Source organism: Homoserinimonas sp. A520 (assembly GCF_054489245.1).
Genome location: NZ_JBTMWX010000002.1, coordinates 340,448 through 451,478, shown reverse-complemented (window position 1 = coordinate 451,478; position 111,031 = coordinate 340,448). Strand labels below are relative to the sequence as shown.

Below are 111,031 nucleotides of genomic sequence, written 5' to 3'. Positions count from 1 at the left end.
GCCATCTGCGGCATCGCCGACAACGTGGTCTACATCGTGCTTCCCCAGAGTGCGGCATCGTCGTCGGCGTTCCAGCGTGAAGCAGTTCTCCGGATCGCGCACCACACCAGGCGCCTCACCTCCAGGCCGATTGTGGCGGGCTTTGGCGATGTGGTTCCTGTCGTCTCGGCCGCGAAGTCGCGCCTCGCGTCAGAATCTGTGCTCGCGATGCTCCTGCGCGACGTCGAGGACGGACGCGTGCGCGACGATTCCGATGAGATCGTGGCAGATCGTGAGTCCCTGGGCCCCCGGCTGCAGCTCCGCCAGCTCGTTGGAGTATTAACCGAAGCCGGCCAGCTCCCCGGCGACTTCGCCACCAGGATCGCTGCACATGATTCCCGGCGTAAGACGGCGTTCGAGCTCACCGTTCGCACCTACCTCGACTGCAACTCCAATGCCATCGAAACCGCGGCACGACTGGGACTGCATGCCAACACGGTGCGGTATCGACTCTCCAGGGTCGAGCCGCTGTTCGGGGTTCGATTGGAAGACCCGGAGACCCGTCTACTGGTGTGGCTCCAGCTGTCTGCTCGTCACGTGTGATGGCAGCTGGTGGAGCCCGCCCGAACAGCAGAACGGCGTGGCTCAGGAGGTATCCATGCGCCACGCCGCCCCGATTGGTTGCTCGCTAGCCCTTCGTGGCCGCGTTGATCGTGATGGATTCCAGTCCGCCAGACTCGACGCCCCAGGCTTTCAGCAGCTCGAGATACGAGCCGTCATCGACCATCGACTGCAAGGCTGCCTGAACCGCTTCTGCCATTCCGGAGTCCTTTTGAACGGCGAAGCCGTATGGGGACACCTCGAAGGTCTCACCGGCGACCTGAAGCTTGTCCTTCAGCCGGGAGATCGCATAGAGGGTGACGGGTGAGTCGGCGCTGAACGCATCCGCCTGGCCGACGGCCACCGCGTTGGCTGCGGTGTCCTGCGTGTCATACGGCATCAGGATGATCGCCTCGTTGCCTGCCGCGACGCACGCGGCGCTCTTCGCCGGCAGCTCGACCGTGTGCTGGTACGTAGTTGCCTGCACCGCAACCTTCAGCCCGCAGGCGTTGTTCGGATCGACATCGTTGCCGAGGGCAGATGCCCATTGGATTCCCGCGGTGTAGTAGTTGACGAAGTCGACCTGCTTCTCACGCTCGGCGTTGTCAGTGAATGACGATTCGCCCAAGTCGAGCTGGCCGCCGACGATCCGGGGGATGATGTTGTCGAATTTCGCAATCGAGATCTCCGCGGTGAGGCCGAGCTTGGCTGCGATAGCATCCACCATTTCGATGCCCCAGCCGATCGGCTCCCCGGCGTCGTCCTTGTACTCGTTCGGCGCATAGTTCGGGCTGGTGCCGATGCGCAGGATGCCGGACTCCGCGACCTCGGCAGGCAACAGCGCTGCCGCAGCCTCGTCCACAGCAAGTTCGCCGGCGGTGGAGTCGTCCCTCGGCCCTGCGGCATCCGGATCCGAGTTGTCCACGCAGCCGGTCAGCATGAGGGCTGCCACGGCAACGAGTGCCGGAAGCGTATATCGAGCGCGCATTTGTCATCCTTCGTCAGTGATCGTCAGTCGGACTCCAGCCGTCGCCAGCGATCACTGGTTCGTCGTTGAAGTACGTGAATGGGTGCAGCACGCCTGAGCCTAGGTAGGCATACCCCTCGCACTCTATGGAGATCGAAACGAGCCTAGGCGAATGGCCTTGTGACCATCTACCAAGGTGACGCCCACCTGTTGGCGCTCAGCCGGAAGCGGTAAGAATGGAATCATGAGCGAACCCGTCATCGAACACGTTCCGGACATCCACCACTACGAGTTGCGGAGCGGCGGCGAACTCATCGGGCACGTCAACTACCGGGACGACGGGGATCGACGGGTCTTCCTGCACACGAAGGTCGATGAGGCCCACACCGGAGAGGGGCTCGCCACCAAGATGGTGCGATTCGCCCTCGAGGACGTTCGGGCAAGCGGCCTGCGGGCGGTCGCCCTGTGCCCGATGTTCTCCGCCTTCGTGATCAAGCACCGCGACTACGACGACATAGTCGACCCGCCGCACGTACTGGACAGCAAGGTCTAGCGGGGACCGTCAGGGGGAGGTCACCGCCGTCGCCTCGCCTCCGGTGACCCGCAGCAACTCCTCGAAGGTGGTCGGAAAGACCGTGTGGGCGTGCCCGGCGGCCGCCCAGACCACCGGATGGTCGGCGAGCGCGACATCCACCAGCGTTCTCAGCGGAGCAGGGTGGCCGACCGGCGCGACTCCCCCGATGACTTGACCGGTTGCCTCCTTCACCAGCTCCTTGGACGCCCTCCCGAGCGTTCCGCCGAGTTTCTGGCCGAGCCACTCCGTGTCCACTCGATGCGCACCCGAGGTCAGCACCAGCACGGCCTCACCATCGAGCGCGAAGATCAGCGAATTCGCGATCGCCCCGACCTCGATACCGAGTGCATCCGCCGCAGCCTGCGCGGTCGTGGCCGCATCATCGAACCAGCGGATCTGCGGCGCCAGCCCGTGATCGGCGAGCGCACCGCGCACACGGAGGACAGCAGGATGCTCTGTATTCACCATGCCCGAATCCTAGTGAACGGACGTAGCGGCTATCCGGTGAACGGCGCCCCGGGCTGCGCCGGCGGCCCCGGCTCGATCTCGGGGTCGAGCGGGTGATCGAGTTCGTCCTGCGGCATGCGGAAGATGACGATCGCCAACACAGCCAGCACGACCGGTACCAGTCCGGCCACCGCGAAGGTGATCGGAATCCCCACGCCTTCACCGACCGGCCCGGCCAGCGCCATCGAGACCGGCATCAGGGCGAGAGAGACGAAGAAGTCGAGGCTGGATACCCGGCCGAGCAACGCCGGTGGTACTCGGCGTTGCAGCAGCGTCCCCCAGATCACGCTTCCAGCCGAGAAGGTGAAACCGACGATGAACAAGGCGATCACCATTACCCAGAGCAGGGAGGTGAATCCGATGATGGCGAGCGGAATGGACCCGGCTCCCCAGGCGAGAAGCATGATCGTCAGGTAGCGACGCGGTAACGGCAGCGATGCCACCGCCATCGAGCCGACGGCCCCGCCGACACCGAATGCCGCCAGGGCGAGCGCGAACGCTCCGGCTCCTCCCCCGGTCTGGTTGGTGACCGCGAAGGGCAGCAACACCTCGATCGGCCCCATGATCACCAGGATGAGCAGGCACGCGAACAGCAGACTTCCCAGCAGCCACGGGGTTCCCACCATGTAGAGAAATCCGCCGCGGAGGTCGGTGAACAGCACCCGAAGCGGATGCTGCTTCTCGGCATCCGGCTCCCGGCGCACCGGGGTCGGTTTCATGACGGCGAGCCACACGACGGCGCAGGCGCTGGCGATGGCGACGACCACGAAAGCCAGCGCTGGAGAGTGAATGCCGATGGCCAGGCTGGCAGCGGCGGGACCCGCCGCCTGCATGACGGCCGGGAGGATCGACGGGAGCAGGGCGGAGTACGCCGGGTAGAAGAACCCGTCGACGATGCCGAGGACCAATGCGACGACGGCCAGGTGCCACACCTGCACCACGCCCAGCATGGCGAGTGTCGCCGCGGCGCCGATGCTCACCGCCTTCACCGCCTCGACGACCAGCATCACGTTGCGCTGCGGGACACGGTCGGCCACGACGCCGCCGATCAGCACGGCTCCGACCAGGCCCAGGCTGGCCGCGAGCGCGACGAAAGACAGCTCGGTCGGCCCTCCGTCGAGGCGGATCACCTGGAAGACGACGGCTACCAGCCACACTCCTCCGCCGAACAGCGAGAACGACAGGGCTCCGACCAGCAGGCGATACTGCCGCTGGAGGAACGGTCGCACCGCACGCGGTACTCTCTGGCTGCGCATGGCGGCGCTGGGTTGTTGCTGGTCCTGCACGAGTTTTCCCACTTCTTGGTGAAGCCGCTAGTGAAGCCGTCCACCGATGTGTACAGCGTCAACACGGACGGGCAATCGTAACATCAGGCGGAGGCATTAAGCATCCGCTTCGCCGCTTCTGCGACGAAGGCCCGCGTGGTGTCGCCTGCGATCAGTTCGTACTCGACATCCTCCGGAATCCACGCCAGGGCGGCGATGAGTTCCTGCGGCGTGCGGCCGCCGATCGGCCAGCGGGTGCGGTGCTCGTCGACGGGCTCGGCACCCCTCGCCCATGGGCCGAAGTAGCCGGTCATCTGCTCGATCGGCAGCCGCATGACGACATCGGCTTCCAAGGGCTGCCTGACGGATGCCACGGCGACGGCGACGAACTCCGCGGCATCCGCTGCCGGCAGCTCCCTGGGCTCGAAGCGCACGCGCGTGTTGAAGAACCGGGCCAGGCGGTCGACCCGGAACGTGCGCCAATCGTCGCGGTGGAGGTCCCAGCAGACCAGGAACCAGTACCGCTGCGAGGCGACCAGCGAATGCGGCTCAACCAGCCGGTCACTCTCCTCTCCGGAACCGGCCGTGTAGTGGAAGCGGATGCGGTCACGGTCCCGGCAGGCGAGGGCCAGCTGGCCGAGGACTTCCGGCGAGACGGCCGGCTGGTCGGGAACCATCGGCTGTACGTGGGCGGCCAGCGCGTTCACCCGCGAGCGGAGCGCGGACGGCAGCACCTGCTCCAGTTTCGCCAGCGCCGTGAGGGTCGTCAGCCGGCCATCGGTCAACCCCTGCGTCGCGGCGACGCGGAGCCCGATCGCCATTGTGACCGCCTCATCGTCGGTGAGCAACAGGGGCGGGAGCGCCGCGCCGGCTTCCAGCTGGTACCCACCACCCGACCCCGGCGCCGACCCGACTCGGTAGCCCAGTTCTCGCAGGCGATCGACATCGCGCCTCAATGTTCGGGAGGTGACGCCCAGCCTGGCGGCCAGCTCGGTTCCCGACCAGTGCCGGTGCGTCTGCAACAGGTTCAGCAACGCGAGCACCCGGGAGGTTGTGGTGGTGTCGGACATGTTGCATATTCTCCTCGCGTTGAGGACAGATGCTGTCCTCATCGCCGAATAACCTGTCGCCCATGACAAACGACAACATCATCACCGCACGCGGCCTGTCGAAGAAGTTCACCGTCAAGCGGGAACTCGTCGAAGCCGTCAGCGACCTGGACCTCGACGTGCAACGCGGCGAACTGGTGGCTTTCCTCGGACCGAACGGTGCCGGCAAGTCCACCAGCGTCCGCATGCTCACGACCCTGCTTCCACCCACCTCCGGCACCGCAACGGTCGCCGGCCACGACGTGCGCACCGCACCGGATGAGGTGCGCCGCCGCATCGGCTACATCGGCCAGGGCAACAGCGCCAGCCACTACCAGCGGGTGCGCGACGAGATGATCAGCCAGGGCGCCTTCTACGGGATGGGCCGGGCGGAGACCCGCAAGCGCACTGACGAGTTGCTCGAATCCCTCGACCTTGCCCCACTCGCCAAGAGAGGCGTGCTCAGCCTCAGCGGCGGCCAGAAACGCCGCCTCGACATTGCGCTCGGGTTGCTGCACTCCCCCGAGCTTCTCTTTCTCGACGAGCCGTCCACCGGGCTGGACCCGCAGAGCCGCGAGAACCTGTGGCAGCACATCCTCCAGTTGCGCCGCACCCACGGCACCACCATCTTCGTCACCACTCATTACCTGGATGAGGCCGACCGGTTTGCCGAGCGGGTCATGGTGATGGACCACGGCCGCGTCATCGCCGACGACACCGCGTCCGCGCTGAAGACGACGCTCGCCGGCGACGTGATCACCCTCGGCTTCGCCAGCGAAGCGGATGCTGCGGCAGCCAGCAATGTGACCAGCCGTATTGCAGGCGCATCCGTCAGCCACAGCGGCAAGAAGCTCGAGCTCACGGTGGACCACGGCGACGTACTCCTGCCCAGCCTGCTGCGGGCGCTCGACGCGGACGGCCGCGCTGCAGCGACGGCAACACTCAGGCAACCGACGCTCGACGACGTGTTCCTCGCCCTCACCGGACGCAGCCTGCGCGACGACAGCGGCCGAGATAACTCAACCCACACCCAGCCCCAGCTCACAGAAGAGGTGCCAGCATGACCACCACCACAACAACGCGACCCAGCGTCATCCGCGATTCACGCAACGTGCTCGTGCGCGAACTGCGCCCGGTCGTGCGCGACCCGTTCTCCCTGATCTTCAGCCTGCTGCAGCCGCTGGTCTTCCTCGGGCTGTTCGGGCCGTTGCTGATCGGCGGATCCGATGCGCCGGCCAGCGAAGTGCTGCAATGGTTCGTGCCAGGCATCCTGGTCATGATCGCGCTGTTCGGCACCGGCGTGACCGGGTCGAACCTGCTCATGGAGATGCAGACCGGGTCGCATGAACGCACCCTGGTGGCGCCGATCTCCCGCTCTTCCCTGCTGATCGGGCGAGCGCTCAAGGAGATGGCGCCGATCATGGTGCAGGCTGCGGTCATCGCGCTGGCGACCATCCCGTTCGGATTCTCGGTCCACCCGCTCGGAATGCTGGTCGGACTCATCCTGATCGCACTGTTCGGCATGGGCTTCGGTGCGCTCAGCTACGCGCTGGCCCTGGCCAGCCGCAACCGCGACTGGATGTTCTGGGCAGTGCAGCAGGCCACCATTTTTCCGCTGCTCATCCTCTCGGGCATGCTGCTCCCCCTTGAGGACGGACCGCAGTGGATGCAGGTTGCTGCCTCCCTCAACCCGATCACCTATGTGGTGTCCGCAGAGCGGGCGCTGTTCGCCGGCGACCTCGGGTCGATCGACGTGGTCTGGGGGTTCGTCGCCGCCATCGGGCTGGCCGCCATCGGACTGGCGGTGGGCATCCGCTCGATCAAGCGCAGCAACTAGCGCCTGGGCGCGCCTCGAAGCTGCAACCGCCACCCGTGACCCTGCCATTTCACGGGTGGCGGGAGTACCTTCGCGGCATGTCCATGAAAGAGCCCCCCAGCGAAGACGAATCCATCGAGCGGGACACCACCTACAGCCCGGCCAGCGACACCGAGACGCGGGAGCGTCAGAAGCACCCGGCCGACAGCCCGGCGACAGCCGACCCGGAGGTCGATGACGCCGAGGTGAAGGTGCTGCCGGGCACCGGCGGGCCGGATGATTCAGGCGACGTCGACGTGGACCCGGACGACATCGACTTCGACGCCATCCGCCGGGACGACACGTCGCGCTGAGCGTTCTGAGGGGCTAGGCGGGGTCCTGAGGGATCAGGATCCACAACACGATGTAGATAATCACCTGCGGGCCGGGGATCAGGATGCTGAGCACGGTCAGCAACCGCACCACCGTGACGCTCCATCCGAAACGGCGTGCCACTGCGGCGCAGACGCCCGCGATGACGCGGCCGGTCCTGGGTCGTGAAAGGTTCATGCTCCGAGCCTGCTACGGGGCATCCGTCATCGCAATCGGGGTATCCCCCGATTTCCGATTCAGGGTGCGGATGGCTCAGCTGGTCTTCATCACGGCGAGCACGTTGCCGGCCGGGTCCTTGAACCACGCGATCGCCATCGAGTTCTCCTCGTCACGCGTGATGCCCTTGTCGTCGTTCGGCATGTCGGGCACCTCATCGTCCGCGTAGATCTTGGTCGTCACACCTCGCCCGTTGAGCTCGTCGACCGCCTTGTCGATGTCGTCGACATCGAAGTTGAGCACGGTGAAACTCGCCGGTTCGTGGTTCGGTTTGGGGTAGACGAACACTCTGGCACCATTGCCGAGCGTGAGGTCGAGGGTTCCCATCTCGCTGTCGGCGACCTTCAGGCCGAGGGTCTCGCCGTAGAACTGCCTTGCCGCATCCAGGTCGTCCACCGAGAACGAGCTGAAGGCGTTTGTTGTCGTGAACACGGGTGCTTCTCTCTGTAGTGTGGCCTCCATGTGTACGCTGTCAACAATGACACGATGATTGGATGCTGTCCAGAGGGGAGTTGCCATTGTCAGGCAGTCGGGACCATTACCACCACGGAGGGCTCCGCGAGGCGCTCATCGATGCCGCGATCGAGATGGCGCGCGAGGGCGGCCCTGATGCCGTCGTGCTGCGGGAGGCCACCCGGCGAAGCTCGGTCTCGCCGAACGCGGCCTACCGGCACTTCGCCGATCGGCAGGGGCTGCTCGACGCTGTTTCCGCTGCAGCGCAGGGGATGGCGGCCGACCGCATGGAGGAGGCGATCGCATCCGCGCCCCCGACCGGCGATGATCAGGCGGATGCCCGCCGGTACCTTCGCGCGGCAGGCGCCGGCTACCTGGCGTTCGCGCGGGAGCAGCCGGGGTTGTTCCGTGCCGCGTTCACCGTTCCGCACGACTTGACCGAGGCGACGACACCGGACAAGGCCGGCAACGGCGGCCGCACGCCATTCCAGATCCTGGCCAACGCCCTCGATCGACTGGTAGAGGCGGGCGTGCTTCCGGCCGAACGCCGCGAGAACGCGGAACTGCACGCGTGGTCGTCCGTTCACGGGCTCGGCATGCTGGTCATCGACGGACCCTTGCGGGGGTTCACCGAAGCGATGGTGGCCCACGCCACCGAGCGGCTCCTGGACATGGTCGACCGCGGCCTGTAGTACCCGGGTCACCGGCCGGGACGAACCAGGCCGCTCTCGTAGGCGAGCACCACGACCTGCACCCGCGAACGAAGCCCGAGCTTGGCCAGGATGCGATTCAGGTGGGTTTTCACGGTGGCTTCCGCCACCACCAGGGCCGCAGCGATCTCCCCGTTGGAGAGCCCCTGCGCAATCAGCTCGAACACTTCGAGTTCGCGTTCGGTCAGCCCGCTCAACGTCGTCGGCACGCCGTCGACCGGCGCCGGGCGACGTACGTGCTCCTCGATCAGGCGCCTGGTCAGCGAGGGGGCGAGCAGGGATTCTCCCGCCGCCACCGTCTCGATACCGGCCACGAGCCGGTCGGGAGGCGTCGCCTTGAGCAGGAACCCGGCGGCCCCCGCCTCCAGGGCGCCGTAGACGTAGCGGTCGAGGTCATAGGTGGTGAGCACGAGCACCCGTGCGGTATCGCCACTCGCGGTCAGCTCGCGGGTCGCCGCGATGCCGTCGAGAACGGGCATCCGGATGTCCATCAGCACCACATCTGGTCGGGTGCGGCGCACCACGTCGACCGCTTCACGCCCGTCGGATGCCTGCCCGACCACCTCGCAACCGCGAGTCTGCAAGACCAGCGCGAGACCGGAACGGATAAGTTCCTGATCGTCGGCGATCACCACGCTGGTCATGTCTCCTCGCCCATCGACAGTCGGAGGGTCGCGTCGAGTTCGAACCGTCCGTCGCTTGTCACACCGTGGCTGAGTGTTCCACCGAACAGGGACACCCGCTCGGCCATGCCGACCAGGCCCAATCCGCTGCCGCCGATGGAGCCCTCGCCTCCCAGGTTCGAGGAGCGGATGCGGAGGACGGTCGGCGTGCTCGTCACCCGCAGCCGGGCCTTCTGGTCGGCCGCGTACTTCAACGCGTTGGTCAACGCCTCCTGCACGATGCGGTAGCCGGACAGGTCGACGCCGGCGGGGAGGTCGCGAATCGGGCCATCGAGCTCCCACTCGATTGCCAGCCCGTTGTCGCGGAAGCGTTCCACCAGTTCCGGGAGTCTGGACAGGCTGGGAGCCGGTTCCAGCCCGAGCTCGTCGGCTTCGTCACGGATCACGTGCAACAGCCGGCCGGTCTCCGAAAGCGCGCGTCGGCCGGTGTCCGCGACATCCTGAAGCAGGATGCCCGCCCGGTCGGGCTCACTGTGCACCAGGTCCTGGGCCGCCGCCGTCTGCACCACCATCGCGCTCACCGAATGGGCGATCACATCGTGCAACTCGCGGGCGATCCGGGCCCGTTCGGCCCGCACCGCCTCGTCACGGATCAGCTCCTGCTGGCGCTTCAGTTGCTCGGCCTGGTCCGCCAGCCTTCGCGTGAGACGACCGAGAATATAAGGCGGCAGCAGGAGTGCCGCGATGAAGATCGCATCGGACGGGCCATGCTCCCGGGAGTCGACCAGGCCGTAGTCGACCACCAGCATCAACGCCATCACGCCGATGCCGATCAGGCCGCGCAAGTCGCGCACTCTTCGGGCCAGCGAGTAGCCGACGACCGCTGCGATGATCACGGGGGTGGCCGGGTCGTTCAATTGTGGCCCGACCCAGGGCATCAGCAGCACCAGCACGGCGGCCAGAGTGCACGCGACGAGTGGGTGGCTGAGCCGCCACACCAGCAGCACGCAGGCAGCCACTTCGAGCGCAATGCCGAAGGCCCAGCCATCCGTTCTCAGGTAGGCGAGCTCGAGCGCACCGAGCACGGCTATCGCAGCCGGGAGCGCAGCGTCACGCAGCAGGCCGGCCCTCGTCATTGCTTGAGGCTACTGCCTTCGCTACGGAGGGGAGTCAACCCTGGGTTGGAGACGTGTTCGACCGTGGAGTGGACGACTCCCGGCCGCCGCTTCCCTAGCGTGAGTGGCACCGACCGTGGTGGGCGGTCCGACGAGAGGAATCAGATGTTTGCATCACGGAACGCACAGAAGGCGATCGGCCGGTCCGCCTGGATAATGGCGTGGGTCGGGCTCGTGGTCGGGCAGTTGCATTCGTTGGCCCGTCACGCCACGGCGGACGGCCAGGAAGACCTGGAGTCGCCGCTGATCAGTGCCTGGTCGGAGCCGCTGTCTTCAGCATTGGCACCGTTGCTCACCTGGGCCCCCGCCGACACGGTATACCTGACCTACGGCAAGATCTGGGTGTTCGCGTTCATCGCGTTCACGCTGTGCGCCGTCGTCGTGTACCGTCGCCGGCACCCGCGCGGCTTCGAGAAGGTCATGTGGCGGATCGTGCTCGCCGGTTACGCCGTTGGCACCGTAGCGACCTTCGGGCAATACTTCGGGCAATGGACCTCGTACAACCTGATCGGCGACGTGTCCTTCGCTTTGACGATTCCCAGCTTCCTGGTGATCCTCCTCGGCACGACGATTCTCGGGATCACCCTTCTGTTCAAGGGGTTCCACCCGCGCGCGACCGCCTGGCTGCTCGCGCTGCAGTTGCCGCTCGCGGTCGGCATCCTCCAGGTCACGTCTATGGGCAGCGCGGCCCTTCCGATCATGTTCGCTTTCGGTATCGCGGGGCTCCAGATCTCCCGTGAACAGGCTTTCTCCGAGGTCTCACCGAGCGAACCAGCAGTCTCCCATTGAGGACACATCCAGTCCGCATCGCTCCGTACCGTGAAGGTACAGAGACAAGGAGAACCATCATGGACTGGAAAATCGAATTGCTCGCAGTGCCGGTCACCGACATCGACCGGGCGAAGGACTTCTATGTCGGCAAGCTCGGCTTCAACGCAGACCACGACATAACGGTCGACGAGAACCTGCGTTTCGTGCAACTCACTCCCCCCGGTTCGGCCTGCTCGATCGTTCTCGACACCAACATGACCACCATGTCGCCCGGCACCCAGCAAGGCATCCAGGTGGTGGTTGCGAGTGCAGATTCGGCGCGCGAGCAGCTATTGTCACAGGGCGTCGCGGCGGGAGAAGTGGAAGAGTTCCCGTGGGGTCGATTCGTATTCTTCAGCGACCCGGACGGCAACGGCTGGGCGCTCCAAGAGGTACCGGCCAAATGACGAGAGGCCAGTACCGTGGTAGCCCACAACGACAAGCCCCTGCTCTATTGCCAGACGCCGGCGGAGTGGCGTGATTGGCTGGCGAACGCGGGCCAGGACTCGGTCGGCGTTCGACTGCAACTGGTCAAGAAGTCGTCTGCCCTCCCCGGGATCTCCTACGCCCAAGCCCTGGACGAAGCGCTCTGCTTCGGCTGGATCGACGGCCAGACGAGCTCACTCGATGACGACTTCTTCATCCAGTCGTTCACTCCCCGCAAGCCGCGAAGTGTCTGGTCGAAACGGAATCGCGAGTACGTGGCCCGCCTGGTTTCAGAGGGGCGGATGCAGCCTGCCGGACTCGCGCAGGTCGACGCGGCGAAGGCGGACGGCCGCTGGGACGCCGCCTACGGCCAGGGCGATGCTGTTCCGGATGACCTGCAGGCCGCCATCGATGCGAGCCCGGCCGCATCCGCCTTCTTCCTGACCCTGAACAGCCAGAACCGCTTTGCGATCATTTTCCGCACCAACAGCGTGAAACGTGCCGAGACCAGGGCGAAGAAGATCGCCGGCTTCGTCGCCATGCTGGAGCGAGGAGAGACCGTGTACCCGCCGACGCCGGCTACCGGGCGAGCTGCTCGCGAACCAGCGGAATGACCTCGCGGCCGTAGAGCTCGATGGACGACATGAGCTGCTCGTGCGGCATGGTGCCGTTGGAGTACTTCAGGTCGAAGCGGTCGAGCCCGAGCCCTTGCGCCGCGCGCACGATCTTGGCGGCGACAGTAGCGGGTGACCCGACGAAGAGGGCACCGTTGGTTGCCTCGTTCTCGTATTCCTCGCGGGACATCGGTCCCCATCCGCGCTCAGCCCCGATGCGATCGCGATTCGCCTTGAAGTGCGGCCACAACTCCTCTTTCGCCTGCTCATCCGTCGCGGCAATGTGGCCGGGCGAGTGGGCGCCGATGGGCAGCAGGTCACGCCCGAACTGGCCGAGCGCCCGCTTGTAGAGGTCGACGTACGGCGCGAATCGCAGTGGGTCGCCGCCGATGATGGCGAGCATGAGCGGGAGGCCGAAATGGGCAGCGCGCACCACCGACTCCGGGCTGCCGCCGACTCCGACCCAGGTCTTGAGGCTGCCGTTTTCGATCGGCGGATATACGGACTGGTCGGTGAGACCGGCACGCAGTTTGCCAGTCCAGGTGACCGGCTCGCCCTTCAGTAGTTCACTGAACAGCTCGATCTTCTCTTCGAACAGCTGCTGGTAGTCGCTCAGTTCGAATCCGAAGAGCGGGAAGGACTCGGTGAACGAGCCCCGACCGATGATGACCTCTGCGCGGCCGTTGGAAACGGCGTCAACCGTCGAGAACCGTTCGAACACGCGCACCGGGTCGTCAGAGCTCAGCACGGTGACGGCTGAGCCCAAGCGGATGCGCTCGGTGCGGCTGGCGATCGCGGCCAGCACGACTTCGGGAGCCGACACCGCGAAATCGTCGCGGTGATGTTCGCCGACTCCGATGAAGTCCACACCGAGCTGGTCGGCGAGAATCGCCTGGTCAACGATGTTGCGGATTGATTGCGCGTGCGAGATCTTCTTGCCCTCGGCGTCGACGGTCACGTCGCCGAAGGTGTCGAGTCCCAATTCGAGGTGAGCCATGCCCGGCCTTCCATCCATACAACTCAATGCGTTTGCATCTAGCTGTGCAACGGGTCGCACTCCCCAATTATTCCCAGACGGATTCGTCGCCCCAGGTTCGGCCGGAGCGGTGGCTGGCGGTCATCACCAGCCGGGACAGATCCACTCGGTTGAAGGTCCCGGTCTTCCTCAGCAGGTTGGACACGTGCGAGCTGACGGTCTTCTCGCTGATCACCAGCGCGCGTGCGATCTCGCCGTAGGTACGGCCGGCGACGATGTGGCCCAGGATTTCGCGTTCGCGGGTGGTCAACCCGGCGAAACCAGTTCCCAGGTCCGTTCGCAGGTTCGCGTCGACCCGATCGACGCGGATTCGTGCGCTCACGGCCAAGCCTTCCAGGGCCGCCTGGATCGGTCGAGCCTGCAGCTGCCCGGCAAGTTCAAGCCCGGTGCGGACGGCGGATGCCGCCAGCTCACGATCGTGGTGCCCACGGGTCAGCAGAGACTCGGCCGCACGCCAACACGAGTACAGCTCCTCCCACGCCAATGTTGCGGCATGGCAGGCTTCTGCCGCGCGCACCCACCCCTCACCGTTGCCTGGATCCTGGCGCGCTCGACCGGCCTCGGCAGCGTACACATCGTTCAATGCCGCGATCTGACGATCCCACAGCTCAGTTGACTCGCCGATATCCCGCATCACGGAGGGGAAGCGCTCCAGGATGTCGTCCAGTTGCGCAAGCAGGAGGGCGGGGTCGCTTCCCGCATCCCTGACGATCTGAACCTGGTCGGCGATGGCGCGCGCCGCGAGAGGCATCAGCCACTCGCACATCGTCGGCGGGACCCCCGGCGAGGTTGCCCCGGCCATCGCCGCCTCGACGGCGGCCTCCGGCTTGCCAGCGGCGAGGCACACCTCGGCGCGGCACGCGTCGAAGTCGAAGTTGAGGAACGCGGAACTCCCCGCGAAAATCTCGTCCGCCCTCGCCAGGTGGGCTTCAGCCTCTCCAAGTCGCCCTTGCCAGGCCGCCAGCCGTGCCGCAGCCAACCGGGCACTGACATCGGCGAAAGGCCCGGGATCCGAGCCGAATACGACGCGAAGACGACGCAGGCATTCCTGCCATTCGCCGACGCTGAGCCAACTGGCCGCCTCGTTCGCCGAGAGAAGCGCGACATAGGTGTGTGGCGCTCCCAGGGTCGTCAGTTCTTCACGATGCCCACGCAGCAGCTCGGCGTAGAGGTGGCTGGTCCACGTCTCCAGCCCGTTGGCTTCCCACATTACGGCGTTGCAATAGGCGAAGTAGTCACGGGCCTGCACGGCCGCGTCTCGTGCTTTGACAGCGAAAGCGCGCGCTTCCGCTCCATGCTCGCGGTGGATCGCCGCGACAGCATTGGCAGACAGCGCGTAGCTCAGTGCGCGAGGGTTTCCCGCAGTCCTGGCCAGGGCCAGAGCCTGCTCTGCGTGCGCCGCCATACCAGGGGCGCCGCTCCAGCTTTCGGCGTGGGCAAGTTCGGCCAGGGCCAGAGCGAGCTGCCAACTGCGTGGCACTGCCGACGCGAGACGCACTGCCTCACTCATTTCATCCGGGTTCATGAACGCTCTCCCAGTGACAAACCGCAGGTGCATCCGCCGCACCAGCAGTTCGGCCACAACCAGCGGATGCTTCTCCGGGCTGAGACCATCAATCAGCGACTCGATCGCCTGAAGCTCCTCTTCATGCACTCCTGCATCGGCGGCGGCCGTCCTCCACCTGAGTAACAGCTCCTGCTCGCTCGGGGTCGCCTCCGGAAGCTCCTTCCTCAAGGCAACGGCTCGTCGCAAAAGGCGCAGCATCTCGCTCACTCCGCCCACTTGCCCCACAGCCTCGGATGCCCGCAGCGTCCACCGGTAGGCCTCAGCAAGGTGCCCTGCCTGGTCGTGGTGGTCGGCGAGCGCCACCAGCAACTCGACGGTTGGTTCCGGAGCTACCGCCAGCCGCCTTTCGTAGAAGTCCGCGAAGACGGAATGGAGGCGCTGTCGTTCGTCTTCCGGAAGGCCGTGTTCGAGCACCTCGGCGCTCAGCGGGTGTCGGAACCAGTACGCTCCATCCGGACCGACATCGAGGAGGCCATTTTCCGCTCCCTCGCTGAGCATGCTCGATACGCGTCGAGTGCCTGCAGCCGAGCCAGCGACGTCGTCCATTTCGTTCGCGCGCAAGGGTCGTCCAGCAACCGCCAGAAGACGAGTAAGTTCCCTGGTTGGTGCGGACAGCCGACGCCACGACTGCAAGACCGCGGATTTCAGATCTGGCGGCAAGGGAATCGGCAGGTGGCGCGCGCCGGGCGGAAGTCCGGCCACTACCAGGCGACTGAGGTAAGGGTTGCCGCGCGTGTGCGTGAAAACTTCCTCCACCAGTGACTGATGGGGTGCCCCGAGCAGGGCGGTCAGCTGGGCATCCGTTCCGGCACGGTCGAGCGGCCCGAGCGCCAACTGCTCAATCCGAGGCAGGCGCCGGATGTCGGCCAGCCAGTGCTGCAGCGGATGGCTGTCCCCTACCTCACTACTACGGATGGTCGCGATGACCGCCAACCGGCGATCGGCGGGGCCAGCCAGCACGTACATCAGCACGTCCAGAGTGCTCTGGTCTGCCCACTGCAGGTCGTCGACGACCAATACTACGAGGCGCTCAAGGGACTGGTTGCTCAGCCAGGAATCGAAGGAATCGGGGATGTCGGATGTGGACTGTGACACCCCGAACAACGAGTTCCCCGCGCCGCCTGCGCTTCGAACGGCGGACCGAATGGCCAGGAAGGGCACAGCCATGGAGGTCATGGGCAACGCTGCGCCGAGGAGGACGAGAACGTCGGCGTCGAGGCTCGCGCACGCCTGCTGCACCAATGCGGTTTTTCCGACCCCAGGGTCACCCGAGACCAGCAGCGCGCCGGCTTCTCCCGCGATCGCACGGTCCACAAGCGCACGGACAGTGGCCAGCTCCTCGGAGCGCCCCACCAGAACAGGGCCGGTCATCACTCCGCCTCAGCGTCTCTCGTCGACCTGCTGCTGCCGATGGAGGCCAGCCGGGACAGATCCACTCGGTTGGACGCCCCGGTCTTCCTCAGGAGGTTGGACACGTGCGAGCTGACGGTCTTCTCGCTGATCACCAGCGCGCGTGCGATCTCACCGTAGGTACGGCCGGCGACGATGTAGCCCAGGATTTCGCGTTCGCGAGTGGTCAGCCCGGCAAGCTCTGTGCGCTGGTTCGGTGGCACCGGAAGCGAGGCCACACGATCGATGCGAATCCGGGCGGTACCGGCAAGGTTCTCGAGTTCGAACTGAATCGCCCGTGCTTGTAGCTTCTCGGCAAGGTCAAGTCCCCTGCGGAGAACGGATGCCGCCTGCTCCCGGCGATTTCGCCCATGGACCAGCGCGGATTCGGCCGCCCGCCAACACGAGTAAACCTCCTCCCAGGCGAGCGTCGCCACCCGGCAGGCGTCCGCAACTCGAATCCACTGGGCGCCGTTGTCAGGATCGTGACGCGCACGGCCAGCCTCGGCGTCGTACAGCTGGTTCAGCGCGTCTATGTGACGTTCCCCCAGCTCGGTGGTCCGATCGTTATCCCGGATGACCGACGGGAAACGTCGCTGCAGGTCCTCCAGCTGTGCCAGCAGCGGGGCTGGATCACGCCGATTGTCATTGGCCGTCTGCACCTGATCGGCAATGGCGCGCGCTGCGAGGGGCATCAGCCATTCGCACATGGTCGGTGCAACCCCAGGCGACGTTGCGCCGGCCATCGCGGCGTCGAAGGCTTCCGCCGACTTGCCCGCGGCCAGGCAGACCTCCGCACGGCAAGCGGCAAACTCCAGATTGACGAAGGAGGAGCTCTCGGCAAAAATCTCATCGGCGCGCGCCAAGTGGGCTTCGGCCTCGACCGTTCGTCCTTGCCATGCGGCCAGGTGCGCCGCCGCCAGCCGAGCGGCGACATCGGCAAGCGGCCCGGGATCGGAGCCAAGCACGACCCGGATTCGATGCAGACATTCACGCCATTCGCCGATGCTGAACCAGCTGCCCGCTTCCGCGGCTGAGAGAAAGGCAATGTACGTGTGTGGCGCACCCAACGCCATCAACTCTTCGCGATGCCCGCGCAACATGTTGGAGTACAGACGACTCGGCCACATCTCGGCAGCGTTGGCTTCCCAGATTGCCGCGTGGCAGTATGCCCAATATTCGCCCACCAGCAAAGCCGCATCCTGGGCCTCGATCGCGAGAGCACGTCCCTCCTGCCTTCGCCCGCGTCGTATCGCAACCACGGACTTGGTTGTCAGCGCATAGCTCAACGCGCGCGAATCGCCTGCGGCCCTGGCCAGGGCGAGCGCTTGTTCGGCGTGAGCTGTCACATCCGGGTTGTCCTCCCAGCTTTCGGCGTGCGCCAATTCGGCAAGCGCCAGCGCGTGCTGCCAGCTGAGCGGCTCCGTTGCGGCCAGCCGAACAGCTTCGCGCATCTCATCCGGTGCCAGGAAGGCGAGCCCGCTCAGAAAGCGAAGCTGCATCCGCCGGACCAACAGCTCGGCGGCCAGGAGTGGCTGTGCGTCACGGTCAAGGCCATCCAGCAATGACTCGATTGCCTTGAGTTCTTCCACATACTCACCGGTTCTTGCGGCGGCCGCGCGCAACCGGAGCAGGAGCTCCTGTCTGCTTTCTGCCGCCTCCGGCAATTGGTCCCTCAGCGCGACCGCCCGCCTCAGCAGCCGGAGCATTTCTGCAACCCCACCCGCTCGGCCTGCGGCAGCGGATGCGGCTAAGGCCCACCGATACGCTTCGGCAGGGTGCCGCGCCTGGTCGTGGTGGTCGGCGAGCGCCACCATGAGCTCAACGGTCGGTTCCGGGGCGGTCGCCAGCCGCCTCTCGGAAAACTCCGCGAATGCCGAATGCAATCGCTGGCGCTCCTCGTCCGGCAAGCCCTGTTCGAGCACTTCGGCGTTCAACGGGTGATGGAACCAGTAGGCGCCATCCGGCGCGACATCGAGAATGCCGTTCTCGGCTGCCTCGCGCAACATCCCCACAACATCCCCATGGCCCGCCGGGCCGACAACGTCGCCAAGTTCACTCGCGTGCAATGGTCGTCCGCCAACAGCCAGGACACGAGAAATTTCCCTCGACGGGGCGGACAGCCGGCGCCATGACTGCAGCATCGCCGACTTGAGGTCTGCTGGCAGGCCAGGGGGCAGGTGGCGCGCGCTCGGGGAGACACCGACAACAAGCAGGCGATTGAGGTAGGCGTTTCCGAGCGTGTGTCTGAACACCTCCTCCACCAGCGACCGGTGCGGAACGCCGAGGAGTGCAGTCAACTGGGCATCGGTCGCGACCCGATCGAGGGGTTCCAGCATCAGGTGCTGGATGCGGGGAAGGCGGTGGATGTCGGCCAGCCAACGCTGCAGCGGATGGCCGTCACCCAACATCTCGCTGCCGCGCATGGTGGTGATCACCGCCAACCGTCGATGTTCTAGTCCGGCCAGCACGTACATCAACACGTCCAGAGTGCTTTGGTCAGCCCAGTGCAGGTCATCGACAACGAGAACGACAGGGTGTTCCCGGCACCGATCCTCCAACCATTCGTCGAACAGGATCGGAACATCGACCAAGGATTGGCCCGGCTGGAAAAAGGACCAGCCATCACTTCTCGCGCGATTACGGAGCGCTGACCGCAGGGCGAGAAACGGAACCGACATGGTCGTCAACGGCAACGCTGCGCCGGAAAGCACAATCGTGTCCGGCTGCAGCTGTGCGCACGCCTGCTGAACCAAGGCGGTCTTTCCCACCCCGGGATCGCCCGAGACCAGCAGCGCGCCGGCTTCTCCTGCGGTGGCACGGTCCACAAGGGCACGGATAGTGGCCAGCTCCTCGGAGCGCCCCACCAGAAGAGGGCCGGTTGTGCCAGGACGGGCGGCCACCAATCCAGTGTTGCACCGTTCCGGGCGTATGGCGGGTCAACCTGAGGGTTCTCCCGCTGGATCTGAGGGGGAATGCCTGATGTGAACAGGTCCCGACCGGATGGAGCCTGAACTGATCAAATTTTCAATTATCGGAAGGCCACGATCATGTACCACTCGAAGCAGGGCCATTGGACAGCATCCGTTCTTTGCGCCATCCTCATCGTCGGCGGCAGCGCTGCACCCGTTGCCGCCGCTGAACACCCCGGATCACCGACTCAGTCGCAGCCGTCGCTCGGTTCCGGTAATTGCCTGCTCATGCGGGTGGGCGACCAGTACGTGCGCTGCGACAACTTCACCGGCGCGGGGGTGCGTGCCGCCAGCTGGATTCCGGAGCAGTAAGCAGTGATACCCCAAGCCCGCGCAGGCCACCTCGTTTCACTGGGCGAATCTTACTGAGTAAAACCTGTAAATCATAGACTGATCCGTCTACCCGGCCTACGGTCAGGTGCATCGGCGCAGTTGACGAAGCGCAGGGGGTGACGAGCGTGGAACCGGACCTTGGGCAGCCTGTGCTCTCCGCCTGGCGAATCCTGCTCCTCTCCGTGCTGGCCGCGTTCGTGTGGCTTGTGCTCTCCATCTTCGCCGGCAGCACCCCGGCCGCCGCGAACGACGACACGGACATGGACACGGGCTCGCTGCTCGGAACGCTCGCCGCCAGCGTCGACGAGGTGGTTCTGCCGGCCGGGCTCATCGAGCCTCTGCCGAATGCAACTGAGCATGTAGTCGAGCCAGTTGCGGCGGATGTTGCCACCCCAGTGGTGACGGATGTTGCCACCCCGGTTCTTGAGGTTCCGATCGTGGCGAAGACGACGCAGCTACTGAACGGGGTCGTGGCCGACTCGGCGGACTCACTCGGCCTCACCAGCCAGCTCAGCGAATCCATCACGATTCCCGCCGCGGCGGCGCCTTCAGCCGTCGTCGCGGACCAGCCGGAGCCAGTCGCGGTGGCATTGACGTCTGTTGCCCTCGATACCGGGGCCGCACACGTTCCCGCGGCTGGCTCCCATCACGCTCCACCCCAACCGATGGTGCCGACGCAGCCCGTGCCGGCTCCGCCGTCCACGCCGAACCAGGGCACCGGTGCACCAACCCTGGTCGCCGCGATGCCGACGGCGGTCGACTCGTTGACGCCGGCCGGCGCATCCGCTGCCTGGGAGAACTTCACCCTGCCCTCCTCCCCCACCTTCGACAGCGACACCTCCCCTGGCTGATGGGGTTCGCCCTGCCCTTCTGGCGCAGGAAACGAACCTCGCTCTCGACGGCTGCAGGCCGTGCGAGGGCATGACCACATCAGTCTCAAGGAGTGAAATCATGCATAAAGCAGTTTCTCGAGCGCTCTGGGGAGCGTTCTTCGTGGGCGGCCTGACCGTCCTCGGCGCCGGGGCAGCGAACGCTGCCGACACCTCAGGTGAGAACGGCGTCGCATCCGGAAACCAAGTCGGGATCCTCGGCGAGTTGCCGGTGACCATCGGCGGGAACGCCATCTCGATTCTCGGTGACAGCGAGAGTTCGGACACCACGATGGCGCCAAGCGGTAGCGACGCTGCCGTAACCACCAGCACGACCAGCGGTGAAGACGCCATCCTCGGTGGCAACCAGGTGATGCCGGAGGTTGTCGCGCCGATCGTCGCCAGCGGAAATGCCATCAGCGTCCTCGGCGACAGTTCCACGGACGGGACGCAGACCAGCGCCACCTCCGAAGGGGACACCGAGGGCGCCGCCGCCACCACCACGGGTGACGACGGCATTGCCAGCGGCAATCAGGTAGCACCAGACGTCGATGTGCCGATCATGGTCGGTGGCAATGACGTCGCGGTAATCCGCGATGACTCGCCTATCGATGGAGGAATCCTCAGTGGCGGCTTCCTCGATGAGGACATCCTCAATGATGGCCTGTTCGAGGATGGTCTGCTCAAAGATGGCCTGCTCAAAGATGGCCTGCTTGATGACGGCCTCGTGGAAGTCGGACTGTTCGACGGGCTGCTCGATGACGGCATGATCGGCGAACCAATCGTGCGGATGGGATTCATCAATGACGGGCTGCTGGCAACTCCCGTCGTTGACGATGGCCTGCTGAGTGAGCCGACTGTTGAAGGCCCGGTGGTCAGGGCTATCGCCCTGGACGCCTTCGCCCCGGTCGAAGTTGACTCCGCGGTCGACAACGAAGGTACGGTGACGGATGCCGGTACCGACATCGCCATGAGTGGCTTCACCCCGCTCATGGCGACGGCAGCACTGACTCCGGCGATGATGCTCGCGGCAACAGGGGTTGAGACCCTGCCGCTCATCGGGGGGATCGCGCTCATGCTGGGAACCGGTCTTGCGCTGGTTGCCGCCAAGCGCACGGGGTACGCGATCGGCTAGTTCTCCGCCGACCTGACACCGGATGCCGCTGGCCCGCTGGCGGCATCCGGTGCCGTGCGCCCGCGCGGTGTCCCTGTGCCGTGCCCCCAGCACACAACGGGCTGCCGCAATACGCTGGGGTGCATGCGTGCAACGGTGATTCATGGTGAACGGGACATCCGCCTGGAAGAAGTACCCGATCCGGAGCTGGCCACCGGCAGTGACGCGATCGTGCGGGTGGTCGCGGCCTGTGTCTGCGGTTCCGACCTGTGGCCCTATCGCGGTGTGACGCCCGTCCACGCGCCGAGGCGAATCGGTCACGAGTTCGTCGGTGTCGTCGAGCGGGTCGGTGTCGACGTCACGGCCGTGCAGGGCGGCGATTTCGTGATCGCGCCGTTCTACCACTGCGACAACACCTGCATCAATTGCCGGAACGGAGTCACCACATCATGCCTGAACGGCGGCTGGTGGGGGTCGGATGACCAGTCCGGGGCCTTCGCCGATGGCGCCCAGGGCGAGCGCATCCGCGTCCCCAACGCCAACGGCACGCTTGTCGCCACGCCGACCATGCCTGACGACGACCAGGTTCCAGGCTTGCTGGCGCTGGCGGATGTCATGGGCACCGGTCACCACGCGGCCGTCTCCGCTGGCGTCACCACCGGCAGCGCCGTCGTGGTTGTGGGTGATGGTGCGGTCGGGCTGTGCGCGGTGCTCGCCGCCAAGCGGCTCGGGGCGTCGCGCATCATCGCCATGTCACGTCACGCCGATCGCCAGGTCATCGCCCGCGAGTTCGGGGCAACCGACATCGTGGAGGAGCGCGGCGACGAGGGTGTCGAGCGGATCAACGACATGCTCGACGGTGTCGGCGCCGACTGCGTACTCGAGTGCGTCGGCACGAAAGAGTCGATGGACCAGGCCATTCGCAGCGCCCGGCCCGGCGGCATGGTCGGCTACGTCGGTGTGCCGAACGGCGGACCGGAGCTTCCCGTACGTCGACTCTTCAACAACAACGTCGGTGTGAACGGCGGCGTCGCCCCGGTGCGCGGCTACATCGAGGAGTTGCTGCCAGAGGTGCTCTCCGGGTCCATCAACCCGGGGCGCGTCTTCGACCTCGAGTTGCCACTGTCAGAGGTGGCCGAGGCGTACGCCGCCATGGATGAGCGCCGGGCCACCAAGGTGCTGCTCCGCCCGTAGCGCTACGGCAGGAGGAATCCGGCATCCGCATGGATTCGAGGACTTCTCGAGCGCTTGCCGCCGATTTCTCCTCGATTCCCGCAGTCGTAACGGCGCTAGGCCACAGGGCCCGGGCCACGGGCTCTTCCTTCACCGTCGTTCTAGCGGAAAGCAGCGTCGCTGCTGACCCCAGCCCCTGACGTAGCGCGGAGCCCCCAGCCGACACCGATCACGATGAGCAGGATGCTCGCGGCTTCGGCCAGGGTCGGAAGGCGGCTTTCGAGCAGGCAGACGAAGATCATCGCGAACACTGTCTGCGACACCACCAGCAGCCCCAGCACCGTCGTGGACAGGCCGGAGCTGGCCTTGTTCCAGAGCCAGGTTGCCACGCAGGTGGAGCCGAGTCCGAGCAATAGTCCCCAGAACAGGAGCACCGGCACATCGCCGGCGGCGACCGGTTCGACGCGACCCACCACGATCGCTGCGATGACCAGTGGAGGCACCGTGATCAGCGTGCCTATCCCGGTGAGACTGGTCCACAGGATGACGCCGGTCTCCGGGTTGTCGACCAGGTATTCGGCGTTCACGATGCCGTAGGCCAGCCAGGAGAACACGGCAACCAGCCCCAGGACGATCCCCAGCGGAACGAGCGAACCGGGCGCCCCGCCCTCGCCCTCCATCGCCGCCAGTCCGGTCAACCCGAGGCCGGCAGCCAACACGGCGATCGGTCCGGCGAGGCGGCCCCAGGAAACCGTCTTCCGGCGGATGTTGCCCGCCACGATCATGGCGATCGGCAGGGTGCCGATGATCAACGCGACCGGCGCCGAGCCGGCGAACGCGACGCCGCTCGACAGTGCCAGGTAGAAGAGGGTGTTGCCGGCGAGGCCGAGCCCGATGATGCGCCACCAGCCCCGAGCATCCAGGCGCTTGAACGGGTTGAACCGGAGCACCATCAGGGCGGCGACCGAGACGATCCCGAAGATCAGGTAGCGCACGACCGTGAGGTCGAGGGTCGTGAACGGGCCGAGGAACACCGGGGCGATGAAGGTCAGCCCCCACAGAGCGCCGGCACCGAGACCGAACATGACATGACGTGGCACAGCCTCATCATGCCCTAGCTTCGACCCCCCTACGCGCTGGCCACCCGGCGGTAGTGCTCGACAACCGGGAACGGGTCGTAGAAGTGGTGCAGCATCCGCTTCCACTCCTGGTATTCGCCCGAGCCGCGAAAGCCGACCTCGTGCGCCTCGATGCTGTCCCAGGTGACCAGCAGCAGGTAGCTGCTCGGGCTCTCAACGCCCCGCGACAGGGTCAGACCGCGGAATCCGGGCATCGAGGAGATGATGAGGCGAGCGGATGCGAACGCCTCCTCGAACTCCGTTTCGAGGCCCGGCTTGACGGGCAGTAGTGCGTGCTCGGTGATCATCCGCCCAGCTTACGCAGGCGCGAGCAGGCGCCTCAGGATGATCCGCTCCACCAGGGTCCAGGCAGTCGTCAACGCGAGGTAGAGCGTGGCGGCAAGGGGCACCACCGCCGCGAACACCACCGTGAGGAATGGCAACCAGCTGAGCGGGCCGGCGAGGTTCTGCAGGGCGGGCGGAGCGGCATCCGTCATAGTCGGTGCGTTCTTCACTGCGATGCGCCGCGACAACCAGGCGACAACAGCCAGCACCACCATGATCCCGGCGAACACTAGTGCGCCGGGCCACCCCGGCCCCGAGATGAGCGACGCACCCAGGGGAACGCCGAGCAGCCGCTCACTGAGCAGCGCGTTCGTGTGGCCATTGATGCTGCCGAGGATGAACAGGCCGTAGACCGTGGACAGCACCGGCGCCTGCAGGAGCGTCGGCAGGCATCCGGCCAGCGGCGAGGCCTTCTCGGCCGCGTACAACTCCATCGTCTTGCGCTGCAGCACCTCCGGCTTCTTCTTGTACTTGCGCTGCAACTCCTGCAGCAGGGGAGCGAGCCGCTTGCGGGTGAACTCGGCGCGCACCTGAGACACGCCGACTGGGATCAGCGCGGTGCGAACGAGGAGGGTGATGAGCACAATGGCGGCCGTCGCACTGGCGGCACCAGTGATCGGGTCCAGCAGCGCGGTGAGCGCCGTGACGGCGTTGTATGCCGTGTCGAGCACAGCAGCGATCGGGGCGAACGAATAGAAATCCACGGGAGAAGTCCCTTGCAGTCGAAGCGGATGTTGGTGGCCTGATGGCCGCGAAGCATCCGCTCCCGTCTGTGGAGACTCTCCGTCTTGTGGAGACGGGTGAGCGGTGGGTTCTACGCGACCGGAGGCGGCTGCGCGGGTGCTCGGGTGCGGGGTCGGCCCGCCGTGTTCGGGTGCCGTGGCTCTGGCATGACGCTGAGCGCCTCGCGGTGCTCCCGCGCGCGCGAACCGACGGTGAGTTCCAGGGAACGGACCGCGACGGCGGCGTGGCGAGCGCTCAATGCTGCCGCAACCAGGATGGTCGCGAGACCGGCCGCCAGCAGTCCGGAAGGTTCCGCCTGCGCGACGACGAGCGCGAGGAACGACAGCGTCATGGTCATGACGAGTCGTTGCCTGAGCCAACTCATGGGTACAGGGTAACCCGCCATTAGGTCAGAATGACCAGTTGCTGGGTCGCCCTGGTCATCGCGACATAGCGATCGACTGCCCCTTCGATGCCGTCGCCGAACGATTCCGGGTCGATCAGGATGACCAGGTCGAATTCGAGCCCCTTCGACAGCTCGGGAGTGAGCATGCGAACGCGCGATGGGAGCGTGTCGTGCAGCGGGTCGCCGGCGGCGATCACGCAGGCCACACCTTCGGCGTGCTCGGCCAGCCACGCGTCGAGGATGATACCCACCTCGGAAACCGACCCGTGCCTGACGGGAACTCCGCTGCTGCGGATGGAGGTGGGCACGTTGGCATCCGGCAGCACCGCCCGGATCACCGGCTCCGCCTCTGCCAGGACCTCCCCTGGCGTGCGGTAGTTGATGCTCAGCGAAGCCACGGTGACCTGGTCGAGCCCAATCCGCCTCAGCCGCTCCTCCCACGACTCGGTGAACCCGTGCCGTGCCTGCGCCCGGTCACCGACAATGGTGAAACTCCGTGACGGGCAGCGGATGATCAGCATCTGCCACTCCGCGTCGGTCAACTCCTGCGCCTCGTCGACGACGACGTGCGCGAATGGTCCGGCGAGCAGGTCAGGGTCGGTGGCGGGCAGCGCGGCTTCGTCGTCCAGGGTGTTGCGGAGGTCCTCACCGCGCAACATCGTCATCAAGCCTTCACCGTCGTCGTGCGCCTCCGCAGCGATCAGCTCGTCGACGACCCTGTCCATCCGTTCCCGCTCGGCCGCGACCACCGCCTCGCGTTGCCGTTTGCGACGGGAGGCGCCCGGATCGCCAATCCGTTGCCGTGCCGCATCCAGCAGCGGCAGGTCGGACACCGTCCACGCCATTCCGTCACGACGCTGCAGCTGCCCAACTTCCTCAGCGGTGAGCCACGGGGCGCAACGCCGGAGGTAGGCGGGCACCGACCAGAGGTCTGTGACCACACCGGCCGGGTCGAGCAGCGGCCACGCGCGGGTGAATGCCCGGCTCAACTCCTCGTTCTGCGCGAGGGCCCGGCGCAGCAGGTGCGGCGGTACCTCATTCTCATCGAACCGGTCGGCGGCGATGTCGATGAGCGCTTCCCAGACCTGCTCGCGCGCCTCGTTGTGCGGAGTACCGCCTTCTGGCGCGTCGAACGCCTCGGCCCACTCCTCAGTACTGAGCCAGACATCCGACCACGGCGTCTCGACAGTCATCCCCTGGGTCGGCGGCTGCTCGTAGAACCTGACGGCCGCCCCGATCGCCCCCACCATGGCCGCCGATGCTTTGAGGCGGCTCACCTCGGGGTTGGTTTCGACCGTTGCGGTGGCGCCTCCAGGCACCAGGTCTCGCAACGTGCAGGTCTCCACCCCTTCCTCGCCCAGCCCGGGCAGCACATCGGAAACATAGTCGACGTACGGCTGGTGCGGTCCGACGAAGAGAACCCCGCCCCGGCGGTGCCCGAGGCGCGGATCCGAATACAGCAGGTAGGCGGTGCGGTGCAGCGCGACCACGGTCTTTCCTGTTCCGGGGCCCCCATCGACGACGAGAGCACCGCGAGACCCGGCGCGGATGATCGCATCCTGGTCTGCCTGGATGGTGCCGAGCACATCCCGCATCCGATCCGACCGGTTGCTTCCGAGGCTCGCGATGAAGGCGGACTGGTCATCGAGCGCGGCGTTGCCGTCGAGCCCGTCCGGCGTGAACACCTCGTCCCAATAGTCGGTGATACGGTCAGCCGTCCAGCGATACCGGCGGCGGCTCGCAAGCCCCATCGGGTTGGCGTGCGTCGCCCCGAAGAACGGTTCGGCTGCTGGGGAACGCCAGTCGAGCAGCAATCGGCGGCCATCGCGGTCGGTGAGTCCGAGTCGCCCCACATACACAGGCTCGGAGCCGGCTGCATCGACGATGCGCCCGAGGCAAAGGTCCAGGCCGAAGCGGCGCAGCGCTCGGAGCCTGGCCGTCATCCGGTGGATGTCCAGGTCCCGCTCCAACGCCCCCTGACCACTGCCTCCCGGTTGCTTCCGTGCCGTGTCGAGGCGGTCGGACAGGTCGGCGATCGATTGCTCGAGGCTCGTGGCGATGGCCGCGAAGTGCTGCTCGTCGGCGGCAATTAGCTTCGGGTCATCTTTCGCTGCGAAGCGGTCCGGAAGCTCGAAGACCCTGTCGATCATGGGGTTTACACCTGCACGCATTTCACCACTCCAATTGCCCGTTTCCGGCGTCGACGGACAATTCTGCGTCACGACGGGGGTCTTGCCACAAGCCCCCGTGTCAGCTATAAATTAAGAATGGAAGGGTGTGAAAACGCCCTTCTTCTTTCGTTAAAGCGCCCTAGAGTTCCAACACCAGACGGTCTCCGATGCACCGCGAGACGCAGATCATCATGGTCTCGTTGCTGGCCCGCTCCTCGTCGCTCAGCAGGCTGTCCCGGTGGAGTGGCGTTCCCTTGACAACGACCGTCTCGCAGGTGCCGCAGATGCCTTCCTGGCAGGAGTTGAGGGCCGGAACGCCGCAGCGCATCATCGCGGCCAGGATCGTCTCATCCGCGGCCACCTCGATCTCGGTTCCGTCGCTGGTCTCGACGATGAACGCCGTATCGGAGTCCTCGGCGCCGTTCCCGTCGCCGGTGAACCGTTCGACGTGCAGGCGCGCTGCCGGCCAGCACTCCCCCAAGGCATCCAGCAAAGGGGCAGGGCCACAGGCGTAGATCTCCGGATCGATCAGCCCGAAGGCGGCGATGCCTGCGCCCAGCGGAAGCCTCCCGCCGCTGTCGCTGGTGTGCACGGTGACCCGGTCGCCATACGGCTCCAGCTCATCCAGGAAACCCATCGACTCCCGATTGCGCCCGAGGTAGAGCATCCGCCACGTGATCCCCGCCTGCTCTGCCGCCTTCACCATGGGGAGTATCGGCGTGACGCCGATACCGCCGGCGATGAACAGCACATCAGATGCCGGGGCGCTGTACCTGAAGCTGTGCTTGGGATCGGTTGCACTGAGGGTGTCGCCGACCTGTACCGAGTCATGGACGGTGTCCGAGCCGCCGCGGCCCGCCAGCTCCCTCAGCACCCCAATGCGCCAGCTGCTGCGGTCCGCCGGGTCGGAGCAGAGTGAATACTGCCGGATCAGTCCACCGGGAAGCGTGAGGTCGATATGCGAACCGGGCGTCCACTCGGGCAGCGGGGTGCGGTCAGCACTTTCCAGTGTCAGCGCGAGAACCCGGTCGGCGATTGCTTCACGCCGCAACACCCGCAGCTGGATGCTCACGCCTGCACCGCAGCAATCGCCCGGTCGACTTCACGCACGACAGCGCCATCGATCACCAGCGTCGCCGCAGCGCGGATGCGCGGGTAGAGCACCGCATCGCGAACCAGGTGCCCGTTCGGCCGGCCGTCACTCGACGGGGTGCTGCGCAGCAGCCGTAGCGCCGCGCGGCTAGCCGTACCGATCGCATCCGCACCCACTCCGCGTTCGATCAGCCGCAATTCCAGCGCCTGCGCTGCCATCAGGTACTCGATGGCGACGACCTGCTGGATGTTGCTGACAATGGTGCGCGCGTGCCGACCGGCGTTGTTCGCCATCGAGACGTGGTCCTCCTGGTTGGCGCTGGTCGGGATCGAGTCGACGCTGTCGGGGTGGGCGAGCGTCTTGCAGTCGGAGACGAGCGCGGCCGCCAGGTATTGCGGCAGCATGAACCCGCAGTCCAGGCCGACCTGCTCGCTGGCGATGAGCATGTCCGGAAGCCCACGGTTCAGCGTTCCGTCATCGAGGCGGAACAGCCTCCGCTCGGTGATGTTGCCGATCTCGGTGACGACGATGGAGATGAAGTCGGCCGCGAATGCCACGTACTCGGCGTGGAAGTTGCCGCCGGAGACCGCCTTGAGCGTGCGAGTGCTCGGCAGGTCCGGGAAGATCAGCGGGTTGTCGGTTGCCGCGTTGATCTCGGTCTCGATGATGCCGGTGACGAAGTCGAGGGTGTCTTTCACCGGGCCGAACACCTGCGGAACACAGCGCAGCGAGTAGGCGTCCTGCGGCGGCTGGCGGTCGGGGTCGGTGTCGCGATCACCGGTCACCAATTGGCTGTCTTCCAGCAGCTGGCGGATGCGGGTGGCCACCGCGATCTGCCCCTTCTGTCCCCGGGCCTGGTGCAGTTCGTCGATGAAGGCGTCGCCGAAACCGCGAAGGGCTTCGATCGACATGGCTGCTGTGATGGTCGCGGTCTCCAGCAGCATCCGGGCGTCCCAGAGTGCCAGCCCTGCCTGCGCGGCCGAGAACGACGTGCCGTTCAGCAGGGCAAGGCCGTCCTTCGCGGAGATCGGGATGCGGGCGATCCCGGCGTGCGCCATCGCCTCGACGCCAGAGACAATGCGACCGTCAACGAAGGCTTCGCCGGAGTCGAGCGGGTCGTCCTCGCCGCTGGGCGGGCCGGTCAGCACGATGGCGATGTGGGCCAACGGGATGAGGTCGCCGCTGGCGCCCAGCGAACCGTACTCCGGCACCGCCGGGAACACATCGTGGTTGAGCATGTCGATCAGCCCCTGCACCAGCGAGGGTCGGATGCCGGAGTAACCGCGGGTGAGGCTGACGATCCGAATGAAGATGGTGGCGCGCACGACCTCTTCGTCGACGTTGCGGCCGACGCCGGACGCGTCGGCGAGGATCAGGCGGCGGCTGAGTTCAGCCGCATCCCCCGGGTTGTCGAATGCCCGGCGGCCGGCGAGTGAGCCGAAGCCGGTGTTGATGCTGTAGATCGGCGCCGTCTCCTTGCCCGCGGCCATCCCGTCGATGATTCCGTCGATCCACTCCCGGCTCGGCGCCATCCGCTCGGCAACGCCTGGAGCAAGCGCGACCCGCCGGCGGTGGCGGGCGACATCAACGAGATCGCCGAGGCTTGCGTCGTCATCGCCGATCAAGAGGACGGGTTGCTGGGTCATGCGATCTCCTTGTTCTGGACGCTTGATTGTTCACGTGGCGCCTGTAAGCCGACCTGACTGGCTGGCGCCCACACGCCGAGCGCGTCGGTGAGGTCGGCAGCAGCAGAGTGCAGCACCTGCACGGTGTTCTTCACCCATTCACGCGAGCCGCACCGCGCCTCCGGCCCGGCAACGTTGAGCGAACAGACCGCTTCCCCGCCGAAAAGCACCGGCACGGCAACGGATACCGCCCCGGCGTCGAACTCACCACGGGACAGGGCCCAGCCGACACGGCGGATGGTGGGGATGCTCTGCCTCAACTGCTCGGCAGTCGGGGTGCGGTCGGTGAAGCGCTCCAGCTCGCGACCGAGGACTTGCTTGATCACCGCATCCGGTGCCCAGGCGAGCAGCGTGCGCTGGCCGGCGCCGGCGTGAAGGGGCAGCAATTGGTTGATCGCGAAGGTGTACTTGAGCGATTTGTCGGGCTCCGCGCGCCGCAGGCAGAGCGCACGGGTGCCGACCCGGACGATCATCACCGCGGTCTCCCCGATCTCTTCGACGAGCGCGGCAAGAACTGCCGGCCCGACCTCGGCAAGGTAGGACTGTGCGGAATGGCGCCCGCTGAGCCCGACCAGCGCGGTGCCGGCCTCGTAGCGCCCGCGGTGTTCGCGGACGAACTGGCCGTCGCGCAGCACCCGCAGGTAGCGGTAAGTCGTGCTGACGGGCAGGCCGACCGCGAGTGCGAGCGACGCCGCCGTGTGTTCGCCCGATGCGGCGATCTCGGTGAGCAGCGCCAGTCCGCGCTCAAGGGATGAGTCCACCGGGCACCTCCAGGTTCATTGTCCTAGCCACATGTCGCCAGCCGCGTTGTCGCTAGCCACATGGTCCGCCACTCAGCGGGCAGCATCCAACCGTCATTCTCACAGAGCAAGAACCTGGGTCGCGTCGATTTCCCGTCGCTCGATACGGTGAAGGCCCTTCCCAAGCAAAGGACCAGCGATGACGGATCTCCCCTCGTTCCCCGATGACCCGTACTCCGACGCCAATCTTGCCGACCCCTATCCGCTGTTCGAGCGGATGCGCGCGGCCGGCCCGGCCGTCTGGCTGGAGCGTTACAAGGTGCTCGCCTTCACCCGGCACCAGCTGGTGCGCGACATCCTGGTCGACCATGAAACGTTCATCAATGGCGCGGGCGTCGGGCCGAAGAACCTGCATCATGAGGCTGCTTGGCGACCCCAGGGCATCCTGGAGTCGGACCCGCCCATCCACGGGCAGATGCGCACGGCAATGGTCGACGTGATCTCGCCGCGTGGCGTTCGTGCCCTGCGCGCGCAGTTCCAGGAGTTCGCCGACGAGTTGGTGGACCGCCTGGTAGCCCAGGGCGAGTTCGACGCGGTCACCGAACTCGCCGAAGTGTTCCCCATCCGGGCTTTCGGCGACGCGGTCGGCATCCCGCGCGAGGGGCGGATGGAGAACCTGCTCCCCCACGGCGCGATGAACTTCAGCGCCTTCGGCCCCGAAGACGATCGTTACCGCCACTACTTCGAGAAGGGCGAAGGCACCAGGGACTGGGTGATGGCGAATTGTGCACGCGACAACCTCGATCCGGACGGACTGGGCGCGAAGATCTGGGAGCATGCGGACGCCGGCGCCATCACCGAAGACCAGGCGGCACTGCTGGTGCGTGCGCTGCTGTCCGCCGGGCTCGACACGACCGCGCTGGCGATCGGCAACACGCTGCGGAGCCTCACCGATACCGCAGCCGACTGGCACACCGTGCACGAGAAGCCGTCAATGATGAAGTTCGCCATCGATGAGGCGCTGCGCTTCGAATCGCCGTTCCAGTCGTTCTTCCGCACCACCTCGCGCGCGGTCGAGTTCCACGGCATCCGCCTTGAAGAGGATCAGAAGGTCATGGTGTTCCCGGGTGCGGCGAACCGCGACACGGAGCAGTGGGGGGCGGATGCCGACAGCTACCGCATCGACCGGCAGGCCGGCGGCCACCTGGCTTTCGGGATGGGCATCCACCAGTGCGTCGGCCAGCCCATCTCCCGGTTGGAGATGGACGTCGTGCTGACCACCCTCGCGACTCGCGTGAGGAGCATCGAGCGCCTGGGTGAGCCGGTTCCGTACCTCCACAACACGCTGAAGGGCGTGGCGTCGCTGCCCGTTCGGGTGGTCGCCGCCTGAGCCCACATCCGCTCGCTTGCCCGCCACTTTGAGGGATCTTTTGTGCGACTCGCACGGTATGAGGGAGTTTTTTGCGAGTGGCGTGCGGTTTCTCCTGCTTTTCGGCTACTCCGGCAGCAGTGCTTGCGCGTAGTTGGTCACGGAGCGCTGGTAGCGGGGCAGGTGGGGGGCCAGCGCGGCAAGCGCCATGGCGGCAGCCTCCCGTTCGCGGCCGACGTCGATGAGCGCGAACGCGAGGAACGCACGAACGGCATCATCCAGTTCGTCGGTGCGGGCGTCGCGCTCTTCCTCCAGCAGCGAGACGCTTTCGGATGCCTGGCCGAGGTTCCGCAGGGAACTGGCCAGCTGGATCACCGCCTGGCGATGCCTGCTCTCGTCGAGTCCCAGCTGCAGAGCACGACGGTAGTGGGGCACGGCGAGGTCGCTGTGACCGGTGGAGTCGTAAGCGCCACCGAGTTCGTGGGCCGCGACCGCATCATCCGCCGGTCGCTCCGAGACCAGGCGAGTCATCTCCAGCACGAAGGCGTCCGGCCCGTAGCTGTCGATGAGTGCCCAGAGCGCATCCGCTCGCTGCTGCCAGGTCGTGCTGTTCGTATTCACGAGGCAAACCTATCGCCGCAGCCACGGCTGCACGAACACGGTTGGCACCGACGGCATTGTGCGTGAGGATGGCAGGACTACTTTCGGGAGGCACACAATGGCGACAATCGACGAGTACATCGCGGGGCTTGACGCCCCCAACGACGTCATTGCGGCGGCACTGCGGGCGCACCTCGACACCGGGCTGCCGGATGCGGTCGGCCAGGTCTGGCACGGGCATCCGGTGTGGATGATGGGCACGACGCCAGTGGCGGGCTTCAAGGCGTTCCCGAACTATGTGACCTTCATGCTGTGGCGAGGGCAATCGATCAACGACGACACCGAGACGCTGGTGCCGAGCGGTTCAGCCGACATGGCGACGCTCAAGATCGCCGACAGCGACGGGTTCGACGGTGAAGTGCTCGACGACTGGCTGAGGCAGGCACGCGAACTGGCGGGGGGCGACTAGAAGTCGACCCTGTTGTCACGGGATGCACGGGTCTACGCTATGAGCCATGTCGGCCGAACCGGATGACTATTCCCGGGCCCTGAATCAAGCGCACCACCACGCTGAACAATGGCTTACGTCGATGCCGTCGCGAGAGGTTCGGCCGCAGCTGACCGCCGACCAACTGGCGACGCAATTCGACGAACCGTTCCACGAGGATGGCGCAGACCCTGTCGATGTGGTCGATGAGCTGGTCCGGCGGGTTGAGCCAGGACTGATGGCCATGCCCTCCGGCCGGTTCTTCGGCTGGGTGATCGGCGGCACCCTGCCTGCCGCACTCGGCGCCGACTGGCTGGTGAGTGCGTGGGACCAGAACACGGCACTCCGGTTTGCCACTCCAGGTGTGGCAGCCGTGGAACAGAATGCCGGCGACTGGCTGCTCGACCTGCTCGGGCTCCCAGCCGGCTGCGATGTCGGCTTCACCACCGGTGCCACGATGGCCAACTTCGTCGGCCTGGCAGCGGCGCGACAGGATGTGCTCGACCGTGCGGCCTGGGACCTCACCACGAACGGTCTGACCGGCGCACCCAGGGTGACCGTTCTCGTGGGTGCCGACCGTCACGCATCCGTCGACCTCGCCCTGAAGTACCTGGGGCTCGGCAAGCCGACCGTGATGGCGGCGGATGCGCAGGGGCGGCTGGTCGTCGACGCGCTGGCCGAGGCGCTCAGCAAGGCGGACGGGCCGAGCATTGTCTGCCTGCAGGCCGGCAACCTGCATTCCGGCGCGTTCGACCCGATTGCCGAAGCGACAGCGCTTGCTCACGAGCATGGCGCGTGGGTCCACGTGGACGGCGCTTTCGGGCTGTGGGCTGCTGCCAGCCCCACCCACCGGGCGCAGCTGTCCGGGCTGGGGTCCTGCGACTCCTGGGCGACCGACGCACACAAGACGCTGAACGTCCCGTACGACTGCGGCGTGGCGATCGTGGCGCGTCCGGATGTCGTTCGGTCGGTTTTCACCACGCACACCAGCTACCTGATGACCGACGACAGCGGCCCCGGCGACCCGTTCGAGAAGGTGCCGGAGTTCTCCCGGCGGGCTCGCGGCGTGCCGGTCTGGGCGGCGTTGCGCGCACTCGGACGCACTGGGGTGGTCGGCATGGTGGACCGCATGGTGGAGATCGCCCAGGAGTTCGCGGAAACGCTCGGCCGGCTTCCCGGGGTCGAGGTCCTCAACGACGTCGTCTTCACCCAGGTGTGCCTGAGCTTCGGCTCCGACGAGAGAACCCGCAGCATCACCGCGCGGCTGCTGGCCGACGGCACCACCTGGATGTCCGGCTCGCACTGGGCCGGCCGCGATGTGCTGCGGATCTCGGTCAGCAACTGGTCGACGGATGCCGACGACGTGGCGGCGTCAGTGGATGCGATCGAACGGGCGATCGCATCCGAAGACGCCGGCTAGCTGCTCTTCAGCAACTCGTCGAGGCGCTCGTACCCTTCGTTGATGCCCTTCTCCATGCCGGACTCCGCCATCCCGTCCCGGTCTTCGACCGACTGGTAGGCGGAGTGGTTGACGATGCGCGTGCGCCCGTCGCCCAGGTCTTCAAACGTGACGGATTCGAGGCTCACGTGCCCCGGCCATCCGTCGAACTCGAAGGTCTGAACCAGCGTGTCGCCGGAAACCGAGTGGAAGACGCCGCTGAATCCGTAGGCGTTGCCCTCCGGGTCGCGGTGCGTGTACTGGTAGCGTCCGCCGGTCTCACCATTCCACTCATTGACTTCCATTTCGTAGCCGCGTGGGCCAAGCCATTGGGCGATGAGGTCCCGGTCCAGGTAGGCGCGGCGCACGGCATCCTTCGGCGCATCGAACTCACGCACGATGTCGATAAACGGCAGTCCGTCGGGAATGGTGATGGTGGTGGGGTTGGTGCTTGTCATCTTTCCTTCTCCTTCATCGTTTCGAGCAGGCTGTCGAGGCGCCGGAATCGGCCCTCGGCGACGAGGCGATAGGTGTCGATCCACTCGGTGAGTGCCTCCAGCGCAAGCGGCTCGAGGTGGCACGGGCGGGTCTGCGCGTCACGACTCCTGCTGATCAGCCCGGCTGCCTCGAGCACCTGGATGTGCTTGGAAACACCCTGCTTGGTGATCTGGAACGGCTCGGCGAGCTCGTTCACCGTCGCGGGACCGGTCGACAGCCGGGCGACGATCTTGCGTCGTACCGGGTCGGCAAGCGCCAGGAAGGCCCGGTCCAGCTGGGCCTCAGAGGCGTCCGTGTCAGTCATTATCAACCTATCGCTTTATCAACCAATTGGTTGATAACAAGAAGATACGCCTCCGCCGGCCAGCGGTCAATACCCCGACCAGATTCAGTCGTCGCTGGAGTGGATGGTGCGCCGCGCCGACAGCAGGTCGATCTCGGGCCGTTCGGCGATCATCCGTTCAACCTGGTCGAGCACCTCCACCACGCGCGAGCCGTCAGCGGCGACAACGGCGACACCGATCGCTGCTCGACGGTGCAGGTCGAGACTGCCCACCTCGGAGACACTCACCTCGAACCGTCGGCGCACCTCCGCGATCACCGGCCGCACCACGGAGCGTTTCTCCTTAAGCGAGTGCACGTCGCCGAGCAGGATGTCGAACTCGATCGCCCCAACCCACATGCCGTCATCCCTTCACTCGCGGGCGAGTGTACGCGTGGCGATGGCGGCTACGCGAGGATTCCATGGAGCACTCAGATGCGCTGGCTAACGTCGTGATCGGCTCGACAACAACACGCTTGATAAAGACGCGGGGCGGCATGGGTGTAAGGCGCGGCAGAACATCCAGTCTCCTGATGAGCTGGCCGGCTGACCCGGAGCGCCGCAATACACTGGGCGCGTGGAGCAACTCCTGATTTCGGTGCTGACGCTGGGCGTTGGTGCCTGGGTGGGCGGCTTCGCCACGGTATTCGTCGTGTCGCGCAGCAGCAAAGCGGCTCTCCAGGCGGCCGGGCGGGTGGCCCTGTTCCGCGATCTGGGCCGACGGTATGCGGTGGTGGCGGCCATCGCGATGGCGTTGATCCTCGTCCCAGCCACTGTGCTCACCATTCTCGAGCCGAACACCACTGTCATTGCCGCACTTGCGGTAGCCGTGGCGCTCATCGCCGCCAGCATCCCGGCGATCGCCCAGGCAGGGCGAATGGGAAGACTGCGACGCGAAGCCCTTGCCGCTCCGGATGATGCGGCGAAAGCATCCGCTGTGCTTCGCGGTTCGCGCTCGGCTGCCGTGCTGCGTGGCGCTCTCGGGCTCGGCAGCCTGGTGCTGGTCGTGCTGGCGGTCGCGCTGAACCTACAGCGTTAAGACGTGCCGCCTCGGTTCTTGGAGGTGGCCCACTCGTCTTCGAACATCCGCGGACGCAGCAGGACTGCGCCGGAGATCGCCATCCCCACGACAGTGCTGATCAGGAAGAGGATCGGAACAGTCCACCCTCCGGTCAGGTCGCGCAGGATACCCAGCATCACCGGGCCCAGGGCACCGATGAGGTAGCCCATTCCCTGCGTGAATCCGCTCAACGCGATCGCGCCCTGGTGGGTGCGAGTGCGCAGGTTGATGAGCACCAGCGCGAGCGGGAAGTGCATCGCACCCAGGCCGGCGACCACCACCCACAGCACGGTCAGCGCACCAGGGGCGAGGAGCAGCCCGAGATACCCGCCGGCGTAGAGGAGGCACCCGGCAACGGTCAACGGACCGGCGCTGCCTCGCCGCACCGCCAGAACCGGAACGACTACCGCCAGCGGAACACCCATGCCGGCGTACACCGCGAGCAGCGCACCCCCGGTCGCCGGGGTGATGTCGGTCACCTCCAGCAGGATCTCCGGCAGCCACGCGAACATGCCGAAGATGTTGATCGAGGTCATGCCGAAGAACACCGCGAGCGCCCAGGCCAATCGGGAACTCCAGACGCTTCCCACCAGAGCCGGGGTGGCGACGTCGTCACGTTCGGCGGAGTCCGCACTCCGCGGTTCGCGGCGGCGGACCAGCGCGATCCACGGGATGACGGCCACGGCCGCCAGGGCGGCCCACATGCCGACGGACACCCTCCAGCCGAACCCGTCGGCGACGGGCACTGCCACCAGCGCCGGAACCATGCTGAAGAACGTCATGCAGGTGACATACAGTGACGTCACTCCGCCGATGCGGTCGGGAAAATACTTCTTCACGATGGGCGGCAGTACGACGTTGGCGACGCCGACGGCGGCGAAGGCGACGCCGCTTGCCACCGCAAGACTCAGGTAGCTGCCGGATGTCCCCCGCCAGACATGCGTGAGCGTCATCACCACCAGGGCGACGAGAAGCAGTGTCTCCAGGCGCAGCCGCCGTCTCAGCAGCGGTGTCAGGAGGCCGAAAATGGCGAAGAGCAGCGGGGGCAGTGTGCCGAGTAGTCCGATGCGGATGCTGGTGAGCGGCAGGTCCGCGTCGATCTCGCCGAAGATGGGCGACAGGGCCCCGACCGCGGTGCGAAGGCTGAGCGCGACCAGGATGATGCCGACCAGCACTACCGAGCGGCCGGCCCAGACCGGGAGCGGATGCTGGGTGCTCGGCATTAGTCCAACCTAACCTCCGCCACCGGGGCTGGACCGGGGCCGCGCGGGGGCTCAGCCCTTGGCGACGGTGACGCTGACCGGTGTCGGGTTCGCGAACAGGTCGAAGACCGGGCAGTGGGCGTCGACGACTTCGCGGAGCTCCTGGTAGCGCGCATCCGTTTCCGGCCCGGTGATCGTCACGGCCAACCGCACGGCGCTGAAGCCCGGGCGAACAGAGTTGTCGATGCCGAAGAGGCGCCTGGCGTCGAGGTCTCCCTCGGCTTTCACATCGATGTCGTCCACCTGGATGCCGAGTGCTTGGGCGTAGAGCCGGTAGACGACGACCTGGCAGGAGATGAGCGCGCCGAGTGCGAACTCGACCGGGCTGGCGGCAACGTCGTCGCCGGCGAGGGCATCCGGCTCATCGACGAGGAAGGCATGCTTGCCCGCGGTAATCGCTGTCGCCACTGAGCCGACGCCGGAGCCGTTCACCCGGTAGGTGAGCAGGGCCGTTTTCGGGTCGGCGGAAATCCGGTTCGCCCACGCGGCACCCGCATCGGTGAGCCTGTCGGCACGCTCGGCGGCGGCAACTGTTGGAACGGTGGATGGGTTTGTGGAGGTTTCGAGAAGTGTCATGCGGCGACGCTACCGAACGTGCCCAGACGGCGTCGGAACACTACGTCACACGGCGAAACCGGGCGTAACTTCGGCCTGAGTTCGGGCCTAATTCTCCCCGCCGAGGTTGCCGGCCAGACGACCGTGCATCGAGGTGCTCGCCTCGTTCATCCCGACCAGGACCACACGCTTGCCGTGACGTTCGTACTTGTTGGTTATCGCGTCGAGGGCTGCCACCGTCGAGGCGTCCCACACGTGGGACTGCGACATGTCGATCACGACGCGCTCCGGGTCATCCGCGTACTCGAACAGGGTGGTCAGGTCGTTGCTGGAGGCGAAGAAGAGTTCGCCGCTGACCGTGTAGTACGCGGTCGGTACGACCTCGTCGTCGGGCAGGGTTCGCGTGACGGTGACGAAGTGGGCGACCCGACGCGCGAAGGCGACCATCGCCACAAGCACACCAACGATCACGCCGATCGCGAGATTGTTGGTGGCAACGACCACCGCGACGGTGGCGACCATGACCGTGGTCTCGCTTTTCGGCATCCGCTTCAACGTGGACCAGCGGATGCTGTGCCAGTCGAAGGTGAGAACCGACACCATCACCATGACGGCCACCAGGGCGGCCATCGGGATGATGGCGACCAGGTCGCCGAGACCGACCACGAGGATCAGCAGGAAGGCGCCGGCCAGGAAGGTGGAGATGCGGGTGCGGGCACCGGACGCCTTCACGTTGATCATGGTCTGGCCGATCATGGCGCAGCCGCCCATACCGCCGAAGAGGCCGGAAAGCACGTTGGCGACGCCCTGGGCCCACGACTCCCGGGTCTTGTTCGAGTGCGTGTCTGTGATGTCGTCGACCAGTTTGGCGGTCATCAGCGACTCCATCAGGCCGACCAGCGCCATGGCGAGTGCGTAGGGCGCGATGATGGCGAAGGTGTCCCAGGTGAGCGGCACCGTGGGGATGAAGAACTCGGGCAGGCTCTTCGGCAGTTCACCCTCGTCGCCGACCGTCGGCACGGCGGCGGCCATGGTCACCGTGATGACGGTCAACACCACGATCGCGATGAGCGGAGCCGGAACCACCTTGGTGATGCGCGGCATGACCACCATGATCAGGATGCCGCCGGCCACCAGCGGGTAGACCAGCCACGGTACGCCGATCAGGTGCGGCAGTTGGGCGATGAAGATCAGGATGGCGAGCGAGTTGACGAACCCGACCATGACGCTGCGCGGGATGAACCGCATCAGCTTGGCGACACCGACCAGTCCGAGCATTATCTGGAAGAGGCCGGCGAGGATCACTGTGGCGAGGAAGTACTCGATGCCGTGCTCGCGGGCGACCGGCGCGATAACCAGGGCGACGGCGCCGGTCGCCGCCGAGATCATGGCCGGCCTGCCGCCGAGGAAGGCGATGGTGACGGCCATGACGAACGAGGAGAACAGGCCGTACCGCGGGTCGACGCCGGCAATGATGGAGAAGGAGATTGCTTCGGGGATGAGTGCCATCGCGACCACGAGGCCGGCCAGGACTTCGCGGGTCAGCAGCCGTGGAGAGCGGAGTGCGGTCAGTACCGAGGGGTCCGGCCTATAGCGGGTGTGTTCGGCGCGGTTGCGGTCAGTGGCAGTCATGGGAGTCCTTGCAAGTGGGGGCCGCATACACCCTAGCCGCGCTTGCATTGGCCCCCCGACGAGATGAGCATGGACGCATGCCCACCCGACTGCTGCTGATCGCAGACACCCATCTGCCGAAGCGTGCCCGGCAACTGCCCGAGCAGGTATGGCAGGCGGTCGATGACGCGGATGCGGTTGTCCACGCCGGAGACTGGGTGCACCTTACGCTCCTGGACGAGTTGGAGCAGCGCGCCTCACGGCTGGTCGGGGTCTGGGGTAACAATGACGGGCCGGAGCTGAGGGCACGGCTGCCGGAGGTCGCGCGCGCGGTGATTGACGGCATCCGCTTCGCTGTGGTGCACGAGACTGGTTCGGCAGCCGGGCGTGAGGCGCGGTGCGATGCAGCATTTCCGGACACCGACGTTCTCGTGTTCGGGCACAGTCACATCCCGTGGGACACCACGACGCCACGCGGGCTGCGACTGCTGAACCCCGGCTCCCCCACCGACCGGCGACGCCAGCCGGCCTGCACCTACCTGACCGCGGTGGCGGATGCCGGCACCCTCCGTGATGTGGAGTTGGTTGACGTGCCAGGTCGAGTACTTAAAGACGATTGAGTTTGTCGCAACCAGTCGGGCTTGCCCAGACAGCACCGACTCGTCGCATGACGCGCAAGGTTCGCTGGCGCGCGTACGGATCCGCCTCGCGAGGAACCCAGACGCTAGCCGATCGGAGCTGCGCCCACGCATTTTCACAAGCGACCCTCCGATCGGTGCGCGTGGACGTCGTGCTGTTCACCACCGCTGACCCAGACGGCAAAGTGCGCGGAGAGGGTGTGACGCGACAGATCGCCTACCTATGCTGGGGTGAAATTCGAGGAGCAGGAATGTCCGCACCCAGTTCGGTTCGATCTCCTTCCTCCGCCCGGCGGAGCGTTCTCTGGATGGCCGTGGTCATCACGTTGCTGCTCTCGCTGGGCTGGGGGCTGTTCTTCATCGTGGTGCTGCCCGGTGACTTCGGGCTGGGCAACAATCAGACCTTCGGTCTCGGACTGGCCTTCACCGCCTTCACCCTGGGTGCCAGACACGCTTTCGATGCCGACCATATCGCCGCGATCGACAACACCACCCGCAAGCTGGTGAGCGAGGGTGGCCAGCCGATGTCGGTCGGCTTCTGGTTCGCGCTCGGCCACTCCACCGTGGTACTCGTCGCCGTCGGCCTGCTGGCGGCGGGGCTCAACGGACTCGCCGAACAGCTCTCGGACGACGGCTCCGCCCTCGCGGCCGTCACCAGCACCTGGGGGCTGATTGTCTCCGGCGCCTTCCTGTTGCTGATCGGTACCGTGAACCTATTCTCCCTCACCAGGATCTGGCGTACCTTCCGACGGCTGAGCACAGGCGAATTCAGTGAGGAGCAACTCGAGGAGCAACTGCAGGACCGCGGAGTGGTCAACCGGGTGCTCGGCCCACTGGCCCGACGCATCGACAAGCCCTGGAAGATGTACCCGGTCGGGTTGTTGTTCGGCCTCGGCTTCGACACGGCCACCACCATCGGGCTGTTCGTCATCGGCAGTGGGGCTGCGCTGGCCGCGCCATGGTATGTGGTGCTGGTGCTTCCCATCCTGTTCGCCGCCGGCATGACCCTCTTCGACACGATCGACGGCATCTTCATGAACCGGGCATACGCCTGGGCCTACGCCCGCCCGGTGCGCAAGGTGTATTACAACCTGACGGTGACCGTGCTGTCCGTGCTCATCGCCTACCTGGTCGGTGGGGTGGCGTTGCTCGGACTGCTGGCGGTGAGCATCCGAGCGGATGCCGGGCCGCTCGCCTGGATCGCCTCGCTCCAGCTCGAATATTTCGGTTTCATGATTGTCGGCTTGTTCCTGCTGACCTGGCTGGGTTCGCTCGCCTACTGGAAGCTGGCCAAACTCGACGGTTGTTCTCCGGCACCGAACTGAGGTTCGCACTCCTTGTCCCGTCCCGATCCCGGGGGTACGCTCGCGCCAACCCACGCCGCCGTAGGACGGCTGTGCTGAAACTCTGGAGCACGCAGATGTTATTGAGCATGCACGAGCAAGAGCGCCTGATGATCTATCTGGCGGCCAAGCTGGCCATGGAGCGAAAAGCCCGCGGGTTGAAGCTGAACCTTCCGGAAGCTACCGCCATCGTCACCGCCTACCTGCTGGAGGGCGCACGCAACGGCGAGACTGTGGCCGACCTGATGGAGTCCGGCCGGGAGGTGCTCACCCGGGACGACGTGATGGAGGGCGTTCCGGAGATGTTGGCCCAGGTTCAGGTGGAGGCGACGTTTCCGGACGGAACCAAGCTGGTCACCGTGACGGGGCCGATCCCATGAGGGTCACCGAGAATCCGTTCGGCAGGAACCGGACGGGCGACCGCGGCCCGAAAACGGATGCCTCGCACCCCAGCGACAACCCGGGATACGACAGCGGGGTTGTGTACGACCACAAGGTGAAGCATCCATCATCCGGCGTCGGCAGCTCGAGCCAGCCGCGCCGGCCCGGAATGAACGAACGCCAGTCACCCCGCCGACTCTTCGATGCCAAGATCAGCGCCTACGAGCCCATCATCCCGGGTGAGATCCTTTTCGGGCGGGATCCGGTGGAGATCAACGTGGACGCCGAGGTGACGAGGATCCGCGTGGAGAACCCGGCGGATCGACCGGTTCAGGTCGGTTCGCACTATCACTTCGCCGAGGTGAACGCCGCCCTGAGGTTCGACCGGAAGGCCGCGTGGGGCAAGCGGCTGAATGTGCTCTCCGGCGGGTCGCTGCGGTTCGAGCCGGGGGCGGCAGAAGAAGTTGAACTCATTCCGATCGGGGGCAAGCGGATCGTGCGGGGGCTGCGCGGACTGTGTTCAGGAGAACTCGATGCCACAGATCCCCCGCGCTGAGTACATCGCGTCGTTCGGCCCGACGACCGGCGACCGCATCCGCCTGGCCGACACGAACATCATCATCGAGGTCGAGGAGGACCGCTGCGGGTACGGCGAGGAGATGGTCTTCGGCGGCGGCAAGTCGATTCGGGAGTCGATGGGGCAATCCAACGCCACCCGCGCGGAGGGCACCCCCGACCTGGTGATCACCGGTGCTGTTGTGCTCGACCACTGGGGCGTGATCAAAGCGGATGTCGGTGTGCGCGATGGACGGATCGTCGCCCTGGGCAAGTCGGGCAACCCGGACACGATGTCGGGCGTGCACCCCAACCTGGTCATCGGCCCGTCTACCGAGGTGATGTCCGGAAACGGCCTCATCCTCACCGCGGGCACCGTCGACACCCACGTGCACTTCGTCGGACCCCAAATGCTGGCCGTCGCCCTGCAGGCCGGCACGACGACGGTGGTCGGCGGTGGCACCGGGCCGACGGAAGGGTCGAAGGCCACTCTGGCGACTCCCGGCTCCTGGTGGATGCAGCGGATGCTCGAAAGCATGGAACCGTGGCCGCTGAACGTGCTCTTCCTCGGGCGCGGCAACACCACTTCGCACGAGTCGATGTGGGAACAGCTGCGCGGCGGGGTCGGTGGCTTCAAGGTTCATGAGGATTGGGGTGCCACCCCGGCGGTGATCGACGCCTGCCTGCAGGTGGCCGACGAGTCGGGTGTGCAGGTCGCTGTGCACAGCGACACCCTGAACGAGTCCGGGTTCGTGGAGGACCTGCTGGCGGCGGTGGCCGGTCGCACCTTCCACTCGTTCCACACCGAGGGTGCCGGAGGCGGGCACGCCCCCGACATCATCCGCATCGCCAGTGAGCCGAACGTGCTGCCGGCCTCCACGAACCCGACCCGGCCGTTCACCCACAACACCATCGATGAGCACCTCGACATGGTGATGGTGGCCCACCACCTGAACCCGCAGGTGCCGAATGACCTGGCCTTCGCCGAGAGCCGTGTGCGTGAGGGCACCATCGCCGCCGAGGACGTCTTGCAGGATATGGGCGCGATCTCGATCATGTCGTCGGATGCCCAGGCGATGGGCCGCATCGGCGAGGTGGTGATCCGCACCTGGCAGACCGCCCACCGCATGAAAGCCCTGCGTGGCCCGCTCCCCGGTGACGACCGCGCCGACAACCTGCGCGCCCGCCGGTACGTTGCCAAGTACACGATCTGTCCGGCGGTCGCGCACGGGCTGGAGCGCGAGATCGGGTCGGTGGAACCGGGAAAGCTGGCCGACCTTGTGCTGTGGCAACCGGCACTGTTCGGCATCCGCCCCACCGTTGTCTTCAAGGGCGGTGTCGCCGCGGTCGCCGCACTGGGCGACCCCAACGCCTCGATTCCCACACCGCAGCCGGTCATGGAACGGCTGGGTTTCAGCGTGGGCTCGCGTGCCGCAGCGGCGACGTCGTTCGCGTTCGTCGCCCCCGCCGCCATTGAGGACGGGCTGGCCGATCGCCTGGACATCAACCGCAAGCTGGTGGCGGTGGAGAATGTGCGCGGGCGCAGCAAGGAGGACCTGCCGGAGAACACCGCGATGCCGCATATCGAGGTGAACCCGAACACCTACGGCGTCACGGTCGACGGCGAGCTGATCGAGCATGAACCCGCCGTCGAACTGCCCATGGCGCAGAGATACTTCCTGTTCTGATGCGAACGACGCTGACGGAACCGTCGACCCCCGGCCGCTCGGTGCCTGTCGATGACCGCCCGGGCTCCCTGGCCGCGCTGTTGCTGCTGGCTGACGGGCGCTTTCCGACGGGCGGCCATGCCCACTCCGGGGGTTTCGAGGCGGCAGCGGTGACGGATGCCCTGGGTGACGTCCCAGCCCTGGAGGGCTTCCTGCGCGGTCGCCTGACAACTGTCGGCCTGGTCGCGGCTGCCTTCGCCGGCGCTGCCTGCCGGATGTTCGCGGAGACGGCAAGGGACGGCGCCGATGTCACGGCTGCACTGCTCCCCCTCGACACGGAGTTCAACGCCCGCACGCCATCCCCAACGCTCCGCACGGTCTCCCGTCGGCTCGGCCGCTCGGTGCTGCGCGTCGGCGGCACCGTGTGGCCGCACGCAGGGCTTCAGCGCATCGCGTCGCTGCCGGGCAATGGCCTGCACCAGCCGGTCGCGTTCGGCGCGGTCGCCGCCGCAGCCGGCCTGACCTCGAGGGATGCCGCCTACCTGGCGGCGTACGAGTCCATTGCCGGGCCGGCGACAGCCGCCATCCGTCTGCTCGGGCTGGATCCGTTCCAGGTGAATGCCGCCCTCGCCCGGCTGGGTGCCCAGGTTGCCGAGGTGGCTGACGAAGCCGCCGGCTATCGCGATGCTCCACCCGCCGAGCTGCCCGCTCGCGCGGGGTTCCTGCTCGAAATCTTCGCCGAAGTCCATGCCACCTGGGAGGTGCGTCTCTTTGCCAGTTAATCCGTCACATGAGCACGAGCACGAGCAAAACGATGGTCACGGCCACGAGCATCCGGATGGCCGCATCATCCAGCTCGAGGAGAGCCACGAGGGGGCGAATACCCTCCGCGCCACCCCGGACCACATTCACGTCGACGAGGAGGAACCGCTCGCGGCCGGCCCCCGGCAGGCGGTGCGGATCGGGATCGGAGGGCCGGTCGGGTCGGGTAAGACCGCCCTGGTGGCGGCACTCTGCCGAACCCTGCAGGATCTTCAGATCGCAGTGGTCACCAATGACATCTACACCACGGAGGATGCCGACTTCCTGCTGCGCAACGGTGTGCTCCCGGCCGATCGGGTCACCGCAGTCGAGACCGGTGCGTGCCCGCACACGGCCATCCGCGACGACATCTCCACCAACCTGGAGGCGATCGAGGAGCTCGAGGAGAAGCTGCCGCCGCTCGACCTGATCCTGGTCGAAAGCGGCGGCGATAACCTGACCGCCACTTTCAGTCGCGGGCTGATCCATCACCAGATCTTCGTCATCGACGTGGCCGGTGGGGACAAGGTGCCGCGCAAGGGCGGCCCCGGTGTGACATCCGCCGACCTGTTGGTCATCAACAAGACCGACCTGGCGCCGTACGTTGGCGCCGACCTGGGGGTCATGGACCGCGACGCGAAGGCAAAGCGAGGTGAGCTGCCGGTGCTGTTCACCTCCCTCACCGAGGAACCATCTGCAGCGGCGGTGGCCGACTGGGTTCGGGATCGCCTGGCCGAACATCGCTGATGCGGTCATACGCGGGCGTGGCTGCCGACAGTCTCGCCGACGAGGACGGCCTGCTGCGCACCCGCATCAGTTGGATGCGATCCCAGGCACCGTTGATGTTCCGGCAGACGCGCGAGCCGTTTCCCGACGTTGTCGCGCGGTGGGGGGCGGATGCGCGCAGCGTTGCGAGCGTGAGGCTGGCGGCCGGCGCGGCCGGTCCGCTCGGTGGCGACCAGTTGCGCATTGACGTGCGCGTAGGCGGCGGGGCGATGCTGATGGTGAGGGCCGTGTCTGCGACGCTGCTGCTCCCCGGACCGCACGGGCTGGAGTCGAGCAGCGAGGTCACCATCAGGGTGGCGGCCACGGGAACGCTGGTATGGATGCCGGGACGGCAGATCGCGGCTGAGGGGTGCCGGCACGCATCCGTCACCCGCATCGAGTTGGAGCCGGGGGCGCGGTTGTTCGCTCGGGAGGAGTTGCTGCTCGGCCGGGAAGCTGAACTGCCGGGAGCGCTCCGCCAGCGTCTGCGGGTGACTCTTGGCGGTGTGGCGCTCTACGACCAGGAGGTCGCGGTGGGTGCGGGCGCGCCGGGATGGCAGAGTTCGGTGGTCACCGGTGGGCGACGGGCCCTCGGGTCGGTGCTGATCGTGGATCCGGCGCACGATGAGGCGCCGACCACCACCGTCTCAGAGCAGTTTCCGGATACCGCGGTGATGAGACTGGCCGAGGAGGCAGTGCTCGTAGCCAGCGCCGCCCCCGACGCGATAGAGCTGGACCGCCGACTCTCCGCCGCATTGGTATCGGTGGGTTGAGCGACTCGCGCAGCAAACGATGTTCGGTGGGTTGAGTAGCTCGCGCAGCGAGCGTATCGAAACCGCTCATGCCAGCAGTATCAGCACCAACCCGATCAACGGCAGCGTCCCCTGGGTGAACGCGGCACCGATGTACCGTCGCCCTGTGCTCACCAGCACGACAGCCGCCGCCACCATGCTGGCCATGGTGAACACGACGAGCGCCGTACCCGCAGCTTCCCAGCCAGCACCGAAGAACACGACGCCGACGATCGCGCCGATGGCGAGGAACAGGTTGTAGAACCCCTGGTTGTAGGCGAGCGGCCTGGTGGTTTCGGCATCCGCCTGGGAGGCGAGGCCGAAGCGCTTCCAGATGGCGGGGCGCGTCCAGGCGATGCTCTCCATGATGAAGATGCCCACGTGCAGCGCTGCGGCGAGGGAGACGACCAGTGTGGCGACGATGATCATGCGGTCAGCCTATTGCCCGGTTGCAATCATTGTGCGGAACTGTCGATCGGGCATCCGCTCATTCGTCATTGGGGTATGTCGGCCACCCACTGTGGCCGAGTACGTTACCTACGACGGAAGGAAATCCCATGCGTTACATGCTTCTGCTCAACTACCCCGAGATGACCGAGGCCGAATTAGGCCCGGAGGCGTTGGCCGAGGGCATGGCCGCCTTCGACGCCTACGCGAAGTCCCTCAATGAGTCCGGCGCGCTGATTTCGGCGGAGGTGCTGCAGTCGGTTGCGAAGAGCACCACCGTGAGCATGCGTGATGGCAGCCTGAAGGTTCAGGATGGCCCGTTCGCCGACACCAAGGAGCAGTTGGGCGGCACGTTCGTCATCGACGTCCCGGACCTGGATGCCGCACTCGCCTGGGCGGAGAAGTGCCCCGCGGCACAGTACGGGGTGGTGGAGGTGCGCCCGTCTGCGCTGATCTTCGAGGACGGCCAGTGGCAGGGCGAGTTTGATCGCTGACGAGCAGGTCGAGCGGGTCGCCCGTGCGTCGTACGGGCGACTGCTCGCGCTTCTTGCCGCGCCGACCGGTGACATCCGGCTGGCCGAGGACGCCTTGGCGGATGCCTTCGAGCAGGCCTTGAGAACCTGGCCCGTTTCCGGTGCGCCCGCCAACCCGGAAGGATGGTTGCTCACGGTGGCCCGCAACCGCATCCGCGACGTCTTCAAGTCGGCGGCCCAGCGAAGGTCGACTGTGCTGGGTGACCTGCAGCCCGCCGTGTTCGAAGAGTTCGATCTCGACGCCATCCCCGACAAGCGGCTCGAGCTGATGTTCGTCTGCGCCCACCCGGCGATCGATGCCGGCGTTCGCGCTCCCCTGATGCTGCAAACGGTGCTCGGGTTCGAGGCAGCCCAGATCGCCAGGGCGTTCGCGATGCCTCCGTCGGCGATGGCGCAGCGCCTGGTGCGGGCCAAGCGGCGCATCCGCGACGCCCGGATTCCATTCAGCGTTCCCACCCGGCAGGACATGCCGGCTCGCCTGCCTGCCGTGCTGGAGGCGGTGTACGGCGCGTACTCCATCGACTGGATGCTGGTCTCCGGCGAGGCGATGCGGGAATCGCTCTCGGCGGAGGCGCTCCACCTCGCTGCGACCCTGGCCGAGTTGCTCGGTGACGAAGCTGAGGCGTTCGGCCTGGCAGCGCTCATCGCCTTGTCGCTGACGCGGGCGGATGCGCGGGTCGTCAACGGCAGGCACGTCCCCCTCGATGAACAGGACACCACGAAATGGAACGCCGGGCTCGTCGCCCAAGGTGAGGCGTGGTTGCGGCGGGCCCACGAGCTCGGCAGCATCGGCCGCTTCCAGCTGGAGGCGGCCATCCAGTCGGTCCATTGCGCCCGTGCAGCGTCCGGGGTGACCGACTGGGTCTCGCTGCGTAAGCTGCACGAGGCACTGGTTTCAATCGCCCCGTCCCTCGGCGCACACGTGTCACTCGCTGCCGTGATCGGCCAGGTCGACGGGCCAGAGGCTGGTCTCTCGTACCTGGACTCCATCGACGACCCAGCCGTGCACCGTTTCCAGCCGGCGTGGGCGACCCGCGCGCACCTGTTGGCGTCCGCCGGTTGTCGCGGCGAAGCATCCGCCGCCTATGAGAAGGCAATCTCGCTGACCACGGATACCACTGTGCGCGACTATCTCAGGGAACGCGCCCAGCTCCGCTGATTGAGCAGCCCGCTGTCAACCCAACCCGCAACTCCCTTCGTCGCACTATCAGAGTCACATCGATGATCAGGGAGTCACCATGAACAGGTTCGGCAAACTCAGCATCGCGGCCGCAGCGACCGCACTTCTCCTGGTCGGCTGCACGCCCACACCGGTTCCGCCCCCGGAAGTGCTGCCTCCGGCTCCCGCAGCTCCCACACCGACGCCGGCGGCCGACCCGGTCGAAGAGCGAGCCGACTACGGTTTCACCTATTTCTATGAGGCGGATCTCGGTACCTGGGAGGAGATGAGCGCCCAACTGTCGCACCCGGTGGCGGGAATGCCCGACTGCCCCTATTACGGCATGGTGTGGGGCACCGAGGTGGCCAACACCTTCGCCTTCATGGACCCGGATAACATCGCTGTCGGCGCCCTGTTCTTCTACACAATGCCGGGGATGACCACCTCCACGGCGCCGTACCCGCGCAACGCCGAGGGAGTCGGCCTCGGCAGTACACACGCCGAGGTGATAGCCGCCTTCCCCACGGCCGTGGTCGGCTCCATGGTGGATCTCGGAGCCGGCGACATTGCCACCATCACCGTCGATGACCCCGACAGCGACTCCAAATACGTCTACGGGTTCAACGGCGGTTCGTCGACGGTGGACCTCCTTCAGTGGGGTCCGGGTGCTGGCAACCAGTGGAGCCACCTCTGCGGAGGCTTCTAGCACGCGCCCGGACAGGCTTCCGGTCGATCAGAAAATCTGCCGGAGGTTGGTGCGGGCCAGGTCGATGAGCTCGTCTCCGCGGCCAGACATGACGGTGCGGAAGGCGTAGAGGGCGAAACCCTTGACCTGCTCGGCCGTGATCGACGGCGGGATCGACAGCTCGTGACGCTCGGTGACGACATCGATGAGGGCCGGGCCGTCGTGATCGAGTACTTCCTTCAGTGCCGCCGGAAGCTGCGACGACTCCTCCACCCGAACGGCATGGATGCCCATCGCCTGGGCGAGCGCGGCAAAACTCGGATTCTCCAGGCCGGTGCCCCAGGTGACGAAACCGGCCGCCTTCATCTCCAACTCGATGAAGTTCAGCGAAGAATTGTTGAAGACCACCAGCTTGACGGGCAGTTTGTACTGCACGAGCGTGAGCAGCTCACCCAGCATCATGGTCAGGCCGCCGTCGCCGGCGAGCGCGACGACCTGCCGCCCCGGGTACGCCACCTGGGCGCCGATGCCGTGCATGAGGCCGGATGCCATCGAGCCGTGATTGAAGGATCCGATCATCCGCCGCTTGCCGTTCATGGTCAGGTAGCGGGCGGCCCAGATCACCGGTGAGCCGACATCGGGGATGAAGACGGCATCATCCGCCGCCGTCTCGTCGACCAGCCTGGCCAGGTATTGCGGGTGGATCGGCCTCTTGTCGCTGCTCGGCGTGGCGAGCTCATCGAGTTGGCGGCGAGTCTTGTCGTAGTGGTCGAGCATCTCGTCAAGGTGCGTGCGATCGGTTTTCGTCTGGAGGTGCGGCAACAGGGCGTCGATGGTCTCCCTGACGCCACCGACCATCGCGTGATCCAGGTGCGTGCGCCGGCCCAGCTGTTCGCCACGGATGTCGATCTGGATTGTCGTGGCGTCCGGGTAGAACTGCTGGTACGGGAAGTCGGTGCCGAGCATGAGCAGGGTGTCGCAGCCCTCCATCGCGCGGGCACCGGATGCGAACCCCAGCAGACCAGTCATGCCGACATCGAACTCGTTGTCGTACTCGATGTGCTCCTTGCCTCGCAGGGCATGGACGACCGGGGCCTTCAGCGCTTCGGCGATGGCCAGCAGTTGATCGTGCGCACCAGCCACCCCGGCACCCGCGAGAATCGTGACCTTCTTGCCGGCGTTGAGCAGTTCGGCCGCGCGAACCAGTTCCCGCTCGACCGGCACGACGTCTGAGACGGTGGCGGTGACGACATCGACCCGGTTGTCGGGGATCTGGGCCAGGGCGACATCGCCCGACACCACCACCACCGCCACTCCGCGCTTCTCCAATGCCGCACGCATGGCGATGCGCAGCACTCGCGGCATTTGGTCGACGTTGGACACGTGCTCGACGTACACACTGCATTCACGGAACAGGTCCTGCGGGTGGGTCTCCTGGAAGTACCCGCTTCCGATCTCGTCACTGGGGATGTGGGCGGCGATCGCCAGCACCGGCACGCGGGATCGCTGCGCGTCGTACAACCCGTTGATGAGGTGAAGGTTGCCGGGACCGGCGCTGCCGGCGCATACCGCCAGTTCACCGGTCAGCCCGGCTTCAGCCGCAGCGGCGAAGGCGGCCGTTTCTTCGTGCCTGACGTTGATCCATTCGATGTCGCTGGTGCGTAGAGCATCCGTGAACCCGTTCAGGGAGTCGCCGGCGATGCCGTAGACCCGCCTGATCCCGCTTGCCTGCAGTGTAGAAACCATGTTCTCGGCGACGGTAACCATGTCGTCCTCTCTGACGGTCAGGGCTGTTGCCAGCCAACCTACCCACTGTCGCTGGATATCCCCAGCCTCGTCAGCTCCTCATCCATGCGGGTGGCCAGTTCGGCGTAACCCTCATCGTTCGGATGCAGGCCGTCCCACGAAATCCATTCCGGATGCCCATGCAGCCAACCAGACGCGCCGGCAACGTAGTCCGCGTCGATGTCGGCGGCGGCGTCCCTCAGCCAACCGGCTATCTTGTCGAGCGAGTCTGGCGGTTCACCGTCGTGCCAGAACGGTTCGACGACGATGATGCGGGCATCCGGAAGCTCCGTGCTGAGCCGTTCGAAGTCGTCCTCGATGTTGTGTTTGATGTCGGCAGCAGCGAACTCGAAACTGAAGGTGTCGTTGAGACCCAGCGTCACGATGACGATGCTGGGGCGCTGTTCGATGATGAGGCTGGGCACATCTCCGTCACCCACCACCGTGCGGTAGTTCACGAACCCGAGCCCGGCAACGCTCGGATTGAACTCCGCCCAGCCGCGCTGCTCGCAGATGATCGTCGACCAGCGCTTCGATGGGTCGCTGGCACCCATCCCTGAGGTGTACGAGTCGCCGTAGAACGCGACGACCGGGCCGTCGCCCTCGGGCGCGGCCGGCACGGGAGCGCACGCAGCAACCCCCACCAGTAGGCCGAGGCCGACGAGTACCGCGCAGAGTTTCTTCATGTCATTGCCAGCCGTTCCCATGGTAGGTCGAGCCGGGCTGATGTTCACCGCGGAAGCCGGCAGACACTTTCTGCGCCGAGCGGGTGACGGCATTACGATTCGGGCATGACAGCGTTCGAGATCGTGAGCGTGATCTTCGGCGTGCTTGGGCTGCTCGGTGGCGCGGTCGGTTTCTTCCGTGCTGTCCGGGCCGACCGTCGGTCGAGCACCGCCGAGGCGGTAGCGGCGGATGCGCAGGCGGATGCAGCATCCGCCCTCGCGAAAAGCGCCGACGCGACTGAGCGAATCGCGGCAGCCGTGGAGCTCATCGCGCGACGCAGGGGCGTGGCAGCCGACACCCTGCTCACAGAGTCATCGTCACCTGAACTGAGTGCGTTGCTGGGTCGCCGCGAGGTGAACTGGGTGGTCGAAGCCCGCACGGTGCCGAACAGTTACCGGCTGCGGAACCTGGGCTCGCTTCCGGCCCGCGAGGTCACGATCTGCGAGAGATCGGCGGCTTCACTCGTTGAACCGGGAGCTGCGACGACGTTCAGCACGGGGCAGCACCCCGGCGCAATCGAGGTGTCGTGGCGGGACGATTCAGTGACGAATCGCCTGAGGTCAGCGGTCGAACTTCCTTCAGAGGCCGAGCATGGCAGCACCTGAGTCCATGAGACGTGCGTTAGCTTTTGGACTGGTTTCCGCGCAGTTGGTCTTGCTCGCGGCACTCGTCTTTGTTCCCCATGGTTCGCTGTGGCCTATCAACGGGGCCACCGTTGCGACCTCGATCGCGCTTGGCGTGGCCGGCGCGATCCTCGTTACCCTGGGCGTGCTCGGCCTCGGGCCGGCGCTGACGCCGAGCCCGATCCCACGAGCGCAGGCGGGGCTGGTCACAAATCGCGTGTACGGCTTCGTTCGCAATCCGATCTACACCGGGCTAATGGTCGCTGGGCTCGCGCTCGCGCTGTTCGGAAGTTCGGTCTGGCACGTCGCCGCCTGGGTCGCCCTCGTCGTGGTGCTGTCGGTCAAGACCAGGTGGGAAGAGCGGATGCTCGCCCGCGAGCACCCGGAATATGGCGAGTACGCGGCGCGCGTCGGCCGCTTCGTGCCGGGGGTGGGCCGGCTGCGGCCTCCCACCTGAATGTCACATCAAAACTGATTCTGCGGGCGACGGTTCGATCGAGTTTTCGCATCGATCGGTCGAACTCTGCGGTGGTTTCGAGTCGCCAAGCGTCCAAAGGCCGCCGATCGCTCATAGATCGAGTTCTGCGTTGAGGTCGCTCAGCGGTCGCGCCTTCCGATCAGACGCTTCCCACCGATCGATGACCTCGTCTGCCCAGAACCGTTCCTCCAGTTCATCAAGGTGGGTCTCGATCGCTTCTTTCACGTAGAACGAGCGAGTGCGCCCGGTGCGCGCCGCGAGCGCGTCGAGCCGGCTTTCCTGCTCGGGCGAAAGACGCACTGCGATTGTCATGTTGCCTCCAGCTGTCTACCTGTAGACGGTACATCGTCAGCGTTCGGCGGACTGGGTACTTCACTGTTCAGCGCCTATACAGTTGCATTGTTTAGTCGCTAAACTTAGACTATGAAAGCGCGGGAGGTGAACAAGCGAATAGAAGCCTTGGGGGGTCGAATACTTCGACAAAAGGGATCCCACCGGTTATATTCAGTCTCTTCGGACGGAGCGACAGGTCAAACAACCGTCCCGCAGCACACCGGCGATATTCCGATCGGACTGTTGCGAAAGATTGAGAAGGATCTGGAATTGGTTCTCGGGAAAGGATGGCTCAGATGACCTACACAGTGGAAGTAACGCGTGAGAACGATGCGTGGATTGCCGCGGTGGTCGATCTGCCTGGTGCCCACACCTTTGCGAAAAACCTCACCGCGTTGGATGCCGCGGTGCGTGAGGTCATCAGTCTGGTGGCCGAGCTCGGCGACGACATTCCGATAGAGGTTGACTACCGCTACCTCAATCTCGATGCCACCGCTCTGGAAGCAGCCCGACTCGGCGAGCGGCGCAGAGCCCTGCTTGCACAGCAAGACCGGCTGGGACTGGAAGCTGTGGTGAGGGCAGAGGCCCTGATCAAAGCCGGCTATTCCGTTCGGGATATCAGCGGGTTGCTCGCCATGTCGCCTGGCCGCGTCTCCCAGATCACGTCAGCGGCAAAAGGCAAAGGAAAGAAGAGCGCGTAGCCCGTCGGGACTAGACATGGTCGGCAGGTCACTTCGACAGGCTCAGTACGGCGCACGATACGCGGCCTCGCTGCGCTCGGGCGCTACTCGACCCACGGGAGAGCGGGTCTCGACCAGCGTTGCGCTAGAACAGCTGGGTGGTGTCGCCCTCGGTCGGCTTGCGGCGGGGCTTGCGGTTGTCGCGGGTTTGCGGCCAGGCGACTCAACTCGTCTTCTTGCCGCCCGGGTTCATCGTGCGGTACTTGAACCAGCTGAGAATGACGTTCATCCCGCCGACGGTGTAGTCGAACACCGCCTTGTCGACCGGGCCCCCCACGCCGTTGCGCGAGCCGTGCTGATGAGGAACGTCGATATCCAGCTCAATTTTGTGAGAGGCAAGTCTTTCCGACTTCTCCGTGGGGGCAACCAGGGGCCATTCTCTGACAGCCATCGGCATCAAGCACTGACTGACACCCGTACCATTAACCCGAACACTGTTGACCCGTAGGCACTTCATTCCCGAAAGTCATCAAGCGTTAGTGACGAGTAATACTTGCAGGTCTATGTGCCGTATATGTTACGCATCTATCACTATCCCGCTATTCCCATAAGACTCATGCCGGAACGCTCGAAAGTCCTGCCTTAGTACGCAATTTTCGATCAAGTACGCATGACTTGCGGTTTGCTCGTCGTAACCCGTAAATCGTGTGGTACGCTTTTGAGATTCGTAGAATACGCGGGAGGGACATGCGATGGAACAGCCAACGGATGAAGGCGCGGTGTCGCCACTGCTCGATAGCGAAGTCGTCGACAACACCAGCTCCCGTGGTGCGCCGTACATGTCGTACAAAGGTCTGATAAACCTCATCACTAGGCTCTACGAGAACGGCGTTCCGGATGTTTTCGACAAGAGCTATTTCGGAAATCAATCAGGCAGTCTCACTGCTCAGATCCGCACCACTTTGAAGATCCTCGATCTTATTGACGGAAGCCATGTTCCGACGCCCCTGCTGAGGTCATTGGTTGAAGCAGGCCCTGACCGGCGTAAAGAGCACCTCATCGAGATCGCTAAGCAAGAATTTTCTGATGTTCTCGCCCTTGGCCAAAACGCAACCGCTGGCCAACTAGCTGGTGTCTTCCGGAGTCGTGGACTTTCTGGAGCGACCGTGAGCAAAGCCATCTCGTTCTACCTCGGTATGTGCGAAGACCTCGCAATACCGATAAGCCCTCACTTTAAGAAGGGGCGGTCAGCTCTTACTTCAAGCTCTAATGGCTCTCGGAAGCGTAGATCCTCGCGAACTCAAGACCCAGCGCCGCAAGTAGCACCGATCGTCGCAAATCCTCCAGTAACCGCCACGACAATAGAAGCTCAACGGGCTGCGTATGTCGAAATGCTCATGAAGCTAGCCTCGTCAACCGAAGCGGGTCTGCAGGAAGGCATTTTGGATCGAATCGAGCGCGCCCTTGAACTAGGAGAGAAGGCAGGGCCTCAAGACACATAAGAAAAGCTTTGCCCATGATGAATGAGCCCCTCCATAAGGCTTTCCAGCTTCATGGGAAGTAGGGATCGAGAAAGCTACTCGACTCCTTGCGCCGAGCCGGTGGCGTCGCCCTTAGAAATGTGGCGCCCCGGCTCACCTCGCTCTAAGCTACCTTACTGCAACGATCGCCTGCCCAACTAGTTTCGCGACAGTGGGTGCTCAGTGCAATTTGGATGCGCCTAAAACAGCAGAAATTTCGTGCCGATTACACGGTACTCACGAACCGAGTCAGAAAAGCTGGGCCACGTCATCCTCCAACGGCTTGCGGCGGGGTTTGCGGTCGTCGCGGGTCTGCGGCCAGGCGACGCCGGCATCCGCCAGTTCGGTCATCGTGCTCGCCTCACCGGCGAGCACTTCTTCGAGCAGGGCAGCCTGCTGCGGCTCCAGTGACACCAGCCGCGTGAGCACCGTCAGCAGTTCTGTGAACTCGAGGCTCCACTCGTGCGGCCACTCGGTCACGTGGATGTCGTCGAGCGGGCTCGTCTTCTTGCCGCCGGGGTTCTTCTTGCGGTACTTGAACCAGCTGCCGATGACATTCATGCCGCCGACCGTGTAGTCGAAGACCGCCCTATCGACCGGACCCCACACGCCGTTGCGCGAACCGTCTTCCCCCGTGAAGGAGAGCTCGCGCTTCACCCCGTCGTAGAAGTGCTTGATCGGCATCTCCTTGACGCCCTCCAGGCTGAGCGGCTGCAGGTCGAGCGGCCAAGCCGACCGCACATTGCCCTGCTCGCGCCCTTCGTCGTGATCGACGAACGACTCACCATAGGTGTGCAACCAGACCACCTCGCGTCCGAGCGCGACGGCACGCCTCCACAACTCCGGATCCTTCGTGATCGGAACCCGCACCCCTGGCGTCGTCAGCTCGTCCTCGAACGTGGCGGTGAACGCCGGATGCGACACCACCCCGGCAATGTACGCGAGCACGTCTTCGTGCGTGACTTCCAGACCGACGGATGCCGCGAGCGCCTCCTGCAGGCCCGGCGCCAAGTTTGGGGTTCCGTCTGGGTGGAGGAACGGGAGCACGCGGCCACTTTCGCTTCCCTTGAAATGGTGCTTGTCCGGCACCAAGCTTGAATAAACCAGGCCCGGGCCGGGCTTCAATGCGTGAGCGTGCTGCTCGACAACGAAAATTTGGTTCGTGATGCGTGCGTCCCAGAGGTCGGGTGCCGGCCTATGAAATAGGCGTGCATCCGAAATTACCCATTGCCGGTCGAGCGACCGGTGTCCAACCCGGACGAACCCTGCTTGTTGTGATTGTTCATTTAGAAACTTGCCAGAGGGACGCATCGTATCTGGACCGCTGAGTGGTTTCTTCGTGCTGCTCAAAGTCGAGTCGCCAGCCTCCTTGAAGAGACGCCGCTTTTGTTCCAAGTCCTGTTCGTTGACCACAGTCCTCCAACGAAGGTCGAGGATTTCCCGGTGTGGCGCGACGACCCACTGATGACCCGACTGCGACCCGGGGCTTACCCACGGTAACAATGTGCCAACTGCTGGCCACTCGTCCCAGCCCTCCGCCGCCGCCGTGAAAGGTTCCGTCCAGCCGTCACGAGCCGCCATCCAACCACTCGACAATGAAATGCTCGTGAGACGCTCAAACTTAGCCACCTGACGACCGCCGATGGATTGAAACCAAATTCTTGCAGGCTGCCCACCATCAGTTGCGCTCTTCCTGACAAATATGCCTATGGCGAGCGGTTGTCGGACCCCCGGGAAGATTCTCGTCGCTACGTCAGGTGTTTGCCCTTCAGGCGTCAGGTCGATAATCCAACCTTCGTCAGCTTCGCGGCGCAGGTACTCACGCATGCCCTTGAATCCCGGCCCGCGGAGGTAACCCGCAGTCGAGATGAAGCAGATCACGCCGGCCTGGTCCTCCGGAATCGACTCGAATACCTTCCAGGTCGCCCAGCGCCAGAAGTACACGTAGAGGTTCTTGAGCACGTACTCCGTGAGCCCGTTGCCCCTGAGTCGGAAGGCATCGAGCGGCGCACCCGGCTTGGCATCGTTGCCTTTCTCGATCCAGCCGCCCATGCCCTCGGCCTTGTCGCCGTAGGGCGGGTTCCCGATGACGACGGTGACCGGCACCTCCGCCTTGATCTTGTTGGCGCGATGCTTGCTCTCCGAGATGGCACCCAACCCGGAGGCAAGCTGGGTTTCGGCGGCGTGAGGATCCGAGAGGGTGTCGGCCACGAACATCCGCATGCCGCCCTTTGGTGGATCTGCGTCGTAGCTCTTCAGTAGGTCGGTGGTGCGCAGTTCCGACACCGCGAACGAGCCGAGTTGCAGCTCGAAGCCGATCAGGCGGGACGCCAGCTCCTTGATCGTTCCGGCAACGGCGCCCGGGCCCTCCGACTTCTCCACGTTGTCGGCGACGTGCTCGATGATCGAGTGCAGGAACGTTCCGGTACCCATCGCCGGGTCGATCGTGGTCACGCTCGGGTCGAGAAAGCCCTTCGGCTTGCCCAGCTTGGTGACCAGTGCCTCCTCGGCGAGGCGCACCATCTCATCCACCACCTCGTGCGGGGTGTAATAGCTGCCGGTCGCCTTGCGAAGCTCCGGGTCGTACTCGGCGAGGAAGTTCTCGTACAGGTGCAGGTAGGTGTCCTTGTTCTTGCGCACCGCATTCCACTCCACGGCACCGATCACCCGGCTGAGCAGGTCGATGGTGGGGAGGAAGTCGCCCTTGACGTCCTGCGTGAGCAGCTGCAGGGCGCGGCCCATCAGCGAGTGGTCGGTGCCCAGCTTCTGGCCGACCTCGTGCAGGCTGGTCGTCGCCAGGTCGATGCCCTCGGTGCGGGCCAGCAACAGGGCGAAGGTGACGGTCTGGGCGTAGCCGTCCGCGAAGACCGCGTCCGTGGCATCCGGGAACAGCAGCTTGCGCCAGTCGCTGGCGAGGCCGAGGAACTGCTGCCTGTACTCCGGCTGGCCCTTCTTCACGTTGTCGTGCTCGATGTCGAGTTGCTCGATGACCTTGGTGCGCAGCATCCGGGTGATCGGGGCGATCGTCTTCACCAGCTTGGAGACAGTACGGATCGGGTCAGGGGTCCAGTTCAGGAAGTCAGTGATCAGCTGCTGGAAAGTCGTGTCGGGACTCAGCCCGGCACCGGCTACGTCCAAAGGACCGCCTGTCAGTTGGGCGACCAGCGCGGGCTCCGGTTCGCTGCGGTACAGCCGCCACTCGCTGCCGTTCGTGTAGATCAGGTTCGGGAGGTCTTTGAGGCGGTTCCACTGTTCTTTGTTGTGGGATCTGAACGTAGAAGGGTCGAGCGACAGGCCCGCCTGCTTCACCTCGATGTAGCCGACCACCGCGCCCTTCACCCGTACCGCGAAATCGGGGCGGGAACTGATATCGCTGAGATGCGCTTCGCCGTCGAGCTCGGTCTTCTTGCCGACCAGGTCGCCGATCGCCGTCATCAGGTGGTCGATCGGAACGCGCAGCGCCTCCTCAGGCTCGCCCACACCCGCGAGCCGCGCCTTCGTCTCGCTACCGAATGACGCGACGATCTGCGCAACAGCCTTCTCGAGCATGTTTCCCCTGTCTCACGCGCCGCGACACCGTGACGGATGCTCGGGCAACGCTTCCATCTTGGCGTACGGGTGCGACAGCCTCGCTGATTGAACTTGTCGAAATCCGGGCTTGGGTTGCCCGGACGGGGTTTCGATACGCCCGCTCGCTTCGCTCGCGGGCTACTCAACCAGCAACAAGGGCGCTCGACCCGTGAGGGAGCGGTCAGGTGTTGGCGCCACGGCCTGCGACCCGCCAGGTGTCGATGAGGGCGCCATTTTGCAGGACGACGAGCTGATCGGCCAGGTTCACGGCCGCACAGACGTGGTTCGGCGCGACTCGCAGGGTGCTGCCGAGTTCGGGAATCGCTGCGCCGTCCGGGAAGCGGATGGTCGCGTGGTGTTCCGAGAGGGCCACAACTCGAGCATCCGGAAACTCAGGCAGCCGACCGCCACCAGTCGCCCACGCAGGCTGGTCGGCTCCCAGAACCTTGCTGCCGGCATCCGCGATCACGTCCTGGCCGCGCCTGCTGACCACCGTGGTGTGGGCGGTCAGCGCGACGTCGTCCCATGAGCAGCTGCCGAGCTCCACCTGCTGCGCGTCATTGAAGACGTAGACGCCCGGGCGCACCTCGTTGACCACCTCGGTGTCCGTTTCGGCACGCGTCGGGGTGGACCCGCCACTGCGAACCGAAGCGTCCACGCCGGCGCGCTCCAGCATGAAGGCGGCGATGCTGAGGGTGTCAGCCTCATCCCGGGCAGCCTGCGCCCGGCCGGTCGGCGAGTAGCCGTGACCCGGAAAAGTGAAGACGCCGGCGACCGACAGTCCGGCCCGCTCGGCAGCCACCGCCACCGTCGCCGCCTGGTCGGGCATCGTGCCGCTTCGGTGATGCCCGCTGTCGATCTCCACCATGGCCTGGATGCCGGAACCGGCGAGCGCCCGGCCGAGTGCCTCAGCCGACTCGACCGAGTCGACGCCGACCCGCAGCGACACCCGCTCGGCAAGGGCCCGCAGCCGCGCTGCACGGCTTTCGGATGGCCACACCGGGTAGGCGATGAACAGGTCCGTAAAGCCGGCGTCGGCGAAGACCTCAGCCTCGCCGACCGTGGCGAGAGTCAGCCCCACCGCGCCGAGCTCCAGCTGGCGACGCGCGATCTCCGGCACCTTGTGAGTCTTCGCGTGGGGACGCAACGCGACCCCACGCTGGCGTGCATCATCCGCAGCCCGCTGGAGGTTGCGCTCCATCACGTCGAGGTCGACTGCCAGAAACGGGGTCTCCATCGTGAGGGTTTCGCTCATGCGCTGACCCTACCCCCGGGCGATGGGAAGTTCGATGGTGGCCAGCACAGCGCGCCCGGGCGACGCGCGCACGGCCATATCGACGATCGCAAGCTGAGTCAGCGTGAACTCGTCCCCCGCGTGCACGCGGCCGTGCGTCTTCACGGTGACGTGCGGGCGGAAGCCTGCGCCCGTGAAAGCCGGCTCATCCGGGGCCGCCGCGAAGGGTCGCACCGCCGCCCGGAGCGCCTGGTGCATTGCGGTCAGCTGCTCGTTTTCGTCGATCAATGTCACCGGGATGTCGTGGCGCCGCCCGAACAACTCATCCTGGGCTGCCACCACCTTCATCGCCGGGTGGTCGGATGCGGCCGAGCGGATGGCGTCCCCCACTTCTGAGGCCGACGCATCCGTCAGGAATGGCGGCAACACCGTCACGTGCAACGGCCACTCGCTCACCGCGAAGCTGTCGCCCTCGGCGAGCGGCGACAGGGGGAGAACGACAACCAGTCGGGACATCGCTACCTGTCGCGGCCGGAACGGTTGCCGAGCCGGAACCCCAGCCAGCCGGCGATAAGTGCGATTCCCGCCGACAGGGCGAGAGCAGCATCCGTCGGCATCGCGACCAGAGTCGGTGAGAAGCGGGCGAATGCGCCATCCGGGTAGCCGAACCAGCCGAAGGTGAGCGGCTGGCTCGCGAGGATGAACCCGATAATGAGCAAGGCGAGCCCGAGCGCGAGCAGGCCCCACCGCCTGAAAACCGAAGCAACCGTCATGCGCCTGACGCTATCGCACGTGCGGCGAAGGTCCCACGATTCGCCTGCTGAGGATTACACTCGTGCCGACGCCGACACTTCACCATGATCGGAGACCCATGCCCTCGACCGAGAACCGCGACTGGTTGACCGTTTCGCTCGGAGTGCTGGGCCTGCTGCTGCACCTGGTAGTCGGATACTTCTACCTGGTGTCCGGCCTGGCCGTACCGCTGGGCGGCATCATCGTGCTTTGGCTCATCTGGGTGGCATTGATGCTGGTCGGAGTGTGGTTGCTGGTCACGCACCCGCTGCTGGCGTTGCTGGTGCCACTGGTGGCGCTGGCGCTGTACTTCGCCGCCATCACACTCGGCGGGGCGCTCTTCGGCTGGACCGCCTGAGGCGCGGCGCCCGTGCAGCCGCTTGCGCGCGCGAATCGGGTCATCCTGCGGGTTCTCCGGTGGAGCACACCCGCAGAATGACGCGGCTCGCGGTGTTGAAGCTAGTTCTCCTGCTGCCCGATCGCGAAGGTGACAGCGCCGCCCTCGTCGAGTTGGGCATCCAGAACCTTGTCTTCGAGCACCACGGCGGCATCCGGCTCAAGGAACACGCGCGCGCCGGCGCTCTCCACCACCTGGTCGGTCGGCTCTGGAGCCGGGGTGAGGTCAACGGCAAGGCCGGCGTCACCCTCTGTCGTGCTGATACGGAGGCCGGCGTTGTCGGCGACCGCCGTCTGTTCGGCGAGGTTCTTGATCAATGAGCTGGCGTTCTCGGTCAAAGTAAGCATGGGTGTTCCTTCCGATTCCGGTGAATGTCCGACCCTTCCCGCATTGGCGCCGAGACTCAACCCGCAGGTGCGCATTGTGATGAAACTCACACGAACACGCCGGAAGCCAGCAGACTGGAGGTAGTTGTGTTCGCTGAGTTGTGAGGAGATCCGGATGCCCGAATCGAGTGAAGGGCGCGTCGCCGTCTACATCGACTTCGACAACATCGTCATCTCGCGGTACGACCAGAAGCACGGGCGGTCCCGGGGTCGCGCACGGCCCGACAACCTGAAGGACATCACAGCAGCGTCGCTCCTGGCCGACCCGGAGCTGGCGCAGCGTCTGACCGAGGCAACCATCGACATCGGTGCGGTGCTCGACTTTGCGTCATCGTTCGGCTCCATCGCCGTCAGCCGCGCATACGCGGACTGGTCGGTCGAGGTCAACGCCAGTTACAAGAACCAGCTCATGGATCGCGCCGTCGAACTGGTTCAGCTGTTCCCCGCCGTGAGACCGGCCAAGAACGGTGCCGACATCAGGCTCGCCGTCGACATCGTCGAAGACCTGTTCCGGCTGGACCACCTCACGCACGTCGTCATCGTCGCCGGCGACTCCGACTACATCGCGCTGGCGCAACGCTGCAAACGCCTTGGTCGCTACGTGGTTGGCATCGGTGTTGCCGGTGCGACCAGCAAGTTCCTGGCATCCGCCTGCGACGAGTTCGCGGACTACGACGCACTGCCGGGCGTCACCACTGACGAGGAGACGCAGAACCCGCCGGAGCCGACCGAAGAGGTCGCGGAGCCGAAAAAGGCGAAGACGAAGGGCTCCATCACCGAGCCGACGTTCTCGTCGGCGGCCGGCAGCCCGACCCGGAAACAGGACAAGCAGAAGATGCAACTGGATGCGACTGCGCTCCTGGTGCGTGCCCTCAGGCTCGGGCAGGCGAAGGACGACGCCGACTGGCTGGGCAGCTCCAGCGTCAAGAACCAGATGCTGCGCATGGACCCTTCGTTCCAGGAGTCGGCCCTCGGCTACAAGACCTTCACGGACTTCATCAAGTCGCGCAAGAACGAAGTCGAACTGCAGGAGGACGGCCAGATGCGACGCATCCGCCTGCGCCCGTCGGAGAAGGCGACCAAGCAGGGTTAAAGGCCGCCGCAACGGATGATCGTCACGGCGGGATCACCATCAGGGAGCGGCAAGCGGCGTCTTGCTAGCATTCCAAGTCGGCGTCGTTCAAGGTGCCGCATCTATCGCCTCCTCAGATAGGACACCGTGGGACACAGTCACGCTCGCCCCAGAGACGACCAGCCGACATCCGAGACCGCAGCGACTCGCCGCCGCGCCAACCTCCTGCTGACCGCAATCCTCGGCCCGCTGACCCTGCTCACCATTGTCGGCATGATCCTGCTGTGGCCGAGCGGCGACCGCTCCAACGTTCGGGTTGTCGAGTCCTACGGAGGGCTGAGCACCCAGACCGGCACCGTGACAGGTGCCGCAATCGAACCGTGCGCGGGTTACGAGGCGCAATCGGGTGAGGCGCTCGTCGAATGCCTGGTCGTCAACGTCGCACCGGATGCCGGTGGTGCAGCGGTCAGCCTGGAGATACCTCCCGAGGTGACCAGCCAGTCATCGATCTCCGAGGGCAGCCAGGTGCGCTACCTGAATCTGGGCGACAGGGCGTCGGAGGGACAGGACCAGCACCTGTTCATCGACTTCGTGCGCACCGTACCCATGGCACTCCTGGCCGGCGTGTACGCCTTGGTCGTCATTCTCGTTGCCCGGTGGCGGGGCTTCCGCGCATTGCTCGGCCTGGCGGGCGCGTACGCGGTCATGGCATACTTCATCCTCCCCGGGCTGGTTGAAGGGAAGCCACCGCTCCTCCTCGCGCTGATCGGGTCGAGCGTCATCATGATCGCCGTGCTCTACTTCGCGCACGGGTTCTCTGCGCGCACCTCGACGGCCCTGCTGGGCACCATCTTCGGGCTGGTCGCCACCGCCCTGATCGCCGCTTGGGCATCCGGATCATCACAGTTGACCGGCCTCAACGATGATGCCGACTTCTACCTGCAGACGGTCTCGGACAACATCTCGCTGTCCGGGGTCATGCTGTGCGGGCTGATCATCTCGGGGCTCGGTGTGCTGAACGATGTGACCATCACGCAGTCGTCGGCGGTGTGGGAGATGCACGAACTCGCACCACAGTCGAGCGCGCGCCGGCTGTTCGCCGGAGCCATGCGTGTGGGGCGTGACCACATCGCATCAACCGTCTACACGATCGTGTTCGCTTACGCCGGGGCTGCCCTCCCGTTGCTGATCATCACCTCACTCCAGGGGCTGCCGTTCGTGGAAACGGTGACCGGTGGGGAGTTGGCTGAGGAGATCGTGCGAACCCTGGTCGGCTCCATCGGGTTGGTGCTGGCGATCCCGGTGACCACGGCCATTGCCGTTCTCGTTGTGAAGGCTGTCGGATCGAAAACCGTGCAGACTTCAGCCGCCATCGTGGCACCCGATGCCCCCTCAGTGGCCCATCCGGTCGGCGCGGATCAGTGGGCCGGGGCGACGCCGATCACGATCGTGGAGTCCAAATCGTCTGAGTGGTGAACGGCGGTCGCAAAGCCGGCAGCGGCCAATGCCTCGGCCGTCAGCGATGATTGCCTCTCACTCGTCTCGATCAACAGCGCGCCGCCGGGTGCCAGCCACCGCGAGGCGTCCGCAATGATCCGGCGCTGCACGTCCAGGCCGTCCGCTCCCCCGTCGAGCGCCACCGGGGACTCGTGGAGGCGAGCTTCCGGCGGCATCAGGCTGATGGCATCCGTCGGCACATAGGGCGCATTGGCGACGAGAATGTCGATGGTCCCGGCCACGGCGGGCGGCAGCGCAGCGAAGAGGTCGCCCTCGAAGACCCGGTCGGGCGGCAGATTGCGGCGGGCGCACCGCACCGCCGCTGGATCAACGTCAGCAGCGTAGAGGCGGATGCCCGGCACGGCAGCCGACACTGCCGCGCCGACCGCGCCGGTACCGCAGCACAGGTCGAGCACCACGTCGTTTTCGGTGGCGAGGTGGGCCGCGAGTTCGACCAGGTAGGCGGTGCGCTGGCGGGGGACGAAAACGCCGGGCTCAACGACGATTCGCAGACCGCAGAATTCCGCCCAGCCCAGAAGGTGCTCCAGCGGCAGCCCGGACATCCGCTTCGCCACCAGGTCGTTCAGGTGCTCATCGGTCGTCGCCGCCTCGAGGAGCAGTGTTGCCTCCTCTTCAGCGAAGACCGAGCCGGCGGTTCGCAGGCGAGCTGCAACGTCGGAAACCTGTGTTTGAGTGGCGCCCACTAGGCGGTCGGGCGCCCGCCGGGCGACTCTCTCGCGCGGTATTCGAATGTTCCGGCGGTCACGGTGCGGTACGACTCCTCGATGATGGACTCCAGCACCGCCAGGTCGATGTCGTCGAGCTTCTTGATGTATACGCACACCAAACCGGTCGTGTGTGGGCCGAGTTTGGCCAGCTGGCCCTCGTACGCGGCAACGCCGTCTGGCAGGTACACGGTGGTTGCGGCTTTGCGCGGCGCGAAGCCCGCCCCACCCGCATCGCCTTCACGACCGCTCGCGTATTTGTAGTGGTATCGGCCGATTCCGATGATCGACGGTCCCCACATGCGGGGTTCCTGACCGGTCACCCGGGACATCAACTCGATGAGGGTCTCGGCATCGCGTTTGCGGACGGCCGGGGTTACCTGGGCGACGAACTCCCCCACGTCTGCATCGGACTCGATCAACCGTGCTCCTCTGTTGCTGAACTCTGCTGCTGAACCTGTTTCGGTCCACAATACGAGGTGGAGCTACTCCTCTGTGGACGCATTCCGCCAGCGGACGCATTCCGCCAGGGAACGGAGCCTGCGCGCTCATCTGCGGGGTAGTACACCTGCGGTTCGAGCGGTGCCAGCGCCAGATGTCGGTGGAGGCTGGCACACTGTGCGGCATGGCACTCGTTCAGTACTACGTGGCGTCCACCATCGACGGGTTCATCGCCGACCGCGAAGACAACATCGACTGGTTGCTGCAGTTCGGCTTCGACAACTTCCAGGAGGACTACGACAAATTCATGGCGGATGTCGGTGCGATCGTCATGGGGTCGACCACCTACGAATACGTGATCGGTGAGGGCGCCGAATCCTGGGCCTACGGTTCAACGCCGGTGTTGGTGCTCACGTCGCGCAGCCTGCCTGCGGTGCCCGGCGCAGACATCCGTTTCTTCGCCGGTGACGTGGCTGAGGTGCACCGGGAGGCGCTGGAAGCTGCCGAAGGAAAGAACGTCTGGGTGGTCGGCGGGGGCAACGTTGCGGCCCAGTTCGCCGACCGCGGCCTGCTCGACGAGCTGCTGGTCACCGTGATGCCGATCGTGCTCGGCTCCGGAAAGCAGTTGCTGCCGATCGCGGGCGTCACCGAACCGCTCACCCTGCAGGGCACCACCCCGTTCCCGGCGGGAGCGGTCGGACTCCGTTACCGGCTGTCCGCGATTCCAGCCGAGTGACCCGCTATGACTTCGGGTACGCCGACACCTTGAGCGCCCGGGCCAGGTGGGCGGCGTTCGCTGCGAGCGACGCGTTCGTGGCCGCTGTTTTCTCCGGGGTCTCCGGAAGGTCCTTGTAGTCGACGGTGTGCATCGCCTCACCGTTCCAGTAGGTGCCGCCCTGCGCGGGAATCGTGAACCCGACATCGTTGAGCGCCTGCATCAGGTCTGCGGTGATCTTGTGCGCGCCGTCCTCGTTGCCGACCACCCCGGTGACCGCCACCTTGTCGTACAAGATCGGGCGGCCCGCATCATCCGTCTCCGACAGCTCGGCGTCGAAACGTTCGACCACCCTCTGGGCGACGCTCGACATGTGACCGACCCAGGTGGGCGTGCAGAAGACCAGGATGTCGGCATCCAGCACCTGCTGGCGGATGCCCGGCCACTCGTCGCCGTCACCCATATCGGTCTTCACGCCGGGCTTCACGTCGTGGTCGACGACCCGGATCGTGCTGCCAGTGACCCCGTGCTTGGCCAACTCCTCGAGCAGCTGAGTGGCCAGCAATTCCGTGCTCGATTCGGTCGGCGATGGCGACAAGGTACAGACGAGGGCGATAGCTGAAAGCGAGATATCCATGAGTCGAGTGTTGTCCGGGCGGAAGGGAACGTACACCCTGCCCGAGGTTCTAGGCTCGAACCTATGGCCCCAGCACCCGCACTCACCCGTGAACCGGGCCTGTTCAGCCGCGAGTACCTGTGGATCACGCTCGGCTCGTGCGCACTCGTCTTCCTCGGCGCATTCGAGTCCCTCGCCGTGACCACCGTGATGCCGGTCGTCAGTGCCGACCTGGATGGCGCCAGCCTGTATGCGCTCGCATTCGCCGGGCCACTCGCCACCGGGGTGATCGGCATGGTGGTTGCGGGCAACTGGTGCGACCGGGCCGGTCCGATCGTGCCGCTCTACACCTCCGCCGTGCTGTTCGTCATCGGACTATTGGTGGCGGGAACCGCGACGATCATGCCCATGCTGGTCGCCGGCCGCCTGGTGCAGGGCCTCGGCGCCGGCGCCATCAACGTCGCACTCTATGTGGTGGTCGCGCGCGTATACCCGGCCAGGCTGCATCCGCAGATCTTCGCCGGATTCGCCGCCGCGTGGGTCGTCCCGTCGCTCATCGGCCCATTCGCAGCCGGGGTGGTCACCGAATTGTTCAGCTGGCACTGGGTCTTCCTCGGCGTGGTGGGGCTGGTCGCCATCGCCGCCGCCATGGTCTGGCCGGCACTGCGCGGCCTGACCGGCCGGGACGCGGATGCGGAGCCGGCACCCTGGTCGTTCGGCCGCATTGGCTGGTCTATCATCGCCGCAAGCGCCGTGCTGCTCCTGGGGCTGCTGGCCGAGGTGGAATCCGTCGGCGGAGCGCTCGTCGGCGTCGGCATCGTCGTGGCGCTGATCGCCGTGCGCCCGCTGCTGCCGCGCGGAACGCTGCTCGCCCGCCGGCGGTTACCCAGCGTGATCCTCCTGCGCGGTCTGGTGGGTGCATCCTTCTTCGGCGCCGAGGTGTATCTGCCCTACCTGCTCATCGAGCGCTACCACTTCCTGCCATCGCTGGCCGGACTCGCCCTGACCATCGGCGCGCTGACCTGGGCGAGCGCCTCCTGGCTGCAGGGGCGCCTGACGTCGCAACTCACTCACCAGCTGAGCACCGTCATCGGCGCCAGCCTCGTGCTCGCATCCATCCTCCTCGCCGGCGTGACCGCCCTGTTCACGCTGTCGCCGGTCATCGCGATCATCGGCTGGGGCCTCGGCGGCGCAGGGATGGGGCTCATGTACCCGCGGCTCAGTGTGATGACCCTCGCCATGTCGACCAAGGCGAACCAGGGGTTCAACAGTTCGGCGCTGTCGATCTCCGACTCCCTCGGCGCCGCGCTGGCCCTCTCCATGACCGGGATCGTCTTCGCCGGGCTCGCCACCAGCGGCCTCTCCTTCCCTGGGGTTTTCGCCTTCGCCGCGCTGATTGCCGTGGTGGCCGTCGTCGTCGCACCCCGGGTGGCAGAGAGGATGAGGGGCGAATGATCACGCCACCGGCACCACCGGCCAAGGGCGTCGCATCCGTCGACGGCGTCACCATCGCCACGTACGAGTTCGGGGATGCGGATGCCCGGCCGGCGCTGCTCGTGCACGGTTTCGCCTCCAGCGGGTTGCTGAACTGGCGGAACAGCGGGTGGGTGCGCGACCTGCTGCGCGCCGGCTACCGGGTGATCGCCATCGACCAGCGCGGGCATGGGGAGAGCGACAAGCCGCACTCCCCCGACGCATACACGATCGACCTGCTCGTCGCCGATGTGCAGCATGTGCTCGACACCTTCATGCTCGACGAGGTCGACTACGTCGGGTATTCACTGGGGGCGCGCGTGGGCTGGCGTACCGCTGTCAACGCGCCCGGGCGCATCCGTCGCCTCATTCTCGGCGGGATCCCGGATGGCGACCCGCTCACCCGCTTCCGAGTCGACCAGGCGCGGGCATTCATCGCGGACGGCACGCCTATTGAGGATCGGCTCACCGCCACCTACCTGAAGATGGCGGCCGGGATCCGCGGAAACGACCTCAGCGCGCTGGTGTCGTTGGTGGAGGGGATCCGCGGCGGGCCGCAGCCCGACCCGGCCAACCCGCCCGTGCAGCCGACGCTCTTCGCCACCGGCAGCGAGGACCCGATCCTGAATGCGTCACGGGCGCTTGCCGACGCGACGCCGCTCGGGTCGTTTTACGAGATTCCGGGGCGGGGACACTTCAATGCGCCCACCGCCCGCGGCTTCCGCGATGCGGCGCTGGAGTTCCTCCGAGCGGGTTGACCACGTCGAAACATAGGGGCTCGACAAGCTCGCCTGGTCTCGACAAGCTCGACCCGCCTATTCGCAGCGAGACGTCAGCGGTTGCGGCGGGCGGCGATGGCCTTGCCGATGCGATCGATCAGCGACTGGGCCGTTCCCCACACACCCTTGCGGAACAACAGCACCACGATGATGAAGATGCTGCCGGTGATGATGCCGATGCCATCGAAACCGGAACTGGCCAGTGAGTCCTCCAGTAGCACGATGATGGCCGCACCGACCGGTCCACCCCAGAGGGTGCCCATGCCGCCGATCACGGTCATCAGCACGACCTTGCCGGATGTGGTCCAATCCAGCTCCTGCAGCGACACGAACCCGTGGCTGATCGCGAAGACACCGCCGGCGATGCCCGCAAGCCCTGCGGACAACACGAACGCGATGAGCTTGTACCGTTCAACGTCGTAGCCCAGCGCTCGCGCCCTCGACGGGTTGTCCCGAATCGACACCAGCACCCGGCCGAACGGCGAGTGCACGATGCGCCAGCCGGCGAAAGCGCCAAGGCCGATCAGGATGATCGCAACATAGTAGAAGTAGAACGACTCGCTCTCGATCAGCTCGATCCCGAAGAAGGCGCTCGGCACACCCTGCAGCCCGTTCTCGCCGCCGGTCACGTCTTTCCACTGGTTGGCGATGAAGTAGATCATCTGGGCGAATGCCAGCGTGACCATGGCGAAGTAGATGCCGGCGCGGCGCACCGAGAGGAGCCCGATCGGCACGGCGATCACCATCGCGAAGAGTGCGCCGCCGATCACCGCCACCGGGAACGGCACCCCCAGGTTGATGGCGATAAGCCCGGTCACGTAGGCCGAACTCCCCCAGAAGGCGGCGTGGCCGAACGACAGCAGTCCGGTGAAGCCCAGGAGGAGGTCGACCGAGAGTGCGAACAGCGCCCACGCAGCGATGTCCATGGCGACCGGCGGGTAGACGAACCACGGCAGGGCGAGGGCGGCGAACAGTCCGACACCCAAGAGGATCAGCCGGCGAATCGTGCGACGCCGGCGAACGGCCGGGTCCAGGATGCTGCCTGCCACCAGGGTGTCGCGGGGAAGGGTGTCGCTGGTCATACCGTTTCCTGCCTTCCGAAGAGTCCGGCAGGACGAATCAGGATGACGCCGGCCATGAGGATGAAGATCGCGATCTGCGCGAACGTACCGGCGTAGGCCTGGCCGTAAGCCTCGACGAGGCCGACCAGGAACCCGGCGACCACGGCTCCGAGGATGGAGCCCAGCCCGCCGATCACCACGATCGCGAAGAGGATGATGATGAAGTTGTTACCCATGCTGGCGGTGATCGCCCGGAACGGTGAGGCGAGAACGCCGGCGAGCCCGGCGAGGGCCACGCCGAAACCGAACACCGGGGTGACCCAACGACCGACGTTGATGCCGAGCGCCCGAGCGCGTTCCGGCTCCTCGGTAGCCGCACGCACGATCATTCCGGCGCGGGTCTTGGTGAGCAGCATCCAGACGACGATGCACACCACGACGGAGAAGACGAACACGAAGACCTGATACGTCGGAAGCGTCACCGACCCGAGGGTGATCAGGCCCTCAAGCCCCGGTGCCTGCTCATACGGCAGCCCGGAGACGCCGTACTCGCGCTTCACCAGGTCGACCAGCAGCAGGGCGAGGCCGAAGGTCAGTAGGAAGTTGTACAGGATGTCCAGCTTCAGCAGCCACTGGATGAGCAGCCGTTCCACCACCACGCCGACGACGAACATGATCACCGGCACCAGCACCAGGGCAAGCCAGAAATGCACCTCGAAGGTGCTGAGCAGCACGGCGGACAGAACGGCGCCCAGCATGTAGAAGGCACCGTGTGCGAAGTTCACCACGCCGAGCGCGCCGAAGATCACCGCCAGCCCGAGGGCGGCAAGCGCGTAGAACCCGCCTGCCGCGAGCCCCTGCACCGTGTACTGGATGAACGATTCCATGTAGATCTCTTCCGAGTTTTGGGAGTGGGCGACTGGCGTCGCCCACTCCCAGGGTCAATCAGGGTCGGGTTAGAGCGAGCAGGCTTCGCTCACTGCCGGGTAGGCATCGGCTGCTGGGATGGTGGCGATGATCTCCTCGTAGTCCCAGTCCTCCTTGACGTCGGCGGCCTCCTTCACCTTGGCGACATAGGTGTCGTGGACCACGCTGTGGTCACCGGCACGGATCTCGCCGTTGCGCAGGAACACGTCGTTGACCTTCAGCCCCTCGAGCTCGGAGATGATGGCATCCGCGTCATCCGTACCGGCACGCTGGATAGCGTCCAGGTATTGGTACGCGGCCGAGTAGTTTGCCGCGTGGGCGAACGACGGGCGGGTGTCTGCCAGCTCTATGAAGCGGTCGGCGAACTCACGGTTCTGCTCGTCGTAGTCCCAGTACCAGGCATCCGTGAACGTGGTGCCGGCGAACTCCTCGACGCCCAGCGAGTGGATGTCGGTGATGAACATCAGGCCCACCGCGAGGGTCGCGTCAGCGCCCGACTGGTTGTACTGCTTCACGAAGTTGATCAGGTCGCCACCGGCAGCCATGATGCCGACGACATCCGGGTTGGTGGATTCGGCCTTGGTGATGAACGTCGCGAAGTTGTCGTTCGGGAACGGCGTGGCGATGGCCTCGTTGATGCTTCCGCCGGCACCCTCGATCGCGGCGCTGAACGACTTCACCATGTCCTGCCCGAATGCGTAGTCGGGGTAGACGAGGCTCCAGGTCTCGCCGCCGTCAGCGACGACTCCGGATGCGCCCTTCGCCAGCATCTGGGTGTTGTATGCCCAGTGGAACGTGTACGGGTTGCAGGCTGCGCCGGTGAGCTCCATGGTCGCGGCGCCGACGTTGATGTACAGCTTCTTCTTCTCGTTGGCGACCTCGGCGACAGCAAGGGCGGCTGAGGATGCCGGAACGTCCATGATGATGTCAGCGCTCTTGCGGTCGTACATCTGCTGCGCCTGGGTGTTGGCGACATCCGGCTTGTTCTGGGTGTCGGCAACCGTGATCTCCACGGTCTTGGCCACGGCCTCATCGCCGTACTTCTCGTGGTAGTCGTCGATCGCCATCTGGATGGCGATCTCGCTGTTCGGGCCGGACAGGTCCTTGTACACGCCGGACTGGTCGTTCAGCAGCCCGATGACGACCTTGTCATCACTGAGGTCACTCTCGGTGGCAGCCGGCGGACCACCCGCCGCACAACCGGCGAGCATGACCCCGCCCGTCAGGACGGCGGCGAATGCCAGCCCTCGCGTCTTCGTGATTGCCATGTGAATACTCCCTTGTACTTGGTGCGGATTGGCGGTGCGTTACATCCCCAGGTGTTCGAGCAGTTCGCTCTCCCTGACCTGGAAATCAGCGTTGTCGAGCTGTTCGACAACACGTCCTTGGGCGAGCAGGTAGTGCCGGTCGGCGACAGTCGAGGCGAACTTGACGTTCTGCTCGACCAGGAGGATCGCGACGCCGTTGGCCTTCACCTCGCGGATGATCTCCCCGATGCGCTGCACGATCACCGGAGCCAGCCCCTCGCTCGGTTCGTCGAGCAGCAGCAGGCGTGAGCCCATGCGCAGCACCCGGGCGATGGCGAGCATCTGCTGCTCTCCCCCGGACAGCTGCGTGCCCATGGATGCTCGGCGGTCTGCCAGCACCGGGAAGGCTTCGTACACGCGGTCGAGCGCCCAGGCATCCGGATGCACCACAGGGGGAAGCAGCAGATTCTCGGCGACGGTCAGGCTCGAGTAGATGCCCCGATCATCCGGTACCCAGCCAATGCCGGCGCGTGCCCGGGCATTCGGTGACAGCTTGGCGATCGGCTGCCCGTCGAACGTGATCGAGCCCTGCAGGTCGCGATGCAACCCCATGATGCAGCGGAGCAGCGAAGTCTTGCCGGCACCGTTGCGCCCCACCAGGGTGACCACCTCGCCGGGTTGCACATTGATGGTGACGTCGGACAGAACCCGTGCCTCACCGTAGGACGCCGACAGCGAATTGATCTCAAGCATGAGCCTGCCCCAGGTAAGCGGTGATGACCTTCTCGTCCTTGCGGACCTCGTCGTAGGTGCCCTCCACCAGGATCTGCCCCTGCTGGAGAACCGTGACGCTGTTGGCGAGGCTGCCGACGACGTGCATGTTGTGATCGACGAAGACGATCGTGCGGCCGGCCGAGATGCTGAGCACCAGCTCGATGGTGCGATCGACGTCTTCGAGGCTCATCCCGGCCGTCGGCTCATCGAGCAGCAGCAGTTTCGGCTCCAGCGCCAAGGCCAGAGCCAACTCGACCGCCCGCTTCTGGCCGTAGGCGAACTGGCCGACCTCGTCGTTGGCACGATCGGCCATGCCTACCTGGTCGAGCAGCTCGAGCGCCCGGCCGTGGAAGCGATCGAGGGTGCGCTCGGACCGCCAGAACTTGTAGGCGAGGCCGGTGGGGCTGCAGAGCGCCAGTTCGAGGTGCTCGAGTGCGGTCAGGTTGTCGAACAGGCTGGTGATCTGGAATGAGCGGGCAATACCGAGGTGGGCGATGTTCTCCGGGTCGAGGCCGGTGATGTCCTTGCCGTCGAACACGATCGTTCCGGAAGTCGGCTTGAGAAATCCGGTCAGCAGGTTGAACAGCGTGGTCTTACCGGCACCGTTCGGCCCGACCAGCGCATGCACGCTGCCCTCCTGGATCGCCAGGTCGACGTCATTGACGGCCTTGAACCCGCGAAAGTCCTTGGTCAACCCGGAAGCTGCCAGCAGCGTCGTGGTGCCCGACCCGGCTGCGACACCGGGCTGAGCTGCGCTCACCAAGCCGCTCCGTCAACGCTGTCGTGAACCACGGTTTTCGGGGGGAGCAGCACGGCGAAGCCCTTCCTACAGTCATTGGAGGCGGTTGGCGATATATCAACCTGACAAGTGATTCAGGTTTCGTGTTGAAGGTACTCCCTCTGATGCGTCCAGCGCAAGTGTCCCCAATTCGGGGGCGCGCACGATCAACTCATCCCACCCATAGCTGCGCGGTGTTTTCCGGCTTGCGCGGCCGCAAATGCGGCCGCGCCACGGAGACGGGCGCGCGGCCGCGCCAGAGATCGTGCAGAGAACGGGGCGTGTTCGGCGGGGCTACTCGGTCGCGGCGGCGCGCTCCAGCACGAGTTCGCGGACGCGCGCAGCATCCGCCTGGCCCTTCATGGCCTTCATCACGGCACCGATCACGGCACCGGCAGCCTGCACCTTGCCGTCGCGGATCTTCGCCAGGACGTCCGGCTGCGAAGCCAGCGCCTCATCGATGGCGGCGATCAGCGCACCGTCGTCGGACACCACGGCGAGCCCTCGGGACTTCACGACCTCGCCGGGTGAACCCTCCCCGGCCATGACTCCCTCCAGCACCTGGCGGGCCAGACGGTCGGTCAGTTCGCCGTCCTCCACCATGGCCACCAGCTCGGAGACGTGCAGCGGCGACACCAGCGATGACGCCTCGACCCCGCGCTCGTTCGCGACGCGGGCGATCTCACCGGTCCACCACTTGCGGGCGGAGTGAGCGGATGCCCCGGCAGCGGTCGTCGCCTCGACCTCGTTCAGCAGGCCGGAGTTCACGACATCCTGGAACTCCAGGTCGGTGAAGGCCCAGGCCTCCTTCAGCCGGCGCTTGCGCAGCGACGGAGCCTCCGGCAACGCCAGGCGCAGTTCCTCGATCAGCTCGTGGGATGGCTCGACCGGCAGCAGGTCGGGCTCGGGGAAGTAACGGTAGTCGTCCGCGTCGCTCTTCGGGCGCCCGGCTGAGGTCACCCCGGTGTCCTCGTGCCAGTGGCGGGTCTCCTGGATGATCGTGCCGCCCTTGGCGAGGATGGCCGCCTGGCGCTGGATCTCGTAGCGGATGGCGCGCTCAACCGAACGCAGGCTGTTCACGTTCTTTGTCTCGGTACGCGTTCCGAGAATGCCAGAGCCACGCGGGCTCAGCGAGATGTTGGCGTCGCAGCGCAGGTTGCCGCGCTCCATCTTCGCCTCCGAGATTCCGAGGGAGAGCACGATGTCACGAATGGCGGCAACGTAGGCCTTGGCGAGGTCCGGGGCATCCGCTTCAGCACCGGTGATCATCTTGGTGACGATTTCGACCAGCGGAACACCGGCTCGGTTGTAGTCGACGAGCGAATACTCTGCACCCTGGATGCGACCGGTCGCGCCACCCACGTGGGTGAGCTTTCCTGCGTCCTCCTCCATGTGCGCGCGCTCGATCTCGATCTGGAACACGCGGCCGTTCGGCAGCTCGACTTCGACGTTGCCGTCGAACGCGATCGGCTCGTCATATTGCGAGATCTGGTAGTTCTTGGCCAGGTCGGGGTAGAAGTAGTTCTTGCGCGCGAACCGGCTCGACGGCGCGATCGAGCAGCCAAGGGCCAGGCCGAGGCTGATCGAGTAGCGGATGGCCTTCTCGTTCACCACCGGAAGGCTGCCGGGCAGGCCGAGGTCGACGGGCGTGATCGTCGTGTTCGGCTCGTGCGGCACGTTCTCGAAGGCCGCCGGGTTGGGGGCATCCGAGAACATCTTCGTCTGCGTGTTCAGCTCAACGTGAACCTCGAAACCGAGCACCGGCTCGAACATTTCAATGGCCTTGTCGTAGTCCATGAGATCGATCTTGGCCATCAGACGACACCTTCCATTGCTGCGAACTCTTCGCCGAACGCGAGGTCGGGCGCCTGACTGATCAGCGTGTGGCCCCACTTCTCTTCTAGCAGCGCCTCCAACGCGGAGCCGGCACGGTACAGCCTCACATCCTGGCGCGCGGGAGCCATGATCTGGATGCCGGTCGGCAGCCCGTCCTCGGGCGCCAGGCCCATGGGCAGGCCCATTCCGGGAATGCCGGCCAGGTTCGCCGGGATGGTCGTGATGTCGTTGAGGTACATCGCCAGCGGGTCTTCCAGCTTCTCCCCCAGCTTGAACGCCGTGGTCGGCGCGGCCGGGCTGACCAGCACATCCGCTTTCAGGAATGCGGCATCGAAGTCGCGCTGGATGAGGGTGCGCACCTTCTGCGCGCTGCCGTAGTAGGCGTCGTAGTAGCCGGCGCTCAGGGCGTAGGTGCCCAGGATGATGCGGCGCTTCACCTCGGGTCCGAAGCCTGCCTCGCGGGTGGCCGCCATGACATCCTCGACCGTCCCGCCACCCTCAGGGTTCACCCGGAGGCCGAAACGAACGGAGTCGAACTTGGCCAGATTGCTGGACGCCTCCGCGGGGAGGATCAGGTAGTACGCGTTGATGGCGTACTCGAAGCTCGGCGCGGAGACCTCGACGATTTCGGCGCCGGCGGATGCCATCAGCTCGAGCGATTCCGCGAACCGGCTGTGCACGCCGGCCTGGAAGCCGTCGCCGTTGAGCTCCTTCACCACGCCGACGCGCAGGCCGGCGAGCGACCTGGACGCCGCTCCCTCGCGGGCGGCAGTGGCGAAGCTCGGCCACTCGTCGCGCAGCGAGGTGGAGTCACGCGGGTCGTGGCCGCCGATGACGTCGTGCAGCAGCGCCGCGTCAAGAACCGTGCGGGTGACCGGGCCGACCTGGTCGAGGGAGGAGGCCAGCGCGATCGCGCCGTACCGGGATACGCCGCCGTAGGTCGGCTTGACGCCGACCGAACCGGTGACTGCGGCCGGCTGGCGGATCGAGCCGCCGGTGTCGCTGCCCAGTGCGAGCGGCGCCTCGAAGGCTGCAACGGCGGCAGCGGAACCGCCACCAGAGCCTCCCGGGATGCGCTCGAGGTCCCACGGGTTTCGGGTGGGCCCATAGGCGGAGTGCTCGGTCGATGAGCCCATCGCGAACTCGTCCATGTTGGTCTTGCCGAGCGGCACCAGGTCCGCTTCGCGCAGCTTGCGCACCACGGTCGCGTCATACGGTGGAACCCAGCCTTCGAGCATCCGCGACCCTGCCGTCGACGGCATGTCGATGGTGCACAGGACATCTTTGATGGCGATCGGAACGCCGGCCAGCGGACTCAGCGTCGCGCCGGAAGCCCGCTTGGCGTCCACCGCCTTCGCCGTGTCGAGAGCGGCGGATGACACGTGCAGGAACGCATGGACATCACCGTCGACTGCGGCAATGCGGTCCAGGTGCGCCTGCGTCACCTCAACGCTGGAGACGTCACCCGACTGCAGTTTCTCGGCGAGCGCGGCTGCGGACATCCTCGTCAGATCGGACATTACTGCTCCTCCCCCAGGATGGCCGACACCCGGAACCGGCTGCCGTCGTGGTCTGGTGCACCGCTCAAAGCCTGCGCCGTCGTCAGGGTCTCCCCCGGAACATCCGGTCGGAACACATTGCTGAGCGGAATCGGATGCGACGTGGCCGGCACATCGGCTGACGCCACCTCGTTCACCCGCGCCACCGAGTCGATGATGACGCTGAGCTCGCCAGTGAGCTTGGCGATCTCGGACTCCGTCAACGCGATGCGGGCCAAATTGGCCAGGTGGGCCACCTGTTCGGTGGTGATTTCAGACATGGGGGCTCCGCAGGGTCGCTTCTGGTGGGGACCCGCCAATTCTATCGGGCACCCCCAACGGGCAGGCGCCGGGCGTCAGATCAGGCGATTGAAGTAGGTGAGGGTGCGCTGCACGTCCTGGCCGGAGCCGTCGCTGACCAGCGATCCGCGGTCGATACCGATCAGCGCCATGTTCCGCAGCGACTCGCTGTTCGGTGCGAAGTAGCCATTGTGGCCGACGGATGCGGTCAGCTCCTCGTCGGTGATCAGGTCGACGCCGCCGGCAACACTCATCGGGTGGGCGCCATAGGACGGCGCACCCGGGTCGTTGCCGAAGTAGCCGGTGCCCACCACCGGGTCCCAGCTGGCCTCGCCGACGAAGACGTTGCGTCCGCGAACGTGCAGGTCGTCTACGGACTGTGCGTCGCTGCCGGGGGAGCCGACGACGGCGAAGGAGTCGACCTCGAAGTTGCCGGTCACCAGCGCTTTCATCGCCGCGGTCGACCCATAGGAGTGCGCCAGCAACGACACGAACGGCCGATCGGTGCCGCGCTCGTCGAAGAGCGAATCCATGGCGGAATCCAGGTACAGTGCGCCCTCGTCCGCAAGCTCCTCGGAGCCGACGGTGAAGATGTTCGGCGTCTGGTATCCCATCCAGGCAACCGTGGCGACGGTCTTGTCCTGCAACCGCGGGTCGCTCCTGCCCAGCAGGTCGAGCCAGGCGTTCTGCTCGTTGTACAACTCCAGCGCGGTCTCCGACCAGTCGACGACCTGCCCCTCGATGGTGAAGAACATTCCCGGGATCAGGTAGCTGACGTAGTCGGCGGTTCCCAGGTCGCCGACGACGATGGCGGCGCGGCCGGGCCACTGCGTGTCGAGGCTGATGATCGAGCGGTCCGGCGTTCCAGTCGCCGGCGCGATGGCCAACTCGATCTGGTGCAACATGCTCAGCTGGGCCCCGATCTCGGTGCTCGCAACACGGCCGATCCCCATCTCCGCCGTCGCCTCGAGCTGGCCGATGGTCGTCTCGAGCAACTCGCGGTTGACGGCATCTCGTGTGGCGATGGGCACACCGGGCAGGTTGCCGACAATCTCAGGTGCCGCGGCCCGCAGGTCGCGTTGTGCCGCTGTCGGCAGCGAAGCCCACCAGCGGGCGGTCTGACCGGCAGCGGGCGGGTTGAGGAGCAGCTGCGTCGTCGACTCGGAACTTGTCTCCATGAACGAGCTGAGTTCCGCCCGGTCGAGCATCGCAAGCTGTTCGAGCAGCACGCGACCAGCCAATTGCGGCAGGAGAGTGGGGTCAAGTCTCTCGTGTTGCGCGCGCAGCGTGGTGTTCCCGTCGACCCGGAAAGCGCTGAAGGGATCCGTCTGTGGCGCCTGCGTCACGGTGCTTGCCGCTGTGCTGGCCATGGCGGGCGGAACGAAATCCGGCGCGGCAACTACCCCAGCGACCCCTGAAAGGGTGACCGAGGCGACCAGCAGCACCACGAGGTCAATCACGGATTGGACAGTTTCCTATGTACCCCATGCGGGAGGAGCATCAGCAAATGAAATGTTCTTACTTACTGTAGGTATAGCAGAGGCCCAATTGCATGGCAATAAGTTGCGCAGGCGCAAAGATCCGGATGTTTCGCTATTCGAGCGCCGATGGCCCCTCGGCGAGCAACACGGCGAACTGCGCGGCGTCGATAATCCGCACGCCGAGTTCTTCGGCTTTCGCCAGCTTGGAGCCGGCGCCGGGGCCCGCCGCAACGAAATCCGTCTTCTTCGACACGCTCGAGGCCGCCTTGCCTCCAGCCGCGATGATCGCCTCCAGGGCGCCCTCCCGGGTGAAGCCCTCCAGGCTCCCGGTGGCCACCACGGTCACGCCCTCCAGTGGACCGCCCGCCGCCGCTGCCGCGCCCGGCCCGGCGTGACCGGGCGTCGAGAACTGGACGTCGGCATCCGCCCACCGCTCCACGATCTCCCGATGCCAATCGACCTGGAACCACTCGATCACCGCGTCGGCGATGATGCCACCAACACCATCGACGGTGGCCAGTTCATCTCGGGACGCCTCACGAATCGCCTGCAGGGATCCGAAATAGTCGGCGAGTGCGCGGGCGGCCACCGGCCCGACGTGGCGAATGTTGAGGCTCACCAGAATGCGCCAGAGCGGCTTGGTCTTCGCCTTCTCGATCTCTGCCAGGAGCTTCACCGCACTGGATGATGGCTGTGGCCCGAGCAGTCCGCTCTTCTTCTCGGCGGGCGTCGGGTTGCGGCGGAACGGGGTTCGCACTTTCGGCTGGCCGTCTTCAACCTCCTTCACCAAGCCGGTCTCGCTGTCGCGCACAACGACTTCGATCGGCAGGAGGTCGTCGAGGGTGAGGTCGAACAGCCCCGCCTCGGTGACCAGCGGCGGAACCTCCGGAACGCTCGGCTGCGTCAGCGCCGCAGCAGCCACCTCCCCGAGAACCTCGATGTCGAGTGCACCCCGGCTGCCGATGTGCTCCACCCGGCCGCGAACCTGCGCGGGGCAGGTCTTCGCGTTGGGGCAGCGCAGGTCGATGTCCCCCTCCTTCGCCGGCCGCAGGGGCGTGCCGCACTCCGGGCAATTGGCCGGCATCACGAACTCGCGTTCGGTACCGTCTCGCAGCTCCACCACCGGGCCGAGCACTTCGGGAATCACATCGCCCGCCTTGCGCAGCACCACCGTGTCGCCGATGAGCACGGCCTTCGCCTTCACCACGTCCTGGTTGTGCAGCGTCGCCTGGCGCACCTCGGAACCGGCAACGCGCACCTTCTCCATCACGGCGAAGGGCGTGGCCCGTCCGGTGCGCCCGACGCTCACGACGATGTCGAGCAGCTTCGTGTTCACCTGCTCCGGCGGGTACTTGTAGGCGATCGCCCAGCGCGGCGCCCGGCTGGTCGCACCGAGCTCGTCGTGCAGAGCCAACTCGTCGACCTTGATGACGATGCCGTCGATCTCATGTTCGACGCTGCCGCGGTTCTCACCGAAGTATTCGATGAACTCGGCCACCTCGCCTGCTGTCTTCTTCACGCGGTAGTGGCTGCTGGTCGGCAGGCCCCAAGTGCTCAGCAGTTCGTACACCTGTGATTGGGAGGCGGCGGGAGGGTTGGCCCAGGCGCCGATGCCGTGCACGAGCATCCGCAACCTGCTCAGCCGGTTGGTCATCAGCCTCAGCCCGGACTCGCTCTTGCCCTCGGACTTCTGCCGCAGGCTTCCGGATGCCGCGTTCCGCGGGTTGGCGAATACGCGCTCCCCGGCCTCAGCCTGTTCGGCGTTGAGTTCCCGGAACGCCGCGACCGGGAAGAACACCTCACCGCGCACCTCGACGAGGGGCGGATGCCCGGAGCCGGCCAGCCGGCGCGGAATGGAGGTGATCAGGCGCACGTTCTCTGTCACGTCTTCGCCGACCCGGCCGTCGCCGCGGGTTGCCGCCGAACGGAGAACGCCGTTCTCGTAGCGCAGGTTGAGTGCCAGCCCGTCGATTTTCAGTTCGCAAAGGTAGTCAACGTGGCGGTGGGCGTCGCGTTCGACCCTCGCAGCCCAGGTGGTGAACTCGTCGATGGAGAACACGTTGTCGAGGCTGAGCATCCGTTCCGCGTGCTCAACCGGGTCGAACAGGGTCTGCGCCTTGCCGCCGACCGTCTGGGTCGGGCTGTCCTGGCCCTGGAGCTCCGGGAACAGCCGCTCGAGTTCTTCGAGTCGGTGCATCATCCGGTCGTATTCCGCGTCATCGACGAGCACTTCGTCGCGCTCGTAATACGCATCACGCAGTTCGAGGATGCGCGCCGTCAGCTTGCTGGCCTCATCGTGCGCAGCGTCAAGGTCGGGCGCGGTGTAGGTCTCTGCCACGGCACAAGTGTAGGCGCGGCCGACGACATCGGCAGGCGGCGTTCAGCGGGTCAGTCGCGGGGCGTGGTCGCGTGCTCGGTGAGGATGCGCTGCATCTCCGGGAGCCCGAATTGCTGGGCCACCTCATGCGCGGTGTGCGCGCCAATGTCCGGGTCGGCACCGGCGTGCAGCAGTGCCCGCACGATCGGCTCCGAGTTGCGGAAGACCGCGGCGATAAGAGCCGTCTGACCCATGTTGTTGATGATGCCGGTGTCCGCACCGGCAGCCAGGAGCGCGTCGACGGTCTGCGGATGCTCGCGGTAGGCAGCGAGGATGAGCGCGGTATCCCCGCGCGCGTTGGCCAGGTCGACGGACACCCCCGCGTTGATCATCTCGAGCAGCGGCTCGGTGCGGCCCTCGCGGGCCAGGTCGAGCACGCCCTCGACGAATGCGCGCTGCTCGTCCTCGCTGAGTGGGGCGTCGGTCATGCCGATACCGGTACCGCGCTCACCGTGCGGTCGATCGTGCACTGGCCGAGTACGCGGGTTCCCACATAGACCACGGCGGTCTGACCGGTTGAGACCCCGTTGAGCGGCGTTTGGGGGCGAATGACCAGCTCGGCGTCCTCATTGACCCAGGCGGTGGCTGGCACCGGGTCGCTGTGCGCACGCACCTGCACGTGGCACTCGAACGGCGTTGTCGGGTCTTCCGGGGCAAGGCCGGCCCAGCTGAAGCGGCTCCCAGCGACCTCGGCGAGGTCGAGCGCCTCGCGTGGCCCGACCACGACGGTGTTCTGCTTCGGGCGCACCTCCAGCACGAACCGTGGGCGGCCGTCGGGGCTCGGCACGCCAAGGTTCAGTCCCTTGCGCTGACCGATGGTGAATGCGGCGGCTCCTTCGTGCTTGCCGACGACGTCACCGTTGCGGTCAAGGATCTCGCCCTGCTCCGCACCGACCCGCTCGGCAAGCCACCCACGAGTGTCGCCGTCCGGGATGAAGCAGATGTCGTGGCTGTCCGGCTTGCTGGCGACGCTGAAGCCGCGCTCAGCAGCTTCGGCTCGCACCTCTGCCTTCGACGGTGTTTCGGCCAGCGGGAACATGCAGTGCGCCAACTGGTCCGCGTTCAGCACACCGAGCACATAGGACTGGTCTTTCGCCCAGTCCGCGGCGCGGTGCAGCTCGCGGTTGCCGTCAGCATCCGTCTTGATGGAGGCGTAGTGGCCGGTCACGACCGCGTCGAACCCCAGGTCGATGGCCTTCTCGAGCAGGGCCGCGAACTTGATCTTCTCGTTGCAGCGCATGCACGGGTTGGGGGTGCGGCCGGCGGTGTACTCCTCGATGAAGTTGTCGACCACATCGAGCTTGAAGCGTTCGGAGAAATCCCAGACGTAATACGGGATGCCGATGATGTTGGCCGCGCGCTGGGCGTCCATCGAGTCTTCGATGGTGCAGCAACCGCGGCTGCCGGTGCGGAGGGTTCCGGGCATCCGGCTGAGGGCCAGGTGAACACCCACCACCTCGTGGCCGGCGTCGGCAGCGCGCGCGGCAGCGACGGCGGAGTCGACCCCGCCACTCATCGCTGCCAGAACTTTCACGTCATCCAGTGTACGGGCCCGCCCTGAGCCGCCCCGCACCCTCCACGCCGCCTATCCGGGGATGTCGTTGAGGGTCTTCTCCACCGAGCCGAGGCGGGAGTCGATGCCGTCGAGGCGGGCGATCAGCTTCTCATTGACGGCTGCGTTCTGCTCGAGTGCTTTTGCCAGGTCGGTGTTGCGGCCGGCGAACTTCGTCGCCACGGTGATGAGACCGCCCACGATGATGCCGACGATTGCGATCCAGGCGAACCACGGTATGTAGCCCAGTGCGGTGATGTCCATTAGTTTTCTCCGATTTCTGCCTGTACGGCGGTGACGATTGTTGTGGCGTCGATGGTGAGAGCGAAGGGCACGACCTCGAAGAACTTCATGGCCTTGCCGTCTTCGCTCAATTCGAGATGTCCGGTAACGAATCCGGCCTCCTCGAGCTTGGTGAGGTGCATGTAGAGAAGCGCTCGTGACATCCCGACCTGCCTGGCGAGCTCGCTCACATGGAGCCGCTCCCCCACCAGCATCGCGATGATGCGCATCCGCTGCGGGCTGGCGATCGCCGACAACCGAGCGCTGAGTTGTTCAGCGGTGTCGTCGGTCGAGAAAATCCCTCCCCTGGCGTCTGACTTGCTCACGATTCTCCTCTTTACTGCACCTGTCAGACGACACTAACATATGCAGGTCCCAGTCTGTCAAGTTGGCCGATAGGCGAAATCGCGAGCCGACCCGCCGCGGGCCACCCGTACGTTGATTAGGCACGGAGCGCTTGCGCGCCTGATGGTGCGGCAGTAGCGTGACGGTACCTGACGGGTGTCCTGCGCCTTCCCTGCACTGGGCACTCGCCGCCGGAAGTCATCATGACCTTGTCAGCAGACCTCGACCGCGGCCGCACCGCCTTTGCAGAGCATCGGTGGAGTGATGCGATCAGCGCGTTGACGCGAGCCGAGCAGGATGGCAGCCTGCCGCCCCAGGATCTCGAGCACTTCTCCACGGCTGCGCTCGTCACCGGCCAGGAAACCGTCGGAATCGACACGGCGACGAGAGCCCACGAAGCCTTTCTTGCCGACGGAGACTTCGCCAGCGCAGCCAGGTGCGCCGGCTGGATCGGTATGTACTTGATGGGCATGGGTGACGGTGCGCGCGCCTCCGGCTGGTTCTCGCGGGCCAAGCGGGTGCTTCAGTCGAACCCGGAGCCCTGCTCCGTCGAGGGCTTCCTGCTCATCCCGGCCGCCCTGGGGGCGCTCTACGGAGGAGACGCTGCCAGCGCGGCACGTCTCTTTGGTGAGGCATTCGCTGCCGGTGAACGATTTCACGATTCCGATTTGGTCGCCCTGGCCCAACTTGGGCAAGGCCAGGCGAAGATCGCGCTGGGCGAATTGAGCGAAGGACTGGGTCTGTTCGACGAAGTGATGGTCGCAGTCACTGCCGGGGAGGTTTCGCCGATTCCGGCAGGCATCATCTACTGCGCCGTGATCGGGAACTGTCACCTCGCCTTCGACGTGCGTCGCGCCCAAGAGTGGACGATGGCGCTCGACCACTGGTGCGAAGCCCGCCCGGACATGGTGATGTTCAGCGGTCAATGCCAGGCGCATCGCGCCGAGCTCTACCTTCTGCACGGTGCCTGGGTCGATGCTCTCGAGGCGGCGCAGGCAGCACAGGAGCGGTATCGACGCGGTGACCGGAACGCTGTCTACGGTGCCTGGTATCAGCAAGCGGAGATTCAGCGGTTGCGCGGTGAACTGGAGGATGCCGAGGAGTCGTACCGCCAGGCAAGTCAGGGCGGGTTCGAGCCGCAGCCGGGACTTGCCCTGCTCCGGCTCGCGCAGGGGAAAACGCTGCTGGCTCAAACCAGCATCCGCCGGGCTGGCGACCTTGTCGATCAGGCGACCCGGCTCCTGCTGTTGCCCGGTCTGGTCGAGATCGAGCTTGCCGCCGGCGATGTCGCCGCTGCTCGGCTGGCGGCCGACCAGCTCGCCGAGGTCGCCACCACCGCCGCGATGCCGATGATGCAGGCCATGGCAGACCAATGCGACGGCGCTGTGCTCCTGAAGGAGGGTGATGCGAGAGGCGCATTGAGCAAGGCACGCCGGGCGTGGAGGATCTGGCAGGAGCTGGATGCTCCGTACGAGTCCGCACGCTGCCGGGTGCTCGCAGCACTCGCTTGCCGTGCTTTGGGCGACGAGGATTCCGCGTTGATGGAGTTCGCGGCCGCACGGGACGTATTCGCCGAACTCGGCGCGGCGCCAGCGCTCGCCGAAACGAACGCCTTGGCGCGGACGGATTCTGCCGGCCCGCTGACCGCGCGGGAGCTCGAGGTGTTGCACCTCGTGGCGGCAGGCAAAACGAACCGTGTGGTCGCCGCCGAGCTGTACATCAGCGAGAAAACCGTTGCGCGGCATATCAGCAACATGTTCACGAAGCTCGGGCTGTCGTCGCGGGCGGCGGCCACGGCATACGCCTATAAGCACGGCCTGGTCTAGGAACCCGCTACACAGTTTTACCCATGTGGCCGCCAGGCAGTTTGGGAGATCTTCCCGACGTGCACACCGGATACCGTCCGTAGCGTCGATGGCATGAACATCCCCATCCTCGCCGGCGCGATCTCGACGGCGCTCTTCGCGGTCAGCATGCTGCCCATGCTGCGCAAGGCCGCGCGCACCAGGGACCTGGCGTCGTACAGCCTGAGTTATCTTGCGATGACCAACCTGGCCAACGTCGTGCACTCGTTGTACGTGTTCAGCCTTCCGGTTGGCCCGATCTGGCTTCTGCACGCCTTCTACGTCGTCGCATCCGCGCTGATGCTGACCTGGTTCCTCAGATACCGGAACGGCGCCCACACCGGCATATTCACCCAGTCCCGCATTCTCGAACAGGAGGCAGCATCATGAGCTTCGACCTGGATTACGCATCCGACAAGATTCTCGACACCGTCGTCATCGGTGGCGGACAAGCAGGACTCGCCATCGGCTACTACCTGGCACGGCAACACCGTGATTTCGTCATCCTCGACGCGCACCAGCGCATCGGCGACGCCTGGCGGCTCCGCTGGGATTCCCTCCGCCTGTTCACGCCGGCCAAGTACGACGGCCTCCCCGGGATGCCCTTCCCCGGTGACCGGCTCTCATTCCCCACCAAGGATGAACAGGCCGACTACCTCGAGGGGTACGCCGAACGGTTCGGCCTGCCGGTCTGCACCGGTGTGCGCGTGGATCGGCTGTGGCGAGAGGATGATCGTTTTGTCGTCAGCTCGGGTGGACGTCGATGGAGAGCGGAAAACGTGGTGGTGGCGACCGGCGGCTGCCAGGCACCCCAGGTGCCGACCGTTTCCGGGCTGCTCGGTCAGGGAGTGAATCAGTTGCACTCCAGTGCGTACCGAAATAACAGCCAACTCCGGCCCGGGCCGGTGCTTGTCGTCGGGCTGGGCAACTCGGGCGCCGAGATCGCGCTGGAAGTGAGCCAGACGCATCCAACCTCTGTTTCAGGCGTGCCGAGGGGCGAACTCCCGGTGCGCCACGGCCGGGCGGCGGCACGGTTCGTCCTGCCTTTTGTGCGGTTCGCCGGGATGCACGTGCTCACTCTCAATACCCCCATCGGGCGCAGGCTCGCGCCGACGTTTTCCGCACATGCCACACCGCTCATCCGGACCAAGCGCGCCGAGCTTGCGGCCGCCGGGGTTGGCGCGGTCCCCCGAGTGTCCGGCGCCAAGGACGGAAGACCGGTGCTCGAAGGGAATCAGGTGCTAGATGTTGCGAATGTGATCTGGTGCACCGGCTATCGAGACGATTTCGGGTGGATTGACCTACCGGCCTTCGACCAGGCCGGTCGACCCCGGCAGCGCCGCGGGGTCGTCGAATCAGTTCCGGGCTTGTACTTCCTCGGGCTGGAATTCCTGTTCGCGGTTGTGTCGGCGACCATTCCGGGAGTGGGCCGGGATGCCAGGTACCTGGCCGGCCACATCGCCGCCCGCGCACCGCGCACATCCGGGCGGCAGCAATCGACAGCGAAGGTGTCACGGTGAGCGTGAAGAATCTCCTGCACAACCTGCCTCTGCCTCCAGGGCAGGTGATCGGAATGGTAGCGGCGGCACGCCTCGGCCGGTTCCGTGCGGCCCGGCTACCTGGCCCGCGAATAGTTCGCCGGGCAGCCGGCCCAGGGCTGATGGTGGCCGGATGCGCGTTCATCAGCTGGGCGTTGTCGGAGCGGCGTCGCCACGCTGTCGACGGGTTCGACCTCGAACGACCGCCGACACTGGTGACGACAGGACCGTACGCGTTGAGTCGGCATCCCATGTACGTCGGCTGGTGGCTCATCCACCTGGGATTCGGCGTGCTGCGCGGTTCAGCGTGGGTCTTCATCACCGTGGCCTTGGCGGTGCTGGCCGAGCATCGCGGGGTTCTCGCCGAGGAGAGGATGCTCGTTCAGGCGTTCGGCCCGCAGTACCTGAACTACGCCGAGCGGGTTCCGCGCTATGTCTCGCTCGCAAGAGTAATGAGTTTTGCCGAGCGGTGGTTCACGCCTCAGCGGGCGACCGCACGGTCCGCGTAGCCCGCGCGGCTGGCGCGCTCAACGGCAGCGGGCAGCGCGGCAAGCAGGGCGTCAACATCCGCTTCGGTTGAGGTGTGACCGAGGGTGAACCTCAATGCTCCCAGCGCTTCAGCCTCACTCAGCCCCATCCCGACCAGCACATGGGACGCCTCGGGCACCCCGGCCTGGCAGGCCGAACCCGTGCTCACTGACACTCCTGCCCCGTCCAGCAGGAACAGCAGGGAGTCACCCTGGCAGCCGGGGAACGTGAAGTGCGCATTGTTCGGCAGCCGGTTGACGGGGTCGCCGCGCAGGACCGCGGTGGGAACAGCAGCCTGCACGCCGGCGATCAGGCGGTCGCGAAGCCTGGCGAGCGAAGGAAACGGATGCTGCGCGGCCGCGGCGAACGCGATGGCAGCGGGCGCATCCTGGGTTCCCGACCGTACCTGGCGCTGCTGCCCGCCGCCGTGGATCAGCGGGGTGACGGACGCCGTGCGCGAGAGCGCCAGTGCGCCAATCCCGAGCGGGCCGCCGATCTTGTGCGCGGAGACGCTGAGCGCCGCCAAGCCTGATCCGGCGAAGGACACCGGGATGTGGCCGTAGGCGGCGACGGCATCCGCGTGCACCGGAACGTCGTACTGGGCGACGAGCGCCGTGATCTCGGCCATCGGCTGGATCGTACCGACCTCATTGTTCGCCCAGATCACGGTGAGCAGGGCGATGTCGTCGTGTGACTGCAGGGCCTCGGCGAGAGCATCGAGGCGGATGCGGCCGACTTCGTCGACCGGCAGCCACTCGATGATGGCGCCCTCGTGTTGCTCCAGCCACTCGACGGTGTCGACGGTGGCGTGGTGCTCGCCGTGCGGGACGAGGAGTCTCGGCCTCGGCAGGCTCGGCTGGTCTCGACGAGCTCGACCCGCTGAAGCGGCGGGATCTGCGGGTGCAGCGTTCCGCGCCCAGTAGAGGCCTTTCAACGCAAGGTTGATCGACTCGGTGCCGCCCGAGGTGAAGACCACCTCGATAGGGTCGCAGCCCAGGGAGGCGGCGACCTTCTCGCGCGCCTCCTCGAGCATCCGCTTCGCATTCTGGCCCTGGCTGTGAATGGATGACGGGTTTCCCACCAGGTCCAGCGCGTTGATGAGGGCCTCCCGGGCCTCCGGAAGCATGGGGGTGGTCGCCGCGTGATCGAGGTAGACGGCCATGCTGCTCCAAAATTGGGGGTTTGCGCGCGGAATCTGGCTTGCCCGCGCACTGATTACTCTAGAACGATGTCCTCCGAAGACCCGCTGCAAGACCTGGGCGTGCGTGTGCACGACGCGGGAGGTCAACTGCGCGTGTGGTCTGCGAACGCGACGGCGATGGAGTTGTGCCTCTTCGACGACAACGACATCAACTGGGTGGTCGAGACGGTCGCGATGACCAGGGACGAACACAATGTCTGGACGGCCGCGCATCCGGCCCTCACCGTGGGGCAGAGTTATTCGATCCGCGCCGACGGGCCGGTCTCCCCCACGAACCATTTCATCCCCACCCGCCACCTGCTCGACCCGTATGCGCGCGGCCTCGCCCGCACACCGGAGGGCGGATGGCGCGCGTACGTTCAGGACAACTCGTTCGACTGGGCGGGGGCGCAGAAACCGAACACCCCGCTCGACCAAACGGTCATCTACGAGGCTCATGCCCGCGGCATCTCCAAGCTGAACCCGGCCGTTCCGGAGCACCTGCGCGGCACCTATGCCGGCCTCGCCCATGAGAGTGCGATCGCCGAGCTGAAGGATCTGGGCATCACCGCGATCGAGCTGCTTCCGGTGCAGCAGTTCGTCAGCGAGCAGCGCCTGCTGAACCTGGGGCTTGCCAATTATTGGGGCTACAACACGCTGGGCTTCTTCACTCCGCACACCGGCTACGCCTCGCGCGACGCGCGTTACGGCGGCACGGCAGCCGTCCTGAGGGAGTTCAAGGGCATGGTGAAGCTGCTGCACGAGGCCGGCATCGAGGTCATTCTCGACGTCGTCTTCAACCACACCGCCGAGGAGGGTCCTGGCGGCCCGACCACCAGCCTGCGCGGCATCGACAACGCGTCGTACTACCGGCAGATGGAGGACGGCGACTACATCGACGTCACCGGCTGCGGCAACACCATCAACTTCTCGCTGCCGGCCGCCCAGCGCCTGGTGCTCGACTCGCTGCGTTATTGGGCGAACGAGGTGCAGGTCGACGGCTTCCGCTTCGACCTGGCGACCACGCTGGGGCGCAACGGCGACGTTCATTTCGAGCCGGAGCATCCGCTGCTCCACGCCATCGTCAATGATCCGGCGCTGGCCGGAACCAAGATCATCGCCGAGCCGTGGGACGTGGGGATGGGCGGCTGGCAGGTCGGCAACTTCCCGAACGGCTGGTCGGAGTGGAACGACGGCTACCGCAACCGGATGCGCGACTTCTGGTTGACGGATGTCGCCAAGGCCCGAAAGCACGGCGTCGCCTCCGAGGGCATCGGCAGTATGGCGAGGCGCCTGGCCGGCTCCGCCCACAAGTTCTCGCAGGAGCGCGGACCGCTGGCCAGCGTCAACTTCATCACCGCCCATGACGGCTTCACTCTCGCCGACCTGACGACCTATAACCAGAAGCACAACCTGGCCAACGCCGAGAACAACCGGGACGGCACCGATGACAACCACTCCTTCAACCACGGGGTGGAGGGCCCGACCAACCGCCCGGACATCGTGACCGCCCGGCGCAAGGCGATGCGCAACCTGCTGGGGACGTTGCTGCTGTCCGCGGGTGTGCCGATGATCACCGCCGGGGACGAGTTCGGCCGCAGCCAGAAGGGCAACAACAACGCCTACTGCCACGACAACGAGCTGACCTGGCTGCAGTGGGAGCGCGAAGACTGGCAATGGGACCTGTGGCGAGTCACCCAGAAGCTGTTGCGGTTGCGCCGCGAGAACGCGGCACTGCGGCCGTCCCGTTTCGGTGTCGCCGGCCAAGTGACCGCTTCCGCTACCGAGATGTCCTGGTACAACGCCGAGGGTGAGTCGATGTCCATCGACGACTGGGACTCCCCGGAGGAGCGCACCCTGCAGTACTTCGCGTCGTCGACGCCGGAGGTGGAGGTGCCGAACAGCATCCTGCTGGTGGTGAACGGCATCGAGGAGCAGAAGACCGTCACCCTGCCAGAGCACGAGGGCGTCGCCGGTTACGTGTTGCTGTGGGACAGCGCCCTGGACGACACCAGCCCGGATGCGCACGCGCCCGGCACCGAACTCACGCTCGCGCCCACCTCGATGCAACTCTTCCGGGTCGAGTAACGATGGCACTCGGCACCCCGGCCACCGTCGCGCTCAGCGCTGCGGGCATCCGCTTCACCCCGCACGCCTACCAGCACGACGCCTCCGTCACCAGCTTCGGGCTGGAGGCGGCGACGGCCCTGGACCTCAACCCGGAACGGGTGTTCAAAACGTTGCTGGCGGATGTCGACGGTCGCCTCGTCGTCGCAATCGTTCCGGTCACCGGGATGCTCGACCTCAAATCGCTTGCCGCGGTCGCTGGCGGCAAGAAGGCCGCTATGGCGGACCCTGCCGTCGCCGAACGGAAGACCGGCTATGTCGTCGGCGGCATCAGCCCGATCGGGCAGAAGACGCAGCACACGACGGTGCTCGATGAGACGGCAGAACTCTACGACTCCGTGTTCGTGAGCGGTGGCCGGCGCGGGTTCGACATTGAACTCGCACCGGCCGACCTGGTTGCCGTCACCTCAGCGACGGTCGCGGCGATCGCGCGGCCCTGACGCGTCAGGCAACTGGAGCGAATCGGCCTTGTCGAGCGGAGCGGCCCGGAAAAGCGGGTCGAGCTCGTCGAGACCAGTCGAGCTTGCCGAGGCTCGCCCCAGTATCTCGTCGGCCCGCGCCAACTCGCGATCCCGTTCCTGCTCGCGCGCCAACCGACGCTTCTTGGCGCCGGCGGCAATCCCGCTAGCGACCATGTAGCCGGCGTAGATGAACAGCGCGATTGCAATGGCGGGGATGATCAAGGCTCTGCTCTGCCCGTTGAAAAGGTTGTTCACATAGCCGATCCACGGAACGCTGTACCAGACCTTTCCCTTCAGCTGCACCGGTTGCACCGGCACGGCATCTGCCGCGCCGTTGGCGTCGCCCTTGGTTGTGAAACTTCGTTCACCGTTGGTCAAATGGCTGATTGAGATCACCCGGTGAGTCACCACTGCTGTCTCACCAGACTTGATCTGGTAGGTAATCGGATCGCCGATCCGGATGTCTTGTGCATCGATGGGCTTGACGATGACGAGCGTTCCCGGCGGGTAGGTCGGCTCCATGGAACCGGTCAGCACTGTCATGGGGGTTGACCCGGTTACGGCCGGGACGACAATAACCATGACCCCGACGAGTAGCACGAATGCCAGTAACCCGGCGCTGAGACCAACACCCAGATAGTAGAGAATTCCCCTCGACTTATTCTGGTCGCCGTCTCCGGCTGCTCGCCGCTCACTCATACGAGGGTCTCCGCTTCGGCTTTCTTGCTCCAACGCCGCACCACGAGGAAAACAGCGCCACCTAAAACGGATGCTCCGATCAGCACGAGAACCAAGTACTCCTCGAAGAGGCGCCAGGTATTGGGGTCGATGCCAAGGAATTCTGGCACGTTGAGCACGGGAAGGTCCGTATCCGGCGAACCTGCAGCCGTGGGAGGCGCGTCTCCTTCCGCAGCTGCGCCTGAACCGCCCACACCCGACATCGAGGGCCGCGCCGGTTGTTGGGGCACGACGGGGAGCACCGTTCCGCTCCGCCCGCATTCCGTCGGGGGCAGTTGCTGAACGGTGCCGGTGAGCGCGACGCTCAGGGCAGCGTTGGCTGTCGCGCCCTGGCCTGCCTGGCCGCGCAGATCGCCCAAGGACAGCGACGTCGTCACACGGACGACTTCACCGGGCGCAACAACTTGGCCCTCGAGCAGCACCCAGCACGGGTTAGCTTCAAGAATGGTCACCGGCGTCCCGACGTGCCCAGGAGTGCTGACACCCAGATTCAGGGCGTTGGCGAAATCGGAGTTGCTCGTGACCACGTCGCGCAGGGTTATGCGTAGAAAGCCCGGCTCCGTCGAGGAGTTGCGCAGATAGAACAGGGACTCATCGTTGTCCCCTGGCACCAAATTCGCGAGGCTGGTAAACAGCGCGCCGGAATAGGTCGAGTTGTAGCTCACCCCATCAGGGCTGACTTCGACACCGCCCGGAGCGGCAGCGGCCGGGCTCGCGGTCGCCAGTCCGGTCAGCACCAACCCGAGGGCGACCCCGGGTGCGATGAGACGCCACAGAGGGGTCATCATGATGCGCATTCCAGAGTCACATTGCCGCTGGATCCACCAGTCTTCTTGACCGGGAACTCCTTGTAGGCTCCCGGGTGCTGTGCGTCGCTCACCCGGATCTTCAGGTTCGCATTGCCTGACGGCCACGCAAGGTCGGCATAGATGGACATCTGGGTAGGGGTGTTCTCTTTGAGAAGGGGAGACCTGATTGGGGTCACTGTGGTGCCGTCCACGAGATAAGCGTCATAGAGGTTCGTGGCCGTGTGGGGCCAGGAGAGGATGACACCTCGACCATCAGTTGTTAGCCCGCAACTCAGAATGGCGCCCGTCCCTGCTGGCACGGTCGTTGCGACCCCGGTATGTGTTGCGGATGCCAACCATCCGCTCGCGGCGTTCGGCGAGATGGTTGACGTCACTGTGGGGGTGATGGTGAACCCGTCTTCACCGCCGAGTTGGCTGTGCGTACTGTCAACGACGCGTACACAGAACGTCGCACTGGCACCCGGACCCAGGTTGAGCAAGACCGGGGGGATGGCACCCAACTGTCCCGTTGTAGCACCGGATGGGGTCGGCTTCACGGTGCAGGCAGTCGTGTTCTGCCACACGGCGACAGTGAGATTCGCAGTCCGGGCCGCTGGGGTGACGGTTGCGCTCAGTTGCGAGGAGACCGGCATGGTCCGGGTCGTGCCTTGGGTGGCGTTGGTCGCGGTAAATGAGCCGTTGCTGGTGAAAACACCCTCATCGAAGGCAAAGGCGTTGAGACCGGCGAAATTGGTGATGACGGCAATCTGCCCGCCTTGCACGGTGCTGGTCCCGGTTGCCTGGGAATTCCAGTATGCGTAGCTGACACCGGCGCCGGATGCCACCAGCAGCGTGATCAGCAGCGCCACTCCGCCGCTGTGGATCAGGTTTCGGCGCAACGGGTTCTCGAGGCTCTTCCTGAGGCGACGCGAACGGGATGTCTTCATGATGATCAGGCAACCTTCTGCGTTGCGGTGAAGACAATGGTCAGGGGAATCGCCGCTCCCCTGCTGGCATCTGACGCCTCATCCTTCAGGGTCACTTCGATACAGGCCTCAAGGCCCTGGCCGGCTGACCACACGCCCACCGCGGACTGCACCGTGAGGGAGTCGGGGGCGGCGAGGTTCGTCGATCCTGGGGGGCAGGCGCCTGGAAGAATCTCCACCCGGTAGTCGCTCACGGCAGCGGATGTGGAACTCGCGACGACCGTGACGTCGGCAGGCACCGTTCCGGTGTTGGTGAGCGTCACCGCTTGCTGCACGCGGTCCCCGGGAAACATTGCCCCCCACGGTGAAGAGTCGATCATCGTTGAAGATCCGTTGTTCACCAGAAGAGTGAGCGAGCCAGATTCCACGACACCGGCGTTGACCGGTGATGAGTCCGTCCAAAGCCCGTAGGTTCCGCCGGCGGTAGCCACGACAATGAGCGTCGCTCCCAGCGCGGCGGCTGAGACGGTGAGCATGCTCTTGATCAGAGCCGCGTGCTGGCGTACTGCGGGTGCGGGCATGAACATGGGGTCACCTCCTGAGGCGAGAGGGGAAGGAGGGGGAGGGTGCGCGGATCGGCGGTCGGCGGGCGCGAAGGAGGAAGCTGCACCCGCCGACAACCGTGCTGTTACGGAATCTGCGTAATCGTGATGATCGCGCCAGACAGGTCCAGCGGAGTGCTGCCTGCTTGAGAGGTGGCGCCGCTCGCATCGAACGGGAAGTCAACCGTGATCGTTGCAACAACCGTGTAGGTGTCGGCGCCCAGGTCGGTGAAGTCCGTGACTGCGACTCCGTCTGAGCCCTCGACATCGAAAGTCGACGCCACGGTTGCGCCGGTGATTGTGGAGGTGACGGTGTCAGTGACATTCTCAGCAAGCTGGAACGAGAGGTTGTCGCCAACAGCGGTGATGGTGAGCGTTTCCGTGTACACGAGCTTGTCACCGGGCACGATCCGGTACGCAGCAAGCGCCGCCGCGTTGAGAGTCGTTTCTGCACCGCCGGCGTAGGCCGCAGTCCACTCGCCAGCCTCCTCGACCGAGATGTCCAGCTGCCCCGCTGTTACAGTACCGGCCGAGGCGAGAGTCGCACTGTCGTTCCAGTAGGCGAGCGTTCCGGCCCCACCGAGCAGCAGTGCGATGCCGGCTGCACCGGCGATTGAACCCTTGACGAGCTTGTTCATGGTGTTTCCTTTCGCGACACCGCGAAGGGCGTCGGGTTATGGGCCCGACTGACCGCACACCATTCCCCCAACGCACTGCGATCAGACACAGCACGCCGTTGGAGCGCGTTAAGACATTCGGGTTGTCTTCTTGCCGGCCTCGGGGTTAAGGCGAAACCGACGGGTGGTGAAACTATTGGGTAGTGAAACTGTGGGTAGTGGAGCGCCTGAAACCTGGGTGAGGTTTCGGGTGTTTATCCCCGCATAAAACCCTACAGAAGCGGAATTGGGCGGACAACGGATGACCTCCCCCCAGTGGTGGGGGCACAAGCCATGTCCGCAGCAAGGGGGACAGACAGAACTGGCCGTGTCCCCCATCCGAACGAGCTCCCTGCGAGAGTCTCGTTCCTTCAACCCCAAGAGGGTACGGTCGAGTAATGGCAGCCGATTTTCACGCACAAGTCGGGCGAATTCCCATCCGGCAGCTCAGTCCCCAGCAGCCCGAAAACCTCTGGCCCGCCACGAGCTTCTCCGGCGAGGTGGTGCCGTTCCAGGCCACCGTCTTCAAGGAAGGCCACGACGTACTCGGCGTCGACCTGCTGCTGACCGACCCTGAAGGCAGCCAGACCATCCACCGGATGCACGCGGTCGCCCCGGGCACGGATCGCTGGCAGGCAGACGTGCAGCTCGAGAACGCCGGCAGCTGGTCGTGGAGCGTCCAGGCCTGGGTTGACGACTACGCCACCTGGCTCCACGACGCCGAGATCAAGGTGCCCGCCGGCATCGACACCGAATTGATGCTGACCATGGGGGCGGCGCTCCTCAAGCGGGCCGCAGCCGGCGACTCCGCAAGCAAAGTGCTGAAGGATGCCGCCAGGGCCGTCGCCAAGAAGTCACTGAGCCCCAAAGAGCGCCTCGCGGCAGCCGCCGACACCCGAGTGGTGTCCGCGCTCCACGCCAAACCGCTCGCCTCACTCGTGACGCTGAGCATGCCGCTCACGCTCCGGGTGGAACGCACCCGTGCCGCGGTCGGCAGCTGGTACGAGTTCTTCCCCCGCTCCGAAGGCGCCAAGCAGAAGAAGGATGGCAGCTGGACGAGCGGCACCTTCCGCACGGCCACTCGCCGCCTGCCCGCGATCGCCGGCATGGGCTTCGACGTCGTCTACCTGCCGCCGGTCCACCCGATCGGCTTCAGCTTCCGCAAGGGCCCGAACAACTCCCTGAACCCCGGGCCATACGACCCGGGCTCCCCGTGGGCGATCGGCTCAGCAGCCGGAGGTCACGACGCGATTCACCCCGACCTCGGCACCGAATCGGATTTCGTCTCCTTCCTGGGTTCAGCGAAGAAAGCCGGGCTCGAGGTGGCGATCGACCTGGCCCTCCAGTGCTCCCCCGAGCACCCTTGGGTGACCGAGCATCCGGAATGGTTCACCACCCTCCCCGACGGCTCGATCGCCTACGCCGAGAACCCGCCGAAGAAATACCAGGACATCTACCCGCTCAACTTCGACAACGATCCGGACGGGCTCAGCGCCGAAATCCTGCGCGTCGTCCGGCACTGGATCTCGCTCGGCGTCCACATCTTCCGGGTCGACAATCCGCATACGAAGCCGCTGCGCTTCTGGGAGTGGCTACTGCACGAAGTCAACACCGAGCATCCGCAAGTCGTCTTCCTGGCTGAAGCGTTCACCAGGCCGGCCATGCTGCGAGCCCTCGCCCAGGTCGGCTTCCAGCAGTCGTACACCTACTTCACCTGGCGCAACACGAAGGAGGAACTCGAGGAGTACCTGCAGGAACTCTCCCACGAGACCAGCGACTACCTGCGCCCCAACCTCTTCGTGAACACCCCCGACATCCTCACCGAATACCTGCAATTCGGCGGGCCGGCCGCCTACAAGGTGCGCGCGGCGATCGCCTCCACTGCGTCGCCCACCTGGGGTGTGTACTCCGGCTACGAACTGTTCGAGGATGTCGCCCGGCCCGGCTCCGAGGAGAACATCGACAACGAGAAGTACGAGTATCGCCCCCGCGATTACGCCGCGGCGGAAGCCGAGGGCCGCTCGCTGGCGCCGTACCTGAAAGTGCTGAACCGCATCCGCTCCGAGCATCCGGCCCTGCGCCAGCTGCGCAATCTCGACGTGCACTGGAGCGACGACCCGTCGATTCTCGTCTACAGCAAGCACCTGGACGGCAAATACATTCGCAGCGGGCGCAGCGACGCGGTCATCGTGGTCGCCAACGTCGACCCGCACGCGGTTCGCGAGACCACCGTGCACCTCGACTTGACCCGTTTCGGCCTGGAACCGGATGCGACGGTCGAGGTCACCGACCTGATCACCCGCGAGAAATTCAGCTGGGGAGCGGACAACTACGTCAGGCTTGACCCGTTCACCGAGCCGGCGCACATCCTCAGCGTGGATTTGAGTCAGCGAGGGACGCGCTGATGTCCAAGGTCACCGCCAAGCCCGCCCCCGACCTGCCACCGCTCGACCATGACGTGGTCGCCGCAGTCGCCCAGGGGCGTCACGACCAGCCGCACTCCATCCTCGGCATCCACCGGGTCAGCGTCGGCAACGTCATTCGCGCGGTCCGCCCGCTGGCATCCGCGGTCACCGCGAAACTGGCCGACGGCGGCCGAGTCGCGCTCGCCCACCTGGCCGACGGCCTCTGGCAGGGCGCGGCCGCCGGCGAGCCGCAACCGTACACGCTGGAAACGCTCTACGACGATGGGCCGTCCTGGGAGTCCGACGACCCGTACCGGTTCCCGGCGACCGTCGGCGACCTCGACCTGTATCTCTTCGGCGAGGGCAGGCACGAACAACTGTGGCGGATGCTCGGCTCCCGCCTGCGCACCGTCGACGGCGTCGACGGCACGGCGTTCGCCGTCTGGGCGCCCCACGCCGGGGCGGCCCGGGTCATCGGGGACTTCAACTCCTGGAACGGCGTCGGCCACCCGATGCGCCGACTCGACGCGGTGGGCGTCTGGGAGCTGTTCGTACCGGGAATCGCCGCAGGCGCCGCCTACAAGTACGAGCTGCTCACCGCCGACGGCGCCTGGGTGCAACGCGCCGACCCGATGGCCCGCTACACCGAGGTTCCGCCCGCCACGGCATCCGTTGTCGGCAGCAGCTCCTACAGCTGGGGCGACGACAAGTGGATGCGGTCACGCGTCGACCCTCACGACCAGCCGATGAGCGTGTACGAACTGCACGTCGGCTCCTGGCGGCCCGGGCTCGGCTACCGCGAACTGGCCGATCAGCTCATCGACTACCTCCACGACCTCGCCTTCACCCACGTCGAGTTCATGCCGCTCGCCGAGCATCCGTTCGGAGGGTCCTGGGGCTACCAGGTGACCGGGTACTACGCGCCGAGCAGCCGGTTCGGGCATCCGGACGACCTGCGCTACCTCATCGACCGCCTGCACCAGGCCGGGATCGGCGTGATCGTGGACTGGGTTCCCGCGCACTTCCCCAAAGACGAGTGGGCGTTGGCCAACTTCGACGGCCAGCCGCTGTACGAACACACCGACCCCAGGCGCGGCGAGCAACTCGACTGGGGAACGCTGGTGTTCGACTTCGGGCACTCGCAGGTGCGCAACTTCCTGGTCGCGAACGCCCTGTACTGGCTGGAAGAGTTCCACCTCGACGGCCTGCGGGTCGACGCCGTGGCATCCATGCTCTACCTCGACTACTCGCGTGAGGAGTGGTTGCCCAATATTCACGGCGGCAACGAGAACTATGAGGCGATCAGCCTGCTGCAGGAGGTCAACGCCACCGCCTACAAGCGCAACCCCGGCATTGTGATGATCGCCGAGGAGTCGACCAGCTTCCCTGCGGTCACCGGACCCACCGCCAGCGGCGGGCTCGGGTTCGGCCTCAAATGGAACATGGGGTGGATGCACGACACCCTCCAGTACATGCAGGTCGACCCGATGTACCGTTCGCACCACCACCACGACGTGACGTTCAGCTTCCAATACGCGTTCAGCGAGAACTTCATCAACCCGATCAGCCACGACGAAGTCGTGCACGGCAAGGGCTCGCTGCTCGGCAAGATGCCGGGCGACCAGTGGCAGAAGCTGGCGAACATGCGCGCGTACCTCGCGTTCATGTGGGCGCACCCCGGCAAGCAACTGCTCTTCATGGGGCAGGAATTCGGCCAACCGTCCGAGTGGAGCGAGCAGCGCGGACTCGACTGGTGGATCCTCGACCAGCCAGTGCACCAGGGGCTCCACCACCTGGTCGGCCAGCTGAACCGCGTTTACCGCGCAGAGTCGGCGATGTGGAGCCTGGACAGCGACCCCAGCGGCTTCACCTGGCTCGTGCGCGGCGACGCGACCAACAATGTGGTGGCATTCCTGCGCTGGTCCGCCGACGGCTCACCGATCGCCGTGCTCATCAACTTCAGCGGCATCGCGGTCGGCCCCTACCGGGTCGGACTGCCGTTCGCCGGCGAGTGGGACGAAGTGATCAACACGGATGCCACGGTGTACGGCGGCTCCGGAGTCGGCAACCTCGGCGTGGTCACCGCCACCGAGCATCCGTCGCACGGCATGCCGGCGTCAACGGAGCTCACCCTGCCACCGCTCGCGGCTCTCTGGCTGAAGCCCCGCGCCTAAGCGGGTCGAGATGCGGCGCTAGTAGAGGAGGGTTGTCAGGCGGCGGCGGGCTGCGACCACGCGGGGGTCTTCCGCGCCGGCGATCAGGAAGTAGTCGAGCAGGCGCGTGCGCACAGCATCCTTACCCTCCGGATCCAGCGTCGGGAACAGCGTGAGGAGACGGTCGAACGCGTCGGCCAGGTGGCCGCCGGAGACATCCAGGTCAGCCACGGCAAGCTGGGCGGCAAGCTCCTGGGGCGCGTTCCCCGCAGCGGTGCGGATGTCTGCCGCGCTGACCCCCTGAAGCCGGTGCAACAGCGATACCTGGGCCAGCCCGGCCATGGCGAGATCATCGCGCGGGTCCTGGGCGATGGCCTTCTCGTACGAGGCGATTGCCGACGGGTAGTCACCGCGGGCGATGGCGTCGTAAGCCTCCTGGTGCAGCGGCGGCAGCGGTTCCTCCACCGGCTCCGCGTTCGCCTCAGCGGGTTCAGCCTCGTCGGGTACCACCGTTCCGGTCACGCCGTTCTGGGCCGCCACCTCGAGCACCTGGTCGAAGACCTGGCGCGCCTGGTCATCCGGCACCTGCCCCTGGAAAAGCGGGACCGGACGCCCGCCGACGACGGCCGCAACCGTCGGCGCCGCGGTGACGTTGAATGCCTGCTGCAGCTGGGGGTTCGCCTGAGCGTCCACCGTCGCCAGCATCAGCCGTCCGCCGAACTGCGCGACCAGCTTCGGAAGGGAGGTTCCCGGCTCCCCCGCATAGAACTCGACGATCACCGGCACGGTGTTCGACAGTTCCAGGATGCCGGTGAAGTTCGCGTCCGTCGCGTCGACCACCAGGGACGGTACCTTCAGGGGGCCGGCAGAGTCGGCCGCAGCCCCGGGAGCCGAACCCGCGGAGTGCTGGCCGGTGCTCGGTGGGCGGACCAGCGAGGAGAGGTCAACCGCTCCCCGAAGGTTGGACGCAGAAATATCGGACACTACAACTCCTTTGCGGCTACGAGGTTCTCGCTGAAGCCCAGCAAGACGATCTGGTCGCTGCTGGCCGCCGGCGGGACGTAGAACAACAATTGATAAGCGTACGTGGCCGACACACCATTGGTGGTCTTGGTGACACCGGAAAGAGCCGCCGTCGCCTTTTCCGGGCTGAGGATGGAGCCGGCCTCCTTCGGCTTGGCCGTCTCCAATTCCGAGATGCTGACCGTCACGATGGCGCCAGAGTTCAGCGAGGCCATCGCAATCGGCTGGCCAACGCCCTCGGTCGTTGAATATTCGAGGGTCGTCGTCGACAGGGCTTCCGCCCGCGCAGCCTTGGCTTCAGCGCCAACCCCAGGGAGCAGCGCGTCACCCTCGTAGTCGAACAGTTCGTAGTACTCGCTCTTCGGGCCCAGCATCATGACGTCGGCATACGCGGTCGCCAACTGCCCCGGCGGCAACCTCAACATTTTGTTGGCCGGGTCCTGGCGCACTGCCCCGACAGTCGCAGCCGCGAGGTCGGGGAGAACGGCGTTGGCTTCCAGGACGACCGCGTACGCGACCTTGTACGGTTCGCGCGGGGTCTCCTGCACCAGCATGAGCGCGGTGGGGATGACGGCAGGCTCCACCGGTTCGGCGGGAGCCTCTTCGGCGGGAGTCTCTTCCGCCGGCGCCTCCTCGACTGGCGCATCGGTCGCCGTCGGGGCCTCAGGCTCGGCGGCCTTCTGGATGACGGTGAACACGGTGCGCGGCCAGACATCCGACTGCTGCGGAAGGGTCAACTCGACGGGTCCGGCCGGAATCGCCGGCGGCGGCTCGATCGAGTTGTCGACCGTCCTGATCGCGTAGTTCGCTTCGCGCAACTGCAACGCAGCGCCGGTGAACCGGGTCTTAGCCAGCTCGGGGTCGCGGTCGGTATCCGCCTGGGCTGCAACAGTGGAGATGCGCTCGACGATGCCTTCCAGTTGCGACACGGTGACGGCGGGTGTCTGCAAGAGCTCGTCCGTGGACATCGCCGTAGCGCTGGGAGTCGGCACGTTCTCGACTGTGCGACCGGTGATGAAGTCGGGCAGGTCTTCCACCGAGCATCCGCTCAGGACGATCGCGCTGACCAGCACAACCGGCAGTGTGACCGTCATCCTGCCAGCGGAACGCCTGCCGCGCGGATTCTCGATCGCCTTCGGCTTGCCTCGCACGGCCTTGGTGGCCTTGCGGTAGTTGTAGCGGGGCTTGCTCGGCAGCTTCGGTTGCGACGGAGGCTTGGGCGACTTACGCCGCGGACCCCTGGTCTTGCGGAGGTGCGCGAGGGCCCACAGGTAGAGCCCGAGGCCGAGGAGGAGGAACAGCACTCCCCCGATGAGCAACGGACCGGACCACGGGGCGCGATTGTCGACAGCCCAGGTGACCGCCAGCTCGGACGGGGCAGGCTCCACGCCGTCGGTCATGACGATGACCGACACGTCCTGGGGCACGTTCACCGTGAACTCGAGGGAGCCCTCGCTGGTGTACTCGCCAATCCAGAGGTCTGACCCTTCCGGCGCGATCGCCTCATCGGTCGAACCCTTCACCAATTCGCTGGTGAGCTGGCTTGTCTCGCTGTCGTAGGTGACGTGGTTGTACGACGTGTCGCCCGCCCATGCCACGAGGTCGCCGCTGCGCCCATAGGCCGCGAAGACCTTGTCATCGAACGAGTCGCCGATCTCGAGCTTCTGGCGACCGTCCCTCGCGTTCAGGGCGGACCCGTCGATGATCGTGATCGGGGCAGCTTCCTTGACCGTCACTTCGGATGTGGCGCGGTCGGGCTCCGCGAAGACCGTGCGCTGGGCGATGCCAAGACCGATCAAGCCGAAGGCGATGACAAAGCTCACAATGGCCGCAACAAACCTCAAGTAGTTACTCCTCTCGTGTTGCCTGGCCGGGTCGAATAGTTGGTAAGCGGTGGACGACCGCAAGCGGCATCTACCCGCCTGAGGGCGGGAACATGCAGTGCGGATCGTTCATTGACCCGTAATGGCACAGACAAGACGCTCCAGATTACCCGAGCACCCTGAAAGCTGCCTAACAGCGGCCTGAACGCGACCGGCGGATGCCCACCGTTGCAGGCATCCGACTTCTGTTCGGGCAGCGCCTTGACGCTAAACTCGGATAGCTCGGGCTGAAACCAGCTCGCACAGGGCTCGCCAGGCCGACAACTCACGAGGAGACCATCGTGCCCAATGACGACGAAGCGTTCAGTACCGTCATGCGCGGGTACAACCGCGAAGAAGTAGACAGCGCCGTCCAGGACCTCCGGCGCGAGGTCATCAAGGCGAACACCGATAAGGCGGATGCCGCCAAGGAGATCAAGCGGCTGACCGCCACTGTCGCCGACCTGCAGTCTGAGATCGAGGAGACCGGGAGCCCGACCTACAGCGGCCTCGGAACAAAACTCGAGAACACCCTGCGGGTCGCCGAGGAGCAGTCCACCAGGCTCATCAGCCAGGCCGACATCGATGCGGAGAAGCTGCGCAGCACCGTGCAGGCCGAAGTCACTGCACTGCGTGAAGGGGCCGCTGCGCACGCCGAGAAGGTGGTCGCCGAGGCGACCGCGAAAGCCGAAGCTGCGCTGACTGCGGCGCAGGAGGAGGCTGCTGAACTGCTGGCGAGCGCGAACGCCCAAGCGGAACTGACCACCCAGGACGCCCTGCGTGAAACGGCCGCCATCCGGGGCGCCGTCGCGACGGAAGCAGCAGAGACGCGGTCGACAGCGAAGCGTGAAGTGGCCGCCCAGCGCGCCGAAGCCGATCGCGAGGTGTCGGAACTGCGGGCGGTCGTCGGCAGGGAGGTCGCCGAGGCGCGGGAGCAGGCTGCCGTGCTGGCGAGGGACACCGAGAGGGCCAGGGCCGAGTTCGAGTCGGAGAACGAGAAGCAGCGAGGTGACCTGGCGCGCGACATCGAGCAGCAGCGCGGCGACCTCGCCCGCGATGTGGAGCAGCAGCGAGGTGACCTCATCCGAGACGCCGAGAAGCAGCGCGCGGACCTCGCCCGGGAGGTCGAGACCACCCGTACCGAGCTCACTCGCGAGGTGGAGACCACCCGCGCCGAGCTTGCCCACACCGTCGAAACCACCAAGGCGGAGCTTGAGCGGGAGGTTACCGAGACACGATCGTCGCTCGAACGGGAGACCAGCGAAGCCCGCGCCAAGCTCGAGCTCGACACTGCCAGGGAACGCGCGTTCCTGAAGCTGGAGACGGATGAGGCCAGGGCGGCCGTGGCGCTGGAGACGGACGAAGCCCACGCGGCGCTCAAGCGGGAGACCGACGACGCACGCGCAGCGCTCAAGGCGGAAATGGACGAGGCGAGGGCGAAGCTCAAGCGGGAGACCACGGCTGCACACGCGAAACTGGCGCAGGAGTCTGCTGCGCGCCAGGCCAAGCTGGAGCAGGATACCGCCAAGGCGCACACGGCGCTCGAGCAGGAGACTGCCGAGGTCCGTACCGCCCTGGAACAGGACACGACCGCCACCCGCGAGGCGCTGGAGGCGGAAGCAGCGGCCACCCGCGCCGAACTCGAGAAGGAGATCTCCGAGGCGAGGGCCAGCCTGGCCCACGACGTGGGGCAGCAGCGGGCCAGCCTCGCGCACGACATCGATGAGCAGCGCACCAGCCTCGCCCACGACATCGACGAACAGCGCACCAGNGCGAGGGCCAGCCTGGCCCACGACGTGGGGCAGCAGCGGGCCAGCCTCGCGCACGACATCGATGAGCAGCGCACCAGCCTCGCCCACGACATCGACGAACAGCGCACCAGCCTCGCCCACGACATCGACGAACAGCGCACCACTCTGGCCGCCGACATCGAACGGCAGCGAGCGGAACTAGCGAACGAGCAGGAGACAGTTCGGGCCGCGCTCGCCTTCGAGGCCGACGAAGCCCGCAGCACGGTGGCACGCGAGGTCGAGCAGTCCCGCATCGACCTGGACGTCGAACTGAAGTCCCGGCGCGATGAGGCCGAAAAGGAGTTCCTCGCCAAGCAGCAGGAGGCGGTCTCCCAGACGCAGGCCTACCTCGACGAGGCACAGTCCCAACTGGCGGAGGCCATTCGTCGCGCAAGCGAGAAGCGCAAGGAGGCCGAAACCCTCGAAACGTCGTCCAAACGCGAGGCCAAGGCTCTTCGTGCGGATGCCGACGCCACCGCAACCGAAGTGCTCTCGAATGCGGAGAAGCGGGCGAAAGCGATCGTCAAGGATGCCGAAAAGCGATCCGCGAAGCTCGTGTCGGATGCCGAGGAACGCCTGGCGAAAATTAGGATCGAACGCGAGGCGGTCGCCGCATACTTCGAGAACCTTCGCGGTGTCCTGAGCGAAGCCGAGAAGATCAGCACCGGCGCAGCCGACGCCTAGCCTGCGCAGCCGCGCAGGTTCGGTGCCGGAACGCACGATCGATACTGGAACACAGCATTGACGGGAACATTGGGGCACAGATGAAGATTCAGAACGCGTTCCGGTTCGGCCTTTTCGGCGGCCTCGGCGTGCTGGTGGCGATCGGTATCGGCACAGCCGTCGGCAACCTGGCGACGATCCTCACCTACATCGGTGCCGCGCTGTTCCTCGCTCTCGGCCTCGACCCGCTGGTCACGTGGCTGGAGAGCAAGCGTTTCCCGCGCTGGCTCGCCATCCTCACCGTCCTGGTCGGGGTGATCGGCGTCTTCACCGGCCTGGTCTTCGCATTGGTCCCGGTGATCGTCGAACAGGTCGAGAAACTCGTCGCGCAGGTGCAGGAGATCATCAAACTGTCGCAGGAGGAGCTCGAAGAGCGGATCCAGGAGGTCTTCCCGTTCCTGGATGTCAACCTGGTGTTCGCCGAGTTCGACAAGTTCGTGCAGAACCTCGACGTCTTCAGCATCGGCGGCGGTGTGCTCCAGGCCGGAATCGGCGTGGCCACCGCGGCCTTCGGGGCGATCATCGTGCTCATCCTCACCCTCTACTTCACTTCGTCGCTGAACAGTATGAAGCGGGGCATGTACCAGCTGGTGCCGGCCTCCAAGCGGGAGAGGTTCGTCGACATCTCAGAACAGGTGACCACTTCGGTCGGTCGTTATGTCGTCGGCCAGGGTTCGCTCGCCCTTATCAACGGTGTGCTGAGCTTCATCTTCCTGTCGATCATCGGCGCGGAGTACTCAGTTCTCCTGGCCTTCATCGCGTTCCTGTTCGGCCTGGTGCCCCTGGTCGGAACGCTGACCGGATCGACGATCATCGTGCTCATGGTGCTGCTGTTCAACGGCTGGCCGACGGTGCTCTTCGCGGCGATCTACTACCTCGTCTACATGCAGGTCGAGGCATACCTGATCAACCCCCGCATCATGAACCGCGCCGTGCGAGTGCCAGGCGTGCTCGTCGTCATCGCCGCTCTGGCCGGCGGCACGCTGCTCGGCGTGCTCGGCGCCCTGGTTGCCATCCCGGTGGCCGCGTCGATCCTGATCATCGTGCGCCAGGTCATCATTCCCCGGCAGAACGAGCTTTAGGCGGGCCAGGAGGTCGGCAACGGCAGGACTGCGGGGTTCAGCCGCTCCACGATCTCGGTGAGAACGCGGCGGGTCTGCTGCTCCCCCACCCACAGGTGCCTGCCGTCGTCCACGGCGACGAACTCGACCTCCGGTACGGCAGCGAAGCGCTTTCGTGCCTCCTCCGGCCGCAGGTAGTCGTCCAGTTCGGGGATCACCGTCACGAGGCGCTTGCCGCTGCCCGCCCAGGCTGCGACATCAGCATCCGTCGCCCGATGCAGCGGAGGCGATAAGAGGACAGCGCCCACGATCGGATGCTGCAGACCGTAGCGAAGCGCGACCTCGGTACCGAACGACCAGCCGACCAACCACGGACTGGGCAGCCCGCGCTCGGCGACCAGCTGCATCGCCGCGCGCAGGTCGTGTTGCTCATCGATTCCGTCACCGAACGAACCGTCAGAGGTTCCTCGAGGTGAGGTCACACCACGGAAGTTGAACCGGAGCACCGCAACATCGGCGAGGGCCGGGAGCCTGGCCGCCGCCTTCCGCAGGATGTGGGAGTCCATGAACCCGCCGGCGGTGGGCAGCGGATGCAGCGCCACCATGGTGGCGACCGGTTCGTGGCCCTCCGGCAGCGCCAGCTCTCCGACCAGGGTCAACCCGTCACTGGTCTGCAGTTCGATGTTCTCCCGGATGGCCGGGAGCTCGATGCCGGCCCGGATCTCGACCGGGCTCGACGACGCGTCTTCGGTGGTCACAGTGCTCCTAGTAGATCTTCCAGCAGTGAGTGTGCCAGTGGCGGCGGGCGGCAAGATCGTCGGATTCGCCCATCAGGCCATCCGCCCGCCAGGTCACGACGTGAGCCGTTCCGACGGCGACCTGCGTTCCGCAGCCCGGGCAGGTGTACGGTTTCGCGGCCGATGGTGCGGCGACCGGCTGTACGTTCCACAGGCCGTCGCGCTTGGACTCCGTGTGCCGCCCGCCGAAGAGTGCGCGACCGAGGTCGAGTGGCGCGTCATCCGCGTGGCGGTCGAACGCGTCACGCTTGCGACGCGGATGATTCGACCTGGGCATGTATCGAGCTTAGCCGCGGCGGCAAGAGGGATCCGGTCAGTACCAGCCCTTGGCCTGGCTGGCGCTCCAGGCGCCACAGGGAGTGCCGTAGCGGCCCTGGATGTAGCCGAGGCCCCAGGTGATCTGGGTGGCGGGGTTGGTCGCCCAATCGGCTCCGGCCGTCGCCATCTTCGATCCAGGCAGCGACTGCGGGATGCCGTACGCCCCGCTTGACTTGTTGTGGGCGTAAACGTTCCAGCCCGATTCCTTCTGCCACAGGGCGACCAGGCAGTCGTACTCGCCCTGACCCCACCCACGTGCGGTCACCATGTCGAAGGCGATCGCCTTCGCGGTGCCGGGATCGGGGGCGCCCGCTGCCGGCGCACTTCGACCGACGGGTGCAACGGGTTTGGGCGGCGCCGGCTTCGTGATGGAGTAACCCTCGCGGAGGATGGTCGAACTGTGGTCGCCCGCCACCGCGAGAGCCTGTGCGGGTCGGGCATCCGCTGCCGCTTCGGCCTCAGCGTGAGCAGTCTCGGCGAGCGCCGGCTCTTTGCCCGTCGGTGCGATGGCGAACACCAGCATGACGGCGGCGGCGATGGTGAAAGCGAAAGTACGCAGCACGAACGAACGGCGCTCGTCCCGCACCGCGGCGCCCACCCCCGACAAAACTAACGATGCCTGAGGAGGCTCATTGGTCTGATGCCTACCCACAGTGACAAAACCCTAGCCCACCTTCCTGCGAGAAAACAGGCAAGGTCAGCGAACGGCCAGCATCACGTCGATGACACTGTCGAGGAGAAGGTCGACCTGAGCCTCCCGGTAACCGCCGCGCTGGGGTCGGAAAGCCGCTGTGCGGACATCCGTCGTCTCCAGCGGCGCGCCAGAGACCAGGTGGGCCAGGATACGATCCGCCAGCGCATCGACATCCTTGCGGCGGTACCCGTTCACCATGAACCCGGCGCGAGCGAAGCGGTGCCGTTTCGGGCGTGACAGCCGGTTCACGATCTCCTGGGCGATCACGCGCGTCTCTCGATACCAGCCGTCCTCCCCCGCAGCCTGAATGGCCTGCTCCCGCTCGCGGGTGGCGAAGGCGTCTTCGAGTCGTTCCAGCGCAGCATCGACGTGAGTCGTCGAGTACCCGCCCCGACGCATGGAGAACGCGGTGGTCCGGATGTTATCGGCGCTCACCACGGAGTTTTCGGCAACCGTCGACGAGTAAGCACGGCGGGCCTCCTCGAGGAAGTCTTCGACTTCATCGATGTCGTAGCCACGCTTGCGGGTCTTGGGAAAGGTCGAGCTCACCGCTCTATTGTGCCCTACGTGAACAGGATGAAGAGCACATAGGCGCCCGCGGCACTCGGCAGGATCGAGTCGAGCCGGTCGAGGAAACCACCGTGGCCCGGCAACCAGGTGCTGATGTCCTTGATGCCGAGATCTCGTTTGATCAGCGACTCCGTGAGGTCACCCAGTGTGCCGGTGAACACCATGGTGATGCCGAAGATCAGCCCAACCCACCACGGCTGGTCGATCATGAACAGGGCGAGCAGCACTCCGGCGATGATCGCGACAACCACGGAACCGGCGAAACCCTCCCAGGTCTTCTTCGGGCTGATGCGGGGCGCCATCTTGTGCTTGCCGAGCAGGAGGCCGCTGGCGTAGGCACCCGTGTCGATCGAGATGATGGTGAGCAGGAAGGCCAACGTCCACCATTCGCCGCCCTCCTGGGCCGTGAGCAGCACGGCGAAACTGGCGAGGAACGGCACGTAGGTGTAGACGAAGGCGCCGGCCGCGACATCCGCCAGCAGCGTCTTGCCGTTCACCCGGTGACTGGGGCGGGCCTGCTCGGCGATGCGCCACAACGTGATCAGGGCGATACCGGACAGGGCGCTGAGCCACTGCCCGTCCACCCCGAGGTAGAACGCCGCCGGAACGGTGGCGAGTGCCGCAATCACGACGGGAATGCGCGGCACATTGTGCCCGGCGAACCGGAGGGCACTGGCCAGCTCGAACGCGGTGAACGCGATCAGCGCGCCGGCGAACAGCATGAACAGCTCTTTGACGACGATCAGGCTGAACAGCATGGCGAAACCGAGCGCCAGGCCGATCACGATCGCGGCGATCAGGTTGCGGCCGGTGCGCGCCTCGATCTTCTCGTTGGTCGCGTCGATCTGGGCGCGGGTGGCCTCGAATTGCGCCTTGATCTCCTCCGCGGTAGCGTGCGCGAACTCCTCGAACTCTGCGCGTTTCGATTTGCGTCGCAGTAACCAGGACCGTCGTGCGGACTTCTCGCGAGGTTCAGTCATCTAGACCTCGAGAAGCTCGGCTTCCTTCTTCTTCAGCGCGTCGTCCACACCGTCGATGTGCGCCTTGGTTGATGCCTCGAGCTCCTTTTCGGCGCGCGCGACCTCGTCATCGCCGACGTCAGCCTTCAGGGCATCCAGGTCGTCCTTCGCCCGGCGGCGGATGTTCCGGATCGAGACGCGGGCGTCCTCCGCCTTGGCTTTCACCACCTTCACATACTCCTTGCGACGGTCGGCGGTCAGCTCCGGCAGGATCGCCCGGATGGTGTTGCCGTCGTTGCCGACGCTCGCCCCGATGTGCTGGGCGCCGGCGATAGCCTTCTCGATGTCTTTGAGCGCGACCTTGTCGTACGGTGTGATCAGCAGTTGCCGGGCCTCGGGGTTGGTCATCGAAGCGAGTTGTCCCAGCGGCGTCGGGGTTCCGTAGTAGTCGACGAGGATCTTCTGGAACAGGGCCGGGTTCGCCCGACCGGTTCGCACGTTGGCGAAGTCGTCTTTCGCGGCCTCGAGGGACTTGCCCATCTTCTCTTTGGCATCCGCCAGCACGTCACTAATCACGTACAACTCCTTCGCGTCGAGAACGAGTTTACTGGTTAACCGCCAGCGAGCATGGCGACGCCGGCAAGCACGACTGCCGCGCCGATCAGTCTCTGCACCGGGTGCGGCTCCCGGAAGAACAACCAGCCGGCGAGTCCGACAAGTACCACGCTGACTTCCCGAGCCGGAGCCACCAGCGAGACCGGGGCGAGCTGGATGGCGAGGAGGATCAGAATGTAGCCGAGCGGGGCCAGGATGCCGACGGTCAGCACCAGGGCCCAGTGACCTGTCGCAACCTCCCGCACCCTGGTGCGCTCCCGAAGTCCGAGGGGTGACATGAGCAGGAACTGGAAGACGACGCTCCCCCAGTAGACACCGACGACCGGCATCCCGCCGATGGTGACCGCCGCGCTGTCCCAGAGCGTGTAGACGGCGATGATGACCCCGATCACCAGCCCGAAGGCGACGCCCGCCCGATTGTCGGCTGCGCGCGAACG

116 protein-coding genes (2 of these 116 cut by a window edge) are annotated in these 111,031 nt (G+C 65.9%); 48 read left to right on the top strand and 68 right to left on the bottom strand.

All coding sequences use genetic code 11. The features are described 5' to 3' along the window. Positions 1 to 582, top strand: the 3' portion of a protein-coding gene (locus ACX3PH_RS06710) for a PucR family transcriptional regulator (protein ID WP_459090700.1). The gene continues 1,083 nt to the left of window position 1, outside the view; the window shows 582 of its 1,665 coding nt (coding positions 1,084-1,665); its start codon lies off the left edge, out of view; the stop codon is at positions 580 to 582. Between the two features lie 85 nt (positions 583 to 667). Here ACX3PH_RS06710 and ACX3PH_RS06705 read toward each other — a convergent pair whose 3' ends face one another. Further along, complete coding sequence (locus ACX3PH_RS06705) at positions 668 to 1,567, bottom strand: ABC transporter substrate-binding protein (protein ID WP_459090698.1); 900 nt, start codon at positions 1,565 to 1,567, stop codon at positions 668 to 670. A gap of 223 nt (positions 1,568 to 1,790) precedes the next feature. Here ACX3PH_RS06705 and ACX3PH_RS06700 point away from each other — a divergent pair, with 223 nt between their 5' ends. Further along, positions 1,791 to 2,099, top strand: coding sequence for a GNAT family N-acetyltransferase (locus ACX3PH_RS06700; RefSeq protein WP_459090696.1), 309 nt, complete (start codon positions 1,791 to 1,793; stop codon positions 2,097 to 2,099). 9 nt (positions 2,100 to 2,108) lie between these two features. On the opposite strand, the gene ACX3PH_RS06695 is transcribed toward ACX3PH_RS06700, so the two are convergent. The 3 genes from ACX3PH_RS06695 to ACX3PH_RS06685 all read right to left on the bottom strand — a co-directional run bounded on the left by ACX3PH_RS06695 (position 2,109) and on the right by ACX3PH_RS06685 (position 4,962). Next, positions 2,109 to 2,588, bottom strand: a complete 480-nt coding sequence (locus ACX3PH_RS06695) for a YbaK/EbsC family protein (RefSeq protein WP_459090694.1) — start codon at positions 2,586 to 2,588, stop codon at positions 2,109 to 2,111. A 29-nt stretch (positions 2,589 to 2,617) separates the two neighbouring features. After that, positions 2,618 to 3,913: an MFS transporter gene (locus ACX3PH_RS06690; RefSeq protein WP_459090692.1), complete on the bottom strand. Its 1,296-nt coding sequence runs from the start codon at positions 3,911 to 3,913 to the stop codon at positions 2,618 to 2,620. Positions 3,914 to 3,996: 83 nt separating this feature from the next. Further along, positions 3,997 to 4,962 carry a helix-turn-helix transcriptional regulator gene (locus tag ACX3PH_RS06685; RefSeq protein WP_459090690.1) on the bottom strand — a complete coding sequence of 322 codons (966 nt, stop codon included), beginning with the start codon at positions 4,960 to 4,962 and terminating at the stop codon, positions 3,997 to 3,999. A 62-nt stretch (positions 4,963 to 5,024) separates the two neighbouring features. Between ACX3PH_RS06685 and ACX3PH_RS06680 the strand changes: the two genes are divergently transcribed. The 3 genes from ACX3PH_RS06680 (at position 5,025) to ACX3PH_RS06670 (ending at position 7,149) form a co-directional block, all read left to right on the top strand. Beyond that, positions 5,025 to 6,044, top strand: coding sequence for an ABC transporter ATP-binding protein (locus tag ACX3PH_RS06680; protein WP_459090688.1), 1,020 nt, complete (start codon positions 5,025 to 5,027; stop codon positions 6,042 to 6,044). Continuing rightward, entirely contained in the window at positions 6,041 to 6,817 is a 777-nt protein-coding gene (locus ACX3PH_RS06675) for an ABC transporter permease (protein WP_459090686.1), read from the top strand. The genes ACX3PH_RS06680 and ACX3PH_RS06675 overlap by 4 nt, the downstream gene beginning before the upstream one ends. A 77-nt stretch (positions 6,818 to 6,894) precedes the next feature. Next, positions 6,895 to 7,149 carry a hypothetical protein gene (locus ACX3PH_RS06670; RefSeq protein ID WP_459090684.1) on the top strand — a complete coding sequence of 85 codons (255 nt, stop codon included), beginning with the start codon at positions 6,895 to 6,897 and terminating at the stop codon, positions 7,147 to 7,149. A gap of 13 nt (positions 7,150 to 7,162) precedes the next feature. On the opposite strand, the gene ACX3PH_RS06665 is transcribed toward ACX3PH_RS06670, so the two are convergent. Both ACX3PH_RS06665 and ACX3PH_RS06660 read right to left on the bottom strand, forming a co-directional pair. Next, positions 7,163 to 7,345, bottom strand: coding sequence for a PspC domain-containing protein (locus ACX3PH_RS06665; protein ID WP_459090682.1), 183 nt, complete (start codon positions 7,343 to 7,345; stop codon positions 7,163 to 7,165). A gap of 75 nt (positions 7,346 to 7,420) precedes the next feature. Then, on the bottom strand, positions 7,421 to 7,816 hold the full coding sequence (locus tag ACX3PH_RS06660; RefSeq protein ID WP_459090680.1) for a VOC family protein: 396 nt from the start codon (positions 7,814 to 7,816) through the stop codon (positions 7,421 to 7,423). Between the two features lie 86 nt (positions 7,817 to 7,902). Between ACX3PH_RS06660 and ACX3PH_RS06655 the strand changes: the two genes are divergently transcribed. Then, the gene (locus ACX3PH_RS06655) at positions 7,903 to 8,529 is read left to right on the top strand and encodes a TetR/AcrR family transcriptional regulator (RefSeq protein WP_459090678.1); all 627 of its coding nucleotides are present in this window, start codon (positions 7,903 to 7,905) and stop codon (positions 8,527 to 8,529) included. A gap of 8 nt (positions 8,530 to 8,537) precedes the next feature. Here ACX3PH_RS06655 and ACX3PH_RS06650 read toward each other — a convergent pair whose 3' ends face one another. Beyond that, positions 8,538 to 9,191 (bottom strand): response regulator, encoded by a 654-nt coding sequence (locus tag ACX3PH_RS06650; RefSeq protein WP_459090676.1) that lies wholly within the window; start codon positions 9,189 to 9,191, stop codon positions 8,538 to 8,540. Next, positions 9,188 to 10,306, bottom strand: a complete 1,119-nt coding sequence (locus ACX3PH_RS06645; protein WP_459090674.1) for a sensor histidine kinase — start codon at positions 10,304 to 10,306, stop codon at positions 9,188 to 9,190. Before ACX3PH_RS06645 ends, ACX3PH_RS06650 begins: the two co-directional genes overlap by 4 nt. A gap of 144 nt (positions 10,307 to 10,450) precedes the next feature. On the opposite strand from ACX3PH_RS06645, the gene ACX3PH_RS06640 reads away from it, so the two are divergent. Genes ACX3PH_RS06640 through ACX3PH_RS06630 form a run of 3 tightly spaced genes read left to right on the top strand, consistent with a single transcriptional unit; the run spans position 10,451 to position 12,195 of the window. After that, positions 10,451 to 11,134, top strand: coding sequence for a hypothetical protein (locus tag ACX3PH_RS06640; protein ID WP_459090672.1), 684 nt, complete (start codon positions 10,451 to 10,453; stop codon positions 11,132 to 11,134). A gap of 59 nt (positions 11,135 to 11,193) precedes the next feature. Beyond that, the gene (locus ACX3PH_RS06635; protein ID WP_459090670.1) at positions 11,194 to 11,562 is read left to right on the top strand and encodes a VOC family protein; all 369 of its coding nucleotides are present in this window, start codon (positions 11,194 to 11,196) and stop codon (positions 11,560 to 11,562) included. Between the two features lie 15 nt (positions 11,563 to 11,577). Beyond that, a complete protein-coding gene (locus ACX3PH_RS06630; RefSeq protein ID WP_459090668.1) occupies positions 11,578 to 12,195 on the top strand; it encodes a YdeI/OmpD-associated family protein in 618 nt (205 codons plus the stop codon). Here the strand turns inward: ACX3PH_RS06630 and ACX3PH_RS06625 are convergent. From ACX3PH_RS06625 to ACX3PH_RS06615, 3 genes are all read right to left on the bottom strand, one after another. Beyond that, entirely contained in the window at positions 12,161 to 13,192 is a 1,032-nt protein-coding gene (locus ACX3PH_RS06625) for an LLM class flavin-dependent oxidoreductase (protein ID WP_459090666.1), read from the bottom strand. The two genes, ACX3PH_RS06630 and ACX3PH_RS06625, sit on opposite strands and share 35 nt — an antisense overlap. A gap of 67 nt (positions 13,193 to 13,259) precedes the next feature. Next, positions 13,260 to 16,169, bottom strand: coding sequence for a helix-turn-helix transcriptional regulator (locus ACX3PH_RS06620; protein ID WP_459090664.1), 2,910 nt, complete (start codon positions 16,167 to 16,169; stop codon positions 13,260 to 13,262). Further along, positions 16,169 to 19,090, bottom strand: coding sequence for a helix-turn-helix transcriptional regulator (locus ACX3PH_RS06615; RefSeq protein ID WP_459090662.1), 2,922 nt, complete (start codon positions 19,088 to 19,090; stop codon positions 16,169 to 16,171). Before ACX3PH_RS06615 ends, ACX3PH_RS06620 begins: the two co-directional genes overlap by 1 nt. 147 nt (positions 19,091 to 19,237) lie before the next feature. Here ACX3PH_RS06615 and ACX3PH_RS06610 point away from each other — a divergent pair, with 147 nt between their 5' ends. The 4 genes from ACX3PH_RS06610 to ACX3PH_RS06595 all read left to right on the top strand — a co-directional run bounded on the left by ACX3PH_RS06610 (position 19,238) and on the right by ACX3PH_RS06595 (position 22,669). Beyond that, positions 19,238 to 19,471, top strand: a complete 234-nt coding sequence (locus tag ACX3PH_RS06610) for a hypothetical protein (RefSeq protein WP_459090660.1) — start codon at positions 19,238 to 19,240, stop codon at positions 19,469 to 19,471. Between the two features lie 146 nt (positions 19,472 to 19,617). Then, a complete protein-coding gene (locus ACX3PH_RS06605) occupies positions 19,618 to 20,343 on the top strand; it encodes a hypothetical protein (protein WP_459090658.1) in 726 nt (241 codons plus the stop codon). 100 nt (positions 20,344 to 20,443) lie between these two features. Next, positions 20,444 to 21,496 carry a chaplin family protein gene (locus ACX3PH_RS06600; RefSeq protein WP_459090656.1) on the top strand — a complete coding sequence of 351 codons (1,053 nt, stop codon included), beginning with the start codon at positions 20,444 to 20,446 and terminating at the stop codon, positions 21,494 to 21,496. Between the two features lie 123 nt (positions 21,497 to 21,619). Beyond that, on the top strand, positions 21,620 to 22,669 hold the full coding sequence (locus ACX3PH_RS06595) for a zinc-dependent alcohol dehydrogenase family protein (protein ID WP_459090654.1): 1,050 nt from the start codon (positions 21,620 to 21,622) through the stop codon (positions 22,667 to 22,669). A 140-nt stretch (positions 22,670 to 22,809) separates the two neighbouring features. Here ACX3PH_RS06595 and ACX3PH_RS06590 read toward each other — a convergent pair whose 3' ends face one another. The 8 genes from ACX3PH_RS06590 to ACX3PH_RS06555 form a co-directional block, all read right to left on the bottom strand. Beyond that, complete coding sequence (locus tag ACX3PH_RS06590) at positions 22,810 to 23,748, bottom strand: DMT family transporter (RefSeq protein ID WP_459090652.1); 939 nt, start codon at positions 23,746 to 23,748, stop codon at positions 22,810 to 22,812. Positions 23,749 to 23,777: 29 nt separating this feature from the next. Beyond that, positions 23,778 to 24,074 (bottom strand): antibiotic biosynthesis monooxygenase family protein, encoded by a 297-nt coding sequence (locus ACX3PH_RS06585; RefSeq protein ID WP_459090651.1) that lies wholly within the window; start codon positions 24,072 to 24,074, stop codon positions 23,778 to 23,780. Positions 24,075 to 24,083: 9 nt separating this feature from the next. Further along, positions 24,084 to 24,815 carry a YidC/Oxa1 family membrane protein insertase gene (locus tag ACX3PH_RS06580; RefSeq protein ID WP_459090649.1) on the bottom strand — a complete coding sequence of 244 codons (732 nt, stop codon included), beginning with the start codon at positions 24,813 to 24,815 and terminating at the stop codon, positions 24,084 to 24,086. Positions 24,816 to 24,925: 110 nt separating this feature from the next. After that, positions 24,926 to 25,219, bottom strand: coding sequence for a hypothetical protein (locus tag ACX3PH_RS06575; RefSeq protein WP_459090647.1), 294 nt, complete (start codon positions 25,217 to 25,219; stop codon positions 24,926 to 24,928). A gap of 20 nt (positions 25,220 to 25,239) precedes the next feature. Next, positions 25,240 to 27,390: an RNA polymerase recycling motor ATPase HelR gene (gene helR, locus ACX3PH_RS06570; RefSeq protein WP_459090645.1), complete on the bottom strand. Its 2,151-nt coding sequence runs from the start codon at positions 27,388 to 27,390 to the stop codon at positions 25,240 to 25,242. A 160-nt stretch (positions 27,391 to 27,550) separates the two neighbouring features. Next, positions 27,551 to 28,483 carry a PDR/VanB family oxidoreductase gene (locus ACX3PH_RS06565; RefSeq protein WP_459090643.1) on the bottom strand — a complete coding sequence of 311 codons (933 nt, stop codon included), beginning with the start codon at positions 28,481 to 28,483 and terminating at the stop codon, positions 27,551 to 27,553. Continuing rightward, positions 28,480 to 30,150 carry an HAL/PAL/TAL family ammonia-lyase gene (locus ACX3PH_RS06560; protein ID WP_459090641.1) on the bottom strand — a complete coding sequence of 557 codons (1,671 nt, stop codon included), beginning with the start codon at positions 30,148 to 30,150 and terminating at the stop codon, positions 28,480 to 28,482. Before ACX3PH_RS06560 ends, ACX3PH_RS06565 begins: the two co-directional genes overlap by 4 nt. Further along, on the bottom strand, positions 30,147 to 30,950 hold the full coding sequence (locus ACX3PH_RS06555; protein ID WP_459090639.1) for an IclR family transcriptional regulator: 804 nt from the start codon (positions 30,948 to 30,950) through the stop codon (positions 30,147 to 30,149). Before ACX3PH_RS06555 ends, ACX3PH_RS06560 begins: the two co-directional genes overlap by 4 nt. A gap of 178 nt (positions 30,951 to 31,128) precedes the next feature. Here ACX3PH_RS06555 and ACX3PH_RS06550 point away from each other — a divergent pair, with 178 nt between their 5' ends. Continuing rightward, a complete protein-coding gene (locus ACX3PH_RS06550; RefSeq protein ID WP_459090637.1) occupies positions 31,129 to 32,319 on the top strand; it encodes a cytochrome P450 in 1,191 nt (396 codons plus the stop codon). A 105-nt stretch (positions 32,320 to 32,424) separates the two neighbouring features. Here the strand turns inward: ACX3PH_RS06550 and ACX3PH_RS06545 are convergent, their stop codons facing one another. After that, a complete protein-coding gene (locus ACX3PH_RS06545; protein ID WP_459090635.1) occupies positions 32,425 to 32,919 on the bottom strand; it encodes a tetratricopeptide repeat protein in 495 nt (164 codons plus the stop codon). A 97-nt stretch (positions 32,920 to 33,016) separates the two neighbouring features. Between ACX3PH_RS06545 and ACX3PH_RS06540 the strand changes: the two genes are divergently transcribed. Then, on the top strand, positions 33,017 to 33,367 hold the full coding sequence (locus ACX3PH_RS06540) for a DUF1801 domain-containing protein (protein ID WP_459090633.1): 351 nt from the start codon (positions 33,017 to 33,019) through the stop codon (positions 33,365 to 33,367). A 46-nt stretch (positions 33,368 to 33,413) separates the two neighbouring features. Then, on the top strand, positions 33,414 to 34,805 hold the full coding sequence (locus tag ACX3PH_RS06535; protein WP_459090631.1) for a pyridoxal phosphate-dependent decarboxylase family protein: 1,392 nt from the start codon (positions 33,414 to 33,416) through the stop codon (positions 34,803 to 34,805). On the opposite strand, the gene ACX3PH_RS06530 is transcribed toward ACX3PH_RS06535, so the two are convergent. The 3 genes from ACX3PH_RS06530 to ACX3PH_RS06520 all read right to left on the bottom strand — a co-directional run bounded on the left by ACX3PH_RS06530 (position 34,802) and on the right by ACX3PH_RS06520 (position 36,003). Continuing rightward, positions 34,802 to 35,281 (bottom strand): SRPBCC family protein, encoded by a 480-nt coding sequence (locus tag ACX3PH_RS06530; RefSeq protein ID WP_459090629.1) that lies wholly within the window; start codon positions 35,279 to 35,281, stop codon positions 34,802 to 34,804. The two genes, ACX3PH_RS06535 and ACX3PH_RS06530, sit on opposite strands and share 4 nt — an antisense overlap. Further along, positions 35,278 to 35,625 (bottom strand): ArsR/SmtB family transcription factor, encoded by a 348-nt coding sequence (locus ACX3PH_RS06525; RefSeq protein WP_459090627.1) that lies wholly within the window; start codon positions 35,623 to 35,625, stop codon positions 35,278 to 35,280. Before ACX3PH_RS06525 ends, ACX3PH_RS06530 begins: the two co-directional genes overlap by 4 nt. A gap of 84 nt (positions 35,626 to 35,709) precedes the next feature. Then, entirely contained in the window at positions 35,710 to 36,003 is a 294-nt protein-coding gene (locus tag ACX3PH_RS06520) for a DUF503 domain-containing protein (RefSeq protein WP_459090625.1), read from the bottom strand. 217 nt (positions 36,004 to 36,220) lie between these two features. On the opposite strand from ACX3PH_RS06520, the gene ACX3PH_RS06515 reads away from it, so the two are divergent. Continuing rightward, entirely contained in the window at positions 36,221 to 36,682 is a 462-nt protein-coding gene (locus tag ACX3PH_RS06515) for a hypothetical protein (protein WP_459090623.1), read from the top strand. On the opposite strand, the gene ACX3PH_RS06510 is transcribed toward ACX3PH_RS06515, so the two are convergent. The 3 genes from ACX3PH_RS06510 to ACX3PH_RS06500 form a co-directional block, all read right to left on the bottom strand. Then, positions 36,679 to 37,926: an MFS transporter gene (locus ACX3PH_RS06510; protein WP_459090621.1), complete on the bottom strand. Its 1,248-nt coding sequence runs from the start codon at positions 37,924 to 37,926 to the stop codon at positions 36,679 to 36,681. The two genes, ACX3PH_RS06515 and ACX3PH_RS06510, sit on opposite strands and share 4 nt — an antisense overlap. 51 nt (positions 37,927 to 37,977) lie before the next feature. Continuing rightward, positions 37,978 to 38,541, bottom strand: coding sequence for an OsmC family protein (locus ACX3PH_RS06505; RefSeq protein ID WP_459090619.1), 564 nt, complete (start codon positions 38,539 to 38,541; stop codon positions 37,978 to 37,980). A gap of 87 nt (positions 38,542 to 38,628) precedes the next feature. Then, on the bottom strand, positions 38,629 to 40,152 hold the full coding sequence (locus ACX3PH_RS06500; RefSeq protein ID WP_459090617.1) for a SulP family inorganic anion transporter: 1,524 nt from the start codon (positions 40,150 to 40,152) through the stop codon (positions 38,629 to 38,631). Positions 40,153 to 40,229: 77 nt separating this feature from the next. On the opposite strand from ACX3PH_RS06500, the gene ACX3PH_RS06495 reads away from it, so the two are divergent. From ACX3PH_RS06495 to ACX3PH_RS06460, 8 genes are all read left to right on the top strand, one after another. Beyond that, complete coding sequence (locus ACX3PH_RS06495; protein WP_459090615.1) at positions 40,230 to 40,751, top strand: metallophosphoesterase family protein; 522 nt, start codon at positions 40,230 to 40,232, stop codon at positions 40,749 to 40,751. 326 nt (positions 40,752 to 41,077) lie between these two features. After that, positions 41,078 to 42,094 (top strand): HoxN/HupN/NixA family nickel/cobalt transporter, encoded by a 1,017-nt coding sequence (locus ACX3PH_RS06490; RefSeq protein ID WP_459090613.1) that lies wholly within the window; start codon positions 41,078 to 41,080, stop codon positions 42,092 to 42,094. Between the two features lie 95 nt (positions 42,095 to 42,189). Continuing rightward, entirely contained in the window at positions 42,190 to 42,492 is a 303-nt protein-coding gene (locus tag ACX3PH_RS06485) for an urease subunit gamma (protein WP_459090611.1), read from the top strand. After that, the gene (locus ACX3PH_RS06480; RefSeq protein WP_459090609.1) at positions 42,489 to 43,049 is read left to right on the top strand and encodes an urease subunit beta; all 561 of its coding nucleotides are present in this window, start codon (positions 42,489 to 42,491) and stop codon (positions 43,047 to 43,049) included. The genes ACX3PH_RS06485 and ACX3PH_RS06480 overlap by 4 nt, the downstream gene beginning before the upstream one ends. Continuing rightward, positions 43,027 to 44,736 (top strand): urease subunit alpha, encoded by a 1,710-nt coding sequence (locus tag ACX3PH_RS06475; protein ID WP_459090607.1) that lies wholly within the window; start codon positions 43,027 to 43,029, stop codon positions 44,734 to 44,736. The genes ACX3PH_RS06480 and ACX3PH_RS06475 overlap by 23 nt, the downstream gene beginning before the upstream one ends. Continuing rightward, the gene (locus tag ACX3PH_RS06470; protein ID WP_459090605.1) at positions 44,736 to 45,497 is read left to right on the top strand and encodes an urease accessory protein UreF; all 762 of its coding nucleotides are present in this window, start codon (positions 44,736 to 44,738) and stop codon (positions 45,495 to 45,497) included. The genes ACX3PH_RS06475 and ACX3PH_RS06470 overlap by 1 nt, the downstream gene beginning before the upstream one ends. Further along, complete coding sequence (ureG, locus tag ACX3PH_RS06465) at positions 45,487 to 46,263, top strand: urease accessory protein UreG (protein ID WP_459090603.1); 777 nt, start codon at positions 45,487 to 45,489, stop codon at positions 46,261 to 46,263. Before ACX3PH_RS06470 ends, ureG begins: the two co-directional genes overlap by 11 nt. Before the next feature lie 17 nt (positions 46,264 to 46,280). Beyond that, entirely contained in the window at positions 46,281 to 47,054 is a 774-nt protein-coding gene (locus tag ACX3PH_RS06460) for an urease accessory protein UreD (protein WP_459090601.1), read from the top strand. 66 nt (positions 47,055 to 47,120) lie between these two features. Here ACX3PH_RS06460 and ACX3PH_RS06455 read toward each other — a convergent pair whose 3' ends face one another. Next, positions 47,121 to 47,501 carry a DUF1304 domain-containing protein gene (locus ACX3PH_RS06455; RefSeq protein WP_459090599.1) on the bottom strand — a complete coding sequence of 127 codons (381 nt, stop codon included), beginning with the start codon at positions 47,499 to 47,501 and terminating at the stop codon, positions 47,121 to 47,123. A gap of 128 nt (positions 47,502 to 47,629) precedes the next feature. On the opposite strand from ACX3PH_RS06455, the gene ACX3PH_RS06450 reads away from it, so the two are divergent. The 3 genes from ACX3PH_RS06450 (at position 47,630) to ACX3PH_RS06440 (ending at position 49,917) form a co-directional block, all read left to right on the top strand. Continuing rightward, on the top strand, positions 47,630 to 48,013 hold the full coding sequence (locus ACX3PH_RS06450) for a YciI family protein (RefSeq protein WP_459090597.1): 384 nt from the start codon (positions 47,630 to 47,632) through the stop codon (positions 48,011 to 48,013). Continuing rightward, complete coding sequence (locus ACX3PH_RS06445) at positions 48,003 to 49,211, top strand: RNA polymerase sigma factor (protein WP_459090595.1); 1,209 nt, start codon at positions 48,003 to 48,005, stop codon at positions 49,209 to 49,211. Before ACX3PH_RS06450 ends, ACX3PH_RS06445 begins: the two co-directional genes overlap by 11 nt. Before the next feature lie 79 nt (positions 49,212 to 49,290). Beyond that, entirely contained in the window at positions 49,291 to 49,917 is a 627-nt protein-coding gene (locus ACX3PH_RS06440) for a hypothetical protein (RefSeq protein ID WP_459090593.1), read from the top strand. A gap of 27 nt (positions 49,918 to 49,944) precedes the next feature. Here the strand turns inward: ACX3PH_RS06440 and poxB are convergent, their stop codons facing one another. After that, positions 49,945 to 51,663 (bottom strand): ubiquinone-dependent pyruvate dehydrogenase, encoded by a 1,719-nt coding sequence (gene poxB / locus ACX3PH_RS06435; protein ID WP_459090591.1) that lies wholly within the window; start codon positions 51,661 to 51,663, stop codon positions 49,945 to 49,947. A gap of 38 nt (positions 51,664 to 51,701) precedes the next feature. After that, positions 51,702 to 52,367 carry an SGNH/GDSL hydrolase family protein gene (locus ACX3PH_RS06430; protein WP_459090589.1) on the bottom strand — a complete coding sequence of 222 codons (666 nt, stop codon included), beginning with the start codon at positions 52,365 to 52,367 and terminating at the stop codon, positions 51,702 to 51,704. 105 nt (positions 52,368 to 52,472) lie between these two features. Between ACX3PH_RS06430 and ACX3PH_RS06425 the strand changes: the two genes are divergently transcribed. Continuing rightward, complete coding sequence (locus ACX3PH_RS06425) at positions 52,473 to 53,012, top strand: hypothetical protein (RefSeq protein ID WP_459090587.1); 540 nt, start codon at positions 52,473 to 52,475, stop codon at positions 53,010 to 53,012. Positions 53,013 to 53,016: 4 nt separating this feature from the next. Then, positions 53,017 to 53,487: a methyltransferase family protein gene (locus ACX3PH_RS06420; RefSeq protein WP_459090585.1), complete on the top strand. Its 471-nt coding sequence runs from the start codon at positions 53,017 to 53,019 to the stop codon at positions 53,485 to 53,487. A 111-nt stretch (positions 53,488 to 53,598) separates the two neighbouring features. Here the strand turns inward: ACX3PH_RS06420 and relB are convergent, their stop codons facing one another. Beyond that, the gene (gene relB / locus ACX3PH_RS06415; RefSeq protein WP_459090583.1) at positions 53,599 to 53,820 is read right to left on the bottom strand and encodes a type II toxin-antitoxin system RelB family antitoxin; all 222 of its coding nucleotides are present in this window, start codon (positions 53,818 to 53,820) and stop codon (positions 53,599 to 53,601) included. Between the two features lie 111 nt (positions 53,821 to 53,931). On the opposite strand from relB, the gene ACX3PH_RS06410 reads away from it, so the two are divergent. Beyond that, complete coding sequence (locus tag ACX3PH_RS06410) at positions 53,932 to 54,141, top strand: type II toxin-antitoxin system HicA family toxin (protein WP_459090581.1); 210 nt, start codon at positions 53,932 to 53,934, stop codon at positions 54,139 to 54,141. Beyond that, entirely contained in the window at positions 54,138 to 54,542 is a 405-nt protein-coding gene (locus tag ACX3PH_RS06405) for a type II toxin-antitoxin system HicB family antitoxin (protein WP_459090579.1), read from the top strand. Before ACX3PH_RS06410 ends, ACX3PH_RS06405 begins: the two co-directional genes overlap by 4 nt. Before the next feature lie 202 nt (positions 54,543 to 54,744). Here ACX3PH_RS06405 and ACX3PH_RS06400 read toward each other — a convergent pair whose 3' ends face one another. Next, positions 54,745 to 54,978, bottom strand: a complete 234-nt coding sequence (locus tag ACX3PH_RS06400) for a hypothetical protein (RefSeq protein WP_459090577.1) — start codon at positions 54,976 to 54,978, stop codon at positions 54,745 to 54,747. 295 nt (positions 54,979 to 55,273) lie between these two features. Here ACX3PH_RS06400 and ACX3PH_RS06395 point away from each other — a divergent pair, with 295 nt between their 5' ends. Beyond that, positions 55,274 to 56,023, top strand: a complete 750-nt coding sequence (locus ACX3PH_RS06395; protein ID WP_459090575.1) for a hypothetical protein — start codon at positions 55,274 to 55,276, stop codon at positions 56,021 to 56,023. Positions 56,024 to 56,290: 267 nt separating this feature from the next. Here ACX3PH_RS06395 and ACX3PH_RS06390 read toward each other — a convergent pair whose 3' ends face one another. The 4 genes from ACX3PH_RS06390 to ACX3PH_RS06375 form a co-directional block, all read right to left on the bottom strand. Further along, entirely contained in the window at positions 56,291 to 59,590 is a 3,300-nt protein-coding gene (locus ACX3PH_RS06390) for a type ISP restriction/modification enzyme (protein ID WP_459090573.1), read from the bottom strand. A 202-nt stretch (positions 59,591 to 59,792) separates the two neighbouring features. Next, positions 59,793 to 60,866 carry an alanine racemase gene (locus ACX3PH_RS06385; RefSeq protein WP_459090571.1) on the bottom strand — a complete coding sequence of 358 codons (1,074 nt, stop codon included), beginning with the start codon at positions 60,864 to 60,866 and terminating at the stop codon, positions 59,793 to 59,795. A gap of 9 nt (positions 60,867 to 60,875) precedes the next feature. After that, entirely contained in the window at positions 60,876 to 61,361 is a 486-nt protein-coding gene (locus tag ACX3PH_RS06380; RefSeq protein ID WP_459090569.1) for a 2'-5' RNA ligase family protein, read from the bottom strand. A gap of 2 nt (positions 61,362 to 61,363) precedes the next feature. Then, on the bottom strand, positions 61,364 to 61,618 hold the full coding sequence (locus ACX3PH_RS06375; RefSeq protein WP_459090567.1) for a hypothetical protein: 255 nt from the start codon (positions 61,616 to 61,618) through the stop codon (positions 61,364 to 61,366). A 98-nt stretch (positions 61,619 to 61,716) separates the two neighbouring features. On the opposite strand from ACX3PH_RS06375, the gene ACX3PH_RS06370 reads away from it, so the two are divergent. After that, positions 61,717 to 61,995 carry a hypothetical protein gene (locus ACX3PH_RS06370; RefSeq protein WP_459090565.1) on the top strand — a complete coding sequence of 93 codons (279 nt, stop codon included), beginning with the start codon at positions 61,717 to 61,719 and terminating at the stop codon, positions 61,993 to 61,995. A gap of 101 nt (positions 61,996 to 62,096) precedes the next feature. On the opposite strand, the gene ACX3PH_RS06365 is transcribed toward ACX3PH_RS06370, so the two are convergent. Continuing rightward, entirely contained in the window at positions 62,097 to 62,381 is a 285-nt protein-coding gene (locus ACX3PH_RS06365; RefSeq protein WP_459090563.1) for a Fe-S cluster assembly protein HesB, read from the bottom strand. 154 nt (positions 62,382 to 62,535) lie between these two features. Between ACX3PH_RS06365 and ACX3PH_RS06360 the strand changes: the two genes are divergently transcribed. Continuing rightward, on the top strand, positions 62,536 to 63,513 hold the full coding sequence (locus tag ACX3PH_RS06360) for an NYN domain-containing protein (RefSeq protein ID WP_459090561.1): 978 nt from the start codon (positions 62,536 to 62,538) through the stop codon (positions 63,511 to 63,513). Between the two features lie 126 nt (positions 63,514 to 63,639). Continuing rightward, a complete protein-coding gene (locus ACX3PH_RS06355; protein ID WP_459090559.1) occupies positions 63,640 to 64,968 on the top strand; it encodes a YibE/F family protein in 1,329 nt (442 codons plus the stop codon). Here the strand turns inward: ACX3PH_RS06355 and ACX3PH_RS06350 are convergent. Together ACX3PH_RS06350 and ACX3PH_RS06345 are read right to left on the bottom strand one after the other, a co-directional pair. Then, complete coding sequence (locus tag ACX3PH_RS06350; protein ID WP_459090557.1) at positions 64,911 to 65,693, bottom strand: putative protein N(5)-glutamine methyltransferase; 783 nt, start codon at positions 65,691 to 65,693, stop codon at positions 64,911 to 64,913. The two genes, ACX3PH_RS06355 and ACX3PH_RS06350, sit on opposite strands and share 58 nt — an antisense overlap. Further along, positions 65,693 to 66,136, bottom strand: coding sequence for a DUF1801 domain-containing protein (locus ACX3PH_RS06345; RefSeq protein WP_459090555.1), 444 nt, complete (start codon positions 66,134 to 66,136; stop codon positions 65,693 to 65,695). Before ACX3PH_RS06345 ends, ACX3PH_RS06350 begins: the two co-directional genes overlap by 1 nt. A 203-nt stretch (positions 66,137 to 66,339) precedes the next feature. Between ACX3PH_RS06345 and ACX3PH_RS06340 the strand changes: the two genes are divergently transcribed. After that, positions 66,340 to 66,891 (top strand): dihydrofolate reductase family protein, encoded by a 552-nt coding sequence (locus tag ACX3PH_RS06340; protein WP_459090553.1) that lies wholly within the window; start codon positions 66,340 to 66,342, stop codon positions 66,889 to 66,891. 4 nt (positions 66,892 to 66,895) lie between these two features. On the opposite strand, the gene ACX3PH_RS06335 is transcribed toward ACX3PH_RS06340, so the two are convergent. Then, positions 66,896 to 67,507, bottom strand: coding sequence for a flavodoxin family protein (locus tag ACX3PH_RS06335; RefSeq protein ID WP_459090551.1), 612 nt, complete (start codon positions 67,505 to 67,507; stop codon positions 66,896 to 66,898). Between the two features lie 63 nt (positions 67,508 to 67,570). On the opposite strand from ACX3PH_RS06335, the gene ACX3PH_RS06330 reads away from it, so the two are divergent. Further along, the gene (locus tag ACX3PH_RS06330) at positions 67,571 to 68,941 is read left to right on the top strand and encodes an MFS transporter (RefSeq protein WP_459090549.1); all 1,371 of its coding nucleotides are present in this window, start codon (positions 67,571 to 67,573) and stop codon (positions 68,939 to 68,941) included. Next, on the top strand, positions 68,938 to 69,717 hold the full coding sequence (locus ACX3PH_RS06325; RefSeq protein WP_459090547.1) for an alpha/beta fold hydrolase: 780 nt from the start codon (positions 68,938 to 68,940) through the stop codon (positions 69,715 to 69,717). Before ACX3PH_RS06330 ends, ACX3PH_RS06325 begins: the two co-directional genes overlap by 4 nt. A 74-nt stretch (positions 69,718 to 69,791) precedes the next feature. On the opposite strand, the gene ACX3PH_RS06320 is transcribed toward ACX3PH_RS06325, so the two are convergent. The 14 genes from ACX3PH_RS06320 to ACX3PH_RS06255 form a co-directional block, all read right to left on the bottom strand. After that, entirely contained in the window at positions 69,792 to 70,820 is a 1,029-nt protein-coding gene (locus tag ACX3PH_RS06320) for a branched-chain amino acid ABC transporter permease (RefSeq protein WP_459090545.1), read from the bottom strand. Then, positions 70,817 to 71,686, bottom strand: coding sequence for a branched-chain amino acid ABC transporter permease (locus tag ACX3PH_RS06315; RefSeq protein WP_459090543.1), 870 nt, complete (start codon positions 71,684 to 71,686; stop codon positions 70,817 to 70,819). The genes ACX3PH_RS06320 and ACX3PH_RS06315 overlap by 4 nt, the downstream gene beginning before the upstream one ends. 69 nt (positions 71,687 to 71,755) lie before the next feature. Continuing rightward, on the bottom strand, positions 71,756 to 72,994 hold the full coding sequence (locus ACX3PH_RS06310) for an ABC transporter substrate-binding protein (protein WP_459090541.1): 1,239 nt from the start codon (positions 72,992 to 72,994) through the stop codon (positions 71,756 to 71,758). A 39-nt stretch (positions 72,995 to 73,033) separates the two neighbouring features. Further along, positions 73,034 to 73,726: an ABC transporter ATP-binding protein gene (locus ACX3PH_RS06305; RefSeq protein ID WP_459090539.1), complete on the bottom strand. Its 693-nt coding sequence runs from the start codon at positions 73,724 to 73,726 to the stop codon at positions 73,034 to 73,036. Continuing rightward, complete coding sequence (locus ACX3PH_RS06300; RefSeq protein ID WP_459090537.1) at positions 73,719 to 74,507, bottom strand: ABC transporter ATP-binding protein; 789 nt, start codon at positions 74,505 to 74,507, stop codon at positions 73,719 to 73,721. The genes ACX3PH_RS06305 and ACX3PH_RS06300 overlap by 8 nt, the downstream gene beginning before the upstream one ends. A 312-nt stretch (positions 74,508 to 74,819) precedes the next feature. Beyond that, complete coding sequence (gene gatB / locus ACX3PH_RS06295; protein ID WP_459090535.1) at positions 74,820 to 76,340, bottom strand: Asp-tRNA(Asn)/Glu-tRNA(Gln) amidotransferase subunit GatB; 1,521 nt, start codon at positions 76,338 to 76,340, stop codon at positions 74,820 to 74,822. After that, the gene (gene gatA, locus ACX3PH_RS06290; protein WP_459090533.1) at positions 76,340 to 77,881 is read right to left on the bottom strand and encodes an Asp-tRNA(Asn)/Glu-tRNA(Gln) amidotransferase subunit GatA; all 1,542 of its coding nucleotides are present in this window, start codon (positions 77,879 to 77,881) and stop codon (positions 76,340 to 76,342) included. The genes gatB and gatA overlap by 1 nt, the downstream gene beginning before the upstream one ends. Then, positions 77,881 to 78,180, bottom strand: a complete 300-nt coding sequence (gatC, locus tag ACX3PH_RS06285) for an Asp-tRNA(Asn)/Glu-tRNA(Gln) amidotransferase subunit GatC (protein ID WP_459090531.1) — start codon at positions 78,178 to 78,180, stop codon at positions 77,881 to 77,883. The genes gatA and gatC overlap by 1 nt, the downstream gene beginning before the upstream one ends. A 75-nt stretch (positions 78,181 to 78,255) precedes the next feature. Beyond that, on the bottom strand, positions 78,256 to 79,659 hold the full coding sequence (locus ACX3PH_RS06280) for an alpha/beta hydrolase (protein WP_459090529.1): 1,404 nt from the start codon (positions 79,657 to 79,659) through the stop codon (positions 78,256 to 78,258). 133 nt (positions 79,660 to 79,792) lie between these two features. Next, positions 79,793 to 82,018, bottom strand: coding sequence for an NAD-dependent DNA ligase LigA (ligA, locus tag ACX3PH_RS06275; protein ID WP_459090527.1), 2,226 nt, complete (start codon positions 82,016 to 82,018; stop codon positions 79,793 to 79,795). 50 nt (positions 82,019 to 82,068) lie between these two features. Beyond that, positions 82,069 to 82,485 (bottom strand): ankyrin repeat domain-containing protein, encoded by a 417-nt coding sequence (locus ACX3PH_RS06270; protein WP_459090525.1) that lies wholly within the window; start codon positions 82,483 to 82,485, stop codon positions 82,069 to 82,071. Further along, positions 82,482 to 83,591, bottom strand: a complete 1,110-nt coding sequence (mnmA, locus tag ACX3PH_RS06265; RefSeq protein WP_459090523.1) for a tRNA 2-thiouridine(34) synthase MnmA — start codon at positions 83,589 to 83,591, stop codon at positions 82,482 to 82,484. The genes ACX3PH_RS06270 and mnmA overlap by 4 nt, the downstream gene beginning before the upstream one ends. A gap of 51 nt (positions 83,592 to 83,642) precedes the next feature. Beyond that, positions 83,643 to 83,873, bottom strand: a complete 231-nt coding sequence (locus tag ACX3PH_RS06260) for a hypothetical protein (RefSeq protein ID WP_459090521.1) — start codon at positions 83,871 to 83,873, stop codon at positions 83,643 to 83,645. Then, positions 83,873 to 84,217, bottom strand: a complete 345-nt coding sequence (locus tag ACX3PH_RS06255; RefSeq protein WP_459090519.1) for an ArsR/SmtB family transcription factor — start codon at positions 84,215 to 84,217, stop codon at positions 83,873 to 83,875. The genes ACX3PH_RS06260 and ACX3PH_RS06255 overlap by 1 nt, the downstream gene beginning before the upstream one ends. A gap of 222 nt (positions 84,218 to 84,439) precedes the next feature. Between ACX3PH_RS06255 and ACX3PH_RS06250 the strand changes: the two genes are divergently transcribed. The 4 genes from ACX3PH_RS06250 (at position 84,440) to ACX3PH_RS06235 (ending at position 88,127) form a co-directional block, all read left to right on the top strand. Then, on the top strand, positions 84,440 to 86,062 hold the full coding sequence (locus ACX3PH_RS06250) for a helix-turn-helix transcriptional regulator (protein WP_459090517.1): 1,623 nt from the start codon (positions 84,440 to 84,442) through the stop codon (positions 86,060 to 86,062). Positions 86,063 to 86,155: 93 nt separating this feature from the next. Continuing rightward, a complete protein-coding gene (locus ACX3PH_RS06245) occupies positions 86,156 to 86,470 on the top strand; it encodes a hypothetical protein (protein ID WP_459090515.1) in 315 nt (104 codons plus the stop codon). Continuing rightward, on the top strand, positions 86,467 to 87,600 hold the full coding sequence (locus tag ACX3PH_RS06240; protein WP_459090513.1) for a flavin-containing monooxygenase: 1,134 nt from the start codon (positions 86,467 to 86,469) through the stop codon (positions 87,598 to 87,600). The genes ACX3PH_RS06245 and ACX3PH_RS06240 overlap by 4 nt, the downstream gene beginning before the upstream one ends. After that, complete coding sequence (locus ACX3PH_RS06235) at positions 87,597 to 88,127, top strand: methyltransferase family protein (RefSeq protein ID WP_459090511.1); 531 nt, start codon at positions 87,597 to 87,599, stop codon at positions 88,125 to 88,127. Before ACX3PH_RS06240 ends, ACX3PH_RS06235 begins: the two co-directional genes overlap by 4 nt. On the opposite strand, the gene ACX3PH_RS06230 is transcribed toward ACX3PH_RS06235, so the two are convergent. Beyond that, positions 88,100 to 89,308: a cysteine desulfurase family protein gene (locus ACX3PH_RS06230; RefSeq protein ID WP_459090509.1), complete on the bottom strand. Its 1,209-nt coding sequence runs from the start codon at positions 89,306 to 89,308 to the stop codon at positions 88,100 to 88,102. The genes ACX3PH_RS06235 and ACX3PH_RS06230 overlap by 28 nt on opposite strands. Before the next feature lie 66 nt (positions 89,309 to 89,374). Here ACX3PH_RS06230 and glgX point away from each other — a divergent pair, with 66 nt between their 5' ends. After that, on the top strand, positions 89,375 to 91,414 hold the full coding sequence (glgX, locus tag ACX3PH_RS06225; RefSeq protein WP_459090506.1) for a glycogen debranching protein GlgX: 2,040 nt from the start codon (positions 89,375 to 89,377) through the stop codon (positions 91,412 to 91,414). A gap of 2 nt (positions 91,415 to 91,416) precedes the next feature. Further along, a complete protein-coding gene (gene ybaK, locus ACX3PH_RS06220; RefSeq protein ID WP_459090504.1) occupies positions 91,417 to 91,893 on the top strand; it encodes a Cys-tRNA(Pro) deacylase in 477 nt (158 codons plus the stop codon). Here ybaK and ACX3PH_RS06215 read toward each other — a convergent pair. The 5 genes from ACX3PH_RS06215 to ACX3PH_RS06195 form a co-directional block, all read right to left on the bottom strand. Beyond that, the gene (locus ACX3PH_RS06215) at positions 91,861 to 92,613 is read right to left on the bottom strand and encodes a signal peptidase I (protein ID WP_459091444.1); all 753 of its coding nucleotides are present in this window, start codon (positions 92,611 to 92,613) and stop codon (positions 91,861 to 91,863) included. The genes ybaK and ACX3PH_RS06215 overlap by 33 nt on opposite strands. Beyond that, entirely contained in the window at positions 92,610 to 93,440 is an 831-nt protein-coding gene (locus tag ACX3PH_RS06210; protein WP_459090502.1) for a hypothetical protein, read from the bottom strand. Before ACX3PH_RS06210 ends, ACX3PH_RS06215 begins: the two co-directional genes overlap by 4 nt. Beyond that, entirely contained in the window at positions 93,437 to 94,387 is a 951-nt protein-coding gene (locus tag ACX3PH_RS06205; protein ID WP_459090500.1) for a hypothetical protein, read from the bottom strand. The genes ACX3PH_RS06210 and ACX3PH_RS06205 overlap by 4 nt, the downstream gene beginning before the upstream one ends. A 5-nt stretch (positions 94,388 to 94,392) precedes the next feature. After that, a complete protein-coding gene (locus ACX3PH_RS06200) occupies positions 94,393 to 94,953 on the bottom strand; it encodes a TasA family protein (protein ID WP_459090498.1) in 561 nt (186 codons plus the stop codon). Between the two features lie 101 nt (positions 94,954 to 95,054). Continuing rightward, complete coding sequence (locus ACX3PH_RS06195) at positions 95,055 to 95,606, bottom strand: alternate-type signal peptide domain-containing protein (protein ID WP_459090496.1); 552 nt, start codon at positions 95,604 to 95,606, stop codon at positions 95,055 to 95,057. A gap of 416 nt (positions 95,607 to 96,022) precedes the next feature. Here ACX3PH_RS06195 and ACX3PH_RS06190 point away from each other — a divergent pair, with 416 nt between their 5' ends. Next, entirely contained in the window at positions 96,023 to 98,029 is a 2,007-nt protein-coding gene (locus ACX3PH_RS06190; protein ID WP_459090494.1) for a maltotransferase domain-containing protein, read from the top strand. Further along, positions 98,029 to 100,203: a 1,4-alpha-glucan branching protein GlgB gene (gene glgB / locus ACX3PH_RS06185; protein ID WP_459090492.1), complete on the top strand. Its 2,175-nt coding sequence runs from the start codon at positions 98,029 to 98,031 to the stop codon at positions 100,201 to 100,203. Before ACX3PH_RS06190 ends, glgB begins: the two co-directional genes overlap by 1 nt. 18 nt (positions 100,204 to 100,221) lie before the next feature. On the opposite strand, the gene ACX3PH_RS06180 is transcribed toward glgB, so the two are convergent. Both ACX3PH_RS06180 and ACX3PH_RS06175 read right to left on the bottom strand, forming a co-directional pair. Continuing rightward, complete coding sequence (locus tag ACX3PH_RS06180) at positions 100,222 to 101,166, bottom strand: tetratricopeptide repeat protein (protein ID WP_459090490.1); 945 nt, start codon at positions 101,164 to 101,166, stop codon at positions 100,222 to 100,224. Continuing rightward, positions 101,166 to 103,049 (bottom strand): hypothetical protein, encoded by a 1,884-nt coding sequence (locus ACX3PH_RS06175; RefSeq protein ID WP_459090488.1) that lies wholly within the window; start codon positions 103,047 to 103,049, stop codon positions 101,166 to 101,168. The genes ACX3PH_RS06180 and ACX3PH_RS06175 overlap by 1 nt, the downstream gene beginning before the upstream one ends. A gap of 2,572 nt (positions 103,050 to 105,621) precedes the next feature. Here ACX3PH_RS06175 and ACX3PH_RS06170 point away from each other — a divergent pair. Next, on the top strand, positions 105,622 to 106,662 hold the full coding sequence (locus ACX3PH_RS06170; protein ID WP_459090486.1) for an AI-2E family transporter: 1,041 nt from the start codon (positions 105,622 to 105,624) through the stop codon (positions 106,660 to 106,662). Here ACX3PH_RS06170 and ACX3PH_RS06165 read toward each other — a convergent pair. The 7 genes from ACX3PH_RS06165 to ACX3PH_RS06135 form a co-directional block, all read right to left on the bottom strand. Further along, positions 106,659 to 107,399 carry an alpha/beta hydrolase gene (locus ACX3PH_RS06165; RefSeq protein WP_459090484.1) on the bottom strand — a complete coding sequence of 247 codons (741 nt, stop codon included), beginning with the start codon at positions 107,397 to 107,399 and terminating at the stop codon, positions 106,659 to 106,661. The genes ACX3PH_RS06170 and ACX3PH_RS06165 overlap by 4 nt on opposite strands. A 7-nt stretch (positions 107,400 to 107,406) precedes the next feature. Continuing rightward, complete coding sequence (locus ACX3PH_RS06160) at positions 107,407 to 107,715, bottom strand: hypothetical protein (RefSeq protein WP_459090482.1); 309 nt, start codon at positions 107,713 to 107,715, stop codon at positions 107,407 to 107,409. Positions 107,716 to 107,751: 36 nt separating this feature from the next. Beyond that, positions 107,752 to 108,354, bottom strand: coding sequence for an aggregation-promoting factor C-terminal-like domain-containing protein (locus tag ACX3PH_RS06155; protein WP_459090480.1), 603 nt, complete (start codon positions 108,352 to 108,354; stop codon positions 107,752 to 107,754). A 99-nt stretch (positions 108,355 to 108,453) separates the two neighbouring features. Continuing rightward, positions 108,454 to 108,999 (bottom strand): DivIVA domain-containing protein, encoded by a 546-nt coding sequence (locus ACX3PH_RS06150; RefSeq protein ID WP_459090478.1) that lies wholly within the window; start codon positions 108,997 to 108,999, stop codon positions 108,454 to 108,456. A gap of 14 nt (positions 109,000 to 109,013) precedes the next feature. Then, on the bottom strand, positions 109,014 to 110,000 hold the full coding sequence (locus tag ACX3PH_RS06145) for a phosphatidate cytidylyltransferase (RefSeq protein ID WP_459090476.1): 987 nt from the start codon (positions 109,998 to 110,000) through the stop codon (positions 109,014 to 109,016). Then, positions 110,001 to 110,555, bottom strand: a complete 555-nt coding sequence (gene frr / locus ACX3PH_RS06140) for a ribosome recycling factor (RefSeq protein WP_459090474.1) — start codon at positions 110,553 to 110,555, stop codon at positions 110,001 to 110,003. Positions 110,556 to 110,590: 35 nt separating this feature from the next. After that, on the bottom strand, positions 110,591 to 111,031 hold the 3' portion of the coding sequence (locus tag ACX3PH_RS06135) for an EamA family transporter (RefSeq protein WP_459090472.1). Its footprint extends 420 nt past the window's final position; 441 of the gene's 861 nt are visible here — the last part of the coding sequence; the start codon falls outside the window, past its right edge; the stop codon is at positions 110,591 to 110,593.

Bases quoted from the DNA above. Each gene is read 5' to 3' on its own strand.
- ACX3PH_RS06705 (WP_459090698.1), bottom strand. From the start codon at position 1,567: ATGCGCGCTCGATATACGCTTCCGGCACTCGTTGCCGTGGCAGCCCTC.
- ACX3PH_RS06700 (WP_459090696.1), top strand. From the start codon at position 1,791: ATGAGCGAACCCGTCATCGAACACGTTCCGGACATCCACCACTACGAG.
- ACX3PH_RS06695 (WP_459090694.1), bottom strand. From the start codon at position 2,588: ATGGTGAATACAGAGCATCCTGCTGTCCTCCGTGTGCGCGGTGCGCTC.
- ACX3PH_RS06685 (WP_459090690.1), bottom strand. From the start codon at position 4,962: ATGTCCGACACCACCACAACCTCCCGGGTGCTCGCGTTGCTGAACCTG.
- ACX3PH_RS06680 (WP_459090688.1), top strand. From the start codon at position 5,025: ATGACAAACGACAACATCATCACCGCACGCGGCCTGTCGAAGAAGTTC.
- ACX3PH_RS06675 (WP_459090686.1), top strand. From the start codon at position 6,041: ATGACCACCACCACAACAACGCGACCCAGCGTCATCCGCGATTCACGC.
- ACX3PH_RS06670 (WP_459090684.1), top strand. From the start codon at position 6,895: ATGTCCATGAAAGAGCCCCCCAGCGAAGACGAATCCATCGAGCGGGAC.
- ACX3PH_RS06665 (WP_459090682.1), bottom strand. From the start codon at position 7,345: ATGAACCTTTCACGACCCAGGACCGGCCGCGTCATCGCGGGCGTCTGC.
- ACX3PH_RS06650 (WP_459090676.1), bottom strand. From the start codon at position 9,191: ATGACCAGCGTGGTGATCGCCGACGATCAGGAACTTATCCGTTCCGGT.
- ACX3PH_RS06645 (WP_459090674.1), bottom strand. From the start codon at position 10,306: ATGACGAGGGCCGGCCTGCTGCGTGACGCTGCGCTCCCGGCTGCGATA.
- ACX3PH_RS06640 (WP_459090672.1), top strand. From the start codon at position 10,451: ATGTTTGCATCACGGAACGCACAGAAGGCGATCGGCCGGTCCGCCTGG.
- ACX3PH_RS06635 (WP_459090670.1), top strand. From the start codon at position 11,194: ATGGACTGGAAAATCGAATTGCTCGCAGTGCCGGTCACCGACATCGAC.
- ACX3PH_RS06625 (WP_459090666.1), bottom strand. From the start codon at position 13,192: ATGGCTCACCTCGAATTGGGACTCGACACCTTCGGCGACGTGACCGTC.
- ACX3PH_RS06620 (WP_459090664.1), bottom strand. From the start codon at position 16,169: ATGACCGGCCCTGTTCTGGTGGGGCGCTCCGAGGAGCTGGCCACTGTC.
- ACX3PH_RS06610 (WP_459090660.1), top strand. From the start codon at position 19,238: ATGTACCACTCGAAGCAGGGCCATTGGACAGCATCCGTTCTTTGCGCC.
- ACX3PH_RS06600 (WP_459090656.1), top strand. From the start codon at position 20,444: ATGCATAAAGCAGTTTCTCGAGCGCTCTGGGGAGCGTTCTTCGTGGGC.
- ACX3PH_RS06595 (WP_459090654.1), top strand. From the start codon at position 21,620: ATGCGTGCAACGGTGATTCATGGTGAACGGGACATCCGCCTGGAAGAA.
- ACX3PH_RS06585 (WP_459090651.1), bottom strand. From the start codon at position 24,074: ATGATCACCGAGCACGCACTACTGCCCGTCAAGCCGGGCCTCGAAACG.
- ACX3PH_RS06575 (WP_459090647.1), bottom strand. From the start codon at position 25,219: ATGAGTTGGCTCAGGCAACGACTCGTCATGACCATGACGCTGTCGTTC.
- helR (WP_459090645.1), bottom strand. From the start codon at position 27,390: ATGATCGACAGGGTCTTCGAGCTTCCGGACCGCTTCGCAGCGAAAGAT.
- ACX3PH_RS06560 (WP_459090641.1), bottom strand. From the start codon at position 30,150: ATGACCCAGCAACCCGTCCTCTTGATCGGCGATGACGACGCAAGCCTC.
- ACX3PH_RS06550 (WP_459090637.1), top strand. From the start codon at position 31,129: ATGACGGATCTCCCCTCGTTCCCCGATGACCCGTACTCCGACGCCAAT.
- ACX3PH_RS06540 (WP_459090633.1), top strand. From the start codon at position 33,017: ATGGCGACAATCGACGAGTACATCGCGGGGCTTGACGCCCCCAACGAC.
- ACX3PH_RS06535 (WP_459090631.1), top strand. From the start codon at position 33,414: ATGTCGGCCGAACCGGATGACTATTCCCGGGCCCTGAATCAAGCGCAC.
- ACX3PH_RS06530 (WP_459090629.1), bottom strand. From the start codon at position 35,281: ATGACAAGCACCAACCCCACCACCATCACCATTCCCGACGGACTGCCG.
- ACX3PH_RS06525 (WP_459090627.1), bottom strand. From the start codon at position 35,625: ATGACTGACACGGACGCCTCTGAGGCCCAGCTGGACCGGGCCTTCCTG.
- ACX3PH_RS06520 (WP_459090625.1), bottom strand. From the start codon at position 36,003: ATGTGGGTTGGGGCGATCGAGTTCGACATCCTGCTCGGCGACGTGCAC.
- ACX3PH_RS06510 (WP_459090621.1), bottom strand. From the start codon at position 37,926: ATGCCGAGCACCCAGCATCCGCTCCCGGTCTGGGCCGGCCGCTCGGTA.
- ACX3PH_RS06505 (WP_459090619.1), bottom strand. From the start codon at position 38,541: ATGACACTTCTCGAAACCTCCACAAACCCATCCACCGTTCCAACAGTT.
- ACX3PH_RS06500 (WP_459090617.1), bottom strand. From the start codon at position 40,152: ATGACTGCCACTGACCGCAACCGCGCCGAACACACCCGCTATAGGCCG.
- ACX3PH_RS06495 (WP_459090615.1), top strand. From the start codon at position 40,230: ATGCCCACCCGACTGCTGCTGATCGCAGACACCCATCTGCCGAAGCGT.
- ACX3PH_RS06490 (WP_459090613.1), top strand. From the start codon at position 41,078: ATGGCCGTGGTCATCACGTTGCTGCTCTCGCTGGGCTGGGGGCTGTTC.
- ACX3PH_RS06485 (WP_459090611.1), top strand. From the start codon at position 42,190: ATGTTATTGAGCATGCACGAGCAAGAGCGCCTGATGATCTATCTGGCG.
- ACX3PH_RS06480 (WP_459090609.1), top strand. From the start codon at position 42,489: ATGAGGGTCACCGAGAATCCGTTCGGCAGGAACCGGACGGGCGACCGC.
- ACX3PH_RS06475 (WP_459090607.1), top strand. From the start codon at position 43,027: ATGCCACAGATCCCCCGCGCTGAGTACATCGCGTCGTTCGGCCCGACG.
- ACX3PH_RS06470 (WP_459090605.1), top strand. From the start codon at position 44,736: ATGCGAACGACGCTGACGGAACCGTCGACCCCCGGCCGCTCGGTGCCT.
- ACX3PH_RS06455 (WP_459090599.1), bottom strand. From the start codon at position 47,501: ATGATCATCGTCGCCACACTGGTCGTCTCCCTCGCCGCAGCGCTGCAC.
- ACX3PH_RS06450 (WP_459090597.1), top strand. From the start codon at position 47,630: ATGCGTTACATGCTTCTGCTCAACTACCCCGAGATGACCGAGGCCGAA.
- ACX3PH_RS06440 (WP_459090593.1), top strand. From the start codon at position 49,291: ATGAACAGGTTCGGCAAACTCAGCATCGCGGCCGCAGCGACCGCACTT.
- poxB (WP_459090591.1), bottom strand. From the start codon at position 51,663: ATGGTTACCGTCGCCGAGAACATGGTTTCTACACTGCAGGCAAGCGGG.
- ACX3PH_RS06430 (WP_459090589.1), bottom strand. From the start codon at position 52,367: ATGAAGAAACTCTGCGCGGTACTCGTCGGCCTCGGCCTACTGGTGGGG.
- ACX3PH_RS06425 (WP_459090587.1), top strand. From the start codon at position 52,473: ATGACAGCGTTCGAGATCGTGAGCGTGATCTTCGGCGTGCTTGGGCTG.
- ACX3PH_RS06420 (WP_459090585.1), top strand. From the start codon at position 53,017: ATGAGACGTGCGTTAGCTTTTGGACTGGTTTCCGCGCAGTTGGTCTTG.
- relB (WP_459090583.1), bottom strand. From the start codon at position 53,820: ATGACAATCGCAGTGCGTCTTTCGCCCGAGCAGGAAAGCCGGCTCGAC.
- ACX3PH_RS06410 (WP_459090581.1), top strand. From the start codon at position 53,932: ATGAAAGCGCGGGAGGTGAACAAGCGAATAGAAGCCTTGGGGGGTCGA.
- ACX3PH_RS06405 (WP_459090579.1), top strand. From the start codon at position 54,138: ATGACCTACACAGTGGAAGTAACGCGTGAGAACGATGCGTGGATTGCC.
- ACX3PH_RS06400 (WP_459090577.1), bottom strand. From the start codon at position 54,978: ATGCCGATGGCTGTCAGAGAATGGCCCCTGGTTGCCCCCACGGAGAAG.
- ACX3PH_RS06395 (WP_459090575.1), top strand. From the start codon at position 55,274: ATGGAACAGCCAACGGATGAAGGCGCGGTGTCGCCACTGCTCGATAGC.
- ACX3PH_RS06390 (WP_459090573.1), bottom strand. From the start codon at position 59,590: ATGCTCGAGAAGGCTGTTGCGCAGATCGTCGCGTCATTCGGTAGCGAG.
- ACX3PH_RS06385 (WP_459090571.1), bottom strand. From the start codon at position 60,866: ATGAGCGAAACCCTCACGATGGAGACCCCGTTTCTGGCAGTCGACCTC.
- ACX3PH_RS06380 (WP_459090569.1), bottom strand. From the start codon at position 61,361: ATGTCCCGACTGGTTGTCGTTCTCCCCCTGTCGCCGCTCGCCGAGGGC.
- ACX3PH_RS06375 (WP_459090567.1), bottom strand. From the start codon at position 61,618: ATGACGGTTGCTTCGGTTTTCAGGCGGTGGGGCCTGCTCGCGCTCGGG.
- ACX3PH_RS06370 (WP_459090565.1), top strand. From the start codon at position 61,717: ATGCCCTCGACCGAGAACCGCGACTGGTTGACCGTTTCGCTCGGAGTG.
- ACX3PH_RS06365 (WP_459090563.1), bottom strand. From the start codon at position 62,381: ATGCTTACTTTGACCGAGAACGCCAGCTCATTGATCAAGAACCTCGCC.
- ACX3PH_RS06360 (WP_459090561.1), top strand. From the start codon at position 62,536: ATGCCCGAATCGAGTGAAGGGCGCGTCGCCGTCTACATCGACTTCGAC.
- ACX3PH_RS06340 (WP_459090553.1), top strand. From the start codon at position 66,340: ATGGCACTCGTTCAGTACTACGTGGCGTCCACCATCGACGGGTTCATC.
- ACX3PH_RS06335 (WP_459090551.1), bottom strand. From the start codon at position 67,507: ATGGATATCTCGCTTTCAGCTATCGCCCTCGTCTGTACCTTGTCGCCA.
- ACX3PH_RS06330 (WP_459090549.1), top strand. From the start codon at position 67,571: ATGGCCCCAGCACCCGCACTCACCCGTGAACCGGGCCTGTTCAGCCGC.
- ACX3PH_RS06325 (WP_459090547.1), top strand. From the start codon at position 68,938: ATGATCACGCCACCGGCACCACCGGCCAAGGGCGTCGCATCCGTCGAC.
- ACX3PH_RS06320 (WP_459090545.1), bottom strand. From the start codon at position 70,820: ATGACCAGCGACACCCTTCCCCGCGACACCCTGGTGGCAGGCAGCATC.
- ACX3PH_RS06315 (WP_459090543.1), bottom strand. From the start codon at position 71,686: ATGGAATCGTTCATCCAGTACACGGTGCAGGGGCTCGCGGCAGGCGGG.
- ACX3PH_RS06310 (WP_459090541.1), bottom strand. From the start codon at position 72,994: ATGGCAATCACGAAGACGCGAGGGCTGGCATTCGCCGCCGTCCTGACG.
- ACX3PH_RS06305 (WP_459090539.1), bottom strand. From the start codon at position 73,726: ATGCTTGAGATCAATTCGCTGTCGGCGTCCTACGGTGAGGCACGGGTT.
- gatB (WP_459090535.1), bottom strand. From the start codon at position 76,340: ATGGCCAAGATCGATCTCATGGACTACGACAAGGCCATTGAAATGTTC.
- gatA (WP_459090533.1), bottom strand. From the start codon at position 77,881: ATGTCCGATCTGACGAGGATGTCCGCAGCCGCGCTCGCCGAGAAACTG.
- gatC (WP_459090531.1), bottom strand. From the start codon at position 78,180: ATGTCTGAAATCACCACCGAACAGGTGGCCCACCTGGCCAATTTGGCC.
- ACX3PH_RS06270 (WP_459090525.1), bottom strand. From the start codon at position 82,485: ATGACCGACGCCCCACTCAGCGAGGACGAGCAGCGCGCATTCGTCGAG.
- ACX3PH_RS06260 (WP_459090521.1), bottom strand. From the start codon at position 83,873: ATGGACATCACCGCACTGGGCTACATACCGTGGTTCGCCTGGATCGCA.
- ACX3PH_RS06250 (WP_459090517.1), top strand. From the start codon at position 84,440: ATGACCTTGTCAGCAGACCTCGACCGCGGCCGCACCGCCTTTGCAGAG.
- ACX3PH_RS06245 (WP_459090515.1), top strand. From the start codon at position 86,156: ATGAACATCCCCATCCTCGCCGGCGCGATCTCGACGGCGCTCTTCGCG.
- ACX3PH_RS06240 (WP_459090513.1), top strand. From the start codon at position 86,467: ATGAGCTTCGACCTGGATTACGCATCCGACAAGATTCTCGACACCGTC.
- ACX3PH_RS06230 (WP_459090509.1), bottom strand. From the start codon at position 89,308: ATGGCCGTCTACCTCGATCACGCGGCGACCACCCCCATGCTTCCGGAG.
- glgX (WP_459090506.1), top strand. From the start codon at position 89,375: ATGTCCTCCGAAGACCCGCTGCAAGACCTGGGCGTGCGTGTGCACGAC.
- ybaK (WP_459090504.1), top strand. From the start codon at position 91,417: ATGGCACTCGGCACCCCGGCCACCGTCGCGCTCAGCGCTGCGGGCATC.
- ACX3PH_RS06215 (WP_459091444.1), bottom strand. From the start codon at position 92,613: ATGAGTGAGCGGCGAGCAGCCGGAGACGGCGACCAGAATAAGTCGAGG.
- ACX3PH_RS06210 (WP_459090502.1), bottom strand. From the start codon at position 93,440: ATGATGACCCCTCTGTGGCGTCTCATCGCACCCGGGGTCGCCCTCGGG.
- ACX3PH_RS06205 (WP_459090500.1), bottom strand. From the start codon at position 94,387: ATGAAGACATCCCGTTCGCGTCGCCTCAGGAAGAGCCTCGAGAACCCG.
- ACX3PH_RS06200 (WP_459090498.1), bottom strand. From the start codon at position 94,953: ATGTTCATGCCCGCACCCGCAGTACGCCAGCACGCGGCTCTGATCAAG.
- ACX3PH_RS06195 (WP_459090496.1), bottom strand. From the start codon at position 95,606: ATGAACAAGCTCGTCAAGGGTTCAATCGCCGGTGCAGCCGGCATCGCA.
- ACX3PH_RS06190 (WP_459090494.1), top strand. From the start codon at position 96,023: ATGGCAGCCGATTTTCACGCACAAGTCGGGCGAATTCCCATCCGGCAG.
- glgB (WP_459090492.1), top strand. From the start codon at position 98,029: ATGTCCAAGGTCACCGCCAAGCCCGCCCCCGACCTGCCACCGCTCGAC.
- ACX3PH_RS06170 (WP_459090486.1), top strand. From the start codon at position 105,622: ATGAAGATTCAGAACGCGTTCCGGTTCGGCCTTTTCGGCGGCCTCGGC.
- ACX3PH_RS06160 (WP_459090482.1), bottom strand. From the start codon at position 107,715: ATGCCCAGGTCGAATCATCCGCGTCGCAAGCGTGACGCGTTCGACCGC.
- ACX3PH_RS06145 (WP_459090476.1), bottom strand. From the start codon at position 110,000: ATGACTGAACCTCGCGAGAAGTCCGCACGACGGTCCTGGTTACTGCGA.